The organism is Enorma phocaeensis (genome assembly GCF_900186505.1).
Lineage (GTDB): Bacteria > Actinomycetota > Coriobacteriia > Coriobacteriales > Coriobacteriaceae > Enorma > Enorma phocaeensis.
In genome coordinates, this window is the sequence record NZ_LT891968.1 from 1 (window position 1) to 115,343 (window position 115,343).

General features: G+C 62.6%; 98 protein-coding genes, 1 tRNA gene and 2 pseudogenes (1 of these 101 running past the window's edge). 24 read left to right on the plus strand and 77 right to left on the minus strand.

Features of this window, described 5'->3' with window-relative positions:
* Positions 1–212: 212 nt before the first annotated feature.
* Positions 213–2,045 carry an adenine deaminase gene (locus C1717_RS00440; protein ID WP_102371289.1) on the minus strand — a complete coding sequence of 611 codons (1,833 nt, stop codon included), beginning with the start codon at positions 2,043–2,045 and terminating at the stop codon, positions 213–215.
* A 384-nt stretch (positions 2,046–2,429) separates the two neighbouring features.
* Between C1717_RS00440 and C1717_RS00445 the strand changes: the two genes are divergently transcribed.
* The 4 genes from C1717_RS00445 (at position 2,430) to C1717_RS00460 (ending at position 6,759) form a co-directional block, all read left to right on the plus strand.
* Positions 2,430–2,834 carry a hypothetical protein gene (locus tag C1717_RS00445; protein WP_102371291.1) on the plus strand — a complete coding sequence of 135 codons (405 nt, stop codon included), beginning with the start codon at positions 2,430–2,432 and terminating at the stop codon, positions 2,832–2,834.
* A gap of 299 nt (positions 2,835–3,133) precedes the next feature.
* On the plus strand, positions 3,134–4,048 hold the full coding sequence (locus tag C1717_RS00450; RefSeq protein WP_180965779.1) for a LysR family transcriptional regulator: 915 nt from the start codon (positions 3,134–3,136) through the stop codon (positions 4,046–4,048).
* 225 nt (positions 4,049–4,273) lie between these two features.
* The gene (locus C1717_RS00455; RefSeq protein ID WP_245859322.1) at positions 4,274–5,476 is read left to right on the plus strand and encodes a putative ABC transporter permease; all 1,203 of its coding nucleotides are present in this window, start codon (positions 4,274–4,276) and stop codon (positions 5,474–5,476) included.
* Between the two features lie 143 nt (positions 5,477–5,619).
* On the plus strand, positions 5,620–6,759 hold the full coding sequence (locus C1717_RS00460) for a hypothetical protein (RefSeq protein ID WP_102371295.1): 1,140 nt from the start codon (positions 5,620–5,622) through the stop codon (positions 6,757–6,759).
* A 5-nt stretch (positions 6,760–6,764) separates the two neighbouring features.
* On the opposite strand, the gene C1717_RS00465 is transcribed toward C1717_RS00460, so the two are convergent.
* Complete coding sequence (locus C1717_RS00465) at positions 6,765–7,559, minus strand: tryptophan-rich sensory protein (protein ID WP_180965780.1); 795 nt, start codon at positions 7,557–7,559, stop codon at positions 6,765–6,767.
* A gap of 224 nt (positions 7,560–7,783) precedes the next feature.
* Between C1717_RS00465 and C1717_RS00470 the strand changes: the two genes are divergently transcribed.
* A complete protein-coding gene (locus C1717_RS00470; protein ID WP_180965781.1) occupies positions 7,784–8,521 on the plus strand; it encodes a YdcF family protein in 738 nt (245 codons plus the stop codon).
* A 16-nt stretch (positions 8,522–8,537) separates the two neighbouring features.
* Here C1717_RS00470 and C1717_RS00475 read toward each other — a convergent pair whose 3' ends face one another.
* From C1717_RS00475 to C1717_RS00505, 7 genes are all read right to left on the minus strand, one after another.
* Positions 8,538–8,846 (minus strand): cysteine-rich small domain-containing protein, encoded by a 309-nt coding sequence (locus C1717_RS00475; RefSeq protein ID WP_102371299.1) that lies wholly within the window; start codon positions 8,844–8,846, stop codon positions 8,538–8,540.
* Positions 8,847–8,910: 64 nt separating this feature from the next.
* Positions 8,911–9,174, minus strand: coding sequence for a hypothetical protein (locus C1717_RS00480; RefSeq protein WP_102371301.1), 264 nt, complete (start codon positions 9,172–9,174; stop codon positions 8,911–8,913).
* A gap of 150 nt (positions 9,175–9,324) precedes the next feature.
* The gene (locus C1717_RS00485; RefSeq protein WP_102371302.1) at positions 9,325–10,782 is read right to left on the minus strand and encodes an aminoacyl-histidine dipeptidase; all 1,458 of its coding nucleotides are present in this window, start codon (positions 10,780–10,782) and stop codon (positions 9,325–9,327) included.
* A gap of 302 nt (positions 10,783–11,084) precedes the next feature.
* On the minus strand, positions 11,085–12,119 hold the full coding sequence (locus tag C1717_RS00490) for an aldo/keto reductase (RefSeq protein ID WP_102371304.1): 1,035 nt from the start codon (positions 12,117–12,119) through the stop codon (positions 11,085–11,087).
* Between the two features lie 109 nt (positions 12,120–12,228).
* Positions 12,229–12,648 carry a cupin domain-containing protein gene (locus tag C1717_RS00495; RefSeq protein ID WP_102371306.1) on the minus strand — a complete coding sequence of 140 codons (420 nt, stop codon included), beginning with the start codon at positions 12,646–12,648 and terminating at the stop codon, positions 12,229–12,231.
* A 57-nt stretch (positions 12,649–12,705) separates the two neighbouring features.
* Entirely contained in the window at positions 12,706–13,449 is a 744-nt protein-coding gene (locus C1717_RS00500) for a carboxymuconolactone decarboxylase family protein (RefSeq protein WP_102371307.1), read from the minus strand.
* Positions 13,446–13,838 (minus strand): cyclophilin-like fold protein, encoded by a 393-nt coding sequence (locus tag C1717_RS00505; protein WP_146003637.1) that lies wholly within the window; start codon positions 13,836–13,838, stop codon positions 13,446–13,448. Before C1717_RS00505 ends, C1717_RS00500 begins: the two co-directional genes overlap by 4 nt.
* Positions 13,839–13,971: 133 nt before the next feature.
* Here C1717_RS00505 and C1717_RS00510 point away from each other — a divergent pair, with 133 nt between their 5' ends.
* Positions 13,972–14,916: a LysR family transcriptional regulator gene (locus C1717_RS00510; RefSeq protein WP_102371310.1), complete on the plus strand. Its 945-nt coding sequence runs from the start codon at positions 13,972–13,974 to the stop codon at positions 14,914–14,916.
* 75 nt (positions 14,917–14,991) lie between these two features.
* Positions 14,992–15,627, plus strand: a complete 636-nt coding sequence (locus C1717_RS00515) for a flavodoxin family protein (protein WP_102371312.1) — start codon at positions 14,992–14,994, stop codon at positions 15,625–15,627.
* A 216-nt stretch (positions 15,628–15,843) separates the two neighbouring features.
* Here C1717_RS00515 and C1717_RS00520 read toward each other — a convergent pair whose 3' ends face one another.
* Together C1717_RS00520 and C1717_RS00525 are read right to left on the minus strand one after the other, a co-directional pair.
* Positions 15,844–16,734: a DUF362 domain-containing protein gene (locus tag C1717_RS00520; protein ID WP_102371314.1), complete on the minus strand. Its 891-nt coding sequence runs from the start codon at positions 16,732–16,734 to the stop codon at positions 15,844–15,846.
* 48 nt (positions 16,735–16,782) lie between these two features.
* Positions 16,783–17,250: a flavodoxin gene (locus tag C1717_RS00525; protein WP_102371315.1), complete on the minus strand. Its 468-nt coding sequence runs from the start codon at positions 17,248–17,250 to the stop codon at positions 16,783–16,785.
* 217 nt (positions 17,251–17,467) lie between these two features.
* Here C1717_RS00525 and C1717_RS00530 point away from each other — a divergent pair, with 217 nt between their 5' ends.
* On the plus strand, positions 17,468–18,106 hold the full coding sequence (locus C1717_RS00530) for a TetR/AcrR family transcriptional regulator (protein WP_102371317.1): 639 nt from the start codon (positions 17,468–17,470) through the stop codon (positions 18,104–18,106).
* A gap of 70 nt (positions 18,107–18,176) precedes the next feature.
* On the opposite strand, the gene C1717_RS00535 is transcribed toward C1717_RS00530, so the two are convergent.
* From C1717_RS00535 to C1717_RS00560, 6 genes are all read right to left on the minus strand, one after another.
* Positions 18,177–18,905, minus strand: coding sequence for a GNAT family N-acetyltransferase (locus C1717_RS00535; RefSeq protein WP_245859324.1), 729 nt, complete (start codon positions 18,903–18,905; stop codon positions 18,177–18,179).
* Positions 18,906–19,202: 297 nt separating this feature from the next.
* Positions 19,203–19,904: an ABC transporter ATP-binding protein gene (locus C1717_RS00540; protein ID WP_102371320.1), complete on the minus strand. Its 702-nt coding sequence runs from the start codon at positions 19,902–19,904 to the stop codon at positions 19,203–19,205.
* A gap of 2 nt (positions 19,905–19,906) precedes the next feature.
* Entirely contained in the window at positions 19,907–20,782 is an 876-nt protein-coding gene (locus tag C1717_RS00545; RefSeq protein ID WP_102371322.1) for an ABC transporter ATP-binding protein, read from the minus strand.
* Positions 20,775–21,863, minus strand: a complete 1,089-nt coding sequence (locus C1717_RS00550) for a branched-chain amino acid ABC transporter permease (protein WP_102371323.1) — start codon at positions 21,861–21,863, stop codon at positions 20,775–20,777. The genes C1717_RS00545 and C1717_RS00550 overlap by 8 nt, the downstream gene beginning before the upstream one ends.
* 9 nt (positions 21,864–21,872) lie before the next feature.
* Positions 21,873–22,754, minus strand: a complete 882-nt coding sequence (locus C1717_RS00555; protein WP_102371325.1) for a branched-chain amino acid ABC transporter permease — start codon at positions 22,752–22,754, stop codon at positions 21,873–21,875.
* A gap of 84 nt (positions 22,755–22,838) precedes the next feature.
* The gene (locus C1717_RS00560; RefSeq protein ID WP_102371326.1) at positions 22,839–24,107 is read right to left on the minus strand and encodes an ABC transporter substrate-binding protein; all 1,269 of its coding nucleotides are present in this window, start codon (positions 24,105–24,107) and stop codon (positions 22,839–22,841) included.
* A gap of 363 nt (positions 24,108–24,470) precedes the next feature.
* Between C1717_RS00560 and C1717_RS00565 the strand changes: the two genes are divergently transcribed.
* Positions 24,471–25,790, plus strand: coding sequence for a homoserine dehydrogenase (locus C1717_RS00565; protein WP_102371327.1), 1,320 nt, complete (start codon positions 24,471–24,473; stop codon positions 25,788–25,790).
* A gap of 175 nt (positions 25,791–25,965) precedes the next feature.
* Here the strand turns inward: C1717_RS00565 and C1717_RS00570 are convergent, their stop codons facing one another.
* A complete protein-coding gene (locus tag C1717_RS00570; RefSeq protein WP_102371328.1) occupies positions 25,966–28,056 on the minus strand; it encodes a glutamine synthetase III family protein in 2,091 nt (696 codons plus the stop codon).
* A 411-nt stretch (positions 28,057–28,467) separates the two neighbouring features.
* Here C1717_RS00570 and gltB point away from each other — a divergent pair.
* The 5 genes and pseudogenes from gltB to C1717_RS00595 all read left to right on the plus strand — a co-directional run bounded on the left by gltB (position 28,468) and on the right by C1717_RS00595 (position 38,896).
* A pseudogene (gene gltB / locus C1717_RS00575) lies at positions 28,468–32,993 on the plus strand (glutamate synthase large subunit).
* Between the two features lies 1 nt (position 32,994).
* Entirely contained in the window at positions 32,995–34,536 is a 1,542-nt protein-coding gene (locus tag C1717_RS00580) for a glutamate synthase subunit beta (protein WP_102371329.1), read from the plus strand.
* Between the two features lie 30 nt (positions 34,537–34,566).
* On the plus strand, positions 34,567–35,442 hold the full coding sequence (locus tag C1717_RS00585; protein ID WP_102371330.1) for a methylenetetrahydrofolate reductase: 876 nt from the start codon (positions 34,567–34,569) through the stop codon (positions 35,440–35,442).
* Position 35,443: 1 nt separating this feature from the next.
* Positions 35,444–36,220 carry a hypothetical protein gene (locus tag C1717_RS00590; protein ID WP_102371331.1) on the plus strand — a complete coding sequence of 259 codons (777 nt, stop codon included), beginning with the start codon at positions 35,444–35,446 and terminating at the stop codon, positions 36,218–36,220.
* Between the two features lie 99 nt (positions 36,221–36,319).
* Positions 36,320–38,896: a homocysteine S-methyltransferase family protein gene (locus C1717_RS00595; RefSeq protein ID WP_245859325.1), complete on the plus strand. Its 2,577-nt coding sequence runs from the start codon at positions 36,320–36,322 to the stop codon at positions 38,894–38,896.
* 387 nt (positions 38,897–39,283) lie between these two features.
* Here C1717_RS00595 and C1717_RS00600 read toward each other — a convergent pair whose 3' ends face one another.
* A complete protein-coding gene (locus tag C1717_RS00600; protein WP_102371332.1) occupies positions 39,284–40,648 on the minus strand; it encodes a PFL family protein in 1,365 nt (454 codons plus the stop codon).
* A 186-nt stretch (positions 40,649–40,834) separates the two neighbouring features.
* On the opposite strand from C1717_RS00600, the gene C1717_RS00605 reads away from it, so the two are divergent.
* Positions 40,835–41,296 (plus strand): hypothetical protein, encoded by a 462-nt coding sequence (locus C1717_RS00605; RefSeq protein WP_102371333.1) that lies wholly within the window; start codon positions 40,835–40,837, stop codon positions 41,294–41,296.
* A gap of 432 nt (positions 41,297–41,728) precedes the next feature.
* On the opposite strand, the gene C1717_RS00610 is transcribed toward C1717_RS00605, so the two are convergent.
* The gene (locus C1717_RS00610) at positions 41,729–44,860 is read right to left on the minus strand and encodes a vitamin B12-dependent ribonucleotide reductase (RefSeq protein WP_102371334.1); all 3,132 of its coding nucleotides are present in this window, start codon (positions 44,858–44,860) and stop codon (positions 41,729–41,731) included.
* 318 nt (positions 44,861–45,178) lie between these two features.
* A complete protein-coding gene (locus C1717_RS10435) occupies positions 45,179–46,156 on the minus strand; it encodes an Rv0361 family membrane protein (RefSeq protein WP_146003638.1) in 978 nt (325 codons plus the stop codon).
* A 207-nt stretch (positions 46,157–46,363) separates the two neighbouring features.
* On the opposite strand from C1717_RS10435, the gene yhbY reads away from it, so the two are divergent.
* On the plus strand, positions 46,364–46,663 hold the full coding sequence (gene yhbY, locus C1717_RS00625; protein WP_102371337.1) for a ribosome assembly RNA-binding protein YhbY: 300 nt from the start codon (positions 46,364–46,366) through the stop codon (positions 46,661–46,663).
* Here yhbY and C1717_RS00630 read toward each other — a convergent pair.
* The 16 genes from C1717_RS00630 to C1717_RS00705 form a co-directional block, all read right to left on the minus strand.
* Positions 46,660–49,674 carry an AfsR/SARP family transcriptional regulator gene (locus C1717_RS00630; protein WP_102371338.1) on the minus strand — a complete coding sequence of 1,005 codons (3,015 nt, stop codon included), beginning with the start codon at positions 49,672–49,674 and terminating at the stop codon, positions 46,660–46,662. The genes yhbY and C1717_RS00630 overlap by 4 nt on opposite strands.
* A 535-nt stretch (positions 49,675–50,209) precedes the next feature.
* The gene (locus tag C1717_RS00635) at positions 50,210–51,376 is read right to left on the minus strand and encodes a peptidyl-prolyl isomerase family protein (RefSeq protein WP_102371339.1); all 1,167 of its coding nucleotides are present in this window, start codon (positions 51,374–51,376) and stop codon (positions 50,210–50,212) included.
* Between the two features lie 80 nt (positions 51,377–51,456).
* Positions 51,457–52,161 (minus strand): hypothetical protein, encoded by a 705-nt coding sequence (locus C1717_RS00640; RefSeq protein ID WP_102371340.1) that lies wholly within the window; start codon positions 52,159–52,161, stop codon positions 51,457–51,459.
* A gap of 10 nt (positions 52,162–52,171) precedes the next feature.
* The gene (locus C1717_RS00645) at positions 52,172–53,245 is read right to left on the minus strand and encodes an NAD(P)-dependent oxidoreductase (RefSeq protein WP_281255266.1); all 1,074 of its coding nucleotides are present in this window, start codon (positions 53,243–53,245) and stop codon (positions 52,172–52,174) included.
* Between the two features lie 15 nt (positions 53,246–53,260).
* Positions 53,261–54,211, minus strand: coding sequence for a DegV family protein (locus C1717_RS00650; RefSeq protein ID WP_102371342.1), 951 nt, complete (start codon positions 54,209–54,211; stop codon positions 53,261–53,263).
* A gap of 80 nt (positions 54,212–54,291) precedes the next feature.
* A complete protein-coding gene (gene hpf, locus C1717_RS00655) occupies positions 54,292–54,876 on the minus strand; it encodes a ribosome hibernation-promoting factor, HPF/YfiA family (RefSeq protein WP_102371343.1) in 585 nt (194 codons plus the stop codon).
* Positions 54,877–55,039: 163 nt separating this feature from the next.
* Positions 55,040–55,957, minus strand: coding sequence for a substrate-binding periplasmic protein (locus C1717_RS00660; RefSeq protein ID WP_102371344.1), 918 nt, complete (start codon positions 55,955–55,957; stop codon positions 55,040–55,042).
* A 462-nt stretch (positions 55,958–56,419) separates the two neighbouring features.
* Positions 56,420–57,226: a ComF family protein gene (locus tag C1717_RS00665; RefSeq protein ID WP_245859326.1), complete on the minus strand. Its 807-nt coding sequence runs from the start codon at positions 57,224–57,226 to the stop codon at positions 56,420–56,422.
* 8 nt (positions 57,227–57,234) lie between these two features.
* Positions 57,235–58,827, minus strand: a complete 1,593-nt coding sequence (locus tag C1717_RS00670; RefSeq protein WP_102371345.1) for a regulatory iron-sulfur-containing complex subunit RicT — start codon at positions 58,825–58,827, stop codon at positions 57,235–57,237.
* Entirely contained in the window at positions 58,815–59,966 is a 1,152-nt protein-coding gene (locus tag C1717_RS00675; protein ID WP_102371346.1) for a DNA polymerase III subunit, read from the minus strand. Before C1717_RS00675 ends, C1717_RS00670 begins: the two co-directional genes overlap by 13 nt.
* Positions 59,967–60,147: 181 nt before the next feature.
* Complete coding sequence (locus C1717_RS00680) at positions 60,148–61,008, minus strand: aldo/keto reductase (protein WP_102371347.1); 861 nt, start codon at positions 61,006–61,008, stop codon at positions 60,148–60,150.
* Positions 61,009–61,259: 251 nt separating this feature from the next.
* Positions 61,260–62,144: a 2-hydroxy-3-oxopropionate reductase gene (gene garR, locus C1717_RS00685; RefSeq protein ID WP_102371348.1), complete on the minus strand. Its 885-nt coding sequence runs from the start codon at positions 62,142–62,144 to the stop codon at positions 61,260–61,262.
* Between the two features lie 123 nt (positions 62,145–62,267).
* Complete coding sequence (locus tag C1717_RS00690; protein WP_102371349.1) at positions 62,268–63,413, minus strand: glycerate kinase; 1,146 nt, start codon at positions 63,411–63,413, stop codon at positions 62,268–62,270.
* Positions 63,414–63,485: 72 nt separating this feature from the next.
* Entirely contained in the window at positions 63,486–64,397 is a 912-nt protein-coding gene (locus tag C1717_RS00695) for a dihydrodipicolinate synthase family protein (RefSeq protein WP_102371350.1), read from the minus strand.
* Positions 64,398–64,657: 260 nt separating this feature from the next.
* Positions 64,658–65,938, minus strand: coding sequence for an SLC13 family permease (locus C1717_RS00700; RefSeq protein WP_102371351.1), 1,281 nt, complete (start codon positions 65,936–65,938; stop codon positions 64,658–64,660).
* Positions 65,939–65,941: 3 nt separating this feature from the next.
* Complete coding sequence (locus C1717_RS00705; RefSeq protein ID WP_180965782.1) at positions 65,942–66,940, minus strand: mannonate dehydratase; 999 nt, start codon at positions 66,938–66,940, stop codon at positions 65,942–65,944.
* 376 nt (positions 66,941–67,316) lie between these two features.
* On the opposite strand from C1717_RS00705, the gene C1717_RS00710 reads away from it, so the two are divergent.
* Entirely contained in the window at positions 67,317–68,465 is a 1,149-nt protein-coding gene (locus C1717_RS00710) for a CdaR family transcriptional regulator (RefSeq protein WP_102371353.1), read from the plus strand.
* Positions 68,443–69,720 carry an NAD(P)-dependent oxidoreductase gene (locus C1717_RS00715; protein WP_102371354.1) on the plus strand — a complete coding sequence of 426 codons (1,278 nt, stop codon included), beginning with the start codon at positions 68,443–68,445 and terminating at the stop codon, positions 69,718–69,720. Before C1717_RS00710 ends, C1717_RS00715 begins: the two co-directional genes overlap by 23 nt.
* Before the next feature lie 44 nt (positions 69,721–69,764).
* Here C1717_RS00715 and tmk read toward each other — a convergent pair whose 3' ends face one another.
* The 9 genes from tmk to C1717_RS00760 all read right to left on the minus strand — a co-directional run bounded on the left by tmk (position 69,765) and on the right by C1717_RS00760 (position 80,571).
* Positions 69,765–70,406, minus strand: a complete 642-nt coding sequence (gene tmk, locus C1717_RS00720) for a dTMP kinase (RefSeq protein ID WP_102371355.1) — start codon at positions 70,404–70,406, stop codon at positions 69,765–69,767.
* A 96-nt stretch (positions 70,407–70,502) separates the two neighbouring features.
* Positions 70,503–72,803 carry a zinc-ribbon domain-containing protein gene (locus C1717_RS00725; protein WP_102371356.1) on the minus strand — a complete coding sequence of 767 codons (2,301 nt, stop codon included), beginning with the start codon at positions 72,801–72,803 and terminating at the stop codon, positions 70,503–70,505.
* A gap of 268 nt (positions 72,804–73,071) precedes the next feature.
* Positions 73,072–75,645, minus strand: a complete 2,574-nt coding sequence (locus C1717_RS00730) for a DNA topoisomerase I (RefSeq protein ID WP_102371357.1) — start codon at positions 75,643–75,645, stop codon at positions 73,072–73,074.
* Positions 75,646–76,050: 405 nt separating this feature from the next.
* Positions 76,051–76,743 (minus strand): hydrogenase nickel incorporation protein HypB, encoded by a 693-nt coding sequence (gene hypB, locus C1717_RS00735; protein WP_102371358.1) that lies wholly within the window; start codon positions 76,741–76,743, stop codon positions 76,051–76,053.
* A gap of 119 nt (positions 76,744–76,862) precedes the next feature.
* Positions 76,863–77,213 (minus strand): hydrogenase maturation nickel metallochaperone HypA/HybF, encoded by a 351-nt coding sequence (locus C1717_RS00740; RefSeq protein WP_102371359.1) that lies wholly within the window; start codon positions 77,211–77,213, stop codon positions 76,863–76,865.
* A gap of 12 nt (positions 77,214–77,225) precedes the next feature.
* Positions 77,226–78,008: a twin-arginine translocase subunit TatC gene (gene tatC / locus C1717_RS00745; RefSeq protein WP_245859327.1), complete on the minus strand. Its 783-nt coding sequence runs from the start codon at positions 78,006–78,008 to the stop codon at positions 77,226–77,228.
* The gene (locus C1717_RS00750) at positions 78,008–78,685 is read right to left on the minus strand and encodes a Sec-independent protein translocase subunit TatA/TatB (protein WP_102371360.1); all 678 of its coding nucleotides are present in this window, start codon (positions 78,683–78,685) and stop codon (positions 78,008–78,010) included. Before C1717_RS00750 ends, tatC begins: the two co-directional genes overlap by 1 nt.
* Positions 78,686–78,799: 114 nt before the next feature.
* On the minus strand, positions 78,800–79,114 hold the full coding sequence (locus C1717_RS00755) for an STAS domain-containing protein (RefSeq protein ID WP_102371361.1): 315 nt from the start codon (positions 79,112–79,114) through the stop codon (positions 78,800–78,802).
* Between the two features lie 173 nt (positions 79,115–79,287).
* Positions 79,288–80,571 carry an aspartate aminotransferase type Ic gene (locus tag C1717_RS00760; protein WP_102371362.1) on the minus strand — a complete coding sequence of 428 codons (1,284 nt, stop codon included), beginning with the start codon at positions 80,569–80,571 and terminating at the stop codon, positions 79,288–79,290.
* Between the two features lie 161 nt (positions 80,572–80,732).
* Here C1717_RS00760 and C1717_RS00765 point away from each other — a divergent pair, with 161 nt between their 5' ends.
* On the plus strand, positions 80,733–80,987 hold the full coding sequence (locus tag C1717_RS00765; RefSeq protein WP_102371747.1) for a hypothetical protein: 255 nt from the start codon (positions 80,733–80,735) through the stop codon (positions 80,985–80,987).
* Between the two features lie 66 nt (positions 80,988–81,053).
* Positions 81,054–81,470 (plus strand): hypothetical protein, encoded by a 417-nt coding sequence (locus tag C1717_RS00770; protein ID WP_102371363.1) that lies wholly within the window; start codon positions 81,054–81,056, stop codon positions 81,468–81,470.
* A 146-nt stretch (positions 81,471–81,616) separates the two neighbouring features.
* On the opposite strand, the gene nhaA is transcribed toward C1717_RS00770, so the two are convergent.
* The 4 genes from nhaA to C1717_RS00790 all read right to left on the minus strand — a co-directional run bounded on the left by nhaA (position 81,617) and on the right by C1717_RS00790 (position 86,605).
* Positions 81,617–82,993 carry a Na+/H+ antiporter NhaA gene (gene nhaA, locus C1717_RS00775; protein ID WP_102371364.1) on the minus strand — a complete coding sequence of 459 codons (1,377 nt, stop codon included), beginning with the start codon at positions 82,991–82,993 and terminating at the stop codon, positions 81,617–81,619.
* Positions 82,994–83,032: 39 nt separating this feature from the next.
* Entirely contained in the window at positions 83,033–84,079 is a 1,047-nt protein-coding gene (locus C1717_RS00780; RefSeq protein ID WP_245859328.1) for a calcium/sodium antiporter, read from the minus strand.
* Between the two features lie 481 nt (positions 84,080–84,560).
* The gene (locus C1717_RS00785) at positions 84,561–85,502 is read right to left on the minus strand and encodes a DHH family phosphoesterase (protein ID WP_102371365.1); all 942 of its coding nucleotides are present in this window, start codon (positions 85,500–85,502) and stop codon (positions 84,561–84,563) included.
* Between the two features lie 143 nt (positions 85,503–85,645).
* Positions 85,646–86,605: an ROK family protein gene (locus C1717_RS00790; protein ID WP_102371366.1), complete on the minus strand. Its 960-nt coding sequence runs from the start codon at positions 86,603–86,605 to the stop codon at positions 85,646–85,648.
* A gap of 242 nt (positions 86,606–86,847) precedes the next feature.
* Here C1717_RS00790 and C1717_RS00795 point away from each other — a divergent pair, with 242 nt between their 5' ends.
* On the plus strand, positions 86,848–87,897 hold the full coding sequence (locus tag C1717_RS00795) for an asparaginase (RefSeq protein WP_102371367.1): 1,050 nt from the start codon (positions 86,848–86,850) through the stop codon (positions 87,895–87,897).
* A 21-nt stretch (positions 87,898–87,918) separates the two neighbouring features.
* Here the strand turns inward: C1717_RS00795 and C1717_RS00800 are convergent, their stop codons facing one another.
* Entirely contained in the window at positions 87,919–88,128 is a 210-nt protein-coding gene (locus C1717_RS00800) for a helix-turn-helix domain-containing protein (protein WP_102371368.1), read from the minus strand.
* A 104-nt stretch (positions 88,129–88,232) separates the two neighbouring features.
* Between C1717_RS00800 and C1717_RS00805 the strand changes: the two genes are divergently transcribed.
* The gene (locus tag C1717_RS00805; RefSeq protein ID WP_102371369.1) at positions 88,233–88,817 is read left to right on the plus strand and encodes a hypothetical protein; all 585 of its coding nucleotides are present in this window, start codon (positions 88,233–88,235) and stop codon (positions 88,815–88,817) included.
* On the opposite strand, the gene C1717_RS00810 is transcribed toward C1717_RS00805, so the two are convergent.
* The 18 genes and pseudogenes from C1717_RS00810 to C1717_RS00890 all read right to left on the minus strand — a co-directional run bounded on the left by C1717_RS00810 (position 88,814) and on the right by C1717_RS00890 (position 105,843).
* A complete protein-coding gene (locus tag C1717_RS00810) occupies positions 88,814–89,197 on the minus strand; it encodes a DUF1648 domain-containing protein (RefSeq protein WP_102371370.1) in 384 nt (127 codons plus the stop codon). The genes C1717_RS00805 and C1717_RS00810 overlap by 4 nt on opposite strands.
* 44 nt (positions 89,198–89,241) lie before the next feature.
* Positions 89,242–90,318, minus strand: a complete 1,077-nt coding sequence (ychF, locus tag C1717_RS00815) for a redox-regulated ATPase YchF (RefSeq protein ID WP_102371371.1) — start codon at positions 90,316–90,318, stop codon at positions 89,242–89,244.
* Between the two features lie 149 nt (positions 90,319–90,467).
* On the minus strand, positions 90,468–91,061 hold the full coding sequence (locus C1717_RS00820) for a DUF4234 domain-containing protein (protein WP_102371372.1): 594 nt from the start codon (positions 91,059–91,061) through the stop codon (positions 90,468–90,470).
* 183 nt (positions 91,062–91,244) lie between these two features.
* Positions 91,245–91,685, minus strand: coding sequence for a DUF2752 domain-containing protein (locus C1717_RS00825; protein ID WP_102371373.1), 441 nt, complete (start codon positions 91,683–91,685; stop codon positions 91,245–91,247).
* Positions 91,686–91,689: 4 nt separating this feature from the next.
* Entirely contained in the window at positions 91,690–92,955 is a 1,266-nt protein-coding gene (locus C1717_RS00830) for a 4Fe-4S binding protein (RefSeq protein ID WP_102371374.1), read from the minus strand.
* Positions 92,956–93,188: 233 nt separating this feature from the next.
* Positions 93,189–94,490, minus strand: a complete 1,302-nt coding sequence (locus C1717_RS00835) for a hypothetical protein (protein ID WP_245859329.1) — start codon at positions 94,488–94,490, stop codon at positions 93,189–93,191.
* A gap of 3 nt (positions 94,491–94,493) precedes the next feature.
* Positions 94,494–94,559 (minus strand): annotated as a pseudogene (locus C1717_RS10960) (zinc-ribbon domain-containing protein); the annotation flags it as partial.
* Between the two features lie 623 nt (positions 94,560–95,182).
* A complete protein-coding gene (locus C1717_RS00840) occupies positions 95,183–95,653 on the minus strand; it encodes a PTS sugar transporter subunit IIA (protein WP_102371376.1) in 471 nt (156 codons plus the stop codon).
* A gap of 21 nt (positions 95,654–95,674) precedes the next feature.
* Complete coding sequence (locus tag C1717_RS00845) at positions 95,675–96,520, minus strand: class II fructose-bisphosphate aldolase (RefSeq protein WP_102371377.1); 846 nt, start codon at positions 96,518–96,520, stop codon at positions 95,675–95,677.
* 132 nt (positions 96,521–96,652) lie between these two features.
* Positions 96,653–97,915 carry a PTS transporter subunit IIC gene (locus tag C1717_RS00850; RefSeq protein ID WP_102371378.1) on the minus strand — a complete coding sequence of 421 codons (1,263 nt, stop codon included), beginning with the start codon at positions 97,913–97,915 and terminating at the stop codon, positions 96,653–96,655.
* Positions 97,916–97,956: 41 nt separating this feature from the next.
* Positions 97,957–98,265 carry a PTS sugar transporter subunit IIB gene (locus C1717_RS00855; RefSeq protein WP_102371379.1) on the minus strand — a complete coding sequence of 103 codons (309 nt, stop codon included), beginning with the start codon at positions 98,263–98,265 and terminating at the stop codon, positions 97,957–97,959.
* Positions 98,266–98,317: 52 nt separating this feature from the next.
* Positions 98,318–98,959, minus strand: coding sequence for a class II aldolase/adducin family protein (locus tag C1717_RS00860; RefSeq protein WP_102371380.1), 642 nt, complete (start codon positions 98,957–98,959; stop codon positions 98,318–98,320).
* Positions 98,960–99,218: 259 nt separating this feature from the next.
* Complete coding sequence (locus tag C1717_RS00865) at positions 99,219–99,977, minus strand: DeoR/GlpR family DNA-binding transcription regulator (RefSeq protein WP_102371381.1); 759 nt, start codon at positions 99,975–99,977, stop codon at positions 99,219–99,221.
* A 116-nt stretch (positions 99,978–100,093) separates the two neighbouring features.
* Positions 100,094–101,503: an MFS transporter gene (locus C1717_RS00870; RefSeq protein ID WP_245859330.1), complete on the minus strand. Its 1,410-nt coding sequence runs from the start codon at positions 101,501–101,503 to the stop codon at positions 100,094–100,096.
* A gap of 119 nt (positions 101,504–101,622) precedes the next feature.
* Positions 101,623–102,603: an NADH-dependent methylglyoxal reductase gene (ydjG, locus tag C1717_RS00875; RefSeq protein WP_102371750.1), complete on the minus strand. Its 981-nt coding sequence runs from the start codon at positions 102,601–102,603 to the stop codon at positions 101,623–101,625.
* Positions 102,604–102,878: 275 nt separating this feature from the next.
* On the minus strand, positions 102,879–104,897 hold the full coding sequence (gene lysS / locus C1717_RS00880; protein WP_102371382.1) for a lysine--tRNA ligase: 2,019 nt from the start codon (positions 104,895–104,897) through the stop codon (positions 102,879–102,881).
* A gap of 102 nt (positions 104,898–104,999) precedes the next feature.
* Positions 105,000–105,473 carry a GreA/GreB family elongation factor gene (locus C1717_RS00885; RefSeq protein WP_102371383.1) on the minus strand — a complete coding sequence of 158 codons (474 nt, stop codon included), beginning with the start codon at positions 105,471–105,473 and terminating at the stop codon, positions 105,000–105,002.
* A 103-nt stretch (positions 105,474–105,576) separates the two neighbouring features.
* On the minus strand, positions 105,577–105,843 hold the full coding sequence (locus C1717_RS00890; protein WP_180965784.1) for a twin-arginine translocase TatA/TatE family subunit: 267 nt from the start codon (positions 105,841–105,843) through the stop codon (positions 105,577–105,579).
* A 281-nt stretch (positions 105,844–106,124) separates the two neighbouring features.
* Here C1717_RS00890 and C1717_RS00895 point away from each other — a divergent pair, with 281 nt between their 5' ends.
* Positions 106,125–106,682, plus strand: coding sequence for a TetR family transcriptional regulator (locus C1717_RS00895; RefSeq protein WP_180965785.1), 558 nt, complete (start codon positions 106,125–106,127; stop codon positions 106,680–106,682).
* Here C1717_RS00895 and C1717_RS00900 read toward each other — a convergent pair.
* The 3 genes from C1717_RS00900 to C1717_RS00910 all read right to left on the minus strand — a co-directional run bounded on the left by C1717_RS00900 (position 106,677) and on the right by C1717_RS00910 (position 110,595).
* Positions 106,677–107,603, minus strand: coding sequence for an AEC family transporter (locus C1717_RS00900; protein WP_102371385.1), 927 nt, complete (start codon positions 107,601–107,603; stop codon positions 106,677–106,679). The two genes, C1717_RS00895 and C1717_RS00900, sit on opposite strands and share 6 nt — an antisense overlap.
* Before the next feature lie 127 nt (positions 107,604–107,730).
* The gene (locus C1717_RS00905) at positions 107,731–109,212 is read right to left on the minus strand and encodes a YfcC family protein (protein ID WP_102371386.1); all 1,482 of its coding nucleotides are present in this window, start codon (positions 109,210–109,212) and stop codon (positions 107,731–107,733) included.
* A 186-nt stretch (positions 109,213–109,398) separates the two neighbouring features.
* Positions 109,399–110,595, minus strand: a complete 1,197-nt coding sequence (locus tag C1717_RS00910) for a M20 metallopeptidase family protein (protein ID WP_102371387.1) — start codon at positions 110,593–110,595, stop codon at positions 109,399–109,401.
* Between the two features lie 189 nt (positions 110,596–110,784).
* Here C1717_RS00910 and C1717_RS00915 point away from each other — a divergent pair, with 189 nt between their 5' ends.
* On the plus strand, positions 110,785–112,218 hold the full coding sequence (locus tag C1717_RS00915) for a helix-turn-helix transcriptional regulator (protein ID WP_102371388.1): 1,434 nt from the start codon (positions 110,785–110,787) through the stop codon (positions 112,216–112,218).
* An 80-nt stretch (positions 112,219–112,298) separates the two neighbouring features.
* On the opposite strand, the gene C1717_RS00920 is transcribed toward C1717_RS00915, so the two are convergent.
* The 5 genes from C1717_RS00920 to dtd all read right to left on the minus strand — a co-directional run.
* Positions 112,299–113,420: an IS1249 family transposase gene (locus C1717_RS00920; RefSeq protein WP_102371389.1), complete on the minus strand. Its 1,122-nt coding sequence runs from the start codon at positions 113,418–113,420 to the stop codon at positions 112,299–112,301.
* Positions 113,421–113,694: 274 nt separating this feature from the next.
* A tRNA-Pro gene (locus C1717_RS00925) sits at positions 113,695–113,771 on the minus strand.
* 37 nt (positions 113,772–113,808) lie between these two features.
* The gene (gene ispE / locus C1717_RS00930; protein WP_102371390.1) at positions 113,809–114,699 is read right to left on the minus strand and encodes a 4-(cytidine 5'-diphospho)-2-C-methyl-D-erythritol kinase; all 891 of its coding nucleotides are present in this window, start codon (positions 114,697–114,699) and stop codon (positions 113,809–113,811) included.
* Positions 114,689–114,985: a Veg family protein gene (locus tag C1717_RS00935; protein ID WP_102371391.1), complete on the minus strand. Its 297-nt coding sequence runs from the start codon at positions 114,983–114,985 to the stop codon at positions 114,689–114,691. Before C1717_RS00935 ends, ispE begins: the two co-directional genes overlap by 11 nt.
* 200 nt (positions 114,986–115,185) lie before the next feature.
* Positions 115,186–115,343: the 3' portion of a D-aminoacyl-tRNA deacylase gene (gene dtd, locus C1717_RS00940; RefSeq protein WP_102371392.1), read on the minus strand. Its footprint extends 289 nt past the window's final position; only the last 158 of its 447 coding nucleotides appear in the window; its start codon lies beyond the right edge, outside the window; it ends in the stop codon at positions 115,186–115,188.

The following is a 115,343-nucleotide window of genomic DNA, read 5'->3' on the forward strand; positions in this document are numbered from 1 at the left end:
GAGGATGAAGGTGATCTACGCGATCATGAGGGACAAGGTCCCGTACTCGGCCTAGCTAGCCAGAGCCATAGAAAAACGCCAGCCCGACAAGGGCTGGCGTCAGCATGCTCGAAAGCAGTGATCTTTGCCAACAAAATCAGTTGACAAAACTATAGGAACACCCCCTATCGAGCGTAACCCATTCTTGTAAACCCCGCGTAAGGGTATCGCCGTCATGCCACGAAGGAGAACGTCGTGACATCGAAGGTTCCCTCGGGCCTGATGCGCGCCTCGGGAATGACGGGAAGCGGAAGGAATATCATGCCCATGATGGGATCAAGCGGAGGCTCTATGCCGAGCTCGCGGGCAGCGCGCACGAACGCGTCGTGCTCGCGCGCCACGTCCTCCGCTGCCTCGTCGCTCATGAGGCCGCCCAGCGGCAGGTCGAGCTTCGCGCGGACCGCACCGTCCCACACGAGCACGAAGCCTCCCTGGCCAACATGCTCGACAGCGATTCGCATGTCGCAAGGATTGTCGCCCACGACGCAGACATTATGCGAATCGTGCCCGATCGTCGAGGCGATGGCTCCGCCCGTAATGGGGAAGCCACGCACCCAGCCGCGACCGATATGGCTCCCCACCAGGCCGCATCCTGCAGAACCCGCTCCATCTGCCCCCGCTTCTTGCGCCGCGGCCCCACGTCCATGGCGTTCGATGAGCATGATGCGGCGCAGGCCATCGGCGGAATCAGGGTGCACCATGCGCGTGATGGCATTGCCCGGGACCACCTCGATCGCGGCGCTACCCGGCTCAAAGGGATAGTCGAACACCTCCGGTGCGATCCGAGGCAGGCGCACCGAGCCGCGCAAGCGCTCCTCGAGGTCGCCGAGGGATGAGCTTGCGGGCGCGATGGACCCCGTGAATCTGCCTTCCTCCGCCACCAGCTCTCCTGCGGCGTAGACCCGATGCGGCGGCTTGTCGAAGGCAAGGTCATCGAGCAGAAGCAGGTCGGCGCGCTTACCTGGCGCCACCGCACCGCGGCGCTCGCGCGGATCCGCCGCGCCGTGATCGAGACCGAAGCACTCCGCCGTGGACAGCGTCCCCATCGAGACGGCGAGCACCGGATCGATGCCCTGGCGCGCAGCCATACGGCAGGCATTGTCGATGGTTCCAAGGGCGATGGCGTCCGATGGTGCGCGGTCATCGGTCGCGAAGCAGCAGCGGCGGGCGCGACGAGGGTCGTCGAGCACGAGCGGGGCGAGCGCCTCGAGATCGTGGCTGCAGGTGCCCTCGCGAAGCATGATGTACATGCCGCGCGAGAGCTTGTCGAGCGCCTCCGAAGGATTCGTGCACTCATGGTCGGCGATGATGCCGCATGCCGCGTAGGCGTTGAGATCAGCCCCCGCAACGAGCGGAGCATGACCGTCGACCTGACCGGACGCCGTAAGCTGCGCAGCGTCGATGCGCGCGAGGGTCTCGGCGTCAGCAGCCACGACGCCGGGATAGTTCATCATCTCGCCAAGACCGAAGACCTCTCCAGGGTGCGCATCGATGAACGACCGCATCTCCTCGGCAGATATCGCTGCGCCAGCCTGCTCGTCGGGGAGCGCCGGTACGCAGGAAGGCATCATGAACTTGAAGTCGAGCGGCGCTCGGCGCGCATCCTCGATCATGAAGGATAGGCCGTCGAGGCCGCAAACGTTCGCGATCTCATGAGCATCGGCGATGGCCGTGGTCGTACCATGGGCAAGCGCCATGCGGGCGTATTCGGACGGCCTGACATTCGAGGACTCGATGTGCATATGCCCATCGATGAAACCGGGGGCTAGATAGCGGCCTTCGCAATCGATAACCTCTGCTGCCGGCGGATCGGGCACCGCTGCATCGCGGTCGTCGAAGAGCACGCCCGCGATAACGCCGTCTTTAACGACAACGCGGCCAGCCGCCACGCGCAGGCCATACACATCGACGATCCGAGCGTTCACAAACAGCGCATCCACCGGGATGCGTCCCTCCGCTGCGTCGACCAGAGTCTTCAGCGTTCCCACCGGCGTTACCGTCGCCATAGCGCACTCCCTTCATAGCCATCCTGCACCCATCGTACCCAAGAGCCCAAATGAGACACGCTCCACGTTGGAAAACCACCCTTCGCCCAACGCGTGCAAGCGGTCGGGCGCGAACTGGAAGCGCACGGGGCTGGAGCGGATGTGGAAAAGCCTTCAGGAGCCCACGCGACGGATGCGCTTCGCGGAGACGATCCGCGCGAGAAGCCTCCGTCGCCGCACCAGCGAGCAGGAGCTCAACCATATGGTTGAGATGCAATAGCATATTGACGGCACGGGAGCAGGCTCTCTACACTTGTTCGGTTTTTGGGGGGAGCCCACCGTCGGCTGACCCCGTCAATGCAATCCGCCGGCGATCACCGCCGCGCGCGCACAGAAAGGATAGCCATGTCCGGCAATTCCAGAATCGTGAAGGGTATCGGCCTCTTCTTCCTCGTCCTCGGCGTTCTTGCCATCGCGACCGCGGCGATCATGTTCTTCGGCGCGCCCGCTGCCGACCTCGACATCGAGGACGGCGTCCAGATCGCCCAGCTCTACGCCGTCATCCTCGCCGTCTCCGGCGTGTTCCAGTTCGTGACCGGCTTCATCGGCATGCGCGCCGCGAAGCACGCCAAGCTGCTCAAGCCGTTCGTCTTCCTGTGCGCCATCATCGTGGTGCTCAACCTCTCGCAGATCGGCATCACCATCAGAACCGGCGAGGGCGAAATCTGGCAGAACCTGATCTATGCCGCGACCGCGTTCTCGGGTGTCGTCTTCGCCTCCCGCGCCATGAAGGACCAAAACCTCGCGTAGGCGTTCCTCGCGCACGCCTCCACATCGCTCTCTTTACGACACGCAGCCCGCCAGCATCGCGCTGACGGGCTGTTGCTTTGTCGACTCGCCCGCTCTGTAGAGCAGCAGGGCCCTCGCCCGGCGTTGCGGAGACGGCCGCGCACTCGGGGCGTAAAGACACGGAGCATCAACCATTCATTGAGGACGAGAGGGCACGGCTTACAATGGCGATGGATTGCATGCTATCGGACTTCCGCTCCGGTGCGCCCGGTATGGAAGGGCGGCTCCGACGCGGACGCACTAATGACGAGGACCGTGCTGTGAACGTCAGACAACTGCGCTACTTCCATCTCTCAGCTGCCTACGGCAGCTTCTCAGCCGCTGCTCGCGCTGAGGGGGTATCCGTGCAAGCGGTCTCCAAAGCGCTCATCGAGCTCGAAGAGGAACTCGGAGGCTCCCTATTCGATCGTTCTGGGAAGCGCATGCGCCTAACCCCTTTGGGCGAGGCGACCATCGAGAAGGCGCAGGAAGCCGTCGAGAGCTTCGATGCCGTGACGTTCGCCGCCCATGCGTTCCTCGAGGAAAGCGCTGCGGGGCGCGAGGAGTATCATCTCGCGCTCATCACGCCTCCATTTGCCAAGCACCAGCTCATCACCGCGTCGCTCTCGCGGCTCTTCTCCCGCATGCTCAGAGCGGACGTCACGATCCGCGTCGCGCTCGGCGACGAAGCCATGGTGGACTTGGAATCCGGTGCGCTCGACGCGCTCTTCACCGTTGGCGCGTTCGTTGATCCGCGCTGCACCTGCCTTCCCATCGGCAACGTCGCAGTCGGAGCATTCGTGGGGCGCCGTCATCCCCTGCGCCGCAAGGAGATGATTTCGTTCGAGGAGCTTGCCCCCTATCCCGTACTGCACAACCAGCGCATCGACGGTTTCAACGAGACGGTCCTGACCACATGCCTCAAAGAGGGCCTTGCGTCGCCCCTTGTCGAGATCTCCACCGATGAGGAGGTCGCGGACTTCCTCGAACACGACCAAGGGTACATTCTTGGAATCTACCTGAAAGCGCTCGACATCAAACCGCTCGCATTCATGCATCGCATCGATCCCGCCGACGCTCCAACGGTGCCCGTGTGCATGGTCACGCTCAAAGACAGCAGGGGCGCCCATTTCGAGCGGCTCGACCACTTTGTGCGCCACGAGTTCAAGCGCCTCAAGGGAGTACTCAACGAGTAGGCGGGCGGAGAGCCCCGATTTGCCCGCAGCCGTCAACGCCGGCGCCGCAACAACCCGGTCAATGCGACCTATGACGCGCCGCGCGCGATGCACATACGCTACCATCTTCTATCGAGGCACAAAGCCCGCGCGTTACCCATCCCCACGTCTGCATTGGATCGAATCATGACGAGCGCATCGACACCGCGGCACGCCGCGAACCCCGAACCGGTCAAGAAGGTACCGATGATCATCAAGGTCTACGGCTTGCTCTGCCTGCTGGACGGTGCGGTTTCCATCCCCGTTGCCGCCATCTTTGGAGCCATGGTCGTCTGGGCCCTTCAGACCGATCCCTCGCTCATCATCATCGGCACCGACCCAACGCTGCCGGTCATCCTGACCGCGCTCTCGGTCATCGTAAGCGTCGCGAACGCAATCGCGCTCATCGTGTTCGGACGCTCGCTCATGAAAAACCGCCGGCGCAACGCCGCGCGGTGGTCCTATGCGCTCATCGCCGCCTCCATCGTTCAGCTCCTCATATCGATCATGCTCCAGGGCATCGGGACGCACCTCATCGCCCCGCTGATCCAACTCGGCATCCTGGTCGCGCTCTCCGTCACCGTCGACCCGTCCCTGCGCGACGAGCGCGCGCTCCAGCGCAAGCTCCGTGATCTGCAGGATCGCGAAGCTGCCGAGGAAGGCATGCTCGGACGCGACCTCGAAGGCAAGGGCTATATCGAGCTCAACTTCTTCAACCTGTTCTGGGTTTTCGTAGTCTGCTGCATCCTAGGTCTCATCATCGAGGTCATCTACCACATGGTCGTGGTCGACCCCGGCGTCTATCAGGATCGCGCGGGCATGCTCTTCGGGCCCTTCTCGCCCATCTACGGCTTCGGTGCCGTGCTCATGACCGTGGCGCTCAATCGCTTCTACCGCGCCAATCCCATCATCATCTTCGTGGTCTCGGCGATCATCGGCGGACTCTTCGAGGCAGCGGTCTCCCTCTTCATGCAAGTGGGCTTTGGTGCCGTTGCCTGGGACTACACCGGCATGACGCTCTTTGGCATTCCCGACCCGGTAGCCATCATCTTCCAAGGGCGCACCGCAACGCCCTTCATGATCATGTGGGGCGGCCTCGGCTTTGTATGGATCAAGCTCTGCCTGCCTTGGCTCCTCAGGCTCATCAACCTCATCCCCTGGAGTCTGCGCTACTCGCTCACGACGGTATGCGCCGTGCTCATGCTCGTAAACGGCATCATGACGCTCGAGGCGCTCGACTGCTGGTTCGAGCGCGTCTCAGGCGTTGAGCCGAGCTCGCCGGTAGAGGAGTTCTACGCCGAGAACTTCGACAATGCATACATGGCGCATCGCTTCGAAAGCATGACCATCACGCCTGAGGACTCCGGCCGCGTCGATACCTCGGCGCAGGCAGCCTCGAGCGAGGCATAGCACGCACAGAAGCGCATTTCGCGCATAAGAGCCTTACCGATACGGGCACCGCACCGTGTAAAGGCCTCGCAAGGGTTTCACGCCCCCCTCGCATTTCGGCGTAAGCTCAAAGCGTCACGCCGAGGACGCAACGGGGGATCCCCATGCTCGATGCCTTCATCACCAATATGCTACCGTCCACACCGAGGGGATTCGCTACCTGGCTCGTTCCCATAGGCTTCATCGCGCTCTGCTTCATCGCCCGTGCGCGCCGGCGCGCAATCGAACCAACCGTGCCCGATATCCCGGCACCCGATCCGCGCCCGCCCTTGGTCCACCCCCTGCTCATCGGCGCCCTGAACTCCCGCAAGAGCGTGGCGCGCGGATCATCGAGCGGGGCCTTCGATGCTGCCCTGGGGAGCGTTGTGGCGCTCGTCGGCTTCGGCGCGCTCCGCTTCCGGCACACTCCCGATGCGAGCAACGCTGCGCCCCGCCATGGCATGCGACCCGGCATGGATTCCCCCGTAGTCACCAAAAGGAACCGCATTCCGCATAGGCAACGTCAAGAGATGGTGGACGCTGCCTTTGGCGAGACGATGCTGTTCACGCGTGACCACCGGATCGCCTTGAGCCCCCTCGACAAGGAAGCGCTTGCGCTCTTCATGGGCCAGGGCTCGGACCGCATGACCGTAGCCGATGGCTGCCGCAGGCTACGTCATGGAACCAAAGCGTATGCCCAACAGAAGAGATTCCTGAAATCATCTGTCGCCCTGCTTAAGCAGGCGGGCCTTGTGACCGAGGTCCCCCTGTTCGAGAAGCTGCTGGGAACGCCCGTCGTCCAGATCGTGCAGCTATGGAGCCTCTTCGTGGTCGGCTCAATGGGTGGCATCGGCACGGGCGCCCTGTTTACCGTCGGCGTCATGATCTTCTACGTCGCGCTGCTCGAGCGCACCCCGCCGCTCACGCCCATCGGCGCTCAAACGCTCGCTTCAGCACGATCGAACGGCACCTGGGCGGAGGCGGTGACCGAAGAAGGTGTGCGCTTGACGCAGATCCCCGCAGGCTCGGACCTCGTACGCCTTCTGGCGACGCTTGTAGCCATGGGCGACGTTCAACTTGCAACCAACTTGGTCGAACGGATGGCGCGCGAGGGCGTCTTCCCCGCCGACGAGACGGGAGTGCAGCTCAGAGAGCTCTTCACCCGGCATCCATTCGACATCGACGGAGCCCGCGAGGCATCGCCCGTGGAGTACCTCCATATGGCCGTCGAGAAGGGGCGGCAGGCGATCGAGGATAGCGCCTGATCACGTTACCTATGCCTGCCATGCTCTTTGAACGGCGAGCGACGGCGCACGTTCACGCGCTCCCACGGCACGAGCGCAAGTCCTACTCCCAGCACGGAAATCACTATGAGCGCGACTCCGGCAAGGCTGGAGGCCTCCATCGCATGGACGCCCACACCGATGCCCGTCCATACGACCACAAGCCCGAGAACCACATCATCGAACAGGCGCCGGGCCAAAAACGAGGCGAGCACGAGGACGATGAGCACGGCGAACGTCGAGATCGCGGGAACTAGCCCCATATCCGCCGTAACGGAGCGCGTGAGAGCATGCGCTACGTTGACCAGCGCGACCATAGCGAGCCACGAGGCGTACAGCGATAACGGCATCCAGTCCCACCGCGCATTCGAGCGCTTGCGCGTGATGACGTAGAGCATGACCGCGATGACGGTACACACGATGATGACGAGCGCCGAGACCGCAAACACGCGCAGGTGCCAAAGGACGAGCCACACGATGCCGAGCAAGCATGATACGGCGAAGAGCGCCGCCTCGATGCCCACCGGCATCGCCCCGAGATGCCTAGCATGGTGCCCGTCACGGACCAGACGAACCGCCCATACCGCAAGAGCCAGGTAGACGATGACCCAGACCCCAAAGACGTAGCCAGCGGGCGCAAGCCAGACGAACACCTCGCCCACGACCTCGACCGCCGTCACGCCGTTGAAGCGGAGCAGTTCGAGCATAACGCTGATCACAACCAGCGCCGCATAGCTCGCCCCCACCACGATCGTCTCTACATCGAGGGATTTCTTATCCATGGGACCCCCTTCGCCAGGGCCGCTCTCGGCCATGGTTCCAGTATTCCCTATCGCCGCTTTTTCGACAGCGCGTCGACAGATACCACCCTGAGCGGGCCATATCCTGCCGCGTACGGCCGGCCCGGCGGCTGCTTGCCTTATCGGACCGGACTGCGAGCGCTCGCAAAGACGGCCTTGACGGAGCGAACCGGACTGCCATAGTGGAGGGGATGGGAGGTGGCACCGTGGAGATCTTGACCCTCGCGCTCGGGTTCGCGTGCCTGGCATACGGAATTGCCATTTTTAGGCCGCGGGAGGAATCCTCTTGCCACGTGCCATGGATTGCCGCAGGCGCGGTGCTCGGTGGCACCTCCGGCGCCTGCATGATATGGCCCCGTGTAGCGGTGACGCAGCTGCTCACCGGCGTCCTCGGCGGCGCAGCCGTCATAGGAGCGTGCGTCATCGCCGCCACAAGCGTTCTCATCTTGGCTGCGGCGAAAGACGCACCTCCCGCCAACCTCTGCTACCTCGTCGTGCTCGGCGCCCATGTGCACCAGAACGGCACTCCCTCACGGGCTCTGCGCCAGCGACTGGAAACCGCGCGGGCATACCTTGCAGAAAACCCCAGCACCGTCGCGGTGGTTTCAGGCGGGCAAGGTGCGGACGAAACCTGCACCGAGGCGAGTGCCATGGCAAGCTGGCTCATCGCTCACGGCATCGAGGCCGAGCGCATTCTAGGCGAGGATAAATCGACCACAACAGCCGAGAACATCCGGTACGCTCTCGACCTCATGGATGCAAACGAGCCCGTAGGCATCGTCACCAACGACTTCCATATCTGGCGAGCGCTGCGCATCGCGCGCCGGCAGGGGCTGCGGAGCGCCTGCGGGGTGCCAGCGCCTTCCACACGGCTCTATCTGCCCAACAATCTTGCGCGGGAGTGCTTCGCCACCGTGAAGAACATGCTCGCAGGCACCATGTAGCAACGCCCGCACCCGCTCAACGTTTTGCCGCAAGCTCTTTGATACGCTCGAATTGGCTCATCACGTAGTCATAGTTCGCCCGACGATGCGGCAGCGTGCAGTTGCTGCAATCCTTGATGTCGTGGTTCTCGCCCACATAGGTTGGATTGCCTCCGCAATCAGGCCCCAGCGCATACAGCGGGCAGAAGCAGAACAGGCAGTTGAGCTCTCCTGCCGGCATATCATGGCACGGGTAGAACTCGCACGTGCTGTGGTTGAAGAACTTGTAGCGCTCGGTCACGGGACTCGTTTGCTCGGTGGTCGAAGGACCTGTTTGCTCGGACATGAGAAGACCTCCCGATAACGGGCGCTCAGCCCGATAACCTGACGAGGATAGATCGGCGACGAGGTCAGCGGTCGACCCGCCACGACCCATCGGCGAGACCCGCACGGACAAGATGGATCGCCATCACGGAGAAGACGATGGTCCCCACGATGCCAATGGGAATGCCGCCTCGTTGGATAACCATGACATAGCAGGTAGAGATCGCGAACCACGCGAGCAGGGCAGCGCCAACAAAGCAAACGACCCTCTTGAGCCAGACGGGCATATGAGGCGCCGGGCGCTTCTCGCGCTCTTGCACCTGCTGCTGTTTCGTCTTCCTCTTCGCCATCTATGCCTCCTTGCGGCTTCGCTCTTGCCGCATTATAGAGCACGCGAATCGGGGGTCTTTTCCCGAACGCGCGCAGGGGAACGAAGCGAGCCCCGCCTGCCGAGAAGCAAGCGAGGCTCGAATCAACGCTAGAAGCCTAACGAGGCCCGCTTACGCGGCCAGGCGGCGCAGGCAGTCGACGAGCAGCTGGTAGAAGCGCTCGGAGGACGCGAGCTCCATGCGCTCGTCGGGCGTGTGCACGTTCGCGAGCGTGGGGCCGACGGCGATCGCATCGAGGCCGGGCAGCGCCTCGGCGAACAGGCCGCACTCCAGGCCGGCGTGGATCGACTCGATACGCAGCTCGGTACCGAAGAGCTCGCGGTAGCTCTCCTGGAAGATCTCGCGCACGGGCGAGTGCTCGACGTAGCTCCAGCCAGGGTACTCGTTCTCGAAGGCCGCGTCGAAGCCGAAGGCGTCGGCGAGGGTCTGCATGCGCTCCTTGACGTCCTCCTGCAGCGACGTGATCGAGGAGCGCGGCGACATCAGGAACATGACCTGGTCATCGGAGGTCTGCACGACGCCGATGTTCGAGGAGACCTCGACGAAGCCGTCGGCGGCGACGTTGCGGCGCATCACGCCGTTGGGGGCGAGACGCAGCGCGCTGATGAGCGCATGCGCGGAGGCGTCGTCGATCGCATCGGCCTCAACGTCGTCGGCGACCTCGATGGTGCAGGTGAAGCCGGGGTCGAAGACCTCGAGCTCTGCGGTGATCTCGTCGGCGGCGGCGCGGGCGGTCTCAGCAGCGGCCTGGGCGGCAGCGGCGTCGGCGTAGATGAGGACGGCCGTGCACTCACGGTTGATCGCGTTGTCCTTCGTGCCGCCGTTCATGCTCACCAGGCGCGGCTCGCCAGTGCGCATGAGCTTCTCGATGATGCGGGCCATGAGCAGGTCGCCGTTGCCGCGCTCGAGGTCGATGTCCTGGCCGGAGTGGCCGCCCATGAGGCCCGAGATCTCCATCGTGAGGGTCGAGCCCTTGACGTGCTCGCGGGTGACCGGGCGCGTGAGCGTGACCACGACGCCGCCGGCGCAGCTCACCGTGGCGACGCCCTCCTCCTCGGAGTCGAGGTTCACCATGATGCGCGCGTCGATCTGCGACTTGTCGAGCGTCTCGGCGCCGATGAGGCCGGTCTCCTCGTCCGTGGTGAACACGCACTCGAGCGCCGGATGGACGAGCGAGTCGTCGTCGAGCACCGTCATCATGAGGGCGACGGCGATGCCGTTGTCGGCGCCGAGCGTGGTGCCGTTGGCCGTGAGGACGCCATCGGTCACCACGAGGTCGATACCGTCGCGCTCGAAGTCGTGCTCCACGCCGGCGCGTTTGTCGCACACCATGTCGATATGGCCCTGCAGCATGACCGCCGGGGCGCCCTCGGCGCCAGCGCTCGCGAGCTTCTTGATGATGACGTTGTTGACCTCGTCCTGGTAGACCCAAAGACCGCGCTCCTTGGCGAACGCGACGAGGAAGTCGCTGATGCCCTTCTCGTTGCCCGATCCGCGCGGGATGGCGCTGATGTCCTCGAAGAAGTGGTAGAGCTTCTCGGGCTCGTAGCCGGTGATCTTGTAGTCCATGCGATCCTCCTTGACATTGAGACAATCTCTTCCTGCGACCAAGCTCTATGTTCCCAGAAAAGCGCGGCACATATCCCGCGATTACGCAAGCAGTCGACAACCGGCTGGGAGTGGTAGGATTCCATGCATCTTTTCGCAGAATCTATACATTTCGAGCGCTCCGCGGCGAACCCTGCGTATCGAATGCATGGGTGGGTTGTCAGGGCTGATGGCCTTTGCGGAGTGCCTGCCTGCATCTTTTGGTAGCCGCCTGGCACGCCGCCATGATCCGCATCCCCCAAGCCCTCCGAGCTACATGGGGTTCATGCTTGCTGCTTCGCGTTGGGATTCGTAGTGCCCGCAAGCGGCTTCTCTCCAGGTCGTGCGACCGGCCCAACCAGCTCATGCGCCGTATACGGCTCCTCGATGTAGTCAACCTCGTCCGCCGTGAGCTCAACGTCGAGGGCCGCCACGGCCTCGTCCACGCGTTCCGGCTTGGAGCAGCCCACAAGCGGTGCCTCAACGCCACGCGCCCAATGCCAGGCAAGCGCCACCTGTGCCATCGATACACCGCGGCGCTCGGCGACTTCTGCCACGCGCGACACGATGGGCATATCGCGCTCGCAATCTGCGTCGTATTTCTGGCGCATCGTCGCATCCGTCGTGGAACGCTTGGATTTGCTATCCCACGTGGGCCGGCATAGGTGACCCGAGGCAAGCGGGCTATACGGGGTGAGCGCCATCCCGAACTGCCGGCACACGGGGACCATCTCGCGCTCATCCTCGCGATAGAGCAGATTGTAGTGGCACTGCATGCTCGCAAACTTGGTCCAACCGTTTTCCTCGGCTACGAACTGCATGTTGTGAAGCTGGTAGGCGTACATCTCGCTCGCGCCGAGGGCGCGCACCTTGCCCGCGCGCACTAGTCCATCGAGCGCCTCCATGGTCTCTTCTATGGGCGTTGTGTAATCGAAGCGGTGGATGATGTAGAGGTCGAGATAGTCGGTCTGCAGACGTTGCAGGGTCCCGTCGATTTCGCGGTTGATTGCCTCGCGCGACAGACAGCCGTCGTTGAAGAACACCTTGCTCGCCAGCACAACGTCCTCACGACGAACACCAAGGTCTTGCAGGGCGCGGCCGATGTATTCCTCGCTCGTGCCATGAGCATAGCAGTTTGCCGTGTCGATGAAGTTCACACCCAAGTCGAGCGCCCGCCTGATGACCGAGCGCGTCTCCTCCGGGCCGATGGTCCATTGATGGAAATCCGCCGAGGGCGCACCGAAGCTCATGCCCCCGATGCACACACGGGGAATCTGGATGCCGGATTCGCCGAGCACCGCGTGATCGCTATACGCCATGATCATCCACCTTCATATCTTGAAACGAGCAGGGCGTCGCCTACCGATCTGATCTTCGACGCCCGCGCATACATCAACCTGAAATACCCTCGATTGCTCGATAGCCAGCCTATGCCGGATACTGCTCGTCGGTAACGGGCTCGAGCCACTCGTTGCTGCAGTTCTCGCCAGGCGCCTCGAAGGCGATGTGGCTGAACCAGCTATCGCGAGCGGCGCCGTGCCAGTGCTTCACGCCAGCGGGAATCACCACCACGGTGCCCGGGGTGAGCTCCTGGGGGTCCTTCCCCCACTCCTGGTACCAGCCGCGACCGTCCGTGCAGATGAGAATCTGCCCGCCGCCCTTCTCGGCATGATGCACATGCCAGTTGTTGCGGCAGCCGGGCTCGAACGTGACGTTGGCAAGGCCGATACCGCACTCCGCGGCGTTCGTCAGAGGATTGAGGAACGAGTTGCCGATGAAATACTGGGCGAATGCCTCGTTGGGATTGCCCATGCCGAACATAGGAGCGAAATCGTTGTTCTCTGCCATCGTTGTTCTCCTTTCGAAGATTGGCTGATAGGGGGCGTTCCGCCTCGCCACCGCTCGCTAGGCACGCGCCGCAGCGGCGTTGTCCACGCATGTCAGAGCGTTCAAGCTGCGTGGATAACCGATATAGGGCAGGATCTGCATCACAACGCGATACATGAAATCCTTCGTGCGCCCGAGGTTCATGTTCCCAGCGGCATGCGCCGTAGCCTGCGGCTCGCAGCCGCCCTGGGCCACGATATAGCAGAACGTCACCATCTCGCGGTCGAGGTCGGAAAGGCCTCCGCGGGTGTAATAATCGCCGAAGCAATTCTCCGCAAGCCAACGGTTGACCGTAGCGCGCTCCGCAGGACACGTCTTCCAGCTTTCGCGCATGCCCTCGCCAAAGTAGTCGATCTGCTTCTGGTTGCCGGCAGCGCCACGCGTTTCGATTGTCGTCGTTGCCTGGCCCTCCAGCGGCAGTTCCACGCCTCGCGCAGCGAGCACATCGTTCACCGCATCGAAGAACGGACGCGTGCGCCCGATGCCTAGATACGCTGTCGCCTGGTACACGACCTCCTTGGCCTCAACGGGCGCAAGCGCAACATCGAGCGCCTCAGGCAGCATGGCGCGAAACTCATCTAAGCCCTGGCACCCCAGAAGCGCCGCAAGGACCGCAAGGTAGCGTTCGCGCGCGGGAAGGTTGGCAGCCTCTTCAGCAGGTACCTCCTCACCTGCGAAGTACGCGAAACGCTCGGCAAACTCAGGATCCGTTTGGACAAGCGCGGCTACGCCGCATGGCAAATTCGAGCTATTCTCCGTCATGATTCCTCCTGTTCATCCACCTTATGCAAACTATCCACCAACACGTCGAAGCTCCCGGAAAGCTGTCGGAGCCCATCGAGCGTGCCCTCAACATGCCCGATGGTAAGCTGGTCGCCATAACGTTGGGAGTTTCGCTCGTCATCGAAGAGGACTGCGAACCAGCTACCGCTCGGACAGTAATTGATATCACCGTCGACCCACCCACAGTGGACATCCGCCCTGTCGTAGGGCAACGAGAACGGCAGACTCCCGCAATAGTCGATACCGGCCCCCTGCATGCGCAGCGTGAATGGAAGGCACTTGGCAAGAGCGCGGGCGGCAAGGTTCTCCTCGAGCACGCCGATGACTTCCAACTCGCCAAAATGGAGGACGATCCGCTCACCAGTCATAGAGACGCGCCCCCTTTCCAAGCACCGCATCCTAGCTACTCCTTATTGTGTGCTTCATAGTTGAAAAAACAAATGCTTATAATCAATAGGGCGTTATGAGAATTATTTATATATCTAAAGGACGGTCGATGTCATGGAGCTCAGGACGCTACGGTACTTTCTCGCCGTCTGCAACGATGGATGCATGTCGAAAGCGGCAAAGAGGCTCCACGTGACCCAGCCTGCGCTCTCGCGTCAGATCGCCGCACTGGAACAGGAACTCTCATGCACGCTCCTCGAGCGCCGCAGTCGCAGCGTCCTGCCAACCGAGCAGGGCCTCTACCTGCAACGACGCGCCCAGGAAATCGTCTCCCTCGCTGATCGCACCGAAGCAGACTTCTCTCACGAGGAGGAGATCGTTGCCGGTGACATCCATATTGGCGCGGGGGAAAGCGACGGCATACGCGTGCTGGCGCAGCATATGCGAGCGTTTCGCGCCCGCTATCCCGGCGTCCGCTTCCACCTGCACAGCGACACCGCCGACGAGCTCGTCGGAAGGCTCGAGCGCGGGCTCGACGACCTCTCGGTGCTCATGTCATATCCAAATGTTGACCGCTACCATCATGTGCGCCTCTCGCCCACCGATGCTTGGGGCGTCATCATGCGCGCAGACGACCCGCTTGCCGCACACGAGCTCGTAGGCCCGAACGATCTCATCGATCGGCCGCTCATCATGCCCGAACGCTCCTATGTGAACGACGAGGTCGCCGGTCCCCTCGCTGCCTGGTTCGATCGCGCTGCAAGCGATATCGAGGTAGCTGCGACCTACAACCTCACGTTCAACGCGCTCTCCCTTGCGCGCGAGGGCATAGGAAGGCTCATCTCGTTCGAGAGCCAAATGGGGTCCGAAGGGGCAAGCGACCTCGTGTTCCGCCTCCTATACCCACCTGCGATCTCGGTTATCGATGTCGTCTGGAAGCGCGGTCTAGCGCGCTCCAACGCGGTGCGCAGGTTCTTGGAAAGCTTGAACGACACCTGCGCTGCCGAAAGCACACCTACAGCAGAAAATAAAGAAGACAGCCGCAAGCAGGCCCTGTGACCCAACGGGAGGAACTCCGATAACCACTCATCGGGTATAACCATTAGGTACGCAACTCCTAGGAGGAAAATCGCCATGAAAGTCATGCTCGTCAACGGCAGCCCGCACAAGATGGGAAGCACGAACCGCGCGCTCGAGGAGATCGCGCAGACGCTGGAGGCAGAAGGGGTCGAGGCCGAGATATTCTGGATCGGCGCTAAACCGGTGGGTGGATGCGTCGCATGCAAAGCATGCGCCCGCGCGGGACGCTGCGCATTCGATGATGTGGTGAACGAGTTTCGCGCCAAAGCAGCCGACGCCGACGGCTTCGTGTTCGGGGCGCCCGTTCACTACGCGCACGCAGGAGCCTCGCTCTTGGGCTTCATGGACCGACTCTTCTACAGCAACGGACGCGCCGGCGAACCCGACGTGTTCCGCTTCAAGCCCGCAGCGGCCGTGACGAGCGCCCGCCGTTCCGGAGCCACGGAGGCGTTCTCCGACATCTCGAAGTTCTTCACCATCTCGCAGATGCCCGTGATAAGCTCGCGGTACTGGAACAACGTCCACGGCAACGCCGCCACGGAGACCGAACAGGACGCCGAGGGCTTGTGGACCATGCGCCAGCTCGGCCGCAACATGGCCTGGATGCTCAAATGCATCGAAGCTGGTCGCGCCGCAGGCATCGAGCTTCCCGCACAGGAGGACGGCACGTCGACGAACTTCATCCGATAAGGGAAGCGCCGGGCCATCGAGCAGGGTGATTCCCTGCATCGGCATCGCGATTGCCCAGATGCCGACCTAGAGATGTAAAAGCATCGCATGACCGTCATTTTTCGCTCAATTGAAGCGAACTTTGACGTTCATGCGATGCTTATTCGTGTAACCACAGGGCGGAAGCTCGAGCTCTCCAGCATGCTTAGGGTCAACACCGCCCTTGCATCACGCCGTCTAGCACTCTATGAGCTTGTAGTCACGGGTACCGAAGCCCAACTCCGCGGCCGCGGCGATGGTGCGGATGCCGTTGCGGCTCACCACGCGCTCCAGGAAATGGCCCACGCCGGGGTCCTCGGAGCCCATGATGAGGTCCATGCACGCCTGGTCGATGGCCACCGGGTCCGTCGAGGCCAGGATGCCGATATCCGCCATGCAGGGGTCCTCGGCGACCACGCAGCAGTCGCAGTCGACCGAGAGGTTCTTCATCACGTTCACGTACGCGATCTTGCCTGCGAAGTGCTCGTGCACGGTCATCGCGGCGTCGGCCATGGCCTCGGGGAACGCGCTCTTGCTGGAATGCTTCTCCCAGCACGCGTAGCGGTCGTCCGTCACGCCGGCGGAATGGATGAGCGCCTTGCCCGCGCGGCTCGCGCACCCGATGGAGAGCTGCTTGAGTGCGCCGCCGTAGCCGCCCATGGGATGCCCCTTGAAGTGAGCGAGCACGAGCATCGAGTCGTAGTCGAGGATGTGCCTGCCCACGTGGTTCTCCTTGAGCTGAAGCCCGCCCGCGATGGGCCACACCACGTCCGGGCCCTCCGCGTCCATGATGTCGACGTCGAAGTGCTCGGTCCAGCCGTGCTCCTCCATGAGCTTCCAGTGCGCCTCGGTGTGGTCGCGCACACCGCCCGCGGCGTCGCCGTAGGCGGTGTTGCACTCGACGATGGTGCCGTGGACCTCGTCGACCATGGGCTTCCAGAACTCCGGCGTGAGGTAGTTCTGGTTGCCCTGCTCGCCGGAATGCACCTTCACGGCGACCTTCCCGGGGAGCTCGACCCCGAGCATGCGGTAGAGCCTGACCACGTTCTCCGGCGTGATGTCGCGTGTGAAATAGACCTTTGCCGTCATCTCAACCCCTTTGCTGTCGATATCGTTTCTGCAAGCACGGCGGCGCGGCTATGCGCGCGCCTCGCGCGCCCATGCAGCCGCCCCGCTACCGTTGAGCAGCCTGCCGGGCATCCACGTCGCGTCGGGAACGAGGGACTCCAGGCGCCGCTCCGCCCGCGCGATGCCGCTCCCGCCCGAGGTCGCGAACGGGATGACCGTCTTGCCCGCAAGGTCCGCGCCCTCGACGAAGGTGTCGACCGCGCGCGGCTCCACGTACCACCAGATGGGAAAGCCCACAAAGACCGTGTCGTAGACCTCCATACCGGGTAGCTCGCCAGCAAGTGCGGGGCGGCACGTATCATCCGCCATCTCCTGGGAGCTGCGGCTCCTCTTGTCCGTCCAATCGAGGTCCGCCGCGGTATAGCGCTCCGCGGGAGCGATCTCGTACAGGTCCGCGGCGAGCGCCTCGGCGATCTCGCGCGCCACGCGCGCCGTCGATCCGCTCGCGGAGAAATACGCCACCAACGTCTTGCCCATCGCTCATCCTTTCATCAGGCCGATCTCCCCGGCTCGGCGCGACGTCCCACCCTCGCGGACAGGCTGCGCCCGACGCCGCCCGGTTCTTGGCTCCTACTATAAGCAACGTTACGTTATTTGTAAACCATTATGTCATCGTCTCGTTGTTAATTTTTCGATTATCCGTCTAACCGTCGCCTATGGTATAGTGCTGACAGGAACATGCGTTGGAGACGACATGACCGGATTCATCCGAGCGCGGAGCGACGAGCAGAAGGCGCAGCGCATAGCCGAGGTCAAGGCGGCTGCGGTGCACCAGTTCGAGACGCGCCCCTATCACGAGATCACCCTCACCACCATCGCCGACGAGCTCGGCTGGTCGCGGGCGAACCTGTACAAATACGTCGCCACCAAGGAGGAGATCTTCCTGCTCGTCGATGCAGACGAGTACGGGGCATACTTCGAGGCGCTGCTCGCCGCGCTCCCCGAGGGCTGCGGCCTCACGGCGGACGTCGTGGCGGAGGTCTGGGCGGGCATCGCCAACGCGCACCAGCGCTATTTCCGCTTGGGCGAGATCCTCTCCGCGATCATCGAGACCAACGTCACGCTCGAACGGCTCATCGAGTTCAAGCGCGGGTACCTCGCCTACGTCGACACCATGGCCGAGCGGCTCCCGCTTCTGCTCCCCATCGACCGCGCACAGGTCCATCCGCTCATCGAGAGCGTGTACTTCCATGCCGTCGGGGCGGCCGGCATATGCCGCAGCAACCTCCTCGTCGTGCAGGCACTCCGCGAGCTCGGCGCCGAGACCGAGCACGATTTCCGTGCGGAGATGCGCGATTTCATCGGGATGTGCCTCAGGCACCACGCCGGTTGACGCCCCTGCCGGTATCCCCGCCGACGGGCCGGCGCCCCGCCTTCCGCGCGACGCCGCCGAAGAGCCCGCGCTATGTCGGGCGCTTGATCCAGCAGTAGCGAGGACGAGCTATCGTGAGGCCCAACCGCTCCTGGAGCGCCCGCGAGGCCACGTTGCCGGGAGCCACGTGTCCGTAGGGTACGCGCCCCTCGGAGATGATCTTGTTGGCGAGCGCCGCCTCGAGCGCACGGGCGTACCCGCGGCGCCGATGCTCCGGGAAGACCTCGAGCATCCCCATGGAGGCCTCGGTGTGCTCGCCGATGAAGCCCACGAGCTCGCCGGCATCGTTGAAGCCCCCGTGCACCCAGCCGCGCTCCAGATGGTCGATGATGACCTCGCGGTCGAGCATGTGGTAGCGCCGCTCGATCGCGTCGAGGTCCGCCGCGTCGAGCGTGCGGATGGAGATCCCCGCCGCCCCTCCGTCGACGGGCCCCGTTCCCTCATAGACCCACAGGTCGTAGCAGGACGGCTCGATGTCGGGCTCGAGGAGCGGCGCGTAGCCGGCGCCGGCGATCGACACCAGGGCGCCGGCGGGGATCCGCGCGAAGAGCTCGCGCGCGCCCTCCTCGCTAAACGGAACGGCGAAGTAGCAGCCGCCGATCTTGAGCTGCGTGAGCACGCCGTAGACGGGATCGGCATAGCGCAACTCCGAGCGGCCGAGACGCAGCGGCTCCGAGACCGGCAGCAGGCCGCGCCGCTCTGGCCGCGCGTCCATGAGCGCAAGCGCCGATGCGACCGCCCCTTGGTATCCCGTGTCCATAGAACCCCCTCCGTCGACGCGTCCGTCCCCTATCTTAGGACTTCGGAGGGCACCTGCGAGGCGTCGAAGCGGTAATGCGCGATCGGCGGCATGCTGAACGGGTATGCCAGGTAATCCTCCTCCTAGCCGGCGGCGAGCCATCGCCACCTGCCCGTCGCTGCCTCCATCCCTATCCAGAGAGTCTAGCATCGCGCCGGCGGCGCGGCGCCCGCCGCGCATACGGGCTCGGCCCCCACCGATGCTGACAATCGCATCGCCGGGGGCCGAGCCGGTGTGAGGTCGCGTCGTGCGGGGTCGCTACCCGCCCAGGTACGCCTTGCGGACGTCGTCGTTATGGAGCAGCTCCTGGCCGGTGCCGGTGAGCGTGATGCGGCCCGTCTCCATGACATAGCCGCGGTTTGCGATCGAGAGCGCCGCCTGGGCGTTCTGCTCGACCAGCAGGATGGTCGTGCCGGCCTCGTGCAGCGCTTGGATGATCTCGAAGATCTGCTCTACGAGGATAGGAGCGAGGCCCATCGAAGGCTCGTCGAGCATGAGCAGCTTGGGGTTGGCCATGAGCCCGCGACCCATGGCAAGCATCTGCTGCTCACCGCCGGATAGCGTGCCCGCCACTTGGCGACGGCGCTCCTTCAGGCGTGGAAAATGGGCATACACGCGCTCGAGGTTGCCGGCGATCGTGTCGCGCGGCTGAGTGTAGGCGCCCATGTCGAGATTCTCCTCAACCGTCATCTGCTGGAAGATGCGCCTGCCCTCGGGAACATGCACGAGCCCGTGCTCTACGATCTTCTCGGCGGGCATATGGGTTATGTCCTCGCCCATGAACTCGATGGAGCCGGTGCGCGTGCGCAGCAGACCCGAGAGGGTCTTCAGGCTGGTGGACTTGCCGGCGCCGTTCGCGCCGATGAGGGCCACGACCTCGCCGTCGTTCACCTCGAAGGAGATGTCCTTGATGGCATGGATCGCCCCGTACCACACGTTGATGTTGCTAACGGACAGCATCGTTACGCCTCGACCTCCTTCTGCTTGCCCAGATACGCCTCGATCACGGCGTCGTTCCGCTGGATCTCCTCCGGCGTGCCCTTGGCGATGATCTTGCCGAAGTTGAGCACGCAGATGCCCTCGCAGATGTTCATGACGAGGTTCATGTCGTGCTCGATGAGCATGATCGCGATCTGGAACCGGTCGCGGATCTTGACGATGTTCTCCATGAGCTCGGCGGTCTCGGACGGGTTCATGCCCGCGGCGGGCTCGTCGAGCAGCAAGAGCTTCGGGTTCGTGGCGAGGGCGCGCACGATCTCGAGCCGGCGCTGGGCGCCGTAGGGCAAAGAGCCCGCCTCGTGGTCCGCGAGCCCGGCCATGTCGAAGATGTCCAAAAGCTCGAGGGCGCGCTCGTGGTAGAGCTTCTCGCTCTTCCAGTGGTGGGGCAGGCGCAGGATGCTCGTGGCCATGCCGCAGTGGTGCTGGTTGTGCAGGCCCACCGCGACGTTCTCCTCGACGGTGAGGGTGTTGAACAGGCGGATGTTCTGGAACGTGCGCGCCACGCCCAGGCGGTTCACGCGCGCCGGGTCGAGCCCCGCCGTGTCCTGGCCGTCGACCATGATCGTGCCGCGCGTGGGCGCATACACCTTGGTGAGCAGGTTGAACACCGTGGTCTTGCCCGCGCCGTTGGGGCCGATGAGACCGCAGATCTCGGTGCGGCCGACGGTGATGTTGAAGTCGTCCACGGCCTTGAGGCCGCCAAAGTCGATGCCCAGGTGCAGGCACTCGAGCGCGGGCGCCTTGCCCAGGTCGCGCTCGGGCATGATCGAGACGCTCGGGACCGGCACCATCTTGGTGCTCTCGCGGCGGCGCTGGGCGAAATCGGTGAACTTACTCATCCGCCTCACCTCCCTCGGCGGCGACGGCCGGCTCCGGCGAGTCCTTGCGGAAGCGCCGGCGCAGCGACTCGGCCGCGCGCTGGTACACCTTGAGGTGCGGGACAACCATCACGAGGATGAGCACGATCGCGTAGAGCAGCATGCGGTACTGGTTGATGGGGCGCAGTACCTCGGGCAGCACCGTGAGGAAGGCCGCCGAGACGATCGAGCCCGAGATGTTGCCCATGCCGCCGAGCACCACGTACACGAGGATGAGGATCGACTGGTTGAAGTCGAACTGCGACGGCACGACCGTCGAGTAGTTCATGGCGTAGAGCACGCCCGCGGCGCCGGCGAGGGCGGAGGCGACGGTGAACGCCATGAGGCGGTACTTGGTGACGTTGATGCCGATGCTCTCGGCGGCGATGCGGTTGTCGCGCACGGCCATGATGGCGCGGCCGTCGCGGCTGTGCATGAGGTTCAAGACCACGGCGACGGTGATGAGCACGAGCACGATGCCGAGCGCGAAGGTCGAGATCTTGTCGATGCCCACCGCGCCCTTGGGGCCGTTGATGAGGATCGTGCCCTGGCTCATGCCGAGCGAGCCGGAGTCGCGCATCGAGAAATGCAGGCCCGCGTCGTCCACGCCGACGTAGAGGATGTTCAGCAGGTTCTTGATGATCTCGCCGAAGGCGAGGGTCACGATGGCGAGGTAGTCGCCGCGCAGGCGCATGACCGGGATGCCCACCAGAAAGCCGATGATGCCGGCAGCGGCCGCGCCCACCACGGCGGAGAGCACGAAGAGCACGAGCTCCGACTCGATACCGAAGCGGGTGAGGCACCCGGCGACCACGACGCCCGTGAACGCGCCCACGCTCATGAAGCCCGCGTGCCCGAGCGAGAGCTCGCCCGAGACGCCGACCACAAGGTTGAGCGACACGGCCAGGCTCACGTACGCGCAGATGGGCACGAGCTGGCCCGAGAGCGAGTGCGAGATGAGGCCCATGGCGTCGAGCAGGGTCACGGCGACGAACGCGACGATGACGATCGCGTAGGTGATGATGGTGGACCGCGTCTGCGGCTTAAGCATGTTGATACCCATGACGCTCACCTACACCTTCTCGTGGACGGGCTTGCCGAGCAGGCCCGCGGGACGGATGAGCAGGATCACGATGAGCACGCCGAACACGACGGCGTCGGCGAGCTGCGTCGAGATGTAGGCGCGCGCGAAGATCTCGATGACGCCCAAAAGGATGCCGCCGAGCGCCGCGCCCGGGATGGAGCCGATGCCGCCGAGCACCGCCGCGGTGAACGCCTTGATGCCGGGCATGGAGCCCGTGGTGGGCATGATCGTGGGATACGCGAGGCACATGAGCACGCCCGCGATCGCGGCGAGGCCCGAGCCGATCGCGAACACCATCGAGATGGTGGAGTTCACGTTGATACCCATGAGCTGCGCGGCGTCGCGGTCCTCGGAGCAGGCGCGCATGGCCTTGCCCATCTTGGTCTTGCCCGTGAACATGGTGAGCGCCACCATGATGGCCACGCAGGCGAGGATCGTGAGGACGGCGGTGGCGCTGATGGTGAGCGCGCCGTCGAAGAGCCGAAGCGCGGGCAGGCTGATGACCGACGAGAACGACTTGGGGTCGGAGCCCATGATGAGCAGGGCGGCGTTCTGCAGGAAGTAGCTCACACCGATGGCGGTGATGAGCACGTTCAGCGAAGGCGCGTTGCGCAGGGGCTTGTAGGCGAGCCGCTCGACGACGATGCCGAGCACCGTGCACCCCACGACGGAGAGCGCCACGCCGGCGATCGCGGGGAGCCCCAGGTAGCTCACGGCGCAGAAACAGATGTAGGCGCCCACCATGATGACGTCGCCGTGCGCGAAGTTGAGCATCTTGGCGATGCCGTACACCATGGTGTAGCCGAGCGCGATGATGGCGTACACGCTGCCCAGGCTCATGCCGTTGATGAGGTTGGCGAGAAACTCCATGTCCCCCTCCTTTCATGTGAAAAGCGGAGACCACCGGGTACGGGTGGCCTCCGCACAGGACCGTAGTGCTAACGGACGCGTCGCTTACGCATCGAGCGGCATGTAGACGCCGTCCTGGATGACCATGCCCATGGGCTGCTTGGAGATCTCGCCCGTCTCGGACCAGGTAGCGGCCTCGCCGGCCGTGGTGAGGCCGGTGAAGGAGAAGTCCGGGGAGGTGAAGGTCTCGACGAGGCCGTCGCAGATCTCGGAGAAGTCCGCGTCAGGCGTGAGACCGGCGGTCTCGATGGCCTGCTTGATGGCGTAGATGCAGTCGTAGGCGTCGGCGGCGAACTGGTTGGGGGTCTCGCCGTCGCCGTAGTCGGCGCCCTTGTAGGTCTCGACGAAGGCCTGCGTGGCCTCGTCGGTCGCGGTGGCGACGAACGGGGTCAGGAGCATGCAGCCCTCGGCGAGCGAGGTGTCGAAGCCCTCGACCGTGAGGAGGCCGTCCATGCCGTCCACGCCGAACCACTTGGGGGCGTAGCCCATCTGGTTGGCCTGGGTGAGGATGAGCGAGATCGGGGTGTAGTAGATCGGCAGGAACACGAGGTCGGCCCCGTTGTTCTTGGCGTCGTTCAGCTGCACCGTGAAGTCGGTCTGGTTGTCCTCGGTGAACGAGGTCTCGCTCACGATCTCGAGGCCGAGCTCGGCCGCCTCGGCGAGGAAGCTGTCGTAGATGCCCGTGGAGTAGGTGTCGGACATGTTGTAGATGATGGCGATCTTCGTGCCCAGACCCTGCTCGGCGATGTACTGCGCGGACGCGGCGCCCTGGTTGGGGTCGGTGAAGCACATCTGGAAGACGTTCTCCTTGCGGGGGATGGAGATGTTGCCGTCGGCATCCTCGAAGCCGCCGATGACGTCGGTCGACGAGCCGGACGGGGTGAGCTGGAACATGTTGTCGGCGTTGGTCTCGGCGGACACGGCGACGCAGGGCGTCGTGGTGACGGTGCCCACGAGGATCTGCATGCCCCAGTCCTTGAGGTTGTTGTAGGCGTTGACGGACTTCTCGGCGTCGCCCTCGTCATCCTGGAAGTTGAGCGCGAACTGGATGTCGCCGCCCTCGGCGTTGATCTCGTCGACGGCGATCTGGGCGCCGTTCTTGACCGCCTGGCCGTAGATGGCCGCGGCGCCGGTGGTGGGCCCGATGCCGCCGATCATGAAAGCGGTGCCAGCGGCAGGAGCGCTGCCGGAACCGGCGGCGGCGCTATCGTCGTTGCCGGAGCATCCAGCAAGGATGCCTGCTGCCCCCAAACCTGCGGCGCCCGCAATAAGGCCACGGCGGCTCACAGACGGATTGAGATTCAAGCTCGACATACGGCTCTCCTTTCATCAAGATGCCAGGCGATACCCGGCGGGACTGCATCCACCTAAGGCGTAAAGCCGCAAGGTACATCCCCCCGAGCGACAATGCGGAACTGGTGGTTTTAGTCACGATAGCGTTTTTTTGGGTAAAAGGTAAGGTGCTCTGGCCATGCCATGCGCCCGGGGATGCATACCATACAATCTGATTAGCAATCTACCTGCGCTTATGCCGCACATTGATACGTTTTGGGACATGTTACATCTGTGTTTCGCATTCGCGCCTCACAGACCGGAAGAATGGCAGGCAGATATGGTCGTTACACCAACGCGCCCGGGCGAAGCACCAGGCGCCCCGCGATAGGCGAAGGAGTCACCATGGCCAACCCCAACCGCACCGTAAAGATCGGACTCATCGGCCTCGGCACCGTGGGCGGCGGCACCGCGCGCGTCATCTTGGAGCACCGCGACGAGTACCGCTCCGCGTACGGCATCGACCTTGTCATCGCGAAGGCTTGCGCACTCGAGCCTGAGCGCGCGGCCGAGCTGGGGCTTCCCGAGGGCACGTTCACGCCCGATTGGCACGACATCGTCAACGACCCCGACATCGATATCGTGGTCGAGCTCATCGGCGGGGAGCATCCCGCGACCGACATGATCGAGGCTGCGCTCGAACATGGCAAGCACGTGGTAACGGCTAACAAGGCGCTGCTCGGCCGTAATATGGAGCGCCTCTGCGCCATCGCTCGCGAACATGGCGTCCAGTTGCGCTGCGAAGCATCTGCAGGCGGCGGAATCCCCATCGTAAACGCGCTCGAGCACGCTCTGGTCGCGAACGACGCGCTCACCATCGCGGGCATCCTGAACGGCACCACCAACTATATCCTCACGCGTATGACGACCGAGGGCTCCGAGTTCTCAGAGGTCCTCGCAGACGCCCAGCGCCTGGGTTACGCAGAAGCCGATCCCACCGCGGACGTCGACGGCTTCGATGCGGCCTCGAAGGTCGCCATCCTCGCCTCGATCGCCTTCCATAGCCGTGTCACCACCGATGATGTCTTCATGCAGGGCATACGCTCCATCTCCCCCGTCGACATCGACGAGGCGCGCAAGCTCGGCTGCGTCATCAAGCTGCTCGGCATCGCCCGTCGCACAGCTGAAGGCGTCGACGCTCGCGTGCACCCCGCCATGGTCCCCGCGTCGCATATGCTCGCCGGGGTGAACGGCGCCATGAACGCGGTCTTCGCCGTGGGCGATGCCGTGGGCGAGACCATGTTCTACGGCGCCGGCGCAGGCGCCTTCCCCACCGCGAGCGCCGTGGTGGGCGACATTCTCGAGGTCGCGGGTCCCCTCTCCCGTGGAACCGCGCCCGAACCCGAGCCCGAGCCATACGGCCGCGTGCTCGCCATCCGCCCAATCGACGGCCTCGAGACGCGCTACTACCTGCGATTTGCAACGACATCCGACGGCGCCATCGAGCGCATCGCCTCCGCGCTCGCAGGCGCCGGCATTCCCGTGGAGTCCATCGCTCCGCATCCCAAGGACCAGCTGACCATCACCGTGCTCACCGGCACCGCCCGCGAGGGCAGCGTGCAAAGCGCGCTCGCCGCGATCGCCGAGGCAGGAATCGCCCAGCTCGGCAGCCTCATTCGCATCGAGGACACGGGCTTTTGGTCGACGGGGGCGAAGGACAACTAGGACCGGGCACTCCTGCCCTGCCTGCACGCGCCCTCGCCACCGCATCCGGCTTGTCGCCTTCATCCTTAACGAAGCGGCCCCTTCCCCCAAGCGTTTCCGCAACCGCACGGCGGCGAGGAACAGCGAAGGTGAAGGGGCCGTTCTGTAAGGTGGTGTCCTGTAAGGTGATACCTGGTTACACGTAGAACAGGATGTCGTCGTAGGTGGGTACGGGCCAGTAGTCCGCCGCCACGATCTCTTCCATGGCGTCCACCGCGCCGCGCAGCGTCTCCATAGCGGGAGCGACCTCATGCGCGTAGCAGTTCGCCTGCTCTTGGCCGTCCACGATCGCCTCGGCCTTCTGGTGCGCGGCGTCGAGCGCCTTGATGGCCTCGTTGATTGCCGTGATGCCGTCGCAAAGCTTGTTGAGCGTGTTCGACTCGCAGGTCATCGCCGCTTCGGCACCTGCGCCGCGGATGATCTCCAAGCCCTTGGCGACCTTCGTGGCATAGGCGGTGATCTGCGGGCGATAGGTGCGCCTTGCCTCGCGGACCATCGTCGTTGCCTCGATATTCATGAGCTTGTTGTACTTCTCGAGTTTGACCTCGTAGCGGCTGAACGCCTCGGTCTCGGTGAGCACGCCCATGCCTTTCCACAGCGCAAGGCTTTCGGGCGTGACCATCTGCGGCAACGCATCTGCGGTGGTGCGCAGGTTTAGCAGGCCGCGCTTCTCCGCCTCGATGGGCCAGGCATCGGAGTAGCCGTCCCCAGAGAACAGAATGCGGCGGTGCTCGTTGAGCGTCTGCTTGCAGTACTCGAGCGCAGCGGATGCGAATTCATCGGACGGCACCCCCTCGAGCGCGTCGGCGAACTCCTTGAGCGACTCGGCAACCGCGGTGTTGAGCACGAGGTTCGCGTCGCTCGGATTCTGCTCGGAGCCCACGCCGCGGAACTCGAACTTGTTGCCCGTGAATGCGAAGGGAGAGGTGCGGTTGCGATCGGTGTTGTCTTGCTCCAGGTTAGGAAGGACGTCTGCACCCAGGTCGAGCACGCCGTGCGTGGCATGTACGCTCGCCTTGCCATCCATGATCTTCTGCACGACCTCGGTGAGCTGGTCGCCCAAGAAGATGGAGATGATCGCCGGCGGAGCCTCGTTGGCACCCAGACGGTGATCGTTGCCGCAGCTCGCAACCGACATGCGCAGGAGGCCCTGGTATTTGTCGACCGCCTCGATCACGGTGGTGAGGAACACCACGAACTGCAGGTTCTCCAGCGGCGTATCGCCGGGATCAAGCAGGTTCTCGCCGCCCGCGGAGAGCGACCAGTTGTTATGCTTGCCGCTGCCGTTGATTCCCTCGAACGGCTTCTCGTGCAGCAGGCACGTGAGGTCGAAATCGGTGGCGACGAGTTTCATCTTCTCCATGACGAGCATGTTGTTGTCGATGCCCTCGTTGAGCTCCGTGTAGACGGGAGCGAGCTCGTGCTGGCAGGGAGCGACCTCGTTGTGCTTGGTCTTGGCGGGAATGCCGAGCGCCCAAAGCTCGTCATCGAGCTTCTTCATGTACTTGGACACGCTCGGGCGGATGGCGCCGAAGTAGTGCTCCTCGAGCTCCTGGCCCTTGCAGGGCGGCGCGCCGAAGAGCGTGCGGCCGGTGATGACCAGGTCGCGACGCTTGCGGTAGGCATCCTTCTTGATGAGGAAGTACTCTTGCTCGAGCCCGACGCTCGGGACGACGCGCTTGGGATGCTTGCCGAAGAGCGCGAGCACGCGCTTCGCCTGAGCATCGAGCGCGTTCATGGAGCGGAGCAGCGGGGTTTTCTTATCGAGCGCCTCGCCGTTGTACGAGCAGAACGCGGTAGGGATGCAGAGCACCTCGTCCTTGATGAACGCCGGGCTCGTAGCATCCCAAACGGTGTACCCGCGCGCCTCGAAGGTGGCACGTAGGCCGCCGTTGGGGAAGCTCGAGGCGTCGGGCTCGCCCTGGATGAGCGCCTTGCCGGTGAACTTGGTGATGGCGTTGCCGTCACCCACAGGCTCGAGGAAGCTATCGTGCTTCTCGCTCGTGATGCCCGACAGCGGCTGGAACCAGTGCGCGTAATGGGTTGCGCCATGCTCGATGGCCCATTCCTTCATGGCATGCGCCACCGCGTTAGCGACGTCCAGGTCGAGCGGCTTGCCCTCATCGATGGTGGCAGCGAGCCGTTTGTAAACGTCTTTGGGGAGGTGCTGCTTCATGATGCTCTCGGAAAAGACCATCGTCCCAAAGCGTTCAGTCAGATCGGCCATACGGTTGCTCCCTTCATACTGCGAACCGGGTGCACCGGTCCGCCCGGTCTGCGAACACCTAGCAGGTTAGCCTTGCCTTGTTGCGGCGACATTTCGAGCATATTGCCGCCTCGAAACATATTCGAGGGTACCTCAGCTACCGCGCCCGTATCTCCAAAGACCTGCTCCACTATGCGAACTACATGCATACGGAAACGCATCAGAGCAGATAATCCAACCAATATAGCAATCTGCGGGCGCGGACGCCCCCGCCGCGCGCAAACGCCGCATCCGGAGCGTTACCCAATTGAAACACGCTTGCAAATGCATGGAAAAATACCGCTCCTACCATAGCGACGTCTATCGGCATCCGGCACGCGACACCAGCTGGGCGCCATTCGAACACGTCCCGGCATCCTAGGGAGGCAAACGATGCAACACGACCAGCGGCGACCGGGCGCACACACGGCCGGCACGCTCTACCGCTCCGAGTTCGAGCATGATGCCTGCGGTATCGGCGCGCTTGCAAATATCAACGGCGCCCGCAGCCACCAGATTCTCGACGATGCGCTCTCGGTGCTTGTGAACCTAGAGCACCGCGGAGGCACGGGCCTCGAGCGCAACACCGGCGACGGAGCCGGCATCCTCTTCCAGATCCCCCACCATTTCTTCCGCAAAGAGGCTCAGCGGTGCGGGCGCATCCTCCCCGACGAGGGAGATTACGCGGTCGCAATGCTCTTCTTCCCGCAGGATGCCACCGGCGTGCACGACGGCCGTCGCATCTTCGAGGACGGCTGTGCCGAGCTGGGCATCCCCGTGCTCTTCTGGCGCGAGGTCCCCGTCGACCCGCACGACCTGGGCTCGACCGCGCGCTCCTGCATGCCGACGATCTTGCAGTGCTTCCTTCGCCGCCCAGACGGCGTCGAGCGCGGTGACGATTTCGAGCGAAGGCTGTACCTCTGCCGCAGGACCATCGAGAAGCGCGCCCAAGCCGAGCACGCGCTCGCGGACAAGATATTCTATGTATGCAGCATGAGCGCGCGCATCCCAACCGTCTCATCATCCATAATGGCGAAATCAACACCCTGAAGGGAAACGTCAATTGAATCCGCGCGCGCGAGCCGAACCTCTATTCCCCCGTGCTCCAAGGCGACCTCGAGCGCGCGCTGCCCGTCATCGACCGCATGGGCTCCGACTCGGCGATCCTGGACAACGTCCTCGAGTTCCTCGTGATGAACGGCCGCCCGCTCACGCGCGCCGTGTCCATGCTCATCCCCGAGCCCTGGGACAGAAACGACAACCTCGCACCCGACCGGCGCGCCTATGACGCCTACCAATCCATGCTCATGGAGCCCTGGGACGGACCGGCTGCCATCGCATTCACCGATGGGCGCACCCTCGGGGCGGCGCTTGACCGCAACGGCCTGCGCCCCGCGCGCTACTACGTGACGCGCGACGATCGCTTCTTGCTTTCAAGCGAGGTAGGAACCATCGACATCGAACCGGAGAACGTGCTTGCCTGCGGATGCCTGGGACCGGGCGAGATGATCGAGGTCGATCTCGCTGCCGGGCGCATCCGCTCGAATGGGGAGCTGCGCCGCAGCTTCGCGAAGCTCAAGCCCTTCCGAGAGTGGATTGAGCAGGAAACCATCGAGCTGGCAGACCTTGTCGAGGAGGGCATCGCGCGCGTCGGCTCGAGTAGGCGGGAAGACTCGCTCGAGCCCGCGGAGAGCGTTGGTCGCGAGGCATTCGCCCGCACCGCCGGAAAGCTCGGTTACCACTGGGATGACATCCAAGAGGTCATCGAACCCATGGCTTCCACAGGCGCCACCCCGCTCGCCTCGATGGGCATCGATGCGCCGCTCGCCTGCCTCTCGCGTCGCACGCGCTCGTTCTTCGATTACTTCTTCCAGCTCTTTGCCCAGGTCACGAACCCTCCTATCGACGCCCTTCGCGAACGCATGGTCACCTCTACGGTCCTTTACCTGGGCAACCACGGGAACCTGCTCGAAGACTCGCGCAGCGCATGCCGCCTCATCCGGCTCGAGGCGCCCGTTCTCACCACCGCAGAGCTCTCGGCGATCGAGCGCATCGACCGCACCGGATTCACGACCGCACGGTTCAGGGCGGTCTACCGGCGCGACGCTGCCCCGGGCGCGCTCCGGCGCGCGCTCGAGGAGCTTGGCCGCTCCGTTGAAGAGGCGGTGCGCGCGGGGACGAACATCATCGTGCTCTCCGACCGCGCGGAGAAAGACGAGGTGCCGATCCCGTCGCTTCTCGCCACGGGTGCGGTGCATCACCACCTCATCGCATGCGGGCTCAGGACCTTCGCCGACCTCGTCGTCGAGAGCGGAGACGCCATCTCGGCGCACGATATAGCGGCGCTCGTGGGATACTCGGCAAGCGGCGTGGTCCCCTACATGGCGCACGCCGTCATCGAGAACCTCGCGCGCGATGGGGCGTTGCGCGACGCAAAGGGGCAACCGATACCGGATAGCCAGGGAATCGCGAACTACAACCGCGCGCTTGTTGCCGGTATGGTCTCCATCATGTCCAAGATGGGCATCTCCACCGCGCAGGGGTACCACTCCGCGCAGATCTTCGAAGCCGTCGGCCTGTCCAGCGACGTCGTCGACCGCTACTTCACCGGAACGGTTTCACGCGTGGGCGGGCTTTCGGTGGAGGATATCGAACATGAGCTGAACGCCCGATACGACGAAGCGGAACTCCGAGCGCATGGAGCCAGTCCCGACGAGCTCCCCACGCTCGGCCTCACGAAGTGGCGCCCCGCCGGCGGCGAGGACCATCTCATCGACCCAGAGGCCATCTATCTGCTGCAGCAAGCGGTGCGCAACGACGATTACGCGACCTTCCTCTCGTTCAGCGAGCATCTGCACCAGCCGGGGCGCGCCGTGCGCCTGCGCGACCTCATCGGCTTCGACGCATCTGGGCGCGCCCCCATCCCCATCGAGGACGTTGAACCCGCGCAGAGCATCGTGACGCACTTCAACACCGGAGCGATGAGCTTCGGATCCATCAGCGCCGAGGCACATGAGTGCATGGCCATCGCCATGAACCGGCTTCATGGTCGCTCCAACTCGGGCGAAGGTGGCGAGGACCCATGCAGGGCCACGCCGCGCGCGAACGGGGACTCGGCTAATTCCGCCATCAAGCAGGTCGCGAGCGGGCGTTTTGGCGTGACGAGCCGCTACCTCGCCTCCGCCTCGGAAATCCAGATCAAGATGGCCCAAGGTGCCAAACCCGGCGAAGGCGGGCATCTGCCCGGCAAAAAGGTGTACCCGTGGGTGGCAGAGGTGCGCCACTCGACACCGGGCATCGGCCTCATCTCGCCCCCTCCCCACCACGACATCTACTCCATCGAGGACCTCGCCGAGCTCATCTACGATCTCAAATGCGCGAACCCGGGCGCCCGCGTGAGCGTGAAGCTCGTTTCGGAGACGGGCGTGGGAACCATCGCCACGGGCGTTGCCAAGGGCGGCGCCGACAAGATCCTCATCTCCGGGCACAACGGCGGATCGGGCGCCGCGCCGCGCGATTCCATCTGGCACGCGGGACTCCCGCTCGAGCTTGGCCTTGCGGAGACGCAGCAGACGTTGCTCCAAAACGGCCTGCGCTCGCGCGTGGTGCTCGAGGCGGACGGCAAGCTCATGGACGGCACCGACGCCGCCGTGGCATGCCTTCTGGGCGCCGAGGAATTCGGCTTCGCAACCATGCCCCTCATCGCGATGGGCTGCCTCATGCAGCGTGACTGCCACCAGGATACCTGTCCTGCGGGCATCGCAACCCAGAACTGCCGGCTCAGGTCCCGCTTCGCCGGGAAGCCCGAGCACGTCGAGCGCTATATGCTGTTCGTGGCCGAGCAGCTGCGCGGCATCATGGCGCAACTCGGCTTCCACACGATCGAAGAGATGGCCGGCCATCCCGAATGCCTGCGCCAGATGCCCGTCGAAGGCAACTGGAAAGCGAACCGACTCGACCTTACCGCCCTGCTCGATACCGGCGCATGCGAGTTCGGCGCGCACATACCAGGCGCCGACGGTCGGCATTTCCTACCCGAAATGGCTCCTGACCTCGGCCTCGACAACGTCCTCGACGCTACGCTGCTCATCCCCTACACCGCCGAGGCGCGCCGCGCCCTGACGCCGGTCCAGCTGCATGTCGACATCGACAACGTCGACCGTTGCGTGGGTACGATGCTCGGCCACGCTGTGACCGAAACGCACCCGGACGGTCTGCCGGAGGGATCGATCCGCATCGATTGCACGGGATCGGCGGGGCAGAGCTTCGGCGCGTTCCTCCCCGCAGGCATCTCGCTGTCTGTGGCGGGCGACGCGAACGACTACTTCGGCAAGGGCCTCTCGGGCGGTACGCTCTCGGTGAGGCCGATGCCCGAGGCGACCTTTAAGTTCGACGAGAACATCATCGTGGGCAACGTGGCGTTCTTTGGGGCAACAAGCGGGCGCGGCTATGTGAACGGGCTGGCGGGCCAGCGCTTCTGCGTACGCAACTCGGGTGCGACCGTCGTGGTCGAGGGCGTGGGAAGCTGCGGTTGCGAGTACATGACGGGCGGAACGGTGCTCGTCCTCGGCGCGGTGGGCGCGAACTTCGCGGCAGGCATGACCGGAGGCGTCGCCTATGTCTACGACGAGCTGGGCACGCTCGAGCGGTGCGTCAACCACGACACCGTCGAACTCAAGCAGCCCGACGCAAAGGAGCTGCAGGAGATCCGCACGCTCATCGAAGAGCACGTGCGAGCGACGCAAAGCCCCCGCGGGATCCGCATGCTCTATCAATTCGACTCGCTCGCGCACTCCTTCGTGAAGGTCGTTCCAGAAGCCTACGAGCGCGTGGCAGCTGCCATCGCCCGGGGAATCTCCGCTGGCATGACCCGCGACGAGGCAGCGCAGGCAGCTTACAAGATCGCCCAGGAGGTATAGCATGGGACAGGTTGGGGCATTTCTCGAACACGGCCGCGTCGTTCACAGGCTCCGCCCCGTCGAGGAGCGGACGCGCGATTTCAACCAGCTCTACATCGAGGTCACCGAGGAGGAGCACCGCGTCCAAGCGAGCCGCTGCATGATGTGCGGCGTCGCCTTCTGCCAAGCGGGCATCTCGTTCGGGGGCGCACGGCCGAGCGGCTGCCCGCTCCACAACCTCATCCCCGAGTGGAACGACTTGGTCTGGAAGGGACGATGGGGCGAAGCGGCCGCGCGCCTCGCGCTCACGAATCCCTTCCCGGAGTTCACGGGGCGCGTCTGCCCCGCGCTCTGCGAGGCGGCATGCAACCTGGGAACCGTCGAGGGCGAGCCCACGGCGATTCATGATACCGAGCTAGCTATCTCGGATTTCGAATGGACTCATGGCGGTCCCGCCCGCTTTGCAGCGGCGAGCGCCTCAGCCGGGCGCGTTGCCGTGGTGGGCTCAGGGCCGGCAGGACTCGCCTGCGCCTGGGAGCTCGCGCGGCGCGGCTTCAACGTGGATGTATGGGAGCGCGATGATCGGGCGGGTGGCCTGCTCATGTATGGCATACCGCAGATGAAGCTCGAGAAGCGCATCGTCGAGCGGCGCATCCGGCTCATGGAGGAACTGGGCATCACGTTCCACCTCGGCGCAGACGCCTGCGACCCGGACATCGCCGAGTGCATCGCCCGCGGCTCAGACGCCGTCGTCATCGCGACGGGCGCACGCGAAGCCCGGACCCTCAACGTGCCAGGCATCGATGCTTCCGGCGTCTACCAGGCACTCGAATACCTTTCCGCGACGACGCGCGCGCATCTTGACGGAACCCCCGAGCCGATTTCGGCAAAAGGCAAGGATGTCGTGGTCATCGGCGGCGGCGACACTGGAAATGACTGCCTCGGCACCGCCGTGCGCCAAGGCGCGCGCAGCGTGCGCCAGCTCGAGGTGCTCCCCGAACCGCCCGGGGCGCGCGCCGCAGACAACCCCTGGCCCGAATGGCCCGGGATCAAGCGGACCGACTACGGACAAGAAGAAGCGATCGAGCTCATGGAAGGCGAGATGAGGCGCTGGTCGTGCGACACCGTGCGCATCGAGGTGGATGCCGAGGGCGCGGCACGAGGCGTCACCGTGGCAGACCTCCGTTGGGAAGGCGGTGCGCCCGAGCGCGTGGCGGGAAGCGAGGAAACCCTCCACGCACAGCTTGTTCTCATCGCCTGCGGATTCACCGGACCCGAGCGCGGCGTCTTCAAGACGCTTGGCTGCACGTTCAGTCATCCCGAGGCAAGAAGCCCGCGGCCGCTCGTCATCGGCACATCGCATCGCTGCGCGAGAGAGGATTCCGGCGACAGCCGGGATACCCATGCGGGCGAAAGCCGAGCATCCACAGCGAAGCCCGTATTTACCTGCGGCGATGCCCGTTCCGGCGCCTCGCTTGTGGTTTCCGCCATCGCCGATGCGCTCGCCTGCGCGGACGAGGTCGCCCGCGCGCTCTCCCACCGGGCTTCTGCTACCATCGAATGACAATCGCGACCATCATCGAGAGGAGCACCCATGCGCATCGACTCCATCTTCGAATCTGCGCGAGAGACCGGCAAACCCCCCGTCTCTTTCGAGATGTTTCCACCCAAAGGCGAGCTCACCCTCGACCGCGCGCGCGAAGCGGCGGGGGAGCTCTGCACGCTTGGACCCGACTTCATCAGCGTGACGTGCTCGGCAGGCGGTGGCGGCAACTTCGGCCAGACGGCTGCCATCGCGTCGATGATCCAAGAGGATTTTGAGGTGAGCTCCGTAGCTCACCTCACCTGCATGTCGCTCACGCAAGAGCAGCTCAGCGCGCGCATCGCCGACTATCGTGCCGCCGGCGTGGAAAACGTGCTCGCGCTGCGCGGCGACAAGCCCGTACCCGGTAGCCCCGCGTATGGCGCGCCAAGCGACTACGCCTATGCCGCGGAAATCATCCCACTGCTGCGTGAGGAGGGCTTCTGCGTGGGTGCCGCCGCGTATCCCGAAGGGCATATCGAGTGCGATGACCTCGCCCTGAGCGTCGAGCACCTCAAGCTCAAGCAGGATGCCGGAGCAAGCTTCTTCGTAACGCAGCTCTTCTTTGATAACGAGCACTTCTACCGCTTCGCAGACCTTGCAGATAAGGCGGGCATCACCGTGCCCATCACCTGCGGCATCATGCCATTCATGAGCCGCAAGCAGATTTCGCGCATGGTCTTCATGTGCGGTGCCTCGCTGCCCTCTCCGGTCATCAAGCTGCTCGCAAAGTACGAATCCGACCCGCAGAGCTTGAGGCAGGCAGGTATCGACTATGCATGCCGGCAGCTCATAGATCTTGCCAACCATGGTGTGGATGGGTGCCACGTCTACACGATGAATCGCGTGGACGTCGCGCGCGCTGCCATGGAAGCGCTCGGGCGATAGCATGATCGACGCGGGCCCATCGCATTGCGCACCGGAGATCGGTATCGCGCGCCCGTGGCATCCCGAGCCCGGCACCATCTCGATCAACCGCGCAGAAGCCCTGCATTACCTTGGCTATCGCGGCCAAGAGCTCAACGTTGAGCTCGCCGAGCGCATCGAGGCGATCATCGACGACCTGGAGCATCGCTGCACGCCACGTGGAACCTGGGCGCTCTTTCCCATCGGCATGCCGCTGCGCACGGACGACGGGATGCCACAGGTACCCCTCGAGGGCGCCGCGGTGACGCTCTCCGGCTTCGATATCCTCAGGCATCTGCGAGGGGCGCGGTACGCAGCGGTTCTCGCCTGCACGCTCGGCATCGAAAACGAGCGCCGCCTGCGCACGGCAGCCGTTCAGCAGCCCCTCGAGGGCGCCGTGCTCGATGCGGCGTGCTCGGCCTACGTCGAGGCGGCGGTATCGGCGCTTGACGGCCATGTCGCCGAGCTGGCCGCTCGATGCGGCTTCTCAACCAACCGGCGCTACAGCCCCGGCTACGGCGACCTGCCGCTTTCCTCTCAACCCTGCCTGCTTGCCGCCACGAACGCCACGCGGCTCGCCGGCATCACCGCAACCGCGGGAAACCTGCTCCTCCCCTCCAAAAGCGTGACCGCGCTCATCGGGTGGTTCGATGGCGAGGTGGCGGACGCGAACGACGGGCCGAGGTGTTCCTGCTGCCCCGCCCGGGGAGGCTGTCCCTTCCTCGCTCACGGGGAGACCTGCCTGGCGCGCACACCCTAGATCAAGCTGCACCCACCGTAGATTCCCCGACGATTCGCCCGCGGTACAATGAGCAGACCCGTCGTTGTATCTGAACCGAACCGATCCCTGGAGGTCCTCATGGCCGCCGATACCAATCCCGAGCGCATGCGCGCACTCGCCCCGCTCAGCTCGCGCATCGCCGCAGGCGAACGCTATGCATGCCGCACCCACGATAGGCTGCGCATCGCTGACGACAACCTGCGCGAGGTCCTGGAGGGCAGGCGCCACCTCTTGTTCGACGGTGGGATGGGCACGATGCTCCAAGCCGCCGGCCTTGCCGCAGGAGCCTCTCCCGAGCTCCTGAACCTGAGCGATCCCGAAGCTATCGAGCGCATCCATCGCGCGTATGTCGAGGCGGGCTGCGACGTGGTTACCACCAACACGTTCGGAGCGAGCTCGCTCAAACTCGGAGGAACCGCATCCGTGGACGAGGTCTTCTTTGCGGCTGCTCGCGCTGCTCGGGCCTCGGGAGCGCGCTACGTCGCCGGCGACATCGGACCGCTCGGCGCCCTCCTGCATCCCTTGGGCACCCTCTCATTCGACGAAGCCTACGCCTACTTCGCAGAAGAGGTTCGCGCAGCCGCGGCGGCCGAAGTCGACATCATCGTCATCGAGACCATGACCGACCTCGGCGAAATGAAGGCAGCCATACTCGCCGCCAAGGAGAACTGCGATCTACCCATCTTCGCAACCATGACCTTCGAGAGCGACGGCCGGACGTTCCTGGGCACCTCGCCCGAGGTTGCCGCGGCTACCCTGGACGCGCTCGGGGCGGATGTCCTTGGTATCAACTGCTCGCTCGGCCCCATAGAGATCCGTCCGTTCGCCCAGCGCATGCTCGCCGTAACGGCCAAACCGATCATGGTCCAGGCGAATGCAGGCCTTCCGCGCGTCGAGGACGGCTGCACCGTGTACGACATCACGCCGGACGACTATGGACAAGCCGTCGCGAAGATGGTTGCGGACGGCGTGGCCGTCATCGGCGGCTGCTGCGGAACCACTCCCGCCTACATCGAACGGCTCGCTCGCTTCCTCGATGGGCGCGCACCCAAACCAAGGCCTCGACCGGATCGCTTCGTCGCCGCAAGCGCTCAGAAGCTCGTCGCGCTCGACGAACGCGCCATCGCCGTCATCGGCGAGCGCATCAACCCCACGGGCAAGAAGCGCCTGCAGGAGGCGCTGCGAGCAGGCGATATCGCGTACGTTGTCGGCCAGGGCATCACGCAGCAGGAGCAGGGCGCCGACATCCTCGATGTCAACGTAGGGCTTCCAGGTATCGACGAAGCGGCGATGATGCTCAAGGTCGTCGAGGAACTCGAGGCGGCGACCGTCCTCCCCCTGCAGATCGACTCGACCAACCCCGTTGCCATCGAGGCCGCCGTGCGCCGGTACCCCGGGATCCCCCTCATCAATTCCGTGAACGGCGAGCGATCGAGCATGGATGCCATCCTCCCCATCGCCGCTCACTACGGCTGCGGCATCGTCGCGCTCACCCTAGACGAGCAGGGCATCCCTGAGGCTGCCGATGAGCGGGTTGGCATCGCGCGGCGCATCATAGATGAGGCATGCGCCCTCGGTATCGATCGCAACCGCATCCTGGTGGATACGCTCGTCATGACCGCATCCACCAACCAGCACCAGGTTCTCGAAATCCTCGATGCTGTCAGGCGCTGCCGGAGCGAGCTCCATGTCCGCTGCTCGCTCGGCGTCTCCAACGTGAGCTTTGGCCTGCCCGCACGAGGGCTCCTGAACGCAACGTTTTTAGCGGCCGCATTCGGCGCGGGCCTCAGCGCGGCGATCATAAACCCTGCATCCGCCCGCTACATGGATACCGTACGAAGCTTCAAGGTGCTCAACGCGGAGGACGAGGGATCCGCCGCCTTCATCGAGCGCTATGCGACAGCTCCCGACCCCTACCGGATCGCCGCCGGCGGTGCAGCCATATCCACGCAGACAGAGCTGGAGGGCGCACCGAGCTGCCCGGAGCCTCAAGCACAGCGGCGCAGCGCGAGCACAGGCCCCAACGCCGACGCCAACTTGGAAGCAATCCGCCATCTCATCGTAAGCGGACGCAAGGGGGACATGCCCCAGGCGACCGCCTCCGCCCTTGCCTCCCACGATCCGCTCTCGCTCATCAACGAATGCTTGGTTCCCGCACTCGATGATGCAGGCGAGCGCTTCGATCGGGGCGAGTTCTTCTTACCTCAGCTCATGGCATCTGCCGAGGCAGCACGGGCGGGGTTCGACACCATTCGCGCCGCCCTCCCTGCAGGCGATATCGAGAGCAAGGGAGGCGTGTGCCTCGCCACCGTGAAGGGCGATATCCACGACATCGGCAAGAACATCGTGAAGATGCTCTTGGAGAACTACGGCTACACGGTGTTCGACCTCGGGCGCGATGTCGATCCTCACGATATTCTTGCCGCAGTGCGCGAGCGCGGGATCCGTCTCGTGGGTCTCTCCGCGCTCATGACCACCACGGTACCGAGCATGGAAGAGACCATAGCCCTTATCCATCGCGAGGCGCCGGATGTCAAGGTTGTCGTAGGAGGCGCGGTCCTCACCCCCGATTACGCTCGCACAATCGGCGCCGATTACTACGCCAAAGATGCCGCCGAAGCCGTGCGAATCGTCGAGGAGGTATTGTTGGACTAGCTATCGTAGAATTCGTTCATTTCTGAACTATCTATCGTAAGTATTATTTATAATACTATATACTTTTAAATTAATTCTACGAATTGATTGTTAATAATGCATTATTTTAACGATGTGTACACATATAGTGCATTATTACTACGATTGACATTTCTATAATGCAGATTTAGTACGATAGCAGTAGTTTAGAATACATTATTCTTACGATGTCATTATTAGGGATGCATTTTTCTTACGACAACCGGCTCCCAAACGATCCCACTCGCACCGCAGTCGCCTCGCCCGCCTGATACCAAAGGCTTCGCAAGGAGTTGCTGTTGCGCGGGATAGTGCTCGGGCTCCATCCCACGCAACAGCGGCTGCACTCATCTATTAGCTTCTGACCTGCTAGTTCTTAAGGGAATTGAGTGGCGCGGGGAAGCGGCCGCCGCGATGTGCGAACACGGTACCCGCATGCTTGTTCACCGGCATCACGGGGGCGCGCCCGAACAGACCGCCGTACTCGACCACATCGCCCACGCCCTTGCCGATGGCGGGGATGATGCGGACCGCAGTCGTCTTGTTGTTGATCACGCCAATAGCCATCTCATCGGCAATGATGCCCGCAATCGCCTCGACCGAGGTGTCTCCGGGAATGGCGATCATGTCGAGACCGACGGAGCACACGCAGGTCATGGCCTCGAGCTTTTCAAGCGAAAGCGCGCCGCGCTCGACCGCCTCGATCATGCCGGCATCCTCCGAAACAGGAATGAAAGCTCCGGAAAGGCCGCCCACGCTCGAGGTGGCCATGACACCGCCCTTCTTGACGGCATCGTTCAACAAGGCGAGTGCGCACGTGGTGCCCGGACCACCGCAGGTCCCCACACCGATGATCTCCAGAATTCGCGCGACGGAATCGCCGATGGCGGGCGTAGGCGCAAGCGAAAGGTCCACGATGCCCTTTTCAACACCAAGTCGTCGGGCCGCTTCGCGGCTCATAAGCTCGCCTGCGCGCGTGATCTTGAATGCGGTTTGCTTGATTTTCTCGGCTACCTCCATCATGCTTGCGCTCTCAGGCAGCTGCTCCAACGCCGCAGCCATGACACCGGGGCCCGAAACGCCAACGTTGATCACGGCATCCGCCTCACCCGAACCATGAACGGCACCCGCCATGAAGGGCGAGTCCTCGACCATGTTGGCAAACACGACGAACTTGGATGCACCCACCGCGTCGCGGTCTGCCGTGAGCTCAGCCGAGCGGCGAACGACCTTCGCGACCTCGAGGACTGCATCCATATTGATGCCCGCCCTCAGGCTCGCCACGTTTACACTCGAGCACACGCGACTTGTCTGCGCAAGCGCCTCGGGAATACATGCGATAAGCCGACGGTCGGCATCGCCCATTCCCTTCTGCACCAAGGCGGAATAGCCACCCAGATAATCGATTCCCAAAGTCTCCGCCGCACGATCGAGCGCATGGGCTAGCGGCGTTAGGTCCTCATCAGAGCATGCCGCGGCGATTTGGGCGATTGGCGTCACAGACACGCGCTTGTTCACGATCGGTATACCGTACTCGCGTTCCAAGTCCCGTGCGGTCTCGACAAGGTGCTCCGCCGTCTTGGTCACACGGTCGTATACCTTGGTGCACATACGGTCGAGGTTCTCATCCGAGCATCCCAGAAGCGAGATACCCATAGTGATGGTCCTGATATCAAGGTGCTGCTCTGCGACCATGTCGCGGGTCTCGAAGATCTCGGCTACAGTGATGGCCATAGGCGCTCCTTACTTCCCCGCACGCAGCGGCATCCGGTCCGTGCGGCTATTGTACCGCGTCGTGGCATGGAGCCGCATTTCGCCGCCAGATGGGCCAGCAAAAGCGCCCGGCAACCGCCCGCCCCATCAGTCCTGCACAACAACCGGGTAGGATATTCCCACCAGCATTTGATCGAAAGGCTTCCCATGAGGACGTTCACCCGCGCCATCGCCGGCACGCTTGCCGCCGCCGTCATAGCACTCGGTATCATCTCGGCTATTTGGACCTTCACACTTGACGGGTCGGCAGCACAGGATTCACTCGGCGCGACCGCGGCGAACGCCGTTATCGACGCCACCGGTATCAAAAACCGAATCGATGAGATGCTCCATGGTGCGGCATCTGACATCGCCGCCGCCACCGGCTTACCGGAGGGGCAGGTCACCGGCGCGATCGACAGCCTCGACATTCCCTCTTGGACCGTCGTCGCCCTTCCCGAGGACGCCATCCCTACCGGTAGTTTCGATACCACATATCAAGGGGCGGCCGCAACGGTAACCACCTACAGCGACCCCTCATATGTGACAGTCTCCGCACTCGGCCAAGAGCTCACCTTCGCCGTTCCGGAAAGTGCGCAGGACTCCATAGGCATCCTCGCATATCTATAGAGCGGCGGCCGAAAGGCTTCCGCATCTTCCCGCGCTGCGTTCTATTTCTCATCACCCATCGTAGTATTCATTCATTCTTGCTATAGTTTTCGTAGGATTTCGCCATTATCTTATTAGATATTTTATTTAAATTACGATATTCAATGTATTAATGCATTATTTTTTCGATATCCATAAGCTAGATGGATTATCGTTATGCTTAGCCACTTATACATGCACTTTCCTTACGATAGCCCACTCAGGATCTCGGCGATCTCGTTAAGCGGGCGATGGATACGCCTATAGGACCTTGTCGCGACTCCTCAGACAGCAGAACCCATTAGCACGGTAGCCCGCTCGCTGTGCGCCGAGCACAGCGACGGCAGACCGAAAAGGGGTGCGAACCTCGCCGTCGCGGCTCGCACCCCAAATCATCATCTAGAACGGTGTCCGTCAGCTGCATCCGGTGGTGGTGCCGCAATCCATGCAGACCTTGCAGGTACCGTTTTGGACCATACGGGAGCTCCCGCAGTTGGGACAGACGCTGCCGTCATACAGTCGCTCGCCATGGATCGCCGTATCATGGACCGCCTCGTTCACGAAGGCTGCTGTGAAGAAGTCCCCGGTATCGATCGAACCGGTCTCCTCTTCGAGTTCCTGCGCTTTGACGGCTGCAATGCGGTTGAGCTCCTCGACGGAGGCTACGGGTTCCTCATCGAAGGCGGGCTCCACCGGAGCAGGTGTCCCAACAGGAGCGGGCGTGGCGCCGGCGATCTGGCTCCAGCCCTGAGGCTTAACCTGGACGCGCGTGTAATCTCCAAGCTCGATATCAATCACCTTGGAGATAAGGTCGGAGATCGAGGTGACGTACTTGATGTTGGGATGGCTCTGCACGAAGCCATAAGGCTCATACATCTGGCCCCGCAGCATCTTCGAGATTCGCTCAGCAGGGATTCCATACTGCAGCATCACCGAGATGGTCTTGGATAGCGAGTTGAGCAAACCCATGATCGTGGTGCCCTCGCGATCGGTCGTCACGAAGAGCTCCGAGATCTTGCCCTCCTCGTTGCGATTGACCGTGGTGTAGATCTTCACGCCATCGATCTGGGCGAGATGCGTATGCCCGCTTCTAATGCCCACGATGCGGCGACGCTTCGCAGGTGCCGACGCGCCGGCAAGCTGCTTCTGCGCACCGCGCGCGTACTCGAGCAGGGCTGCGTAGGAAAGGTCGCCCAAGTCCCTCTCGACCGCCTCGTCGGTAAGCGTGTTGTTGAGCGGCTGCGCGTTCTTCGAACCGTCGCGATAGAGGGTGATGCCCTTGCAGCCCGTCTGCCAAGCGAGCAGGATGACATCCTTGAATTCCTGAACGGTAGCCTCGCGCGGGAGGTTGACCGTCTTGGAAATGGCGCCGGAGACGAGCGGCGTGAGCGCGGCGACCATGAGCACATGTCCGCGCGGATCGATATAGCGCTCGCCCGAGCCGCACACGTTCGCGGTGTCGAAGACCGCAAGGTCGTCCGGATCAAGATGCGGAGCACCCTCGATCTTGCCGTCCTTGATCATGCCGTTCTCGTCGGTCGCCTGCACGTAAGCGAGGATGTCGTCGATATCGCCCTCGGCATATCCGAGCCGACGCAGCGCGTCACCGATGACCGGGTTCGCGATGGTCATGAAGCCGCCGCCTGAGAGCTTCTTGTAGATCATATGGCTGAAAAACGGTTCGATGGAGGTGGCGGCGCAGTCCATGGCGAACGAGATGGTGCCCGTAGGCGCCATGACGCTCACCTGAGCGTTGCGGTAGCCATAGCGCTCGCCAAGCTCCTCGGCGAACGTCCAGCTCTCGATAAGCGCGCTGGCAAGGGAGGACTCGCCCGCCTCGCTCAGAAGGTCGAAGTCGACGATGGGCGGCTCGACGGTGAGGTCCTCGAAGGCATCGTTGCGAGCGCCCGCCACGCGCGCATGGTTGCGGATGACGCGCGCCATGTGCCGCCTGTTGATGTCGTAGCAATCAAACGGGCCGATCTTGCGTGCCATGATGGCGGATACCGCATAGCTCCGACCGGTAAGCGTGCCCACGATGGCAGATGCGAGGGCGCGCGCCTGGGGCGAGTCGTACGGCATGCCCTTGGCCATGAGCAGACTTGCAAGGTTCGAGATTCCCAAGCCAGTCGCACGGAAACGATACGTCTTGCGCGCGATGTCCTTCGTGGGGAACTGTCCCCAGGCGATTGACGCCTCGAGCGCAAACTGCACCATGTCGACCGTATGCTCGAAGCCCTCGACATCAAACGAGTCTGCCACGGGATCATAGTAGCGATAGACGTTGATGGAAGCTAAGTTACAGCTCGAATCATCAAGGAAGGCGTATTCACCGCAAGGATTGGTGGAGTTCAGGCGATTGTACTTGGCCCCCACAACACCGTCCTCGCCGCCCGGGCAGGTATGCCATTCGTTGAAGGTGTCGCTGAACTGCGGTGCGGGATCGGCGCAGCGCCAAGCGCACTCGTTAAACGTATCCCAGATGCGCTTCACGGAGACCTCGTGGTTGAACGAAGGGTCGACACGCCCTTTGAGCTCATAGACCGCATCGGGATGATCGTCGAGATCCATGACCTTAGCCATGAACTCGTTGTCGATGCGCAAGCTGTTGTTAGAGTTCTGGCCCGAGACGGTTGAATAGGCTTCGCCATTGATGTCGCCGTCGTAGCCCATCTTCATGAGGGCGAGCGCCTTGTCCTCTTCCTTGGCCTTCCATGTGATGAACTTCTCGATATCGGGATGGTCGATATCGAGGCAGACCATCTTGGCCGCACGGCGCGTAGTGCCCCCGCTCTTTATGGCGTCCGCGTTGCGGTCGAGGCCCCTGAGGAAGCTCATAACGCCGCTTGACACACCACCGCCCGATAGCTTTTCGCCCTCGGCGCGCAGGGCGCTGAAGTTGGAGCCCGTACCGGAGCCGCCCTTGAAGAGCTTGGTCTCGGTCACAAACTCGTCGGAGATGGAATGGTCGCCCAGCAGCTTGTCCTCGACCGACACGATGAAGCAGGCGCTTGCCTGGGTGCGCGTGTACTGGTCGATCGACTCCACGACCTCACCGGTGGCAGGATCGACGTAGAACATGCCTTGAGGTTCGCCGGAGATACCATAGGCGCGCTTGAGGCCGGTGTTGAACCATTGGGGAGAGTTGGGGGCGAAGCGCTGGTCCAAGATGAGGTATACGAGCTCATCGTAGAGAATCTGAGACTGATCGCCCTCCTCGATAAGCCCCTCGTCAACAAGGGCCGCGACCCAGAAGTCCACCATACGGTGCGCCACCTGGGCTAGCGAGACCTCATGCTCGGTCTCGGGTACACCGGCGCGCCTGAAATACTTAGAGGCGATGATGTCAACGGCATTTTGCGAGTAGCCTACCGGGAACTGAAGATCATGCATCTCGCACAGGATCTTGCCGGTCTTGTAGTCCGTAAGCATCACATCGCGGCTTGACCACTCGAACAGGTCGTATACCGTCTTGTCTGCATTCTCGGGCTCGTCGAGCACGGATGTGAAACGGCGCTGGAGCAGCTCTTCGATCGTAGTTGCCATGAATGGGCCTCGCTTTCGACTCGGCATCCCTGGGGCCTTGAAGGAACTATACGATGCCATGCGGACATGCTACCTAGCCTCCGCACATGAGCGCGCAGCGAGGGCAGCGCATTTGATTCTAGCAACTTGGTTTACAAGACGCACACTACATATAGTTCCTTTCCGTAAACGGTCATACTACATATTGAATTACCGAAGCCGCAGCTCACGCGCATTCAACGCTGGATTGAGCGGCACGAAAAAGGGGCAGGGCGAGGGATTTCCCCTGCCCTGCCCCTACGGGTTGTATCGAACCGGACGCCGGTTACCGATTAGCCCTTAGCGCGAACCAACGATGTTGAAGAGCCAGTCGATCTCGACGTCCCAGCTGTCCTCATCAAGCTCCCACTCGCCGTCTTCTTCGGTGAACTGGAGCGTGAAGGTGTTGTCGCTGCTCAGATCGGCATTGTTAGCGGCCTCGATGAGCATGGTGCCATAGCGCTCGAAATCCTGCTCGTACGTGGTATAGGCGTACTCGTCGGAGCTCTGATAGGCCTCGAGCATGTAGTCGAAGTTGTCGATGACCTCGAACACGTCACGCGAGGTGACGGTTACCGAGACCTCGGCCGTGCCGCTGGACTCGCTCACGTCGACGCCATCGATCGTGTAATCGAACCCGTCGAGCATGACGCGGGCGTACTCGGTGGAATCGGTGCCGCAATCTTCGAGAGTAGAGCCACTTGTGAGCTGGACCCAGCCATCATTGATGATGTCGGAGACCTCCTCGATGGCGTCGTCATCACCGTTCTTGAACGCGTCGAGGCGCTCGGTGACCACGGCTTCCACGGCCTGCTCGGGCGAGCCGCCGCCTACGCCGGGAAGAACAAAGGTCACGACCAGGAAGATCGCCACAACGGCAAGGGCAGCGAGGGCGACTCCCACGATGAGCCCGGTCTTGGACTTCTTGGGCTGCTGGGGCATGACAGGAGAGGCGGCATTGGGATCGTAGCCGTACTGCTGGGGTTGCGGAGCATAACCCTGCGGTGCACCTGGTTGGGCCGCCTGCCAAGAACCGGTACTGTAGGGCTGCTGCGCCACGGGCTGACCCGTCTGCGGGTCGAAGTTCTGCTGGGGCTGCTGCGCCACCGGCTGACCCGTCTGCGGGTCGAAGTTCTGCTGGGGCTGCTGCGCCACCGGCTGACCCGTCTGGGGGTCGAAGTTCTGCTGGGGCGCGGGCGGCTCCGGAGGCATGCCTTGCGGCATCTGCGGAGTGGAGTCCTGAGCGGACTGGTCCATGCCGTTCATCTGATCGTCCATCTGGCCTTCCTTCCAACGTATATCGGACAGCACCCGATACATCTTCCAGATTGTGACTATTATATATGAGCGCTCTCCACATATTTCCCAAAGACAGCGCCTCGTCGGCGAACGTAACCGTTTGGCATCTTTGCGCTTGCTACCTGCCGACTCCTTACGGTATCGTTAAACAGTTTTTACCAGAGACCACCGATAAGGACGCGCGCCATGGCACTCACGGGAAAGCAAGTCAGACAGCTCAGGAGCCTCGCCCACCACCTCAGCCCAGTCATCATCATCGGCAAAGCCGACGTAACGGATGGCACCGTCGAGCAGGCTAACGAAGCGCTCGAGGCTCATGAGCTCATCAAATGCTCGGTCCTGGACACCGCAAGCATGGACGTCCGCGAGGCCGCAGACGAGCTTGCGAGCCGTTGCCACGCCGAAGTCGTCCAGATCATCGGCAGGAAGTTCTCGCTCTACCGCGAGACGAGCCGCGACGATGTGAAGAAGATCGAGCTCGTCTAGAGACGCAAGATTCCCCGACTCCGATACCTGCCGATGATGTTCTCGTACAGCCGGCGCGTCTCGGGTTCGGGAAAGCCTTTCGCCTCGTCCTCTAGCCTGCTGGTGTGTGATCCGTAGAGCTCCACGACCTCGCGTCGACGACCGGTGCGATCATACACGCGCATCGACGCACGAACCACATCTTCCCGCAAGGGGTCCTCTCGCAGTGCGGCTTCGACCATCCACAACGCCGCATCGAGATCCCCCTCATCGAGGGCGGCTTCGATGCCGCGCACCATGCAATCGCTAAACTTACCCCTAATCACAGACCTCATGCGCCTGAAATACGCCGGAGAGCCCTGGTCGGGCACATACAGAGGACCCGCATAGAGCTCTTCGAGCTTGAGGCAGCGCTCGATGAGCTCGGGGGTGCTCAGACCCGAATGCGCGAGCAAGATCTCGCGTGCGAGCGCCTCAATGCGAGCCACGTCCGAAGTGACGTACTCCGGGTTGATGGCGAGACCATCCCCCTGCTTGAGCAGGTACTGGGGTCCTGAACTGCTCTGTCCCATGGCCTGCCGCAAGGCCGACAGCGTGGTGTACAGGCAGCGCCGAGCGCGGGCGTAGTCGTAGGCAGGCCAAAGCTCCTCGGTAATGGTCCTGCGCTCGACGAAGGTGCCACGCGCTATCACCAGGCGCGCCGCCACGATACCCGCTTTCTTGCGGCGCCACATTGAGTCGGTCAGCACGTGACCGTTGCGCTCCACGCTGAACCCACCCATAAGCTTGAACGTCAGCTGGCCCACCTCGGAATCCCGCATGCTCACGAACGAACCGAACAACTCGGGCGTGCTCGGCGCGGCATCCTGTTCATCGGACAGGCGATAGCGCCGTGCGATATAGGAGGGGATGAGCCGCCTCAGGCTATCCGAACGCGCGCCCAGAACGCTCAAGGCGAGACGCACCGGCAACCTGAAGCTCGGCTCGAAGAGGCTGTCTTTGTGCAGGGAATACCATGCAGACAGCTCGGCATCATCGCGCGCGGCCGATAGGGTGAGCGCGAAATCCCATGCCTCCGCGCACGTCAACTCCGTGCGCCCTAAATCCAGCAGCTCAGCCTCCTCGCGTATGGCGAGCTGGGAGGCGCTGCACAGATGCGCGACCCGCTCGAGCAGCAAAGCCCAAGCAACCAACGAAGGGCGTTCCTCACCTGCCAGCCTGAGCGTTTGCTGCGCTCGGAACCGTGCGTTGGTGCTCTGTCCCACCGCAAGGTTCTGCCAGCCTTCGAGCACCATGCACCAGAGCTGCATGGCCAAATCCGATGCCCTCACCGCCGCGGCACCCGCATCCACGAATGCCCGCTCGTCCATCATGGGCTGACCGGCCATGAGTCGGCGAAGCGCGAGCACGGTTCGCACGTAGGCGAGCGCCGGAGCTAGACGACGCTCCTGGAGAACGGGCACCAACGCGGCAAGATCCGCGTCGCGTTCGTCAGGCTTGTCGAACGACCCGTCGAGCACCTCGAGCACAAGGCCGTCGCACAGGACGAACAGCGCCGGTAAATCCACGCGCGCCGAATGCGCGACGTCGCCCAAGAGCTCCCGGTCCCGCACCGTGACGCCTTCTGCCCCGCGATCGATCAAGGCACCCTGCACGCGCGCGTGGAGGCGCAACCGAGCAACCGCAGCATCGGTAGCATCATCCTCATGGTCATCCGGAAGGTCCGGCAGCATGATTCCCGGGCACCCATCCTGCGTGGCGGCAAGCGCTTGGGCACGATGCCAATCGCTGGAATGCACCTCTTTGGCAACGGCAGCAAGCCGCCTCCCCAAGTCGGTTGCAAGCGAGCGCGCGAGCTTGAAGTCGCCGATGGTCAACGCCGAAGCATGCACCGCAAACAGGGCAGCGGCATCGGTTACCGGCGCATCGCGCTCAACCTCGGCTATCGCATCGCTTGCAAACGCTGCATATCCCGCTAGCGCAAACCGCATGGGGTCTTGCCGAACCAACTCGAGGCGCTCGCATGCTGCTAGGTGGCGACGCGAAAAGACCACCGCGTTATCGACGCGTCCCGCCTTGAGATGCGCACGCGCGGCGCGGCAGGCGAGTGCTGGATCGGCGCGCACGACATCCTCGCAGAGCCGCTCGTAAGCAGGGCCTTCGCATCTCATGCAAGCGAAGTGCTGCGTCGCAGGGTCGAACCCGAACATGGGGTACTCATGGAACAGACGATGCCGCTGCCGCGCATCGACGTGCATCCCCACCGCCTCGACATCGGCCAGCGAGCCTTTCGCCAAAAGGACGAGCAAACACGCGATGCGTCCCAACGACTCGTCCGCTCGTTTGAGCTCAAGCAAAGCCGTCCGGTAGAGATCCGAGGCTGCGATATCAAGCGGGGTTATACCTTCTGTCGCGCGCTCGGTAACCTGCTGCAAAGACGAGACGAGCACGGGGATTCCCTGTGTCAAAGCATACAGGTCGAGCGCTGGGGCGATAGAGAAGACCCGCGCCCACGCAGCGTACTCACGAGGCTGCACCCTCATCTGCTGGGCACTGATCTTAGCCGAATCACCGAGTTGGCGCTGGAGGTGAAACGCTGCGGGCGTGCATGCAAGCACCACCTCGAAACCCCGCTCGCGCAATTCACGAAGTCGCGTGGTCAGCCTCTGGGCATCGGCGCCTTCATAAGGCGGTAGATCATCGATTGCCATGAGCGGGCGCGATGCCTCAGCCAAGCGCTCCTCAGCCCCGGCGATCTGCAGCATCAGCTCCTCAAGAAGCGCCTCTTCCGCATCGATCAACTCGGCTCGACCGCGAGCGGGATCCTCGCGCACCTCTTGAACGTACTGAAGCAGCAGCGCGGTCTTGCCAAATCCCGCCGGAGCACAGACGATCACGATACCAGCGCTTCTCCCCTGTTGCACCAGCGCTTGGAGCAACTTGGTACGCCGAACCATGAACGCGGGACTCAACGGGAGCGTCGTGGCGCCCCGATGAGCCGACGCTGTCTTCGGCGATGTCGATTTCGCCATAATGCCTCACCTTCCCCATGCAACTAACCATAGGGAAGACAGGCCCCTGTCTTGACGAGGCGACCGGTCAGCGGCGCAGCATCCGCCGGCAGGTCGAGAGCCCTTGTTGGATGTCAGATTCCAGCACCGGATTCATCGTGCGCGATGCCATCTCCCCTATCCCGCAGCTACGAGGCACATCCATTGTTTCATAGGACCCCCGGTGGAGCTACAGAATAACTTCCCGCCGCTATCTGCAGTTTTATCATCACCGTTCGCAGAATACCTAGCAACTTTTAGAAGGTAGGTATGGTAGTGCATCATCCCGACCGGCGTGCAGCGCCTTCGTTGGATTTGGGGAAGGTTTCTGTTGGAGATGACCTCAGAAGCCCTGCACGCAAACGGGGCACGCGGTAAGCCCGCATGCCCCGAATCCCATGGCATCAAACGATCCAAGACGCAACCCGCCATGTGCGCACCCCGACAGAAGACGAGATCTCAGGCGATGTTGCTCAGCCTATCCGCTCTCCATAGCACGATGGCGGCGCGGCATACCTTACGCGTAGACGCCGTAGAGCGTGATATCCGCCTCTGCGTACAGATTGTTGGTGAACTCTGCCCACGCATCCGATAGCTCGGTAGCATCCGCCACAAAGTTCTGATACGCAACGTAATAGGCCGTAACCGCCTGCTCGTAGGTCGCCGAACCCGACGCAAGATCGATATCGCCCAGAGCGACTGAATAGGAGTTGTCGCTCTCCGCCCAAGTCCCCGCTTCCGCGTCCCAAGCATCGCCGACGAGGTCGAGGATGTATTGAGCGTACTCGGCAGAAGCAGACTCCGTGTTGCCATCAGCAGGTGCGGTGGGCTCGCTCGGACCCGAAAGCGTGGTATAGCCCGGAGCGATCTGCTCCTGAAGGCGCTGTATCGTTGCGCTCTCGCGCATTATCTGGCGCGCCTGGTCCTCCGTCACGCCGTACTGGTCGGCAATCGTTGTGTAGTCGGTCGTTCCGAGCATGGATTCGGCAAACGCATCGAGATCCTCATCGGATATCTCGATGCCGCGCGATGCCGCCTCATCGAGCAAGATGGTATTGCGCACGTAGGAGATGATGGTCTCTGCAGAGGGCGCCGGATAGGTTCCATCCTCGTTCTGGATAGTCGAAAGGCTGTATTCGCTCTCGATTGCCTCTTGAGCGGAGACGTCGTGGCGCGCACCCCTGAAGGAATAGCTTGCCACGGTGTCACCTAGCTGACCTTCGGAAAGAACGGCCGAAGAAACGGTGCTCGGAGAGAACCCGCCGCTCCCGACGAGGTAACCCACGATGCCGGCGATCACCACAGCAGCGATAACGCCGGCGATGAAGAGCACCCGGTGCGAGCCTTCGGTTCGATCGAGGAGGGTCTGGGCTTCTTCAAAGGGGTCTTCCCCGGCCGATTCGCTATCGCCGTCATCCCCACCATCGGAGTCGTCTCCGTCAGCGTCGTCGAGAACGTCCTCGTCCCCTTGGGCGCCGGCATCCTCGTCCACGCCTTCAGCGGGTTGCCGGTCATCAGGGCGCTCGTCCTCAGAAGCATCCGCCGCGATATCCTCGGCTGAACGCCCGCCGATGAGCTCGACCTCTACCTCCGGCAGGTCATCGGGCGTATCGCTGCGCTCGATGACCTCGATTCCGTCGATGTAGTCGCGCTCACTGTCATCTTTCTTCACGATCAACCCCATGGATCGACCTCCTTATTCCCTGCTGCGCAGGCTCAACGCAGGCTGGCGCAACGGTTCGGCGCAGCTGGATGATCTTCCGCTTACTCCTCTTCATCCTCCTCGTCGGCTTCATCCGACTTGGTAACGCGGGCGCGCTTCTTGGGAGCATCCAGCTTGAAACGCTTCACCAGCATGTTGTAGATCTCGCTCGACCGCGCCTTGAGATAGGTTCCCTTACCACCCTCGGCATCGAACTGCAAACGCCCGGCCAGCTCCTCGGCGACATCGCCGGCAATCTTGCCCTGGGCGAACGCATGCAGACATCCGAGCATCTCGCGGTACTCAAGGTCGCCGTGGTAGCACTGGATCGCCTCATCGATGATGGGCCAAACCTTCTTGGAACGGCCGCGCTCGGTAGCTCCCCAAGCGCAAAGCATGCGGAACGCCGAGAGACGCAGCGTGGCGGAGAGCTCGTCGAACAGAGCCGCCTCCGCCCCCTCGTATGCCGCGCCAACCACTTTGGCATGATCGTCCACAAGGAAGGTGAGCGCGTCGAGAATCTCCCAGCGGGTCTGCGCTTCAGGACGATAGAGCGCGTCGACGAGGTCGGGGATGCGCGGCGCGAGCAGCTCGGGATCGCGCTCCGCCAGAAGCGCGATCACGCGCGCGGAAAACTGACGGCGCCGACGGCTCGAGCAAGACAGGTCCTCCACGAGCGCATCGAGAGCCGCCTTATCGCGCTCGATCTCGCCGAGCTTCTCGAACTCAGCCGTCGTTGCTTCTGGTTCGTTGGTGGAAATCGCCATACCGTCCTCACTACTCTCCATGGTGGCCGCAGCAATGGTCGCCGTCGTGGTGATGGCCCTCGCCATGGCAGCACTCATGGTCGCCGTGGTCGTGGTCGTGACCGCAACCGCAACCCTCCTCGTGCTCATGCTGGGCGGTGTACAGCGACCAATCCAAGCCGGCCGCGACCGCCTCGGCCTCTTCCTGATACAGCAGGGTGATGGCCTGCGTACCGAGCGAGCCGCCGCCGATGGCGTCGAGCATGTCGTAGAGGGTGAAGGCGGTGTCGGCGCCGGGCAGGGCGATCTCGCGCTCCTCGGCCTCCTGCAACGCCAGGCCGATGTCCTTGATGAAGTGCTTGACCATGAAACCGGGCTTCCAATCGCCCGAAAGCGCCTTGGGGGCAAGCGTGTCCATGGCGCCGCTCGCGCCGGTACCCCCCATGATCATCTCGCGCGTCTGCTCGAGATCGAGCCCGCTCTGCTCCGCAAAGGAGAGCGCATCGGCCATGCCCACCATGGACGAGGCAAGCGCTACCTGGTTGGCAAGCTTAGCGGACTGGCCCTTGCCAGCACCACCGAAGCAGCAGATGCGGCTGCAGAAGGTCTCGAGCAACGGCCGCACGGACTCGATGTCGCGCTCGGTCGCGCCCACGATGGCGGTGAGCGTACCGGCGATGGCGCCCGCCTCGCCACCCGTCACCGGGCAGTCGAAGGCAAAGCGGCCGTCGACCTGAGCGGCTTCGGCGATGTCGCGCGCAAGCGAAGGCGAGCTGGTGGTGAGGTCGATGAGCACGCAGCCGGGCTTGGTGGACGTCAGCAGGCCGTCACCCGCGAGGTAGAGCTCCTCGACATCCTCGGGATAGCCGACCATGGTGAAGACCACGTCGGCTTCAGCAGCCGCCTCAGCGGGCGAAGATGCGAGCACCGCGCCGCGGTCTACGAGCGGCTGGGCCTTTTGCGGGGTGCGGTTGTAGACCGTAAGCGAGTAGCCGGCGTCCATGAGATGCCCCGCGATGGGGGCACCCATGATACCGGTGCCGATGAATGCAACCTTGTGCATATGCGTCTCCTTATATGATGGAAGCTGGTAGGTGCGGTCGATACCCAAAGGACCGTGCTAGCTGCGAACGCGCTTGGCGATGCGATCGGTGAGCGAGATCTTCTCGGCTCGGTTGATGCCCCAGAAGATGATGGCGACCATGCCCGGGCCCACGTGGGCGCCGATGGTCGGGCCCACCGAACCGCGAATGATGGTCAGGTCGGCGCAGCCATCTTCCTTGCGAATGGCGTTCTCCAGCCAGTCACCGTCTTTCTCGGAATCAGCGGTCACGATGGTGAGGGGCATCGTCGGATCGAGGACATAGTTGTCCTTAAAGGCCTTGACGAGCGACTTAAGCGCTTTCTTGCGGCCACGGTTCACGCCGGTAAGCGTGAGGGACCCGGCAAGGTCGAACGAGAGGTTGGGCTTGATGTCGAGCTTGCTGGTGATCTGCGCCGCAGCGGGCGGGATACGGCCGCCGGCCGCCAGCGAATCCAGGCTGTCGAGCGTGAAGTAACCGTGCACGTACGTCTTCGCCTCGTCTGCCCATGCTGCGAGCTGGGCTGCCGTGAGACCCGCTGCGCGCTGACGCACCGCCTCCAGAGCCAGAAGCTCGCCGCACGAGCAGGGAAGCGCGTTATCGACCACATAGAGCTCGAACTCAGGATACTTTCCGCGCACCTCTTCCGCGGCGATGCACGCATGCTCATAGCTCGATGAGAGCGCAGAGGTGAAGGCGAGGTACACCGTGGGCGTTCCCTCCTCGGCGCACTCCGTGAAGTACTCGAGGTAGCGGCCAACCGAGATCGCCGCAGTGGAGGCCTTCACGCCGTTGTGAATCTGGTCGTAGAACCACTTCGGCGTCATCGACGTCCAAATGTCGTCCGAGCGCTCCTCGCCGTCGAGGATGTAGGGGAAGCCGAGGATATCGACGTCCAGGGTCGCTGCGATCTCGGGCGTGAAGTCGCAGCAGGTATCGACCGCGATGCGGCAGTGATGCGCAGGGCCGGACGTGGCGGTGGTGGTCATCTGGCAAGACCCTTTCTCATCAAAACGGGCGGCCACCCGCGAGGATGGCCGCCCACCTGTACGCATGTGTATACGTTATTTTACTCGTCCAGGGTCTCGATCTTTGGCTTAATGATGCCATATCCACCATTCTTACGGTGATACACCACATTGATGAGGCCCGTGGTGGCGTTTTCGAAGACGTAGAAGTCGTGGCCGATCAGATCGGTCTGCACGAGCGCCTGCTCCTCGGTCATCGGGGTGATCTCGATGATCTTCTCGCGGACGAGCTGGTCGTCCTCTTCCTCGGGGATGAGCAGGTCGGCAAGGTCCTCGACGCGCTCCACGGGAGCGACCTCGGCCGCCGAGGCGCCTTGCTGGCGGTTGTCGACAACCTTCGTCTTGAACTTGCGGAGCTGACGGGTCACCTTATCTGCCGCCAGGTCGATTGCCGCGTACATATCTGCGCCGTGCTCGGCGACGCGGATCACCGAGCCGCGCGCTCTCACCGTGACCTCGACGATCGCCGGTTCGGCGATCGAGGGGTTCTTCTCGTAGCGCAAAACGACGTCAGCGGTCATGGGCTCGATCTCGAACACTTTGAGAGCCTCGCCGACCTTTTCTTCCACACGCGCGCGCAAAGCATCGGTTACCGTGGTCTTACGTCCGGAAACCTTGATATCCATGAGCGCTCCAATCTATCCGGGGACCGTACTCGTACGTAGTTTGTACCCAATACCGCACCCGGCATCACCGTGAACGCCGCTCACCCGTTCGCGAACGGGAACGGACCGGACGCCGAAGTCTGCGCCCGGTCCGCTAAATTCTGCGCTATGCGCGCCATCAGCATCAGTCGATACTGTTCATGTCGCCCTCTACCTGCTCGACATCGCCCTCTGCAGGCGCCTCAGCTGCCGTGACGCCACTCACCAGCGAATCAGAGACGCTCAGCGGCACGGTGCCGTACCATAGCGCATGGATCGCGTCGAGCGTACCGTCGGTGCTCATCTCGTCAAAGGCGGTCGCCACTTCATCGGCAAGATCGGTCGCATCCGCTGCGTAACCGATACCGTAGGAAACCGGCGTGCTCAGAATGCCCGCAAAGAAGACATCGTCGTACGAGCGCGAAAGGTAGGCGCCCGCCGTAACGTCGCAGACGACGTAGTCGACCTCGCCCGCCGCAAGCGCTTCGAAGCACTCGTTGACGTTCAGATAGGTGTTGCTCGCCACGATGCCGACCTGAGCAAGAGCCTCCTGGGAGGATGAGCCGTCCTGGGCTCCAACGGTACCGGCAGCAAGATCATCTGCTGTAATAGTCGTATCGGCATCGCCGTGCGCGAACACCGCGGTGGCATTCTGGAGGTACTCGCCATGGACCACGACCGCGCCGCTCTCGTCATCTGTCGTCGCGCCCAGATAGATATCAGCCGAGCCGGATGAAAGCGCCTCCTCGGCGGAAGTGGATCCCACGAAGGCCACGTCGAGCCCCAAGCGGTCTGCCAGAGCGCGGGCAACATCGATCGCATAGCCATCGAGCGTACCATCCGAGATGGTCATTGCCTGCGGAGCATCGGCCGTATCGAGCGCGACCGTGAGGGTGCCCGCCTGGACGAGCATCCCGTCGTCGACGACCTGCTCGACAGCGGTATCCTCCGCCTCGTCGAGCCCGGGTGTCGTGAAGGAGCACGCCCCAAGACCAAGCGCGCAGACGACCGCAAGAACCCCCGCCAGAGCGGTGGCGGCCCGTCCCTTCAAGCTAGCAATCATGTCGTTCCCATCCGTGCCATGGAACAGGCACGCTGCCTGCCCCCGTTCGCTATACCCACCGCCCGCCGGGCGGAGCTTTGTCGTTGTCTCCCCGCTGACCTGGTCTTTTCCCCCACACCTGCGCACTGGGACGTTTGCTCGGCCACCGCAGCGACCTTACGACTAGCCCGCTCGCCCGCGAGGCCGATTGCCTCTGAGGAAACGGACGGTGCGACTTACCTCTAGGACGCGCCATGATCGCGCGCACGCGCACGCGCACGCTTACGTGGGTCCTTTTGACCGCGTCTGTCATGGACTAGGGCGCAAGCGCCCGCAACCACAGCCTGAGGAGACGAATGGATTATACAACAGCGATGTTACCTGCGAGCTGCTCATATTCTCGCTGGGCCCGACCACGTGCCTGCGACCGTCGAGAAGAGCCCTGCCTGCCCGAGCACCGCTTCGCCCAGCGCGGTTCACCCGCTACCAGACGCGCGCGAGGGCAAGCGCATCCACACGCACGGCGCCTGCCGCGACAAGCGCACCCGCTGCGCCCCGTAGCGTCGCGCCGGTGGTTATCACATCGTCGAGAAGGACGAGTCGCAAACCTGCCACCGGCTCCACCGGTTCATAGGCGCCCCGCGCATGCAGAGCGCGCCCCGCCCTGTCGAGCGCGCGCTGATCGGAGGAACCGTGCTTGACGAGAACGTCCGCAAGCGGCAAGCCCACCAAAGCGGAAAACGCCTGGGCGATCTCCTCCATATGGTCAAAGCCGCGTCGGGAGAATGCCGCAGCAGTCGCCGGCACGAACGTCACCGCATCGGCAGCGCCCACAAACCCGCCGTAACGCTCGGGCGCGGCCTCCTCGGCGTGGATGGCCGCATCTACCATAAGCTCAGCTAGAAGCGGCGCTAGACGACGCTCTCCCCCATCCTTGTACGCGCGGATGATACGGGGCAGCGGCCCTTCGAACACGGCTGCGGCAAGGCAGCGACCGGGAATGCGCGCACCAGCCGCGGCGGCGTCCCCGTCCGGCGCGAACCCGCCCTCCTCGTCACCGCCTCCGCATTCCGTGCACAGCAAATCGCCAAAAGGCGCTCCGCAACGCAAGCATGCATGAGCCGGGTCGATAGGGGTCAGTTCAGCCAAGCAGCGATCGCAGATGAGCGAACCGGGGCGCTCGCAGCCCGCGCATCGCGTGGGCGCCACTGCCTCAAGCGCGAGCGCTCCCGCGCGACGTGCGCGGTCCGCCCAAAGGGCCCGACGCGCATGCCACTGCGGGGCGTCCACGAGTTGCCTTAAGCCCGTGCCGGAGGCTGGGGCGCGCGATCCGAACCAGAGGACTGCCCCTGTGCGGATTGACCGCCCTCGCCGCCCTGCTTGGGCTTGCGCGAACGACGGCGTCGACGCTTCTTCTGGGGTTGATCGGCAGATGCCTCGTCGCGCAGCGCAGCCTGCTGCGAGCGCTTGGCACCGCCGCCGTCACCAGGCCTACGGCGCGACACCTTCACGTCGCCTTCGGCAACCTGACTTGCAACCGAGGGCACCTCGGGCTTTTGCGAAGCCCCCTGAGGCGCCTGAACGTGCCTGCGGCGACGGCGAGAACGCCCCTCCGTGCCTTCGGCGGCATCATCGTTGCGCGCGGCCTTCTCGCGCGCCTCTTCACGCAAAGCGGCATTGCGGAACGCTTCCTCGCGCTCCTCGCCCGACAGATGACGGCGGCGCCTGCGGCTCTTACCCTGCGGCGTTGCCTGAGGGGTCTCTTCCTGAGCAGGCGCAGCGCCGCCCGATGCGCGCTTACGGCGGCGCCGGCCGGTCCCCGCCTGCGAGCCCTCGGCTTCGCTCTTCTGGGAGCGCTGGCTACGGCTGGCCTTGTCAGCTGCTCCTTGGCGCTTGCGGCTGCGCGGGGTGGGCCCGCTCACCACGAGGCGGTCATCGTTGCTCAGGCCGTCCCCCACGTCGATGCCGTTCCCGCGATCGAGCTCCATGAGCGCGAGCGCGATATCGGGCGACTCGATCTTCTCGAGCACATCGCGCGTCACGCAGTCGGGACGGCACGCGCACTTCTGCTCCTCGGCCTTCTTCTTGCACGCATCGGAGCAGGTCATGTCGGAGAGGTTCACACGGAACACCTTGCCGCTCTCCAGACGCAGCACAAGCTGCTCGCGCGGCGTATCGTACTCCTGGATCTTGGCCTTGCCGAGCGGCGTGTCGATGAGCGCCTTCTTCTTGGGCGCACGGCTCTTGAAGTCCTTGTACGCCTCGAACTCGTAGCGCAGGCAGCACATGAGGCGGCCGCACACGCCAGAGATCTTCGCAGAGTTGAGCGGCAGGTCCTGCTCTTTCGCCATGCGGATGCTCACCGGCTCGAACTGCCCGCCGAAGCGCGTGCAGCAGAGCTCCTGGCCGCAATGGGCGTAACCGCCCACAAGGCGCGTCTCATCGCGTACCCCGATCTGGCGCATGTCGACGCGGGTATGCAGGGTCGAGGACAAGTCTTTCACGAGCTGGCGAAAATCGACGCGTTCCTCCGCCGCGAAGTAGAACACCGCCTTCTCGCCGCCGAAGAGGTATTCCACACCCACCGGCTTCATGTCGAGCTCGTTGCTCTTGACCAGCGCGCGGAACTCGACCATCGCGCTCTCGCCGCGGCGGGCGAGCTCATCGGCGCGGTCGAGATCCTCCTCGGTCGCAACGCGCAGCACCGGCTTGAGGGGCGAGCGGAGCTCTTCTTCCGGGACCTCGAAGGGGTCTGCGGTCACCAAGCCGATCTCGGTTCCGCGCTCGGTGGAGCAGATGGCATGATCCGCCTCAAGTATGTCGAGATCTTGCGGGTCGAACCACAGATCGCGCGAGGCGAAAGCGAATTTGACGGGAACTACGACGGGCATGAGAGAGCCTTCCTGATATCTAAGAGCATGACCTCGAAGGCCAGCTGCGGGGTTACATTGTGGCGGACTGCCTGCTCGGCCGCTGCGACAGCGTCGAGCGCGGCGAGAAGGCCTGCTGTCCCCGTTGCCGCGACAAGGCGGCCAACGGTCTCCTGGGCGTCGGTATTCACGACGCCGCCAGGTGCGTGCTCGAGCGTGATGAGCGCATCGCGCAAGAGCGAGCGGGCGCTTGCCAGCACTTCCATGATACCCGAACGCTCACGGGCGGTAATCTCGCGCTTATTGCGCTCCTCGAGCTGCTTGAGAGCACCGCGCGATAGGTAGTCGGCATCGCGCTCGAGCACCGCCTTCTGCGTGCGCTCGACATCTGCAAGCGGCGCCTTCACGGCCTTGATGAGCCCCTTTGCCGCAGAGAGGACATCTGCCTCATCGGCATGGGCGAGCGAATCGATCGCGCGGATCATGGCGCGGCGTGCTTCTTGGCGCTCGGCGCTCTTAAGGAACTCGATCGCGCGCGTTGGACTGCCGGCAACGGCGACCGCCATGCGGCAGCGCTCTTGCGGCAATCCCGTCGAGCGGCAGACGGCGGCAGCCGCCTCGACGGGTGACACCATGCGGAACGGCACGCACTGGCAGCGCGAGACGATCGTGGGCAGAATCGTATCGGAGGAGGTGCCCAACAGGATGAAGGTAACGTCTTCAGGCGGTTCTTCGAGCGTCTTGAGCAACGAGTTCGCGGAATTCGCGCGCAGCTGATCAGCGCGATCGAGGATATATACCTTATGCGCGGCGCGAATGGGAGCGAGGGCGACCTCGTCGATGAGGTCGCGCGTCTGCCCGATGAGGTAGCCGGTTGCGCTCTCCGGCGCAAGATAGTGCACGTCGGGATGCGTATGGCGCGCGACCCGTACACATGCCTCGCAGGCACCGCAACCGCCATGCGGGCAGATGAGCGCTTGCGCGAGCGCCCATGCGGCGTCGAGCTTGCCCGCCCCCGGGGCGCCGACGAACAGGTAGGCGTGAGAAGCGCGACCGCTCTCGACGGCGCGCTGAAGAAATGCCCGCACGCGCGGCTGCGTGTCGAGCTGAGCGAGCAACAATCGAGGCCCCGTTTGCGGCGCCACCTCATGCCCTGCCATCTTCTCACCCCTTACCATCTGCAACAGCTTGCCGGCCAGCTTGAGTCGTGGGGTCTATGATACCGCGCGGCGGGAACCCCGTCGCTTGGAGACAGCTCGTCATGAAGACGGCATGGCGGCGGCGCGGCGCATGCGAGCGCATGGAAGCCGCGCCGCAGCGAGAATCCAGTACAGGGCGCCCTTATACGATGTCGAGCGGAACGGGGTGGGCGGGCGCCGGGAACGAACTCGAGAGCAGGGAGAGATCGTCGGCGGAGAGCTCGATGTCGCAAGCGGCGATGTTCTCGAGCACGTGCGCGGCGTCCCCGCTGCGCGGAATCGCCACGACCATCGGATCGCGCAGCACGAAGGCGAGCAGGATCTGAAGCGGGCTCGCCCCATGCCGACGCGCCACCTCGACAACCGCAGGATCGCTCACCAAGCCGCGCCTGAGGTCCCCGGCCTGCGCGAGCGGGCAATAGGCCATGAGCGGCATGCCCACCGAACGCATCCAGGGCAGTATCTCGTATTCAACGCCCCGCGAGCCTAGATGGTAGAGGTCCTGGTTCACGGCGCAATGATCGCCGCAGAAGACACCGTAGAGCTCCTCGAGGTCGTCGGCGTCGAAGTTCGACACGCCCCAGTGGCGGATGACGCCGTCCTCCACGAGCTCCTCCATGCATTCGACCGTCTCCGAAAGAGGGACCGCACCGCGCCAATGCAGAAGGTACATGTCCAGGTAATCGGTACCCAGGCGCTCAAGCGAGGCCTCCACGCTCTCGAAGATCTCGGGCCTACCGGCATTGTGGGGGTAGACCTTCGAGACCAAGAACAGCTCCTCTCGGTTGTAGCCGCGAATCGCCTCGCCTACAAGGCGCTCGGCCGCACCCGAACCGTACATCTCGGCTGTGTCGATAAGTTTTACGCCCGCATCGAGCCCCGCGCGCAAGGCGGCAAGCTCGCGATCGTGCGCGCGCACGCTCTCCCCCAGATACCAGGTCCCCATGCCAAAACGCGGCATAGGGGTGCCATCAGCTAGGGGCACGGTTGCAATGAAGGCCATGGTTCCTCCTTGTGCTTGGCTGTATGCGGGCGGCATCAGAACGAGCGCCCCCGAAGGGCCGATCGGCACCCGCGCGCCGCGCGGCGCGGCCCAAGTACCGCCTGGTAGCCTTGTACCCGCATACAGACGAGCGGCCGCGCCGGGAGACAAACGACGCAGCCGCTCTTGTGTAGGGTAGGTAAGGGTAGGTGCGCCGCTGATAGGGCGACGGCGCACCGAAGCCGGCAGGTCCGGCTTGGAGGGAGCTGGTACTAGCCCTGCAGCTTCATATCGTTGATGAGCTCGTAGTACTCGGCGATGGCGGAGTGGTCTTCCTTCTCATGGCCGTGGGCCTTGAGCGACTGCATGATCTCCATGGCAAGCGACGAGAACGGGGCGCTCACGTTGATCTGATGCGAGGTGTCCATCACGTTCTGGAGGTCCTTGATGTGCAGCTCGATACGGAAGCCCGGCTCGAAGTTGCCATCGAAGATCTTCTGCGACTTCTGGTCCATGACCGTGGAGCCGGCAAGGCCGGAGCGGATGGCCTCGTACACGCGGGACGGATCAACGCCAGCCTTCTTAGCGAGCGAGTAGGCCTCGGAGATGGCGGCGATGTTGATGGCGACGATCATCTGGTTGGCAAGCTTGGTGATGTTGCCTGCGCCGACCTCGCCCACGAGGGTCACGGTCGAAGCCATGGTCTTGAGCAGGTCCTCGTACTTGGCGAAGACCTCCTCCTTGCCACCCACCATGACGGCGATGGTGCCGTCGATGGCCTTGGGCTCGCCGCCCGACACGGGCGCATCGAGGAAGTCGACGCCCATCTCGGCCAGACGCTCGGCGAAGTCGCGGCTCGCGAGCGGCGCGATGGAGCTCATGTCGATGACGCACTTGCCGGCGGAAAGACCCTCGGCGATGCCGTTCTCGTTGAAGAGCGCGGCCTCGACGTGCGGGGAGTTGGGGAGCATGGTGATCACGACGTCAGACTTCTCGGCAACCTCCTTGCCGCTGGCGCACGCAACGCCGCCCAGGGCGACGAGGTCGTCTGCGCGATCGATGTTGAAGTCGAACGCATAGACCTGATAGCCGGCCTTCTGCACGTTGATGGACATGGGCTTGCCCATGATACCGAGTCCCACGAATCCTACGTTCATAGTGAAATCCCTTCTTCACGTACTATCTACCTGCTATTCCTACGCCTTGCGGCGGAGAAACCTTGATGCACCGGCCTCATAACCCGGCGCTCCCCTGCCATCCGGATACCCGGACGCAGGGTGCTAGGCGATGCGGCCCAGCAGAAATGCCCGTATGGCAGACTCACCCGCGATGGGCACGAGCTCCTCGGTGCGCGCGATGCACTCCCCAAGCGACATGGGCTCGAGCGCGAGTGGAATCACGAGCCCCAACCCCTCGTCGTAGACGCCGTCGAGGTCCTCGGCACGGCTGCCCACGATTGCCACGGCGGGCTTACCCTGCGCCTTGGCGCGGCGGGCAACGCCGATGGGAGCCTTGCCGTTGGCAGACTGCGCATCCATGCGCCCCTCGCCCGTGATGACGAGGTCCGCGCCTGCGATCGCTTCGTTCAAACCGATCGCATCGAGCACGAACTCGATGCCGCGCTCCACCCGCGCGTCGCAAAACGCCACGAGCGCCGCACCCAAGCCGCCCGCCGCACCGGCGCCGGGAAGGCTGGAGACGGGACGCCCCACGTGCTGCTCGAGCAGTTCGGCATACGCCTCCATCCACGGCTCGAGCTCGGCGACCTTCGATGCGTCGATGCCTTTCTGGGGTCCATAGATGCACAGGGCGCCGTTGGAGCCGCATAGCGGATTGGTCACATCGGTGATGAGCACGAACTCGGTATCGGCGATGCGCGGATCGAGCCCTGAGCAATCGATGAGCGCGAGATCGCGAAGGCCGATGAGCCCGCATGGGATGGGCTCGCCCTCCTTGTCTAGAAAGCGCACGCCGAGCGCCTTGGCCATGCCGACGCCGCCATCGCTCGTGGCGCTGCCGCCGAGCCCCACCAGGATCCTGCGGGCCCCGTGGTTCATGGCGTCACGGATCAGATCGCCTACACCCCATGTAGATGCCGAGAGCGCGTTTTCGGGCGTCTGGTCTATGAGCGTGATACCGCTCGCAGCCGCCATCTCGATAATGGCGGTGCCATCGTCGGTGAGGCCATAGGGGGCCTCGATCTTCGCACCCAGGGGATCTTGGACGGTCGCGCGAATGATCCGGCCGTTGAGCGCCGTGACGATCGCCTCGACCGTCCCCTCGCCGCCGTCGGCGATGGGATATCGATCGACGAGCGCATCGGGGAGCACGCGGCGGATGCCCGCTTCGATTAGCTCCTCGACACGCGCGCTCGACGCCGATCCCTTGAACGAATCGACTGCAAGCACCACCCGTGGTGATTCCATCTGCGTCACGCCTCCTCCCGTAATAGAAAACCAACACTGCCTGCGTCGCGCGGAGCTCCTCGCGCAACGGCACTAGTCCAGATAACCGCCCTCGCGCATCGCACGTTTCATGCCCTCGAGGGCGGAGCCATCCGTGGGCTCGGTGGGAAGAATCGAAGGACCGACCTCCATGCCCATGAGGTTCGCCATGTCCTTCGTTGCCGCCGGGAAACTCGCCGCATCCTGCGAAAGGCGGATGGGATTGAGCTTGAACTGGTTCTCGCGCGCACCCTCATAGTCTCCGGCGACGAACTTGTCATAGATGCCGCACACGAGCTCGGGGAAGATGTTCGCCGTCGAGCAGACGGCACCGTCGGCACCGCAGCACAGGCCCGGGAACACAACCGTGTCCTTGCCCACAAACGCCACGAAATCGATGTCCGAGCAGCGGCGAATGAGCTCCTGCAGCGCGGTGATATCGCCCGTCGAGTCCTTGATGCCGAGGATGTTGGGCACATCGTGCGCAAGCTCGACGATCACGTCGTTGGGCAGGGCGTACCCGCAGCGACCGGGATTGTGGTAGATGAAGACGAACGTGTCTGACACCGCGTTCGCGATCGCCGTGTAGTGGTGGATGAGCGCCGCATTCGTGGGCTTGATGAACATGGGGTGCAAGACCGCGATACCATCGATGGGCAGCTCCGCGGCGCGCTGAGCGAGCGCGATGCAGGCGCGGGTGGAGATGTGGCCCACGCCGAAGATGACCGGCACGCGACCGGCGGCCTGATCGAGAATGATCTGCGCACCGGCGATCATCTCGTCATCGGAGAACATGTAGAACTCGGAGTTGCTCCCAAATGCCAGGATGCCGTCTACACCGTGCTCGATCACGAAGTCGACCTGTCGGCGAAGCTTGCCCTCATCGATGCGCTCCTCGGCATCGACCGGCGTCAGAATCGGCGTGAACAGGCCGCGCATCTTCGAGCTATCGATTGGATTGGACATTGACTCCTCCATTCGGATGGGGCGGGAGCGCCCGTGCAACTAGCACTCTACCGCCGCCCCCTGCGACACGATATATTCCAAAGGCTCTAAACGAGGGTGTTTGCCGTCTGCCTTTTGTTCTGCATACCATGTTGAGCAGGATTCATGGGTACTTTTCTGCAATGTACAGGCATGCAGCATGGTACATAGTTGAAGCACAGCGCCCCGAGCCTTCATCCAGGCCCGGGGCGCCGCTAAGTCATCTTCTCTTGGCGACGGGCCTAGAGGATGAAGTAGGTCAGGTAGGTCATGGCGACCGTGGAGAAGCCGTAGATGAGCATCAGCGTGATACCGGGCAGCAGCAGGTCGGTGAACTTGAAGCCGCCGGAGCCGAAGCAGATGGCCATGCCGGGCGAGCCCATGGGCAGCAGCGAGTCGGCGTTGGCGCCGTAGGCGACTGCCATGGCCACGGGGACCGGGTCGATGCCCATGGTCATGCAGGTCGTGGTCATGAGCGGGATGAGCAGCGCCATGGTGCCGGTGTTGGAGAACGCCTGGGACACGATGTTCGCCACGAAGTAGAAGATGGCGAGCACGATGAACGGGTGCGTGTCGGCGCCGATGATGCTCACGATGAAGTCGGCGATGAGCTGGGCGGCGCCGGAGTTCTCGAGCGCGGTCGAGAGGCCGAGCAGGCCGACGAGCATGAAGAGGATGTCGACGTTGAGCGAGCTCGCGATCTCCTTCTTGGACATGCAGCCGGTGAGCGCGATGACAAGGCAGCCGACCACGGGGATGACGGCGATCTCGTACATGCCCATCGGGAGCACGAACATGCAGATCATGGTGAGGACGAAGACGACGTAGATGATCTTGTCCTGCAGCGTGGTCGCGCGGACCTCCTTGGTCTCCTTGACCTCGACGTCGGTGGAAAGCTCCTGGGAGGGCGCATCGGGCAGCAGCTTGTAGGAGATGAAGAGCAGTACGAGCGAGCCGATGATCGCAGGCAGAAGACCGATGATGAGACGGTCCGTCAGGGTCGCGGTGCCGACGCCGCCACCAGCCTCGACGAAGCTGTTCACCTGAGCGGTGAGGCCGACACCCATGGCGAGCGGGGCGACGCCCTGCCACATGAAGGCTGCGGTGGTCACAGCATAGAGGCTCTTGGTACGCGGGCAGGTGCCGTTGGCGTCCATGATGAGGCAGAAGGGCAGAAGCATCGTGATGCACGCGGTGGGCACGATGAACTGCATCAGGATTGCGGTCGCGAGCAGGAAGAAGAACACCACGCGACGGCCGGATCCACCAGCATGCTTCACGATGGCGAGGTTGATCTTCTCGACGATGGGCGTCTTGGCAATCGCCGCAGAAAGGATGAACATCGCGCCGACGAGGATCACGTTGTCGTTCGCGAAGTTACCGTACGCCTCCTCGAACGTGAGCACGCCCGTGAGGTAGAGGATGGTCACGCACGTGAGCGCAACCGCTCCCAGCGGAAACTTCTGGGAGATGAAGCCTATCACCAGCAAGGCGAAGACTCCAAGGGTCAGATACAGTGCCATGGTCTAGCAACCTCCTTCTTGCGTCTTATACGCAGCGTCGATAAGACCCTTCATGTAGCCAGTGGCGTAACCGGCAGACCACACGCTTCCACCTGCGAGCGACGGGGCGTCCTTGCCCGCCCATTCGGGATTGCGATATACGTGATCGACGTCGATGGTTCCGTCGAAGCCGTACTTCACGAGCTGCTTCGCGATGGCGAACATGTCCGCATAGCCGTCCTCGGCGAGGACCTCCTCGAAATACGGCATGGTGCCGCTCACGTTGCGGAAGTGGACGACGTGGATCTTGCCCTGCGGGGCGAACTCGGCGATGTCGTCCATGAGGTTCCCGAACGTCTCGCCACCCTCGAGCCAGCACCCGGTGCAGAGCTTCATGCCCAGATACGGGCTGTCGCTTGCCATCTTGAAGGCGCGACGGTAGTCATCGGAGCGCCAGATCAGGCTATAGGCCCCGCCAAGCGAGGGCGCAGGCGGATCGTTGGGGTGCAGCGAGATCTTGACGTCGGCCTCCTCGCAGACGGGAAGCGCGCGCTCGAGGAACCACTCGAAGTTGTCCCAGATCTCCTGCTCGCCGTACACGCGATCGTTCAGGATCGGACGGGCGTCGATCTCATCCATGTCCGCGATCATGGTGATGCCGCCGCGCGTGTGCTCGCCTACATCTACCTTGGTGCGCAGGATGCCGTTCGGCTGCCAGGCGATGTAGCCGCCCTTGATGCCATGGGCACCCAGGATGCGCGTGAACTCGTTGTAGCGCTCCATCGCCGCGTCGCGATCGTCGCGTCCGAGGATGATCGACGTGTTCTTGTACACGCCGATAGCGCCGCCGTTCGAAATCTCCAGGTCATAGCGGGCAGCGCGCTCCTGCAACTTGGTCACGCCCTCGTCGGTCGCGTCCTCCGGCAGGAAGTTCACCGCCAGCCAATGCACGCCCATCTCGCGAACCATCTGCATCTCCTCATCGGTGATGTTGCTCCCGATGGGCATCTCGACCTGCATCATCGTTTCCAGCCCCCTTTCTTCCTCTTCCTCTTGCTCCTCCATATGGGCCTGGAGGTGTTCCATGGCGTGATAATGGAGCACACGAAAAATGCATTCCATGGTATAGGGGATATGTTTAGATTGAGCACGTCGGAGGTTCACCGAACACTGGCAGACCCAAAGCTTCTGTATTCCAAAGGTTTTTCCCGTGCTTTTGTTTCGGAAGGTGCCCCGGATCGCCAAAAATGACCTTTTATCGGTGAATTGCTACCGCTCACGAACTATGTCCTGTGTAACTCCGTCGCATGAAATAGTTCTCCTCATTTTCTAGCATGTGGAACAGTCCATCCGAGCGCGTGTTTCCGTATGGTGTTTTCATCGCAACGAAGGAGGGCGGATGAACCTCGATCCCCAGATTGCAGAGACGATCGTCGACAACCTCAAAGGCGTCATCAACCACGAGATCAATCTGTTCGACACCACCGGTACCATCATCGCGAGCACCGACCGTGCACGCATCGGCACGACGCACGAAGGCGCTCGGCTGGCGGCCGAAACGCAGCAGCCCGTCCCCATCGACAGCGAACACCAATTCAAAGGGGCGCGCCACGGCATCAACGTACCGGTTATGTTCCAAGACGCCGCCGTAGCGGTAATAGGCATCACCGGTGAGCGTGCCGAGGTCGAACCCTTCGGCAACGTCATCAAGAAGATGACCGAGATCCTCATCCGTGAAAACTGGGATCATGTCGAGCAGTACGACCGCCGTGTGCGCATCGCGAACCTCGCGAGCATCTTGAAGCTGCGCCATCATGACGAAAGCCTTGCCGCCTACTACGCCTCGCTCTTGCAGATCGACCTCGATATACCGCGCATCGTGCTCGTTGGCTGCGCACGGGCAGAAGGCGACGATGCTCCCGATTACAACGACCTGTACGCGATGCTCCATGCGCGCTTCCAGTCGTTCAGGACGAGCTTCTTCGCATTCCTCGAACGCGATATCTGCATGTTCATCGATGCCCGGGATGAGCATCGGCTGCCCTCGCTCGTAGAGGGAATAAGCGATGACGCCGAGCGCGTGCTGGGACATCCGCTCATCTTCGGCGCAGGACGTCCCGCACCGTACGGAAGCGTCTACTGGCGAAGCTACGATGAGGCATGCCGTGCGCTTGAGTGGCTCGCGTTCAAGGATGACGATAAGCTCATGCGCTTCGAAGACATGGCCCTCGGACTCATCATCTCCTCCGTCTCGCAAGATAGCGCGCTTCAGCTCGTGAACCATGTGTTCGCCGGCCTGAGCGAGCGCGAGATCGAGGAGTATCAGGAGATCTTCGAAGCGTACGTGCGCCACAACGGCAGCATCGTTCATTGCGCCGAAGAACTCTACCTGCACAAGAACACCCTGCAGAACCGTTTGAACAAGATCGCGGCAAAGACGGGATACAACCCCCGCGACCTTGCAGACCATACGGTTTTGACCATCGCTTTCATGCTGCATAGCTACTACGGGAAGGGAACGAATCATGGCGATCCACGTACTCGATGAGGCTGAGCGCTGCCTTCAGTGCAAAAACCCGCAGTGCCGCAAGGGCTGCCCCATCTCCACACCCATTCCCACCGCCATCAAGCTGCTGCGCGAGGGGCGCGTGGACGAAGCCGGCGAGCTGCTCTTCGAGAACAACCCGCTTACCACCGTCTGCAGCCGCATCTGCAACCACGAATCGCAGTGCGAGGGCCACTGCGTCCTTGGTCGCAAGGGCGCGCCGGTGCACTTCAGCGCCATCGAGGAGTACATCTCCGACCTGTACGTCTCGCGCATGTCCGAAGAGCGCGTCGCTTCCAACGGCATGCGCGTCGCGATCATCGGCGCGGGACCCGCCGGCCTGGCCATCTCCGTCATCTTGGCGCAACGCGGCTACGACGTGACCATCTTCGAGAACCACGACAAGATCGGCGGCGTGCTGCGCTACGGCATCCCCGAGTTCCGCCTCCCCAAGCGGGTGCTCGACGATTTCCAAACGCGGCACCTCGAGGCGAACGGCGTGAAGATCCGCTTCAACACGACGATCGGCCAGGCAATCTCGATCGACGACATGTTCGAAGACGGCTACCGCGCCGTGTTCGCCGGCACCGGCGTGTGGCGCCCGCATGCGCTGCGCATCCCCGGCGAGACGCTCGGCAACGTGCACTACGGCATCAACTATCTCGCCAACCCCGATAGCTTCAAGCTAGGCAGGCGCGTGATCGTGATCGGTGTGGGCAACGCTGCCATGGACGTTGCTCGCACCGCGCTGCGCCATGGGGCGGAGCGCGTGACGTGCTTCGCGCAGTCGTCGCACGTGGCGGCGAGCAACCACGAGCGCAGCTATGCCGAACTTGAAGGCGTGGACTTCGTCCTTAACCGCGCGCCTGTGCGCATCACGCCGGAGGGCGTGGTGTTCATCCAAACCGAGGGCTCCGAGATCAGCGAGAACGGGGAGCCGCCCACACTGCGCGCGCTTCCTGGGACCGAGCAGCTCTTCGAGGCCGATAGCGTGATCATCTCCGCAGGCCAGCGCCCGCTCGACCGCCTGGTGAACACCACCGAGGGGCTCGAGACCAACGCACGCGGCCTGCTGCGCACCGACGACATAGGTCACACCACGCGACCCGGCGTGTTTGCCTGCGGCGATGTATCCACCGGCGCGCGCACCGTGGTCGAGGCCGTCGCAGACGCCAAGCGCGTCGCCGATGCGATGGATCGATACATGCAGGGCCTCGAGGGCTCGACGCAGCAAAGCGCGGAGGCAGCTGAGGACTGATCGGTGGGATTCAGGGATAGAAGCGCCGGGCTCGCATGCACCAGCTAAAGCGCCAGCCCCGCCTGCTCGACGGCAGCGAGCACGTCTTCGGCAATGGCGTCGATTGGGCGCGATGCGTCGATAAGCTTGACCCGCTCAGGCTCGGTGACGGCGATTGCGCGGAACCCCTCGGCAACGCGGGCCTGGTACGCTTGCCCCTTCGCCTCGATGCGATCGGCTGTGCGGGCACGGGTGCGCTCGGCGGCTAGCGCGGGATCGATGTCGAACACCAAGGTGAGCTGCGGATGGCATGCGCCCACAGCGAGGGCGTTTGCCGCGCGAACCATATCGAGTGATGCTCCGCCCGCGTAACCCTGATAGGCAGTCGTGGAGTCGTAGAACCGGTCGCATACCACCACGCGGTCCGCCGCGAGCGCGGGCTCGATGACCTCATGTACCAGCTGGGCACGGGCAGCCTCGTAGAGCAGCAGCTCGCACGCAGTGTCCATCTCGCTATTGGCGGGGTCTAGCAGCATCGCCCGGATCTTCTCCGATATGCTCACCCCGCCCGGCTCGCGCAGGAGGAGCACGTCATAGCCGGCGCGCTCAAGCGATTCAGCAAGCAGGCTCGCCTGGGTGGACTTGCCGCAGCCGTCAATACCTTCGACGGTGATGAACGCACCTGGTAGCTTTGATGTCGCCGACATGGGTCCCCTTACTCTTTGGTTTCACGCCGAACCATGGCATCCCGCTGGTTCATGGTTCGCACCGAACCATGATACCCGTTTGCCGCGCAGGAGACCCTACAGCGGCGCCGCGGTACCCACGAGCGACTCGTCCTCAAAGGCATGAACGTAGATGAGCTGCATGCCATAGGAGTAAGGCGCGATCTGGTAAGGATCGACGCATACCACGATGCCATCTGCCGTCGCATAGTAGCGCTCTGGGTCGCCCGCGATCTCCGAAAGCGTCGTCGCGTTGCAGCTGAAGTTTGGATCCTGCTCGCAGTACGTCTCGATCGCGGCGTGGGCCTCCTGCACAAGCGTGTCCCACGACACCCCGCAGGCATCCTCCACGGCAATCCGCTCGCCCGTTGATAGGTCGTAGAACGTGGCGCGCATGGATTCGTTGCCGTGCGCCCCGCCGGCGAAGATCCAGCGTTCGCTGCGCACGCAGGCGATGTTGCCCTCAAGGTAGGTCACCGTGTCGCGATGGACCGTCACCTGGGTGGTCCCGCCGTCGAACTCCCATGCCTGCGTTGCCTCGCGATCCCCCTCAAAGCTTGCCTGGAGCTCCTCGTTGAGCGCATCGAGGGCCGCGTCGGTGCCGCCATCCTCGCGCGTGAAGCGCGGATAACTCCAGCGCTGGGTTTCATCCCACTCCATGTCGACGCCTTGCGAAGAGGTGAAGGTAACGTCCTCCTCGATGAGCTCGTAGGCGTAAGCTGCTGCGGAAGCCTGGCCATCCCCCGCTTCGTCCGTCGATGCGCCCTCGCCTTCAAGCGCTGGACCGGCACCGGATACAAGCTCATCAAGCGTCTCATCGGTCGCCGTCATGCAACCGTAGACGTCGACCTCCTCCATGGTCGAGCCCTCGTCCTCAGTTCCGAAGTCACTGTTGAACTGCAGGAGGCTATAGCAATGCGTCGCCGGAGTTTCTGCCACGAAGGCATCCCATTGCTCTGATGTGGCCTCCGTGCCGCCGATCGCAAAGCTCTCCGTGGAGTCGCCGGTGTCATAGTTGAAGAAGGAGTTGCGTTGAGCCGCCGTCTCGAACGCCTTGTCTTCGAGCATGAAGTACCCGCTATGGTATTCCTCGACCATGGGCTCCGCAGCCTCGCCATACCACGAGGTTCCCATCACGGGTGTGCCCTCGCGCTCGTACAGATATTGGAAGTACGCACCGCCATTGGAGAACTCGCTCGCGCGGTCATAGACCTGCAAGAGCTCGCCGTCCTGATAATCCCAAACCGCAACGAGATAACCATCATGCTTGAGCTCGGCAATGGCACCATCCTGCACCTCGAGGTTGCACACGATGGTAAGCAGCTCGTCCGAACCGTCACCATCGAAATCGATGAGCTCGGCCAACGCGAGCCCCGTGAGCATGGTCTCCTGACCATCGTAGAGGTCGATGCTCGCCGGCTCGCCATATTGCTCGATGAGCTCTTGGCACTTGCCGTAGTAGGCAGCATAGGCAAGCTGATCCTCGGTGGGTCGCTCAGGAGCAGGCTCCTCGTTGGGCGCGGGCGCGGAGTCGCCCTCGCGCTCCGGTTCCGGCTGGATGATATAGGTCTCGTTGGTCGTCGTCTGATCGTGGTCGTAGTCGATGTCGTTGTAGTATTCCTCGCCTGTCTCCCCGTCGATGATGACCATGGTGTATTCGCCATCGGGAATCTCACCGAAGTCCTCGAATGTGAAGCCGCCCGTACCGGTCACGCGAATCTCTGATATGACCTCCCCAAGCGTTGGCGCCCCGTCGTCTTCCATGTTATCGGCCGTGCGCTCTGCCAACCGCACAACATAGGATGTCAGGTCGTTGCCCAGAGCGTCCCGTGGCTGGATGCGCGTCACCACGGAGCATGCGAGGGCGTCGCGCTGACCGAAGAAGACCACGTTGCCACCCGTAAGGTGCGGAAGCACGAACACGCAGACACCAATTAAGATGACGGCTACGATGCCAACGATGGCGGCAATCAGCGCGATGGGCTTCTTCGTATGCGGCGATGCCTGCTGCGGCGCGCTCGGGGCGGGCTGCTGGGGCATCATGCGCGTGGAGTCAGCGGGCTGCTGCGGCGCACCCGTCACCCACGGAGCCGCGTCGGCTTGTTGCGGCATCACGTGCGTCGGCTCGGCAGACGACGCATCCTCGACGCCGGTCGGCCAAAGAGCCTCCTCGGCTGCCCTGGCGTCTGCTGCAGCCTCCTCTGCCGCCGCGGCGCTCTCGTTCGAGCTCGCTACAGCCTCTTCCTCGCTTGCCGGAGCCATGGCAGCCCCAGCTCCTGCTTGCTCCTCGCGAGGAACGACCCGTACCACCGGCTTGCCGCACTGGGTGCAAAACTTCGTGCCCTCCGCAAGCTCCTTGCCGCAACTCGTGCAAAACATCGCATACCCCCGACCGCCAGAGGCCCACGACCCTCATCGCGGGCGCGTTTTCTCGTTAATTAATGGTACGACGAACGGCTGGATAATCTGCGGGCAAAAAATAGCAAGAGAGGCCCCTCTGCAGAAGCCTCTCTTGCTATTTTGCGCCCACCGTTTTACATCGATGACAAGGCCCGCCGAAGCATCGGCCATCCAACAGCGATGCCAAGACGATGCCGCAGCGATTCGAGCTTGCCGCTGGTTGCTCCGGTGGCACTCCGAGGCCGCATCACGCCTTAGGACTCTTGCTCGTCGCTTTCTTTGAGGTCTTGCGCGTGGCGCTCGTCTTTGCGCTCTTCTTCGCGCCCGATTTGGTACCTGGCTTCGCCGGCGCCTTACCGCGCCTCCCCCGCGCAGGCTTCTGCTCCTTACCGGGACAGTCCATGTTCACGCAGATGCGCCACGGCCCTCGCGCGGTCTCGACCACAACGATCGGCGCGCCGCAGTGCTCGCACACCTCGCCGGTTGCTTCGAGCTTGCCACGAGCGGGCAGCGGATAGGAGACGCCGCACTCATCGTAGTTGGAGCAGCGGATGAAGCGCTTTCCGCTTCGCTCGCTCTTGTGGGCGATCAGGTCGCCGTGACGTCCGGCTTCAGCGCAGGCCTTGCACTCGCCCACCACCAAGTCAGGCTCGAAGTTGGTAGGGCACTTGGGGTTCACGCACTGCTCGTACGCTTTCTGGCGGAACGGCTGGCATTTGATGCGCGGCGCGCCGCACTCCGGGCACACGGCGGCATCGCCCTCGAGCGGGCTCACCTTTACGCCGGTCGGCACGGGATAGGTCACATCGCAGTCCGGCCACCCCATGCAACCGATGAAGCTGCCGCGCGTCTTTGCCGAAGTCTTCATGACCAGGTCCTTGCCGCACTTAGGACATGCGCCCACGCGCGCGTCGGCGGTCACGGCGTCGGCGATCGCCTCGCCGAGATCGTCCTTGTGCTCGATGAGGGCGTCGAGCATGCCTGCGAGAAGCGCCCGCGAATGCTCGACCACGTGGTCTTGGGTATCGGTTCCCTCGGCGACGTGGGTCATGTCCTCGTCAAGCTCTGCTGTCATCTCGGGGGTGGTGATGCGCGGCGCGAAATCGTGCAGCGCGTCCACGATGGCCATGCCGAGCTGGCTCGGCTCGATGGGATCGTTCTTCAGGTAGCGTACCTGGTAGAGGCGCTCGATGATCGAGGCGCGCGTCGATTTGGTACCCAGGCCGCGCTTCTCCATCTCCTGCACGAGGCGGCCCTGGCTGTAGCGCGCGGGCGGCTCGGTCTGCTTTGCCTCAAGCTTGATATCGAAGACGTCGATCACATCGCCCTGTTCGAGCACCGGCAGCTGCTCATCGCGTTTGAGGCCGTACGGATAGGCCTCGCGGAAGCCAGCGTCTACGAGCACGTCGCCGCTCGCAGTGAAGGGTTCGCCCGCAACGTCGATGGAGAGCTTGGTGTTCTCGATGGTCGCCGGCCCCATGAGCGTGGCAAGGAATCGGCGCGCGATGAGCATGTAGAGCTTCTTCTGGCCACCGTCGAGCGTCTCGGGATCGCCCTGGCCCGTGGGATGGATGGGCGGGTGGTCGGTGGTCTCGGTCTTGCCGCGGGTAGGCTTCATGGGACCGGCAAGCACCTTGGCGGTCACGGGACGCAGGGCGGGCACGTTCGAGGAGAGCCCGTTCACGATGCCCGCGAGATCGAGCGTGCGCGGGTAGACCGTATTATCCACACGCGGGTACGAGATGAAGCCTGCCATATAGAGGCTCTCGGCAAGCCGCATGGTGCGCGCGGGGCTGATTCCTTCAGCAGCGGCGGCAGCTTGGAGCGATGTGGTGTTGAACGGCGCAGGGGGCTGTTGCTTGCGGCTGCGTTTGGCGACCTCGGAAATGGTGCCGGTCTTGGCATCCTCGACATGCGAGAACGCAGCCTCAGCAGCCGCCTTATCGGAGAAGCGCTGTGTCGCATGTCCGATCTTGAAGGCGGCGTCAGCATCTTCCCGGGGAGCGCCCATACCGCGAATCTGCCAGTAATCCTCAGGCACGAACGCCCTTCGCTCGCGCTCGCGCTCGACCACCAGGGCGAGCGTTGGCGTCTGAACGCGGCCGGCAGAGCGAACGTTGCCGAAGCCGCCAAAACGCGCAAGCGTGAGATAGCGCGTGAGTACCGCGCCCCAGATGAGATCGATGTACTGGCGCGACTCACCGGCGTCAGCTAGGTCTTGATCCAGCTCGACCAGATTGTCAAAGGCAGCGGTGACCTCTCCCTTGATCAGGGCGGAGTAGCGCGCACGGCTCACGGGGACGTTGGGAGCCACCTCGCGGACGCAGGAGAGCGCATCCGAGCCGATGAGCTCACCCTCTCGGTCGAAGTCCGTAGCGATGATCACATGATCGGCTTTTTTAGCGAGGTTCTTGAGGACGCGGATGATCTCCTTCTCCGCGGGCTTCTTCACGATGGGCGCCCATGTGAGATACGGAAGGCTCTCGACCTTCCAGCCCTTGATATTGATGCCGTTAGCGAGAAACGGCTTGCGCTTGGTATCGTACGGAGGACGCGCCAGGCCATCCGGCACATCCGCGGGGAGCACCTCGCCATCTTCTGAGATGCTGTACCAGCCCTGCTTCTTATCGAAGAGAATCTCGTCAGGGAAGTCTGGTGCAAGGATGTGGCCCGCGAGGCCCATGGAAACCCAATCCTCGCCCTTCACCGTGAACCGATAGACCTGGGTGTTGTAGACCTTATCGGTCTTTGGCTTGCCGTCGGCCAGAAGCTGGGCGATCTTCTGGGCCGCGATGTTCTTCTCTGCGATGACAAGTTTCAAAATGGAACCTCTTGGTTGCGTCCTTGCCGCATGCTGCCGCGCGCGGGCTTCTATGCTCGCGGGACAGTATACGCGAGTTACCTGCCGTTTACCAAAATCCCACCGGGAATGGTTGACAAATTGGACCCAAATGGCACCACTTGGCGCCCTTGGCGGTGTAACCGAGCGACTTCGCAACATCCCTCGCTGGACCTCGAGATGCCGATAATCAGACGCTTGAAACGTTTCAATCTAATGCAAATGGCTATCTGGAGGTACCTCGATGAAAGCCGAACGATTGCTGATGAATTGGTAGCCGCGGCATGCCGGCGCATTAGGCATCAAGGGTAATTTGGATATATGAACCGCACAATCCCCGGAACGCAGACTCGGCCCCGCGGCATCTGACCAACGGTGCAAGGGACGCTACGCCATAGATGCCCGCGCACCCCGCACTTGCTCGGCGAGCCACGAGACCCATGCATCCATGCCGTCGCCCTTGGTGGCGCTCACCTCGAACCGCGGCGCTGCGGGATTCAGATCATCCAAGACGCGGTTGTATCCTTCGCGGTTGAAGTCGAATGCCGGCGCGACGTCAACCTTGTTGAGCAGAAGCGCCCCCGCATGCTGGAAGATGCCCGGGTACTTGAGTGGTTTGTCATCCCCTTCGGGTACGGAGAGTATCATCACGCAGAGGTTCTCGCCCAAATCGAAGTCGACGGGGCATACGAGGTTGCCCACGTTTTCGATGAAGATAACGTCGATCTTGCTCAAGCCGACCGCCCCGTCGAGCGCTTCGACCGCCTGACCGATCATATTGCCTTCGAGATGGCAGAGGCCGCCGGTGTTGATCTGGATGGCGGGCATGCCTGCTGCCTTCATGCGCTGAGCATCCACGTCGCTGGCGATGTCACCCTCGATGACCGCCGAACGCAGGCCATAGGCATCGCGCAGGCGCGCGCTCGTAGCGAGGATCATCGAGCTCTTGCCCGAACCGGGGCTCGAGAGCACGTTCACCACGAAGGTGCCCGTATCCCGGAAGCGCTCGCGCAGCTGTGCCGCAAGGCGGTCGTTCCGTGAGAGAATCGGCTTCTCGAGATCGATGACCCGTTCTGACATGATGCACCTCCTGCACGCGGCGGACTGCAACCGCGCGCCTCCATCGATAGCCGCTTCCAACACGGCCCGCATGCGACCCACGCGTCGACCCCGCTAAGCGTTGCATGCGCACCCGCACGCTAAGGCAGGTCGACCTCCATCGAGACGATCTCGAGCTCGCGTCCTGCAAGGAGCGAGGTTGCGGAGCTCCCGCATTGCGGGCACCTGACGTGGAACCGGTCGTGGTCGAACTCCGCCCCGCAACCAAGGCAGCGGCTGCGAGGATGCACGTCCTCGACCACAAGCTTGCTTCCCGCCGTAAGCGGATCCTCTTCGCTCAAGACCTCCCATGCGAAATCGAGCGATTCGGGAACGGCCTCGCAAAGATCACCGATACGCAGCTTGACGGAGATCACGCGCAAGGCGCCCGCCTCACGCGCAGCCGTCGTCACGGTCTCGAGCACTCCTGACACCAAGCCGAGCTCGTGCATTGCAGGCGCCCGCTAGTCCTCGTCATCCATGAAGAGGGCGATCCTGCTCCCCGTGAGGCCCTTCTTGCCCTCTCGCGCGATGATCACGAAGCGCGTCACGAAAAGCGAGATCTCGTAGAGCGAGAGCATGGCGGCGTACATGAACAGTAACGTCACCGGACTCGCGTCGGGTGTAACCGAAGCGGAGACCACGAGCATAACGACATAGATGTAGCGCCAGGCGGAACGGAATGTGGCATAAGGAACGATGTGGAACACGGAAAGGTAGAAGACGATGAGCGGCAATTCGAATGCCACACCGAAGCCGATCATGAGCAGGATCTCGGTGTTGATGTAATCGACCAGATCCGGAAGGGCGGTCGCGATGGCGCTCGTCTCGCCGATGAGCCACTCGAATCCGGCGGGCACGATGATGAGGTAGCAGAACACCGCACCGACGAAGAAGAGCACCGTGGCGATGAGGATCGTGGGGACCACCCATCTACGCTCGTTAGGCTTGAGCGCCGGAAGGAAGAACCCGAGGATCTGCAGAAGGATCATGGGTACGCAGACCACCGCCGCGGTCTTCCACGCGATAGAGAAGCGCACGGAGAAACCGCCAAGGGACGTGGTGATGTAGAAGCGGCCGTCCTCGACGAGCGGGCGGATGGGGTCGGTCAGGATATCGATGATCGTGGGAGTCGCAAAATAGAAGACGACCGTCGCCACGAGCACGCTCACCACGATGATGGTGAGACGGCGGCGCAGCTCTCCCAGATGATCCATAAGCGGCATGCGCGCTGGTCCGATGGGCACTACCGCTCACCCCCCTTCGTTGCCGGTTCACCCTCATCTTGCAGGGCCTCCGGAGCGCTCGCGGAAGCATCGGATTCGACAGCCTGCGCAGGCTCGTCGGATGCTGCATCCGCGCTCGCGTCCGAGGCAGCCTCACCGTGAGCGTCATCGGCACGGTGGCGGCGCGGACGGCGAGCATAGAGGTCGGCAGTCGTGCGCGCAGGCTCGGGCTCGGAGTCCTCGGCTACCGCACCGGCAGCCGCCTGCTCCGCTTCTGCCGCAATGTCTTCGGAGGGAACCTCGCCAGCGGGCGAGCCGGTATCCTCCGAAGGGGACTCGGCTGCCTCGCGGGCAGCTTTCTCGGCAGCAAGGCGAGCGCGACGCTCGGCAAAGGTCTCCTTGCGAGCCTCCGACGCCTTCTGGGTGGCGATATCGGCACCCTCCGACGCGACGTCGGGAGCGGCTTCATCCGCCGCGCCCGCCGCAGGCTTGGCCTTGGCAGCCTCGGCGGTAGCCGCCGCTGCCATGGGGTCGACGATCTCGGTCTGCACAACCGAGGTCACCTTCTGCTGCGTCTCGCGGAACTGGCGCAGCGCGCGACCGATGGTGCGCCCCATCTGCGGCAGTTTATCCGGCCCGAACAGCAGAAAGGCAAAGACCAGAATTACGAGAAGCTCGGTATGCCCGATTCCGAACACGAGAACCTCCTGTGAATTTCCTCCCAGAAACACGCGCCTCGCTCAAGGCGAGTGCGCGCAAACGGTATGAGTATACCGCCCCGAACCGTAGCTGGCGTGGAGCTGACAAGGCCTTTACAGAGCGGTGACTTCGAGCTCGGCATCGACACCAAGCAGCTGCATCACGCGCATGACGGCAGGCTGGACGTGCGCGACCGAGAAGCGCTTGCCTCGCTCCTCAGCGTGGTGCGCGGCACCCACCAGCACGCCGATGCCCGTTGAATCGATATAGGCAACCTGCGCAAAATCGAGCTGCACGGTATCCGTCGGCTGCTCGAGAGCCAAATCGATCGCATCGCGCAGTTTAGAAGCGTTCGAGATGTCGACCTCACCCTCGACAACGATGGTGTAGAGCTCGGGCGTAGGCTGGGTGGTAATGACCAGTTCCATAGGTACTCCCCACATGCTGGCATAAAGCCGGCTAATCAGCGTTCTGGCAGCAACCCCTTCGAGGGCGCTGTATCCGGTCTATTGTACCGGTGATGCGCCCCCGCGGGGCACACGGAGACGCATCAGCAAATCTTTAGCATGTACGGACGAATCGCAAACTAATCGAAGGGCCGCTAGCTGCGCGCCTCACGAACCAGCCGGGCAGAGACGAGCTTCACGGCGAGAACGAGCACGTCGAGGGCGGCCTCAAGCTCCTCCACTGTGGGGTAGGTGGGTGCGATGCGGATGTTCGTGTCGTGCGGATCCTTGCCGTACGGCCAGGTAGCGCCCGCCGGGGTGAGCTTCACGCCCATCTCTGCGCAGAGGGCGGCAACGCGCTTCGCAGAGCCCTCGGGTCCATCGAACGAGACGAAGTATCCGCCATGGGGATGCGTCCAGGTGGCACAGCCCGTGCCGCCCAATCCCTCCTCGAGCTTGCGCTCGACCGCTGCGAAGCGCGGGCGGAGGAACTCGGCATGCTTGCGCATGTGGGCGCGAACGGCGGCAAGGTCGGGCAAAAAGCGCGTGTGCATGAGCTGGTTGAGCTTGTTCGCGCTGATGAGGCCGACCTTCAACGTCGAGGCGACCTCGGCGACGTTGGCGGGCGACGAGCCGAAGAACGCGACGCCCGCGCCCGGGAAGGTGATCTTGGAGGTCGAGGCAACGCCGAGGATGCGGTCCTCGTTACCCGCTTCGCGCGCATAGTCGAAGATGTTCGCAAGCTCATCGGGCGTATCGGTGAAATCATGCACGGCATAGGCGTTGTCCCACACGATGCGGAAGTCCGGGGCAGCCTGCATGGTGGCGAGCCGGCGCACCGTTTCGTCCGAATAGGTGATGCCGGTAGGGTTCGAGTACTTGGGGACGCAGAACATGCCCTTGATGGAATCGTCTGAAGCGCAGAGGCGTTCCACCTCGTCCATATCCGGACCGTCCTCGGTCATGCGCACCGGGATGTTCTCGATGCCTAGATCGGCGGTGATGCCAAAGTGCCGGTCGTAGCCGGGCGACGGGCACAGGAACTTAACGTGGTCGACCTTGCTCCACGGGGCGTAGCCGGGTACACCCTTCTCCCAATAATGGATGAGGATGGACTGCATGATGTTCAAGCTGGAGGACCCGAGCACGATGGTCTGCTCGGGCGGTACGCCGATGAACTCGCCGGCGAGCCTGCGCGCAGAGGGAATGCCCTCGAAGCAGCCGTAGTTGCTGCAATCGACGCCTTCGTCGGTGAGGTCGGCGCCGCTCGAAATAAGGTCGAGCATGGGGCGCGAGATGTCTACCTGAGCCGGGCTCGGCTTGCCACGCGCCATATCGAGCGCGAGACCGCGCGCCTTTGTCTTCTCCACCTCTGCCTCGAGCTCGGCGATCGCAGCATCGAGCTCCTCGGCCCTCATCTCTTCGTATATCGTCGCCATGTACATCCCCTTCAACGACGAGCGCCCACACCCCTGGGGCGGTGCGCGTAAGCACAATCTTCATAAGTATACCTATGCGGGCGCTCGCAAGGGGCCGAAGTCGCGCTATGCTGTTGGAACGCGACACCGACCCGGCACATGCCGGTTTCCCGGGAGGGATCATGGATTTCGAGCAGTTCCAGGCCGCATCGTACGGCGACCTCCAGCGTCTCGTCGATTCCCTGTTTCTGGGACGGGAGGTAGTCGAGAGGCTCGATGCCATCGTTCAGGCAGAGCTCATGGACCTCGACGCAGACCTCCAGGAGATCGTGGAGCTCGTACCGCCTGGCGCCTATGACCGACAGCGGCTCTGCGACCAGATCAACTCCGCCCTTGCCGCCCATGGCTGGGGCGGTGCCTACGGCACCGTGGAGTAGGAACGAATCCGATCGACGCGGCCCCACTTCACCTGTAGATTCAACGCCTCACAGAAAGGTGCCAGCATGTCCGACATCCAGCGGGAGTATAACGAAGCCATCGATGCCGCCGACGTAGCGCTCGGGCACCTGTACCGCGCCCAGGATCTCCTGGGATCCGCAGGCAACTGGGGGCTGTTCGACATCTTCGCAGGCGGTGCCATCACTTCCTATATCAAGCGCAGCAAAATGCACGAAGCCCAAGGGGAAATCGATGCCGCGCGCGACGCACTGCGCGTCTTCGTGCGCGAGCTGCGCGATGTCGAAGGAGCACCTGGCTTTCAGATCGACACGAGCGGGTTCTTGTCGTTCGCGGACATGTTCTTCGACAACGCGTTTCTGGACATGTATGTCCAGATGCAGATCAACGAGGCGCGCCAGCAGGTCGCTGCGGCCATCCAGCAGGTCGAAGCCGTGCGCGATGCGCTCATCCACAGACGCTAGGCAAATCGAAAGAACGCGATGGGCCGTCACGCGTTCGTCAGCATCCTATAACCACTCGGAATCTGACGTTTAGGATGAAAAGCCCCCGATGGGCACTAGGCGCCACGCACCAAAAGGCCCTAGCGGAAATGCCGCCCCGGTAACAGCTAGCGTTTCTCACGGCAGGCGATGCTCATGTAGGCAAGGCCGACGAGCGCCGCAGATACCGAGCCAGCGAGGATCGCGGTCTTGGCCGCCAGCAGCTCGGCTGGGATCTCCGTGAACGCAAGACCCGCGATGAGGATCGACATCGTGAACCCGATGCCGCCCAGGATGCCGATGCCCATGATGTGCTTCCAGCCCACTCCCTCGGGCAGTTCGGCAAGCCCCAGATGAACCACCAAGAACGTCACCCCGAAGATACCGATCGGCTTGCCCAACAGCATGCCCAGATAGGTGCCCACGGCCACCGGGTCCACCACGAGCGCACCAAGATTGACGCCCACGAGGCGCACCTGCGCGTTCACAAACGCGAACAGCGGCAGGATGAAGAAGTTCACCGGCGTGGAAATATAGTGCTCCAGGCGCTGCATGGGCGGCGTCACGCGGTGCATGACGCGCTCGGCGCCACGCACCGCATGGGTGAAGTCATGCTGGCCCAGGATATGGGCTTCGTCGTCAAAGCGGTCATCGAGTTCCGGAAGGATGGATTCGAGCCAACCCATCAGGCTCCCCGCATCGATATCAGAGAGCGCCGGGATGGTAAACGCTAGGATCACGCCTGCAAGCGTGGCGTGGATGCCGCTCTGATACAGGCAGAACCACAGCACCAAGCCCAAGGCAATATACGGTGCCAGCCGATAATGCCGGCGGCGGTTGAGCATCACGAGCCCGAGCGTGACCACCGCGGCGGCCGCAAGCCACGACAAGCTGGGCGCATGGCCGTAGAAGAGTGCAATCGCCACGATGGCCAGCAGGTCGTCCGCGATGGCAAGCGTGGAGAAGAACACCTTGATGCCCGGCGGCACACGCTTGCCCAACAGAGACAGCACGCCCAGCGCAAAGGCGATATCCGTCGCCATCGGGATGGCCCAGCCATGCAGGGCGCCCCCGCGATTGATGGTGGCGTAGATCACAGCCGGCATGACCACGCCGCCCACGGCTGCGAGCATGGGGAGCATAGCTTGACGGGGTTGGCGAAGCGCGCCCACCGTCATCTCGTACTTGAGCTCAAGGCCTACCAGCAGGAAAAAGATCGCCATGAGGAAGTCATTGACGAACAGCTCGAAGGTCAGGGTGAATTCCCAACCGGCAATGCCGATGGTCACCGGTTGCAGGAACCACTCGTGTAAGGGCTCGTACGCCGCCGTGTTGGCGCACACCACCGCCGCGATGGCGGCAACGATCATCACCGCCGCAGAGACGGTGCCGTTACCGGTGATGCGCTCCAACGCGCTGCGACGCTCCAAGCGGTGCCGTTGCTGCTCGCTGATGAACGGCGCCGGTTGCACCGCATGGCCTTGCACGTTTTCCCGTTCGCTCATCGAACGTCACCCTTTCCCACCAGATAGTCGCCCGCCGCGCTATCGCAGCAGCGAAGCGACGATATATGCCACGTACAGAAACGTGAACGCGATGCCATCCATGCGGCCGACGCGGTTGCGCGGCTTGCGCAGCGCGCAGAGCAGCAACGCCGCGGTGAACGCGATCTGCAGCACGAAATCAACATTGTACGTCGTGTCGTAGGGCACAGCGGAAAACAGCGCGGGCGCGCCGATCACGAGCAGCACGTTCGCCACGTTCGAGCCGATCACGTTGCCCACGGCGATCTCGATATTGCCCTTGAGCGCCGCGACCACCCCCGTCACGAGCTCGGGCAGGCAGGTTCCGAGAGCCACCACCGTGATGCCGATGACCCGCTCGCTCACGCCTAGGCCGCTCGCAACCGCGACGGAATTGTTCACCACGAAGTCCGCGCCGACCTTGAGCAGCGCGATGCTCACCGAGATGATGAGCAGGTCGACCAAGATATTCCGCTGCTTGACCTTCACGTCTGCGAGGTCGAGATCCGGGTGCCCCGCGCCTCCCGCTGCAGGCTCGCTCGAAGCAGCGAGGACCCGCGCATCGGCAGCGGATAGCGGTTCGACATCGCTCATATCCTGGGCGCGCTTGGCGCGCGTCCCCACCACAGCAGAACGCACCATGAACGCTGCAAACAGCGCCAGCATCGCCACGCCCTCGATCAGGCTGATCCTGCCTCCCGTGTTCGCAAACACGAGCAGCAGCGCAACGGACGCGATGCTTGCAGGAATCTCGAAGCGACGCGTGCTGCGCGACAGCGGAATGGGCGAGATAAGCGCAGAGATGCCCAGGATGAGCAGGATGTTTGCCAGGCAGCTCCCCACCACGTTGCCGAACACCATGTCGGCATGGCCGCCCACGCCGGACGTCACGCTCACCACCAGCTCGGGCAATGACGTCCCGACGGCGACTATGGTCAAGCCGATCACGCGGTCCGGCATGCCGAAGCGCGCGGCAATGCTGCTCGCGGAATCCACGAGCTTGTCGGCACCGACCACCAACAGGACGAAGCCGACCAGGATCAGGGCAAATTCAAGCATATAGGGCATGGGAACCTCCAGGCCGCCGCGCTATAGGCGGCGAGAAGAGCGGATAGCAAAGGCACAGGTTGCGGACGCGAGATGGGTCCGGCACATGCGCCGGACGGCCAGTCGTCCCTATGCAACAATCGCCTTGCGCTCACCCGCCTCTGCAGGCATGCGCAGGCACCCGATATGACGCACCGCCATAACTTCAGCCTGCTTCCCGTAATCTGCCAGCCACGGCAAAGCACCGCGTCCGTGGTGGCTTGTGATTTACCTTGGTTCCAAAAAGGGCGAGGCGCCGCCGGGGCACCTCGCCACGCTACTTATCTATATCTTTGCCCAGAACCAAGGCTGCTTGGGGCCTTCGCCGTGCGAATCCACAGCTCCTCCGCGAGTTTCACAGGTGCGAGACGCACCGGGCGACGACGCCGCGACCGTGCACGTTGCCGCGAAACGGCCTGCCGCCCGCTCCCGAGGCCCCTGTTCCCAGCTTGGATGCTCTCGCTTAGTTAGCCGCGAGAATGGGAGCAGCGACCTGCTTCTTGCGGGAGAGCACGCCGGGCATCCACACGCCCTCGGCCACGTCCTCGATGCCGAGGCCCTTCTGCGCGGCGGCCGTGTCGCCCTCCAGCAGCACCTGCGAGCCCTCCTCCATGATGTCGGTCACGCACAGCACGATGCCGTCGGCACCCTTCTCTGCCTGATAGGCGCGCATGGCCTCGCGAATCTCGGGGATCATGCCGAGCGCGCGGCTCTTGTCCACGGTCTCGTACTGGCCGATGAGGAGCTTGGTGCCGGCCACCTCGAAGAGCTTGATGTCGTTGCCCACCATCTGCTCGGGGGTGAAGGAGCCGGAGGGACGGGAGAGGAAGACCTCCATGCCGAACTTGACCGGGTCGACGCCCAGCTGCTCGCCGAGCTTGGCGGCGGTGGCACGGTCGACGTCGGTGGTGGTGGGGCTCTTGAGCATGAGGGTGTCGGTCATCATGGCCGAAAGCAGAAGCTTTGCCTGGGTGTCCGTCGGCTTCTGGCCGAGCACCTCGAAGAGCTTCGCAACGATCGAGCAGCTCGATCCCCAAGGAAGCGCAACGATGTGAAGCGGGGCGGCGGTGGTGAAGTCGCCAAAGCGATGATGATCGACGACGCCGATCACCTGGGCGTTTCCAAGACCGGCAACGGACTGGCCGGGCTCGTTGTGGTCGGTGAGGACCACCTGCTGCGGATCGGCCCCCTCCTCGGCGGGCTCAATGGCATCGAGCAGACGCGGAGCGGGAAGACCCGCCTCGGCGAGCAGCTTCGCGGACTCGGCGGGAAGCGGGCCGAGCGCGCACGCCTCGTACTCGTTGCCAAGGTACTCGACCTGGTTCAACAGCTGGGCGAGCACCACCGCGGACATGATGGCGTCGTTGTCGGGATTCTGGTGTCCGAAGACGAGAACGTGGGACATGGTTTCCTCCATAAATCGATCAGCTGCCGGAAGCACCGGCAAATTGGGGACGACCGGTCCCCTTGGAACACGGTCGCCCCTATCCTAGCACGTCAATGCGCCCGCTCGTGGACGACGTGGAATCCGTCCGAGCAGGAGTTCACTTAGCGCTCCTCGGCGCTCTGCAGCGCCACATAGGCGGCACCGTAGATGCCAGCCTCGTTGCCGAGCGAGGCGATCTCGATGGGCGTATCCTGCGTCACCGGAATCGCATAGCGCCGGTACCCCGCCTCGAGGCGATCGAGGAAAAGATCAGAGGAGTTCGAGGTGCCGCCGCCCAAGATGAAGGCCTCGGGATCGACGACATCGGCGATGAGGGCGAGCGCGCGTCCAAGGTAGTCGCACATCATGTCGATGGCGGCCCAGGCGGCCTCGTCCCCGTCCTTGGCGGCAGCGAATACCGAGCGCGAATCGCTCGGGCCATCGAGCGCGACCGGCTCCCGGCCGCGCTCCTCGCAGGCGGCGCGATAGCTCGTGACGATGCCCGTCGCCGACGCGTACTGCTCCAGATGCCCCTTGCCGCCGCAGCCGCAGGAGCGTTCCTCCTCAGGATTCATGCACAGATGGCCGATTTCTCCGCCGGCGCCCATGACGCCCCCGACTACGTGCCCGTCGATCACGATGCCGCCGCCCACGCCCGTACCGATGGTCACAAAGACGAAGCTGCGGTGGCCGCGAGCGGTGCCGACCCAGAGCTCGCCCATTGCGGCGGCGTTGGCATCGTTCTCGAAGCGTACGGTGGCATTGGGGCAATGGCGCTTGAGTGCGGCCTCGAGCCCGGGTGCGTTGATCTGGATATTGGCCTGCATGCGAATCACGCCGTCCGCAGGCACCGGGCACGGGATGGCGAGGCCTATGCCGCGGACCAGATCGGTCTGCTCGCTCGCCACGTCGAGCAGCTTGCTGATGCCCTCGGTAACCGCAGTGTAGCCCTCAGCGTTGATGAGCGGCGGCGTGGGCACGCTCCCCTGGCCCAAAAGCTCGCCCTCGGCATCGAACAGGCCCATCTTCACCGAGGTTCCACCCACATCGAGTCCAATGTAGAGCTCCTTCTCCGCTGCCATGATGCGCTCCCTCCTCAATGGCGCCCGCGGCGCCATGCCCACACGTATGGATGCATTGTCCCACACGTCCCCGTTTGCGGAAGGCGCGCACCGGCGAGCTGTCCCATGCGCCGGGCAGGCGGCTGATCCATGGGGATATAGGCGTTTTCCTCCAGCGAAGCGGGCGGGCGCGAGCACGTATGCCACAATGAAGCTTCATGCGGTCGGGCACGCCCCCGCCCGCCCGAACGGAAGGCCCCTCTATGAAGAAGATCCTGCTCATCGCGACCGGCGGCACCATCGCCTCGGCAGAAGACGGCAACGGGCTGTCGCCCGCGCTCTCTGGCGCCGAGCTTGCCAGCTACGTTCCCGAGATCGAGGACATCTGCGAACTCGACGTGCTCCAGCTCATGAACATCGATAGCACCAACATGCGGCCGGCGGGATGGCTGCGCATCCGCGATGCCATCGTCCAGCACTACGCCGAATACGATGGCTTTCTGATCTTGCACGGCACCGACACCATGGCCTACACCGCGGCGGCCCTCTCCTACCTCATCCCCGGCAATCCCAAGCCCATCGTGCTCACCGGCTCGCAGCGCCCCATGACGAGCTCCTTCACCGATGCCAAGCTCAACCTCTATCAAGCGCTGCTGTACGCCGCTGACGACCTCTCGCGTGACGTATGCATCGTGTTTGGAGGCGTCGCCATAGCGGGCACGCGCGCCCGCAAGCAGCGTACCGTGAGCACCAATGCCTTCAAAAGCGTGAACTATCCCCCGCTCGCCTACATCCGGGGCGGCAAGATCGTGCGAAGCGACGCCTTCGACCTGATTCCCGGTCTAAAGGCGAGTCTCACCCTCCAGCGCGGAGCCACACCTACCAAGCTTAGGAGCTACGCTACGATCAACGATCGCGTGGCGGTGCTCAAGCTCACCCCGGGCCTGAACCCGCAGCTCTTCTACGCCCTCAAAGATGCTTACGATGCGCTTATCCTCGAGATCTACGGACTTGGAGGCATCCCCGACTACGGAGACGAAGAGCCGTCGTTCAAGCAGGCGATTTTCGATTGGGTGGATTCGGGACGCGCCGTGGTGCTCACCACGCAGGTGCCCGAGGAAGGACTCGACCTTGGCGTCTACGAGGTTGGCCGCACCTATGCCGAGCAACCGGGCATCCTGCACGGTGCCGACATGACCACCGAGGCCATCGTGGCAAAGATGATGTGGGCGCTCGGCCAGACACACGACATGGAGGAGCTCGAGCGGCTGTTCTATCAGCCTGTCAACCACGATCGCGAAGCAAGCCGCTAGGATTCCCGGGCGTTTGGGACCTCAGGATATGAGATCCACCGGCTCGACACCAAGACCGGATGCCAAACGCTCGAGCTGGCGCACGGTGATGTTCGCCTCTCCCGCCTCCACCTTGTCGAGGTAGGGTCGGCTGATTCCTGCCATCAGGCAGAATGCGGTCTTGGAGTGACCCTGCTCCTGGCGCAGGCGCTGCACATTCGCACCGATGATCTGTTCAATCCGCTCGTTCATGGAACAAGCATGCGAAAGTGCGCGTTCGCTTGCGTAAACTATACTTTACGTCAATGCAATGCGCACAGCGTGAAAGGGCGTCCATGATAGACGGGTCGTGTCGCATGCCAGCACCTTCAAACCCGCTTGGAAGCGATCCGGGGCATGCAAAGGCGCCGGAGGCAAGGCTGCGGGAAGCGCATCCGCGCTGGATGATCATCATAGACTTCGACAGCATCGATGGATGCGGTCCTGCTATCAGCTCGACAGAGCTATCGCTTCTGCGCAAGGCCGCAGACGCTCTCGACGCCATCATCGCAATCGCAACCGAGCACACCGGCAAAGATGTTGCCCGCGCATTCGCGCAAGCTCGCAGGGCCGCGCATGACGAAGCGGAAAACGAGCTCGCCGAGCTGGCGTTCGATCTCATGACGCTATCCCAAGACGAGCCTACCGCCCAGCGAACGGCTCCGGCGCTCCTTGCAGAGCTCTGCCGCGCGCATCGCGCTACGTTCTCCTCGACCGTCGCCGTCGCCACACGGCCCCAGGATCTGCCGATCGTCCTGGAAGCAGGAATTGCCTTCGCGCTCGAAGACGCGGGGCCCGCCTGCATGAATGCTGCTGACCTGCGATTCCCCGCTCGCGCCGCAGGAGGTCTCGCAGAGGCGCTTCGAGCGATCCCTGCAGCCTGCGCGGGCACCGCCTCCTAAAACGCCAACGTGAAGCCTGTACCCAGGTACGCGGTGACCAGTATGTAGATCGTGCAGGCGAACAGCAGCAGCTCCGTGAGCACCGCGCTGCGGACATGCCGGAAGTACACGATCTGGGCAACCGCCCCCGAAGCAGGCTCCTGCTCGGCTTGCCGACGGGCGAGGACAACGCTCACGATTCCGAGCAGCGCGGCAACACCCGGCACCAGCAGCAGCTGATAGCGACTGGCAAAGCGCGTCGGGGCGCCATCGGCGCCAAAGGCCATGGGCACCTCGTCGGGCATCTGAGGAATGACGAACAGCGCAATCAGAATCGGCACGATAGCAAGTGCTATCAGCGCAATCGTGAGATACCCGTTCCTCTTACCGTAACGGAACATCGATCGACCACCTTGAATCTGAGGACCCGTCTAGAGATCCTTCCCTATACGTTGAACCGAAAATGGACCACGTCGCCATCGGCCATGACGTAGTCCTTGCCTTCCATGCGCAGCTTACCGGCTTCACGCGCACCGCGCTCGCCACCGAGCTCGATATAGTCTTCGTAGGAGATGACCTCGGCTTTGATGAAGCCGCGCTCGAAATCGGTGTGGATGACGCCCGCGGCCTGGGGAGCCGTCGCGCCCTGGCGAACGGTCCATGCCTTGACCTCCATCTCGCCCGCAGTGAAGAACGACTGCAGGCCGAGCAGCTTGTAGGCGGCCTGAGCAAGGAGCTCGAGGCCCGGGCGCTCGAGGCCGAGCGTCTCCAGGTATTCCGCCGCCTCCTCAGGATCGAGCTCGGAGAGCTCCGCCTCAACCTTGGCGCAGATGGGAATCGGCGCCACGCCATCGATAGGCTCGAGATCCTGACCGAGCATATCCTCGTCCACATTGGCCACGTAGAGGATGGGCTTCATGGTGAGCAGGAAGAGGCCCTTGGCCGCCGAGCGCTCCTCGTCGGTCATCTCCATGGCCGCAGCACGGTTCCCTTCGTTCAACCAGGCGACGAGACGCTGCGCGACCTCGAGCTTGGGCAAGAGCTCCTTATCGCGGCGGGCATCCTTCTCCAGCTTGGGAATCTGCTTCTCGAGCGTCTGGATATCAGCCAGGATGAGCTCGGTCATGATGGTCTCGGCATCGCCTGCGGGGTCCACGAACGCGCCCTCGCGCCCCACCTCGCGCATGACGTTGGGATCCTCGAAGTAGCGCACCACCTCGCAGATGGCGTCGGTCTCGCGGATGTTCGCGAGGAACTGGTTGCCCAGGCCCTCCCCCGCGTTCGCACCCTTGACGAGCCCGGCGATGTCCACGAACTCGACCGTCGCGGGCACGATGCGCCCCGGATGCACGATATCGGCAAGCTTTTGCAAGCGCTCATCAGGCACGTTCACGATGCCCACGTTGGGATCGATGGTCGCAAAGGGATAGTTGGCAGCAAGGCCGCCCTTCTTGGTGAGGGCAGTGAACAGCGTCGACTTGCCCACGTTGGGCAGGCCTACGATACCAATGGAAAGAGCCACGAGCTACTTCCTCTCTAAGACGTACAGTGCGCCACCTATTGTAGGCGAAACGACCTCGGCCGTGGAACCCGAAGGAACCACGGCCGCGTAGAGCGAGATGCGCAGCTGAGCGGACGGTGCACCGGCGCGTAGAGCCCCGAGATCTTCCGCTAGCGAGCGATGCAGTTGTTGTAGGCGGCTGCCATCGCGTTGGTGTTCTTGATGATGATGTACATGCCGATCCACGGGCCCAGACCGCAGAGGATGATGCCGATGATGTACCACATGAGCACCGTGGTGCCGTTCTCCTGGAACTGCAAGCCATAGCGCGGTCCGTTGAAGGCGAGGCGGTTACCGATCTTGTAGACCCACCACAGGTTGTAGATGCCGCAGGTCACGATCGACAGGGCGATGTAGGCGCCAAGCCCCGGGGTGCTGTCACCGTCGCCCGAGCACATGATGTTCATGTCGCGCGCGATGGTGTAGATGAAGTAGAACCCATAGATGCCGCAGGTGATGAACGACAGGATGATATAGACCAGCAAGCTGCGATCCGTCTGAATGTACCCGCCACCGTTGGGTGCGCCCGGCTGGGTGCCAGGCGAATAGATGGCACCGCCCGTTAAGGGCGACCCGTACGTCTGCTGGGCCTGCTGGGCATATGTCGGAGCGGCGCCGCCGACGGGCGCCTGGAGCTTGGCCCCGCACGATGGGCAGAATGCGCTTCCGTCGGGAATCTGCTTCCCACAAGAGCTGCAAAACATGATATCCCCCTTTGGACGAAATCCCGTTCCTTGAGGATATATGGAGGATTTTTGACCGTCAAGAAGACATGAGGTCAGCAACGCGTAAAATTACCGCGCCGCAACGCACGGGCGCGCCACCACAAGCGACACCCGCGCAATGCCCGTGCAAACGCAGCGGCCCGCACGCTTTCGCGGTGCAGCTCATCCGAACAGGCTCATCCATCCCGGAACGCCAATATTCACCACGTCATCGAAGACGCCCGCATCGACCAGGATCGCAGCATCGTGCGGCACAGCCATGCGCCACGCCCACAACGCGATGAACGCGACGATGAGCGCCGCAAGCACCACCTGCGCGGCTCGGTTCGTCTCGAGTGAGGGCACGCACCCCAGCACCAAGACGACGGGGACCGACCAGAACAACGGATGATAGGCCAGCGCGACATCCAAATTGCCCTGAAGGGCCTCGAGCCAAGCGCGCGTCATCCCGCAGCCGGGACACGAAACCCCGGTTACGAACTTGATGGGACACCCCACTCCTACGAGATGGAAGAAGCCGGCCCCCAGTATGACGAGGGCTGCCACGACAAGGATCTCGGGGGTCTGCCCCCTGCGCCCATCGGCCGCACCGCGCTCGCCCATACGGCTAGTCCGCGAGCTTCTCGACCTGGTCCAAGACCGTGCTCAAGCCCTTTTTCGCCTCGGCGGCAAGCTTGCCGGCATCCATGCTCGTCACTGCCTCGATCGTGCCCTGTTTGACCTCCGGATCGGGCAGAACGAGATCGCGCGCGTCGCGCTCCACCATCGTGAGGGCACGGGTCTCGCAGACATCGGCGCACAACCCGCAGCCGACGCAATATGTGGCCTCGAGTGCGAACCTGCCAGAATCGACGAGGTCGCAGGCATGCAGCGGACACGCGTCCACGCAATCGCCGCACATGGTGCACTTTGAGAAATCGCACTCAGGCACCTGCACGTGGATGTTTTCCGCGAGCTCCGGATGGCTTTGGAGCACCGAGAGCAGCAGCTGGCGGTTTTGCGTGAGCATGCGACGACGCTTCTGCGTGGTGCTTCCTGTTGCAGCGTTCAAGGTGCGCTCGATGGCGGAGAGCTTCTTGGTGTGCTCGCGCAAGCGCTGGGCAACCGTGGTCACCGCCGCGGTCGCGGGATTGAGCTTGGATACGGTAAGGCCCGTCGTGCGCATGATCTTATCCATGTACTCTTTACGCTCGAACTCGCGGCGCTTCACGCACGTGAGCGCAGAAGCCTCGACCTCGAGGCCCATGCCGGCACCCAGCCATTCCTCCGCCGTCGCGATCGCATCGCCCAAAAGCTCCTCGCCCTGGGCGTTGCGGCAACCTTCGCAGATATCAAGCGGCAGGTACACGCTCACATTGGGATAGTCCGCCATGACGGCCAGCCAGGTCTCCGGCGTCACCTCGCCGATGCACGCGAGCACCACCTCGTTCTCGCGCGGGACGCGGCGCAACGCGCGGGCGCACGTCACATAGGCCGTCTCATGGGCTGCCGCTGCCGAAGCAACCTGGTCGTAGATACGCCGGGGCTTATGTCCGGTCGTGGTGATGGCCTCCGTGGGGCACACCGGCGCGCACAGGCCGCACTTGCGACAGGTGTCTAGGATATCGATTCCGCCGTCCTCGATGGCGATCGAAGACGCCGGACATATATCGATGCATGCCTTGCAAGAACCCTTCGATGACTTGCACGCCACGCAGCGCAAGGTATTGGCGCGCGGGCGCTCTTTGTAATCAGCAGGGTTCCACTCGACCGCCTCGGGGTCGGTGTTGCCCAAAAAGGCGTCTTTCAAGTCGTTGAATGGTTCGGTAAGGCCGCTCAGGCCTTTGGTGATATCGATGATGTCATCGAACATGTCGCGTTTTTGCTCCGCCATATACGCCCCTCCTGCGCGATGGCCACATATGCGCGCGACAGCGCGCAACTTCGATATTGTACGGCACCGAACGCGCCTCATGCCCGCCCGCACGCCACCATATGGTTCACAGCCAGAAAAACGACGAATCAGAACCGCCTAGAACGCTTTATTCGTCTGGTGCCGCTCCGCAGATGAACGCACCCGATCCTCCGGCGGTCCTCTATGGCGCCAGCATCATGCCGGGCCCTTCGTCAGCGACCGTGCACGTTGAAATCGTCGATATCGATCTGTTGAACGCCCGCGAGGAGCATATCCTGATCAGGGCTGGTACCACCGTTGTCGCGCATGTTATTGAGGTAATCCGTGTAGTTCACGGTTCCGCCCGACTGCAGGTCGACGAGCTCCTCAGCCTCCTCAAGCGTGTAATAGTCCGCCGGATCGGTCGATCCCGAGAGATTGGCGTAGGCGATTCGGTAGGCATAGTTCGGCGCATAGAGGTAGACCATCATCCCGTTGCCCAAATCTCCGGTGGAATCGATTGCTCCGCCGATGTCGGTTCCCACGCCCGCGTCGACAGACACGTATGCCAACGTCGCGAGCTCACGCTCTGGATAGGTAGACGAGTAAATCGTTGCGCTATCGCCGTCGACCTGCACGGTCACGCGGCCCTCCCAATACGATGGGATGTCGAAGGAGAAGGAATCGGCTTGATAAGCGCCCTGTTGTTCACGCGCAGCCTCCTCCTCGCGACGGCGCGCCTCCTCTTCCTCTTGCCGGCGCTGTGCCTCCTGCTCTGCCTCGACCGCCTCATCACGGCGAGCAGTCGCGGCATCGCGAAGCTCTTCGGCTCGCTGCTCGTCATCCACGCCGCCGGCAAGCGCCGCCTCGTACGCATCTTCGATCTGACGATCGGTTACCTCCGCAGCAGGGATGGGGTCAAGGGAGATAGAGCCTTCCATGCTTCCGCTGTCTCCCTCGATCTCGATGGTCGCAGACCCGGCATCGGCGACGTTGTAGATCGTGCCGTCCGCAGCGATGGGCGACGCCGCGACGGTAAGCTCGTAGACGCCGTCGACAAGCTCCATGCCCGAGCCGTCCGTCTCGAGGTAGTAATCTGCAGAGACCTCCTTACCACGGACGTCCTCACCCTCGATATGCACGGGAATCCTCGTTCCCGTGGAGCTATCAAGACCCGCGGCGTCGATCATGAACACGACCGCCGTGGGCGCAGGCGTCCTGATGAAGAAGAACCAGCCCGCCGCTGCAGCGGCGACGAGCACGACGAGTGCCACAAAGACGCCGATCACAACGTTGCGCGTCTTACGCGATGCCTTACGGTGAGGCGCTTCGCCAAACGAGGCGGCCTGCTGTTGCTGGGGCGGGGCATACGTCTGGACAGGACTCCCAGCAGGCGCGGGGTCTGCATAGGATGCCGGACGCGGCATTTGGACGGTCCCGCCGGGAACCGACTGGGGCGAGCCCATGGAGATGGTGGGATCAGCTCCCCCGGCTGCGGGGGCGCCAGCGTCGGAGCGGGATGCAGCTGCGCTCACCGGTGCACCGCATGCAGTGCAAAACCGCGTTCCATCAGAGATTTGGGCGCCGCATTTGGTACAAAACATCGAAGTCCCCCGCTCTCAACGATCGCATGCCATCTCTATTATGCGACATCCCAGCATGAACAGCGCGATGCAACCAGACGGAAACGCAAGCGACTTTCAAGTGACCTTCGGTGCTGAGGCCTTTGGCAACTAAGCCGACAGAATATCCTCCGACATCCCGCCGCCAACTCTTGGCGCTCTCGTGCTACGAAGCGCCCTCTCGCTCGTTTACTTCTTGAAATCCAAAATTATAGCCATTTTCGGATTTATAATCGTAATATAATTCCATTTTTATTTAATATTTTGTATCATTCTTACGATTCGATATTATTTATTACATTTTTTATACGATACCAGTGGTTCTTCTGCATTATTATTACGAACTTGTTTGTCATCACAAGAACAATGCTAGTGAAGAGATCAGATTTCGTACGATACCACTGGTATATGTGCATTATCCGTACGATACCACTGGTTCATTTAAATTGACGCCCTTCATCACAGGTGCCCCGGCGCACACAAAAGCGCACCGGGGCATCATTGTCGATAGGGAGCTACTGAATCCTCGACCCGCCGATTCGACTAATTGCATCGAACAGAATGCGGTGCCGTAACGCCGCCGACACCGCTCAACCTATACGCGCCTATGCGAGATGAGCCTTAATCGTTGCAACGAGATCGTTGGGGGTCTTCTGCGCCATGATGTCAGCGACGGCAGCGTCATCCATGAAGATGCGCATCAGGGCCTGCAGCATCTCGACCTGTCCTCCTTCACGCATAATGCCGAGGTTGATCACGAGTTCAGCGCTCACCTCATCTCCGATACCCCCCATAGGCTGAAACGTGACGGGTTTCACCGGCTTAATGACCGCTATGTAAGCTTTGTTTACGCAGTTGTCCGCATGGGGAATCGCCACGCCAATCGTCGGCGTCTGCAGGCCAGTGGCGTAATTGCGCTCGCGCTCGAGCATAGCATCGAGCCAGTTATCCTTGATGTAGCCCATCGAATCAAGGCGGGCTTGCATTTGACGGAACAGATCCTCGGTATCCACAGCATCGATGTCGACAAACACGAGCTCGGGCTTGAGCAACTCGAGGTCTTCGGTTCCTATCATTTTTCATCTCCTTCTTCCGGTCTATGCCTTGTTACGTGACCCGCACATATCGATCACGTCAAAAATCTTCTCCTTGGCGCGGGCCTGTGCGAACGCGATGATGTCCTGAGTATGACGCTCGATGCCCATCTCGGCGATGGCATCGCGAAGTCCTGCCACATACGTGCAGCGCACGTCGGTGCCCACGTTCACTTTGCGGATGCCGCTGGCAATCGCATGGCGAACATCGGCAGCAGGGATGCCGGAACCGCCGTGCAAGACTAGCGGAGTATTCGGAAGCGCCTCATGCACTTGAACAGCGAGATCAAAGTTGAGCTTTGGAAGCTCCTTGTAGAAGCCATGCTCGCTACCCATTGCAATCGCAAGGGCGTCGACACCCGTCGCTGAGACGAGCTTCACTGCCTCATCGACGCTCGCGTCCCATGACGAGCCCTCGCCGTGGGCGACATGACCCACCTCGGCCTCGACGAACACGCCACGAGCATGCGCGTAGTCGACGACATCCTTGACTATCGCGATGTTTTCGTCGAGCGGCTTATCGGAGGCATCGATCATCACCGAATTGTATCCTGCATCGATCGCCTGCTTACAGAGCTCGGGATCGGGGCAATGGTCACAATGGATGATGAATGGCGTATCCCCCTCTTCCGCCAGGAGATGCGCAATGACAGAAATCTTTTTGAAACCCATCGCGCTTGTGGTCATAGGCGTGCCTGCCGCCATAATCGGCGTTGCCGCCTCGCGACCAGCCTCAGCGATAGCGATCAAATCACCGTAGTCGGAATGATTGATATGCGGGATGGCATAGCCTCCATCGATTGCTTTAGCAAAGATCTCAACGATCTGCTCTCGCGTCGGCATATTCATGGTTACCTCCATTATTGCTAGCAGTTCGAACGCAGCTACCTGATCCCGGCGAACGCCCGATGTGGGTAGCCGCTGGTAAAAAACGGGGTGGAAACGCTACATCGCTTCCACCCCGTCATGACCGCTCGTAAACTAGAAGAAGAAGTCGAGGATCATGAGCAACACGGTTCCGATGTGTTCGCCCGTGTTGAAGAGCGAATACAGACCGCCCTCCTCGAGCAGGCCGACGTTAATTCCGACCTGCGTGATGAGCGGGGCAAGCCACGTCGCGGCGTAGAACACGATGATGATGCAGACGATGCCGGCGATGAAAGCACGGAACATGTTGCGCTTTGTTCCGACGACCGGCGCCATCATCATGTAGCTCAGGTTGGTCAAGCCGATGACGGGAAGAACAGCGTTACCGGGAAGCACAACCGCAAGCAGCAGAGAAATCGGGGTCATGACAAGACCGAGAGAGATCATGTCAGGATCACCAACAAGTAGAGCAAAGTCCATGCCGATGCGAAGCTCGCGGCCAGGCATGCGCTTGGTTACGAACTTGCGCACTGCGGCGACGATGGAGGAGAGACCCTCGACCAGGATGGAAATCATGCGAGGCAGAAGAACCATCGCCGCAGCGAGACTCATGCCAGCGGTAAGCGCCTGATCCCAAGAGTACTGAGCGAGCAAAGCTAGAATGATGCCGATAAGCAGGCCGAGAATGGAAGGCTCGCTCATAAACGACAGGCCCTTGGGAAGGTTCCGCAGGTTGAGGTCAATGTTGCGCACACCGGGAATATGGTCTATGACCCAGTCGATTCCCTGGACGATTGGGACGAGAACCGGGAACGCCATCGTGCAGAAGGAAAGGCCACGATACTGCTCACCACACACCTCACAAATAATGTCCTGGTTGCGGTCGGCAAGCAGTAGGTTGCAGACAGAGTACACGACGCCGATTGCGATACCAATTGCCATATTGCCGGTTATAACAGTCGCCATCGAGCCGATGAACAGATAGTGCCAGAAGTTCCAAAGGTCCACATTCAGGGTCTTGGTAACCTTGAGCAGGATAAGGATGACGTTCACGATCAACAGCGCGGCAATCATTGCGAGCACGAACACACCATCGGAGAACGCGATAGCGCTCACCACGGGAACGCCCACATCAACGGCCTCGAGACCCAAACCCCAAAGCTCTTGGAGCTTCTCCACGAGCGGAGTCATAGTCTCGGTAATCAGGCCCGTGGTGAGCGAGATACCCTTGAAGCCCACGCCGACGATGATGCCGGCACGAGCAGCGTCCTTGACCTTCATTCCGAAGCAAAGACCCATGATGAAGAGAATCACCGGCATCATGACGAAGGCGCCCAGGCCAACAATCGTCTCAACAAAGTTAAGTACGATGTCCATATACTAACCCCCTTTTCAAGTTTGCTAAATCCGGCACTCGTTTAGGCAGATTTGCTCTTGAGATAATCGACGATCTCGTCGAGAAGCTCGTCGGAGCCGATTCCCGTCAGCAGCGGCACGCCCGAGAATACCTTTGAGTCGCTGGGGTTCTCGAACGAAGTTGTCGCCACCGTTGCGAGAATCACATCTGGCTGATAGCCCTCGATGGTTCCCGTGGCCTCCTGCACGCTGCAGGTACGGATTTGTGCAGGCATGCTGCGCTCCTGCATTCCCACCTGCAGAGTGCGCGCCACCGTCGTGGAGGTTGAGAGACCGGCTCCACAAACACCTAGAATTCGAAATTCCTTCATGAGTGCACGTCCTTTCCGATATGTGTGCCTACTCAACAGCCAACAACGAAGTCTACACTGCCTGGCCCTTCAGGGCACGACGGCGAAGCTCAAGACGGGCATCCTCAGGCAAGCCAATCATGGAATCGGCTTGGTAGGTGAGATAAGCGATTTCGGCGCACTCTTCGACAGTCTCAGCGCCCTTGTATGCCATGGCAAGCGTCGGAGCGCAGGTAATCTGTCCATGATTCTGCATGGTGCAAGCGAGATGCTCCTCGCCAAGGGTCGCAACGACGGTCTCGGCAAGCTCCTTGGAACCAGGAAGCTGGAACGGAGCGCACGGGACGGGAGCAAATGCGCTCGAAGGAGGAACCATAGCAGGAATCTCCTTCTGCATAATCGACATCACCGTCGCGTACATGGAGTGCGTGTGCACGACACCGTTCACGTTCTCGCGAGCGCGAAAGATGGCGGTATGCATCGGAGTCTCTGAAGATGGCTTGAGGTTGCCGTCGATTACCTCGCCCCACAGGGAGACGACCGGCAAATCCTCAGGATCAAGCGTGTCGTAGGGGATGCCACTCGGGGTGATGACAACAGCCTCCTCGCCAGGGACGCGCATAGAAACGTTGCCTGCCGTGCCATGGATGAGGCCGTGCTCGAGGCACTTCACAGCATACTTAAGAACTTCTTCCCGGGTTTCCTGATACAGCATGCGAATTCCTAACCTCTCTCTAGGGTAACAGTGACGTCAAGCACTCGATGGTGGTCCTTTGTTCCGAGCACTTAACTTGTTGCAAGTATAGATTTATTTCTGTGTTTCAAACTAGAAATGTTGGTAATCGCAGATTTTCTTCCGCAAACGGGCAGTATTTCCCGTTAAACGGTTGATACTATCTTTGTTTCACAGATAGGAATGACAAAGGGCCTGATTCATCACCAGGCCCTCATTTTCGGTTTTGTTATGGCTTTCCTCAGTAAATGACCGTAATACCGTGCTCGGCGCAGATATCTTTCCAGCGCTGATCGGGCTCCTTGTCGGTAATCAGATAGTCGATACGGTCGAGCGTGGTCACCTTGACGAATGCAACTTGGCTGAACTTAGTGTGATCAGCAAGGAGAATGACCTTTGCCGCCTGTTCGATAAGCGCGCGCTTGATTTCGGACTCCTCAGGACGGCTATCGAAGACGGCGTTCTCATCGATTCCCATACAGCTGAACAGGAGAGCGTCCACGCGATACCGCTTGATCGCAGATTTCGCCGCTTCCCCTCTCAGAGAAAGCGTTCCGCGGTGAAACTCGCCGCCAGTAGACACAACGGATATCTTCGAGTCCTCAAGCTCCTGAAACGCAACAGTTGAATTGGTCAGAAGCGTGAGATCCGAACGGTCCTTGACCATTTTCACGGCTTCCGCCGTCGTGGTGCTCGAGTCTGCAGCGATGGTACGCATGCCCTCGAGCAGAGGCAATGCGTTTCGAGCAATCGTGCGCTTCTCCGAAACCCGCTGAACGGCACGCTTGTAAAACTGAACGTCTGGAGTTTGCCGCTTCACGGGATTCGGTATGGCGCCGCCATACGTGCGCTTGAGAACGCCGTCGGCCTCCAGCCGCTCGAGATCCCGTCGAATCGTTTCCTCGGTAACACCGAGCTTGGAACTCAGCTCCGAAACGACAACCTTTCCCATCTGAGCAAGCTCATCTTGAATGTACCGACGCCTGTCTTGGGCGGCCATATTCCATACACCTCTTCTGCCTATACTACTGGGATGCGATAGGTGCGAAGGTTAGCCCCATCACACAATCCCTTCTGCCATTATATCCATAAGCTGCGTCTTTTCTTCCAGCGCACTCAAACTGTCGCGTTTTCGATCTCCTCGGCGGTCATCCCCCGAGTATCGATACCAAGAAATGCGATGATGCCCGTCGTGACGATGGCAACGATCGACATCATCGCGAACACCGGCGGCGCCCCCGCGCAAGCGAGCAGATAGGAAACCGCAAACGGCGTAAGTATCCCGCTGACACGTCCGATCGAGTTGGCAAGCCCTGATCCACGCATTCGTACCTCAGTCGGCCAAATCTCCGGAACGTACACGCCCGACGAGAACACCACGTACATCTCAACGACGACCTGAAGTAAAAAGCCAAGAATGCAGATAGTCGTGTAATTCTCCTGAAATGCGAACACCGGCCCCACGATAGCCATGATCAAAAGCAATCCGATACCCATAACCTTACGCGAGCATCTATCCATCAGCTCCATAGCTAAAAACGCACCGGCAGGAGCACCCACCGCCATCACCGTGTACAGCACGAATGACTGGTTGATATCAATGCCCTTGAGAAGCAGGATAGTTGGCAGCCAGGTCATAAGCGTGTAAGCGGTCACGTTCATCGCAATCAGAACGAATGCACCCAAGATTACCCGGCGGAGCAGTATGCCATGGAACAGCTCTCTATAAGGAACTTCCACATGCTGAACATGATGTCGAGATCCCCCATGCCCCTCCTTGACCGGGGGAAGTGCGCTCCCATATTCCTGTTCCACTTCGCTTTCTATACGTCGCATAACGTCTTCGGCCTCACGGCATCTACCTTTCGACTCCAACCAACGTGGGGACTCCGGATAACGAAACCATGCCCAAATCCATACTGCAGTCGATAGGACCGCCGGAATGACGAACATGAGACGCCAGTTCATATCGGCGGTGACGAGCGGCGTCAAAATAGTAGCCAGAAGCGAGGAAATGGGATTACTGCAGTTCCCTAGGAACGAGTTTCTCCCCATCCACGTTCCCCGAGTCGCCGCAGGTACATATTCGGAAAAACCCGCGAACAACGTCACGAGAAGTGCCCCGAGCCCAAATCCCATAATCGCTCTCACCAAGGTTAATATCACGATATTGGGAGAGACCGCCGCGAGATACATCGTGAGTGTGTGCAAGCCGACGAAGAGCAGGTAGCTCTTCCTGCGTCCGATTGCGTCCCCGATCATCCCACCCACGAGCGACCCGAAAAACATCCCAGCCATATACGCGGAGGTGAATACGGCGCTGCTGCCGGTATCGACCCAGCCAATCTCACTGAGCTGCGCGAGCACGAGTCCACTGATGTAGTTGCTCCACGCAAACAAGATTCCCAAGCCGGACATCAAAAAGATCTTCCAGCGCCACCTCGTTGCCGGCAAGCGGTCGAGCCTCGCATCGCACTCCGGTTCGTACGCTTCCCCTGCCTCCATTTTTCGATCGTTATCCTGCACGCGAACCCTTCCTTCCGAACCGACCGGCACCGTAAACCGTCCTGTCGCGCTTAACACGTAGGGCCGCCATGCACGTTTCCCCCGCGCATGACGGCCCGCATCCAAGACTCTCTGCCTTACTAGACGTCGAGCTTCTCGGCCTGAGCGCGCATCCAGTCCGCATCTTCCTTTGTAAGCCCGATTTCGGCGGCACGGATGTTCTCAACCACCTGCTCGGGCGTAGTAGAACCGCTGAGGATCGATATAAAGTCGCCCTGAGCGAGCACCCATGCAAGCGCAAGCGTCGGAATACCGCACTCGTACTTCTCGCATAGCGGCTTCCATGACTCGAGCATGTCAATAACACGTTCGAGATTGCCGGGCTGCCACCACTTCTTGTTCGCGCGGGCGCCGGTGGGTACATATCCCCTCTCGATAGTCCCGGTCAGAAGTCCCTGCTCAAGCGGCGAATAGGCCTGTAGAACGATGTTGTTCTCCCGACAGAGCTCAAACAGTTCGTCCTCAACAGCACGGTCCATCAAGCTGTACTTCGCTTGGACGATATCAAGCTCGCCACAACGCAGGTACTCTTTGATGTGATCCGTCGTAACATTCGCAGCACCAATTGCGCGGATCTTGCCCCGACGCTTGAGATCGAGCAATACCTCCATCGTCTCCTCGATCGGCGTAAAGAACGGCTCTACAGCTTGCCAATGCGTCATATAAATATCGACATAATCCGTCCCCAAGCGTTCGAGGCTCGCTTCAATCTCCTCCCGCACCGATTCCGGGGAAAGATTTTTGTAAAGTTGACGGTCGCCGACCTTGTTGAACAGACTTCCCTTGCGGTCCCACACGATGCCGCACTTCGTCTCGAGGACGACATCCTCGCGATTAAGGCCCTTGAGCGCCTTGCCAACGATTACCTCGCTGTTGCCGAAATTATATCCGGGCGCCGTATCAATCAGATTGATACCGACCTCTTGGGCTTTATGGATCGTATCGATGCAGACCTGCGTATCCAGATCCCCATTCCACGCGGGACCACCACCGATAGCCCACGTACCGAGCCCGATTTTAGAAATCTCGATGCCAGTATCTCCGAGCTTGACCATATTCATGTGAGGAACCTTCCCTCCGGTCGTTCTCCTCTTCTGGACCACCATCCCCATCATACGCGATAATTCTTTGTTTGCAACAATATTTCTGTGTTTCACAGATTATATTTCTTCATCGCAGCTTGTCCCTCGATGAAATCGCGGGCAGCTGGACAGTCCTTTGTTCTGGACGCGGAATCTTCTGCGCAGAAGCCGATCTGAAACGAAAAAGGTCCCGGCACCCAAGGATGCCGGGACCTTTTCCAATTTGACGCGTTACACGCCGTATGGGGAAATCGCTAGTACAGCTTCGCACCTGCGGGGATACGGTCATCGACCATGAGGAGGTTCAGGCGCTCCTCGGCATCATCGCCCTCGCCCTCCGCATGAACGGCGCTGATGAGCATGCCACAGGAGTCGACGCCCATCATCTTGCGGGGCGGGAGGTTCGTGATGGCGATGCACGTCTTGCCAATGAGGTCCTCGGGCTCGTAGTACATGCTGATACCAGAGAGGATGGTGCGGTCGGTACCCGAGCCGTCGTCGAGCGTGAACTGCAGCAGCTTCTTGCTCTTGGGCACCGCGAAGCAATCCTTAATCTTGACAGCACGGAAGTCGGAACGGCTGAAGGTATCGAAGTCGACGTCGTCTGCAAAGAGCGGCTCGACCTTTACCTTGGAGAAATCGATCGTCGGGATCTTATTGTGAGCGACCTTGATGATGTCGGCGTCATCAACCGGCGAAGCGTCGACCTCGGAGACAGTCTCCCCGGCACCCCCCTGCTTGGCGCGACCGGCACTCTTCTCCGGACGCATGTGCGGGAAAAGCAGCACGTCGCGGATGGAAGCGGAATCGGTGAGCAGCATGACCACACGGTCGATCCCGATGCCGATGCCGCCCGCCGGCGGCATGCCGTACTCCAGCGCGCGCACATAGTCTTCGTCGTACTCCATAGCCTCGTCGTCGCCGGCGAACTTCTCCTCGACCTGCTTACGGAAGCGCTCCGCCTGATCAACCGGGTCGTTGAGCTCCGAGAAGGCGTTGGCGTACTCGTACCCTGCGATAACCAGCTCGAAGCGGTGGGTGAGACGCGGGTCGTCCTCGAAGCGCTTGGCGAGCGGGCTCACCTCGACCGGATAATCGCAGACGAACGTGGGGTTCACGATGGAATCCTCGCCGCGCTCGTCGTAGATCTCGGCGATGAGCTTGCCCGGACCCCACTCGGGTTTGACCTCGATGCCGCACTCGGCAGCGGCGGCGCGGAGCTCCTCGATCGGGGTATCGAGCGAAAGCTCACGGCCCATAACTTCGGAGACGATCTCGGTCATGGGTCGCGACGGCCAGGTGCCGGAAAGATCGATGGTCTGCCCCTGATACTCGATCTGCTCACCGTTGCCGATCGCGGCATTAGCGGCCTTGATCACGCCCTCGGCGAGCTCCTTCATACCCTCCAAGTCGCTGTAAGCGCGGTAGGCCTCCATGGTGGTGAACTCGGGGTTGTGGGTCTGGTCCATGCCCTCGTTGCGGAAGATGCGCCCGATCTCGTACACGCGCTCGTAGCCGCCCACGAGCAGACGCTTCAAATGCAGCTCGGTGGCGATGCGCAGGTAGTTCTCCTGGTTGAGCGCGTTGAAGTGCGTGATGAAGGGCTTCGCGGTGGCACCGCCCTGAATGGTCTGCAGAATCGGCGTCTCGACCTCCATGTAGGCGTTGTCCTCCATGTAGCGGCGGAACGCCGAGATGATCGCAGAGCGCTTGGCGAAGGTCGCGCGCACGTCGTCGTTCATGATGAGGTCCACGTAACGCTGGCGGTAGCGGGTCTCCTTGTCGGAAAGACCGTGGAACTTCTCGGGCAGGGGGCGCACGCTCTTGGTGAGAAGCGTGAGGCGCTTAGGCGCGATGGAGAGCTGGCCGCGCTTGGTGCGCACGACGAGGCCCTCGGCCTGAACGATATCGCCGAGATCGAGCTCCTGAAGCAGTGCCCAATCCTCATCGCGCATCTCGTTGATGCGGCAGAACAGCTGGATCTCGCCGCTCGGATCGCGAACCACCACGAAAGCGATCTTGCCCTGGCCGCGCTTGGCCATGATGCGGCCACCGACGCACACCATGTCCTCGGTATCCTCGCCGGCGGCGAGCTCGGCATAGCGCGCCTCGATATCGGCAATATGATCGCGCACGTCGGAATGCTCGGGGTACGGGTCATTGCCCGCAGCGATCATAGCCTCGCGCTTCGCCAAGCGATGCGCGCGCTCGTCGTTCAGCGTTTCGGGTACCGGCTGGGTGCCCTCACGGGTCTCGGTCTCTTGCTGAGGCATCAAAGCTCCTTCTCTGGGAGGCGAATACGTAACGAAAAAAGCTCCCTCGGGCCCGGAGGACCCCAGGGAGCGAACATAACGCCGATGCGCTCGACCTGGGGCCTAGCGCGTGATCTTGGTGATGGTGTAGACGCGGGACTTACCGGAAGGCGTCACGACCTCGACGGTCTCGCCCTCGCTATGGCCGATGATGGCCTTGCCCACCGGCGACTCGTTGGAGATCTTGTGCGCCAGCGAATCGGTCTCGGTCGTACCGACGAGCGTCACCTCGGTGGCGACGCCGTCGCCGTCGACGAGCGTCACGATGCAGCCGATGGAGACCGTGCGCACGTGATCGACGGACTCGGCGTCCTTGGCGTTCGCAAGGATCGACTGGATCTCGGTGATGCGGGCGGCGTTTTTAGCCTGCTCTTCCTTGGCGTCGTCGTACTCGGAGTTCTCCGAGAGGTCGCCGAAGTCGCGCGCGGTCTTGATGCGCTCGACGATCTGCTTCGAGAGCTCGCCCTCGCGCCACTCAAGCTCCTCGATGAGGTCTTGGCGACCCTTGGCTGTCAGTACGATATCGCTCGTATCCATTCAGAAGACTCCTTGCCTTGCGTCTGTTCCAACTAATGTAACCAAAACGACCGGCACCCGCAGGGGAAACCGGCCGTTGCTTGCACTCGCGCGGGACCGGGCCCTACTCGGAGATGGGACCCTCGCTCTCGGAGTCCTCTTCCTTCTTCTTCTTGGCCTCGGCAAGCTTCTCCTCGAGCTCGCGGATCTCGCGATCCTCCTCGCTCTCCTCCACGACCTCCTCAGAAGCGGTCTCGTCGCCCTGCATGCCCTCGCGCAGGTTCTTCACCGTGGAACCAAGCGCCTTGCCCAGCTTGGGGAGCTGCTTGGGCCCGAAGATGACGAGCACGGCGATCAGGATAACTACCCATTCAAAACCTTTGGGGATCATACGGTTCCTCCCAGATATATGCCAAAACGAGCTCGAACGAGTATACCGCGCCTGCAAGGCGCGAACAACCTCGGTATATTTTACACACGGCCCAACACATACGCGATATGCGCATGTGAACCGGCATAAACTACAGAAGGTGGCGATGCGATTCGTCATCGGCTCGTAATCACTCGGTAAAGTTACCATGGGGTCCGTCGGCGCTCGGCCGCCAGACGAACTGAGCCACGAGCGCAAGCGGCGGTATAGGCGGACCCAAGAACAGGAAACGGAGCATGGCGATGGCACGGGATAGAAAGCGCCTCATAGCAGACGCGTTCATCGATCTCTGCGAGACGATGGGAGTCGAGAAGGCCACCGTCACGGCTCTTATAGAGCGCTGCGGCATCTCGCGCCAGACGTTCTACTATCATTTCCAGAACATCGGCGATGTGGTCACGTGGACGCTTGGGCAGCTCTTTGGCGAGGTGCTCATGAAAGGCCTCGCAATGGACCGCGTCCATGATGCGCTGCGCTACTTCATAGCGGTGGTGACCGAGAACCTCCCCTTTATCGAGCTGCTCCTCTCTTCGCGCTGGCATAACGAGGTCGAAGCGATCATGGTGCGCGGTGTCCACACCTACCTGGTCGAGCTGGTGCGCGTCCGCTATCCCTCCCTGGGCCTTTCTGTCCCGGACCTCGATGCCGCGCTCACCCTCTACTCCCACGGCATCGTGGGGCTTCTGCTCGATCGCTGCGCCGATCCCGCCCTCGACCGAGAGCTTCTTGTCGACCAGATCATCCGCATCATCAGCGACACGCTGCTCAACGTCGAGGTGACGGGCACAACCTCCCTATAGCGCCGCGACCAGGAGCGGGATCGTGGCGATGGACCCTACCACCGAGAGGAACGTCGTCTGGATCATGGGCTTCATGTCCACACCGTACTGCAGGCAATACAGGGTTCCGTTTGTCGCCACCGGCATGCCCACCCCAATGACCACCACCGCGACCACGGTCGGATCGATCCCGAGCGCGTGCAGCAGCACGGCCGCGGCGAGGGGAATCGCCAAGAGCCTGCACGCCGCCGCGAGGTAGGCGCGCGGGTTGCCGAACATGGCGGAAAGGTCGTAACGGGCGAGCGACGAACCGATGATGAGCAAGGCGGCAGGCGTGGTCAGCTGGCCCACGATATCCAGAGCGCCGCCCACGATGCCGAGGTCGTTCACCCCGGCAAGCACCAGTACGAGGGTGAACATGCTCGCGATAAGGGTGGGCGACTTGAGGCTTCCCGCACATGAGCGCAGATAGCGCCGCCAGCCGCCACGGGCGCTGAACAGCGAGACTCCCACGGAGAACATCAACAGATTAGCAGGGATGCTCACGATGGCGAGCAGCAGTACCGCCTGGCCGCCGAGCACGGCAGATACCACCGGGAAGCCCATAAAGCTGCAGTTGCCAAAGGCGATCATGTAACGATAGGCCCCCGCCACATCGGCCGGGGCGCGCATGGCCGCCGTCGCTGCAAAGCCCACGACGAGCGCAAGCAGGTTGGCGAACGCCGATGCTGCCAGCACGACAGCGATGGTCCGCGCATCGGGCAGCTCGTCCACGGAGCCCACGGAGGCGATGATGAGGCAGGGCAGCGCGACCTCGAGCACGATCCTCGAGAGGTTGTGATCGACCTCGTCGTTCATGATGCCCGCTTTGTGGACCGCATAGCCGAGCGCAATCGGCAGCGAGAGCATCGCCATCTGCGAAGCGATGTAGAGCACGTCCATCGGACGGTGCGCCCTCCTTATCATGCGCCCGTGCAGGCAAGCGACAGGTGATGCCGCCATGGACCCGCGCAGACGCTGCAAAGCGATGGGGCGGCGCCGTGTTCCGGCACCGCCCCGTGGGAAGCCGTTACATCACGAGCATGAGCACCGTGAGGACGACCGCGGTAACCAACGTGAGCGCCACGAAGAACTTAAGCGTGAGCTTGAGGAACGAGGTGTAGCTGGTATGCGCGAGTTCCAGGCCGGACACGATGACGCCGTTGGTCGGCGTGATCATGGCCACCACGCCGTGGGCGGCGACGTAGATCATGATCATGATGTCAGGCGAGAAGCCGAGGTTGTCGGCGAGCGGACCCATGATGGGCATGGAGACGGTCGCCATGCCGGAGCTGGACGGGATGAGGAAGGACAGCACGAAGTAGAGCGCGTAGCTCGCCGGCGCGAAGACCACGGCAGACACACCGCGCAGCGCGTCGGCTGCGGCGTTCAGCACGAAGACATCCAGGCCGGTCTCGGACATGAGCACCGAGATGGCGCGCGCGACGGCGATGACGAGCGCGGTCGAGATCATGGTGGAGCAGCCGTCGATGAAAGTGTTCACGATCTCCTTCTCGGAGAGGCCGCCCACGATACCGATCACGATGGAGATGACAAAGAACCAGATGCCGCACTCGGTGAAGTACCACTGGCCGAGCGGCAAACCGGTGAGGATCGCGCTCCACGCGGTGGAGGGATCATCGGCGGTACCGCCGATAGCGAAGAACGTGATGCCGAAGCTCTCCCACGGAATGAACGACACGATCATGACCAGGAAGGAGAGGGCGAAGAGAGCCAGCACGAACTTCTGCTTACCGGTAAGGACGGCGTTCTTGAGGCTCGATGCCTGCTCGTCCTCGAGCATCTTGGTCTCGTCGGCATAAGCGGCGTCCATGTTCGCGAGCTCCTCGCTCGTCATGGCCGAGGCAGCGCGATCGGCCTTCACGCGCTTGGCGTAGCGCATCACAAAGGCGATGCCCATCGCCTCGGAGATGACGAAGAGCAAAAAGCCCACGCCGATGAGCGTTCCCTGGTTGACGGCGATGCCCATGTCGGTGAGCGCCGAGGACGCGATGGCGATCGAGAACGGGTTCACCGTGGAGCCAAGGGTACCGAGACCGGCGCCGAGCAGCACGATGAGGGCACCGACCATGGAGTCGAAGCCCATGGCGAAGGTCACCGAGGCAAGCAAGATGTAGAAGGGGATGGTCTCCTCCATCATGCCGTAGGTTGACCCGCAGATGCCGAAGGCGATCATGAGCACGGGGATGAGCAGCGTATCGCGGTCACCGAGCGCGCGAACGAGCGTGGCGATACCGGTATCGAGAGCACCGGTCTTGTTGACCATCGCCAGGAAACCGCCGAGCACGATCACGAACAGGCAGACGTCGATCGCGTTCTTGAAGCCGCTAAACGGGGCCTGCATGACCTGCGCCAACGTGGCACCGGTGACGTCGGGCGTGAACGCCGCGACGATCCAGGTGCAGATCGCGACGAAGATCAGGCATCCCAGAAGGATGGTGAACGAGGTCGGCATGCCCCGTTTCTTCTTTTGCTTGGTAGCCTCTGCCATAGGTTCCTCCTCATGTTTGACAGATGTAAACCACACACGGCGCGCGGACGCGCCGCCTTGCCCGATTGATGGGGCCGCCGGAACGGTCCCAGAAGCCAGCTGGGGGCGGGCGGAGGCCGTCGGCCACCACGCGCGGCGCCTCCGCCCCACGCACCCCTGGAATATCCGCCGCGGGGGGATCCGGTGCTAGCCGGCGCGGCGCTCGAGGAACTCGATGGCGCTGTTCGCGAGGAGCGCGGTGCCCTTCCAGAACACGGACTCGTCAAAGTCCACGTTAGGATGGTGCATTCCGCAGCCCTCATGGCCGGGCAGCGTGCCCGTGCCTAGAATGAAGTAGGTCGTAGGCGCCACCTGCGAAAGGATGGCAAGGTCGTCGGTACCGGAGAACGGAGCCTCGAGCTCGCGGACCGGCTCGTCGAACAGCTCGTCGGCATAGCCCACGAGCTCACTGGTGAGCTCGGGATCGTTGTAGGTGTTGGGAACACCGCGCAAGAACGCTACCTCGGCCTCGCCGCCGAAAGCCTCCGCGATACCGTGCACCATGCGCGCCGCATGCTCCTTGAAGCCCTGACGCACATCGGCATCCTGCGTGCGCAGGGTGCCGAGCATGTGCGCGTCCTCGGGAATGACGTTCGCGGCACGGCCGCTCTCGATCTTGCCGAACGTGGCGACGACGGTCTGAGTGGGGTCGACCTCGCGCGAGATCAGATTTTGGAAGCCCTGGTAGATATGGCAAGCGATATTGATGGGGTCGATACCCTGATGGGGCGTGGAGCCGTGGGCACCGCATCCCTTGATCTTGACCTCGATGTCGTCGATGGACGAGAAGATGGTCCCCGGACGGGTGTAGATCTCGCCGGCACCGAACTCGAGCGCCTGCACATGCAAGGCGGTCACTGCGTCGACGTGCGGATTCTCGAGCACGCCCGCCGCGAGCACGGCGTCGCCGCCGCAGATGTCAACCGGGGCGCAACCCTCCTCGTCGGGCTGGAACAAGAGCTTCACGCATCCCTTCAGCTCAGCCTCATGGGCCTTGAGGACCGCGGCGGCTCCCAACAGCATGGCGGTATGCGTGTCGTGGCCGCACGCGTGCATGTTCCCGTTCGTAGACGCGAACGGCAACCCGGTGATCTCGTCTACCGGCAGGGCATCCATATCGGCACGCAGCATCACGCACGGGCCAGCCGCCGGGTCGCCGATCTGCGTGAGCAGGCCGCCCTCGCAGGGCACCGTCACCTCATAGCCCATCTCCTCGAGGCGGCCGCGCACGTAGGCGCACGTCTCGGTAAGGTCGAATCCAAGTTCCGGGTGCTGGTGCAGCCACCTGCGGTCGGCCACGATCTGCTCCTGCAGCGCACGTGCCTCTTCGACAACCTGCTTCATGCCTACTCCTATCATCGATCCGCCTGCTTGACGTGGCGGGCTTTACCATGGAACGATAGTATGCGTCGCACCGCCGGCAGCGCGGCGGCACCGGAAAAGTCGCCCGATTTCACCCGGCGCACGCGATGGCAAACGGTTCGATCCGGCCCGTAAACGGTACTCACCCCTTTGGGGTGATGGGAGGATGAGATGACGAACGAGCAGGTACAACGCGTAGTACCCTTGTCTTCTGCGGTGGCTCAGGTCGCACTCGTCTCGCTCATCATGCTCATGCACAACAGCGTGATGCTGCCCGCCGTACCCACCTTCGACGTCAACGTGAGCGTCTTCGTCTCGGGTTTGCTCTACGTTCCCATCGCCGTCATCGCCCACCATCGGCCGCGCCTGCTCTCGCTCGCCTTCTGCTCCAGCACCGCCCTCTTCTGCAGCTTTCTGGGGGCCCTGCTATGGGACGTCGTGCTGACCCGCCCCTATGACGCGACCCTCTTCCTCATCGCCGACACCCTCCTCAACGCTGGTCGCGCCTGGGGGACGCTGCTCGCCGCGCTCGCGCTCTCGCGCATCCCCTCCGGCGAGCGCTCCATGATCGGTGCCCTCGCGGGCATAGCCTGCTCCTACGCGCTCTGGCCGCTGCTCGAGGCCTCCGCAGCCGCGGCGCCCGTCATCTTCGCATCCCTCTTCCTCGGCCTGCTCATCGTCATCGGAAGCCTGCAGCAGCGCGATCTGTTCGCTCTCATCAACACCACGGAAAGCCCCCGTGAGCTCGCCTCGACCAACCCGTATTCGTTCGTTCCCCTCTCCAGCAAGCTGTTCGTTTGCATCGCTTTGTTCGAGACCACCTTCGGCTACGCCACGTCGGTGCGCTTCGGCTCCATCGCAAGCTGGCAGTACGCGCTCATCGCCATCATCTTCGGCACATTGATCGCGCTCTGGAGCCGGGCGCGGCGCCACGTGTTCGACGAGGACGCCGCCTTCCGCCTGAGCACGCTCGTCGTAGTCACGGGGTTCCTGCTCACGCCCGCGACATCCATCTCGCAGGACATCACCTCGACCGTCATAGAATGCGGCTCGCAGTGCTTCTACGCCCTCATGTTCTCGATTCTGGCGAGCGTCGCGCGACGCAACCCCGCAGGCGCACTCGCAACCATACCCTTGGGTTTCGCGGTATCCTCGTGCTGCTCGGTCGTGGGGTTCAGCATCGCGCAGGCGGGCATCGACATGCAAGCAGCAGGCGTACCCGATGCCCTGCTCATCCTTAGCGCGGCGATGGCGCTCGCGCTGTTCTGCTTCGTGTGGATCGGGCTCGGCGATTTCAGGTTCGTGAAGTTCTTCGGCGAGATCGTCCCGGCAGAAGCACCTGAGCGCCCATCCGAGCAGGCCAAGCCTGATACCCCTGATTTCGACGCCACTATAGACACCCTCGCCGACACCCACGGCCTCACCGCCCGCGAACGCGAGATCGCCGGTCTGCTCGCACGCGGGCACAGCGGGAGGTCCATCGAGGAGCGACTCATCATCTCCAATAACACCGTCAAAACGCACACGCGCCATATCTACAAGAAGCTCAACGTGCACAGCCAGCAGGAGCTTATCGACCTCGTAGAGCACCTCGTGAAGGGCTGATTGCCCCCGGGCATATCGCAGTCTAAAAGTAGAAGAGGTCCTCGAACTTTTCGGGTTATAGGACAAAAAGTGTGTAAGCACTAATCCCAGTCCATCCGGTAGGGTTCGGAGTTATGGAGCTCGGACCAGACGATGGCATCGCCCCATCGCGGAATAGTCCCCTCCAGTTTTTGTCGCTCGTCGAGCCGCTCGTAGATGGCGGCGATCGAGCGGTCCGTCGGCATGACGCGCAGGATCTCGGCGGCGGGCAGGGGATCCGGCGAGTGCATATAGCACCACCAGAAGATCGCCTTGATCCTCCTCTCCACGGAGAGACCTCTGTGGTCCCTCAGCATGGCTCTGAGCTGCGCGTTGACCCCTCCTTCGATGCGGTTGTTGGTTGATGGGAGCGGCTCTGCGGAGGCAAGCGCTGGGTCGAGGTAGGTGAAGAGCGTCCCGGCGTTGACGAGCCTGACGAGCGAGCGCCTGGCCTTCACGAGCCGCTCGTGGGTCAGCGCCACCCTGCCGTCCTCCGAGCGCGTGGTCTCCGCCAGAAACCCGGCCCAGCGATCCGACCACGCGAGCAGCGCCTGCACCCAGCCGTCCGCCTCCTTGATGGTGGTGATCGCCAGCAGCGCCCTCGCGAGCCCGTAGAGCTCGACCCCTGCCTGGGTCCTCGGCCTCGTCGTGGTATATCGTCTCACCTGGGAAAAGGCGTGGAAGACGCACCTCTGGTGCCTCGTCTTCGGCCAAGTTTTTCTCAGGGCCTTGGCAAAGCCGTCCCCGCCGTCGGAAACGACGACCTCTGGCGCCGCGATGCGCGACATCAGCGCCGCCCAGGCGCGGCTGTTCTCCGACCTGCATAAATGCCAGCCGAGCGCCTTCTCGTCGTCTGAGGCTATCAGCACGACGGCCTTCCTGCCCAGATGGATCCCGTCCACGTAGACGACCCTGCGAGGCCTCTCCACCTTGGGCGGCATCGGCCAGATCTCCCAGAACCTCCCGCACCTCCTGCGGAACGTCCTGCCGCCTCCCGGCATGTCCGCCTGCCTGGCGCGGGTCAAAAGCCAGCCGAGAAAGCCGTCGAGGAGCTTGGCCGCATTGTCAATCCTCTGGGTCGCGCTCGCGCCGCACGAGGTGCACCTCCACCGCGTCCTGCCCGCGGTCGTCTTGCCATTTTTCGCCATCTTCCTGCCGCATACAGGACAGTGCGGTGCGCCCATAGGGGGCCTCGCTGTCTTTGAGCAACTTGCTAGTCAAAAACAGCATGCTCTGCCTGCAGAAACCCCTGTACTCTTACACACATTCTGTCCAGGTGGGAAGTTGGCACAACGCAACTCGAAAGGCCAAGAACCGGTACGCTACCTGCACTGATAATGCAGGTTCTTACACACTTTTTGTCCTATAAGCAAACTTTTCTTGTCAACAGAGCTGGAGATTGACCCGCATACGCAAACAGGCCAGAGCGGATACCCACTCTGGCCTGCGTCTTTGCAATGGTCGGGTTGACTGGATTTGAACCAGCGACCCCCGCGTCCCGAACGCGGTGCTCTACCAAACTGAGCCACAACCCGAAGCGAAGGATATAGTAGCAGAACACGAGCGCAGATGCTAGCACTCCTTGATGGTTGGACCAGACTTCTCCATCGTTGCTGCGCAAGACCACCAACCGCGCGAACGGGCCGCCGCGGCGATGGCTCGGGCGTCGTCCTGCGTGTCGCACAGCGCGAACGAGCACGACCCCGACCCGGTCACCTGCGCGGCAAGAACCCCAGGCTGCTCGGAGAGCCATGCGACGACCATTTCGATCGCCGGCTCGGCGGCGCATGCCGCAGGCGCGAGGTTGTTGGCGATAAGCGAGGGCACGGCGCCCGCCCCGCCGCGACGGAGCGCCTCGAGCAGTGGCTCGAGCGGCGGCAATGCAACAGGATCCGCGTCGAAGCGCGCATACGCCTCAGCAGCCGTCACGCCGTCTCCCGGAGGCTGCACGAGCACGACGTGCTGTCCCGCGAGCGGCTCGAACAGCTCAGAGAGCACGTCGCCCGCCCCAGCGCAGTATGCAAGCGGACCATGTAGGAAGAACGGCACATCAGCCCCAAGCGAGCGGGCGATCTCCGTGACGCGGCCGTCGGTTTGCGCGATCCCCCAATGCTGGCACAAGCCCACAAGGGCGGCGGCGGCATCGGCGGAAGGTCCGCCCAGGCCGGCGCGCAAGGGGATGCGCTTCTCGACCGTGATACGGAAGTTCGCCGAACGCCCATACGCCTCTTCGAGCATGCGGACGGCACGGTAAACGGAATTCTTCTCTTGGGGTATGTCGATAGCGGGGACCAGCTTGACGGAAAGCTCGTCATCCGCCTCGAAGGTGAGGGTATCTGCCAAGTCAAGCGTCGCCATCACGGAATCGACGCGATGGTAGCCCCGCTCGTCCTTCAGACTATGGACGCCTAGATAGAGGTTGATTTTGGCAGGCGCCGAGACCCGGAAGCTATTAGTGCTCATCGAGCTGATTGCCGAGCGGTGTGAAGATATGCTCGCCGGTTTCGGGATCGAACAGCTCAACGGTACCGGTCAGCACGTCAACGTACTGGTAGCTCTGACGGGACGTGCGCCCACGACGCTCGGAGACCTCAACGATGAAAACGGCGGGATGCACGGTCTTGATGGTGCCCATGCGCTCAACCACGCGGGTGCGGCCCATGTTGGCCTTGACCTTGACCCGGTCGCCGACCATATGGATCAGCTTCTCGTGGATTTCCTCAACGTGATTGACTGCGACCTCTTCCATGTATTCGGCCTCCCGCAGGCGTATGCACCAAAGGGGTAGAGTACCCCTACACTAGACAAACGGATAGAGTTTATCAGAATTGCTCGGCATATGCTAACCCCATCCTCTCTGCGGCGCAGATCGTCCGGCGAACGACCAGCAGCACCGAGGCTGGGGCGCATCGACACGGGCATGGGCTGCATCCTCCTGACGCCATGCCCCTACAGGTCGCAGGTATCGAGCACGATGGTGAAGGGCCCGTCGTTCACAAGTTCGACCTTCATGTCTGCCGCGAACGTCCCCGTCGATACGCGCGGGACGTCCTGGCGTGCGAGGCTCACGAAATACTCGTAGAGCTCGTTGGCGTTCTGGGGGTCTC

Excerpts from the sequence above, each read along its gene's own strand:
- C1717_RS00695 (WP_102371350.1), bottom strand. The coding sequence starts at position 64,397 with ATGTCCAATCCAATCGATAGCTCGAAGATGCGCGGCCTGTTCACGCCG.
- C1717_RS00810 (WP_102371370.1), bottom strand. The coding sequence starts at position 89,197 with ATGTTCCGTTACGGTAAGAGGAACGGGTATCTCACGATTGCGCTGATA.
- C1717_RS00490 (WP_102371304.1), bottom strand. The coding sequence starts at position 12,119 with ATGGCGTATAGCGATCACGCGGTGCTCGGCGAATCCGGCATCCAGATT.
- C1717_RS00770 (WP_102371363.1), top strand. The coding sequence starts at position 81,054 with ATGTCCGACATCCAGCGGGAGTATAACGAAGCCATCGATGCCGCCGAC.
- C1717_RS00860 (WP_102371380.1), bottom strand. The coding sequence starts at position 98,959 with ATGCTGTATCAGGAAACCCGGGAAGAAGTTCTTAAGTATGCTGTGAAG.
- C1717_RS00710 (WP_102371353.1), top strand. The coding sequence starts at position 67,317 with ATGAACCTCGATCCCCAGATTGCAGAGACGATCGTCGACAACCTCAAA.
- C1717_RS00550 (WP_102371323.1), bottom strand. The coding sequence starts at position 21,863 with ATGGGTATCAACATGCTTAAGCCGCAGACGCGGTCCACCATCATCACC.
- C1717_RS00445 (WP_102371291.1), top strand. The coding sequence starts at position 2,430 with ATGTCCGGCAATTCCAGAATCGTGAAGGGTATCGGCCTCTTCTTCCTC.
- C1717_RS00640 (WP_102371340.1), bottom strand. The coding sequence starts at position 52,161 with ATGGCGATTTCCACCAACGAACCAGAAGCAACGACGGCTGAGTTCGAG.
- C1717_RS00740 (WP_102371359.1), bottom strand. The coding sequence starts at position 77,213 with ATGCACGAGCTCGGCTTGGTGTCAGGAGTGCTCGAGACCGTGACGACG.
- C1717_RS00920 (WP_102371389.1), bottom strand. The coding sequence starts at position 113,420 with ATGGGCGCACCGCACTGTCCTGTATGCGGCAGGAAGATGGCGAAAAAT.
- C1717_RS00675 (WP_102371346.1), bottom strand. The coding sequence starts at position 59,966 with ATGGCAGGGCATGAGGTGGCGCCGCAAACGGGGCCTCGATTGTTGCTC.
- C1717_RS00485 (WP_102371302.1), bottom strand. The coding sequence starts at position 10,782 with ATGGACTACAAGATCACCGGCTACGAGCCCGAGAAGCTCTACCACTTC.
- C1717_RS00595 (WP_245859325.1), top strand. The coding sequence starts at position 36,320 with ATGGCCGCCGATACCAATCCCGAGCGCATGCGCGCACTCGCCCCGCTC.
- C1717_RS00840 (WP_102371376.1), bottom strand. The coding sequence starts at position 95,653 with ATGATAGGAACCGAAGACCTCGAGTTGCTCAAGCCCGAGCTCGTGTTT.
- C1717_RS00495 (WP_102371306.1), bottom strand. The coding sequence starts at position 12,648 with ATGGCAGAGAACAACGATTTCGCTCCTATGTTCGGCATGGGCAATCCC.
- C1717_RS00825 (WP_102371373.1), bottom strand. The coding sequence starts at position 91,685 with ATGGGCGAGCGCGGTGCGGCCGATGGGCGCAGGGGGCAGACCCCCGAG.
- C1717_RS00565 (WP_102371327.1), top strand. The coding sequence starts at position 24,471 with ATGGCCAACCCCAACCGCACCGTAAAGATCGGACTCATCGGCCTCGGC.
- garR (WP_102371348.1), bottom strand. The coding sequence starts at position 62,144 with ATGAACGTAGGATTCGTGGGACTCGGTATCATGGGCAAGCCCATGTCC.
- C1717_RS00850 (WP_102371378.1), bottom strand. The coding sequence starts at position 97,915 with ATGGACATCGTACTTAACTTTGTTGAGACGATTGTTGGCCTGGGCGCC.
- C1717_RS00510 (WP_102371310.1), top strand. The coding sequence starts at position 13,972 with ATGGAGCTCAGGACGCTACGGTACTTTCTCGCCGTCTGCAACGATGGA.
- C1717_RS00440 (WP_102371289.1), bottom strand. The coding sequence starts at position 2,045 with ATGGCGACGGTAACGCCGGTGGGAACGCTGAAGACTCTGGTCGACGCA.
- C1717_RS00800 (WP_102371368.1), bottom strand. The coding sequence starts at position 88,128 with ATGAACGAGCGGATTGAACAGATCATCGGTGCGAATGTGCAGCGCCTG.
- nhaA (WP_102371364.1), bottom strand. The coding sequence starts at position 82,993 with ATGAGCGAACGGGAAAACGTGCAAGGCCATGCGGTGCAACCGGCGCCG.
- C1717_RS00680 (WP_102371347.1), bottom strand. The coding sequence starts at position 61,008 with ATGGCCTTCATTGCAACCGTGCCCCTAGCTGATGGCACCCCTATGCCG.
- C1717_RS00660 (WP_102371344.1), bottom strand. The coding sequence starts at position 55,957 with ATGATTGCTAGCTTGAAGGGACGGGCCGCCACCGCTCTGGCGGGGGTT.
- C1717_RS00465 (WP_180965780.1), bottom strand. The coding sequence starts at position 7,559 with ATGGATAAGAAATCCCTCGATGTAGAGACGATCGTGGTGGGGGCGAGC.
- C1717_RS00915 (WP_102371388.1), top strand. The coding sequence starts at position 110,785 with ATGACGAACGAGCAGGTACAACGCGTAGTACCCTTGTCTTCTGCGGTG.
- C1717_RS00500 (WP_102371307.1), bottom strand. The coding sequence starts at position 13,449 with ATGACGGAGAATAGCTCGAATTTGCCATGCGGCGTAGCCGCGCTTGTC.
- C1717_RS00525 (WP_102371315.1), bottom strand. The coding sequence starts at position 17,250 with ATGGGCAAGACGTTGGTGGCGTATTTCTCCGCGAGCGGATCGACGGCG.
- C1717_RS00460 (WP_102371295.1), top strand. The coding sequence starts at position 5,620 with ATGCTCGATGCCTTCATCACCAATATGCTACCGTCCACACCGAGGGGA.
- C1717_RS00795 (WP_102371367.1), top strand. The coding sequence starts at position 86,848 with ATGAAGAAGATCCTGCTCATCGCGACCGGCGGCACCATCGCCTCGGCA.
- C1717_RS00715 (WP_102371354.1), top strand. The coding sequence starts at position 68,443 with ATGGCGATCCACGTACTCGATGAGGCTGAGCGCTGCCTTCAGTGCAAA.
- C1717_RS00855 (WP_102371379.1), bottom strand. The coding sequence starts at position 98,265 with ATGAAGGAATTTCGAATTCTAGGTGTTTGTGGAGCCGGTCTCTCAACC.
- C1717_RS00545 (WP_102371322.1), bottom strand. The coding sequence starts at position 20,782 with ATGAGTAAGTTCACCGATTTCGCCCAGCGCCGCCGCGAGAGCACCAAG.
- C1717_RS00690 (WP_102371349.1), bottom strand. The coding sequence starts at position 63,413 with ATGGAATCACCACGGGTGGTGCTTGCAGTCGATTCGTTCAAGGGATCG.
- tmk (WP_102371355.1), bottom strand. The coding sequence starts at position 70,406 with ATGTCGGCGACATCAAAGCTACCAGGTGCGTTCATCACCGTCGAAGGT.
- C1717_RS00900 (WP_102371385.1), bottom strand. The coding sequence starts at position 107,603 with ATGGACGTGCTCTACATCGCTTCGCAGATGGCGATGCTCTCGCTGCCG.
- C1717_RS00555 (WP_102371325.1), bottom strand. The coding sequence starts at position 22,754 with ATGGAGTTTCTCGCCAACCTCATCAACGGCATGAGCCTGGGCAGCGTG.
- C1717_RS00475 (WP_102371299.1), bottom strand. The coding sequence starts at position 8,846 with ATGTCCGAGCAAACAGGTCCTTCGACCACCGAGCAAACGAGTCCCGTG.
- C1717_RS00885 (WP_102371383.1), bottom strand. The coding sequence starts at position 105,473 with ATGGATACGAGCGATATCGTACTGACAGCCAAGGGTCGCCAAGACCTC.
- C1717_RS00455 (WP_245859322.1), top strand. The coding sequence starts at position 4,274 with ATGATCATCAAGGTCTACGGCTTGCTCTGCCTGCTGGACGGTGCGGTT.
- C1717_RS00585 (WP_102371330.1), top strand. The coding sequence starts at position 34,567 with ATGCGCATCGACTCCATCTTCGAATCTGCGCGAGAGACCGGCAAACCC.
- C1717_RS00765 (WP_102371747.1), top strand. The coding sequence starts at position 80,733 with ATGGATTTCGAGCAGTTCCAGGCCGCATCGTACGGCGACCTCCAGCGT.
- C1717_RS00785 (WP_102371365.1), bottom strand. The coding sequence starts at position 85,502 with ATGTCCCACGTTCTCGTCTTCGGACACCAGAATCCCGACAACGACGCC.
- C1717_RS00600 (WP_102371332.1), bottom strand. The coding sequence starts at position 40,648 with ATGGCCATCACTGTAGCCGAGATCTTCGAGACCCGCGACATGGTCGCA.
- C1717_RS00790 (WP_102371366.1), bottom strand. The coding sequence starts at position 86,605 with ATGGCAGCGGAGAAGGAGCTCTACATTGGACTCGATGTGGGTGGAACC.
- C1717_RS00515 (WP_102371312.1), top strand. The coding sequence starts at position 14,992 with ATGAAAGTCATGCTCGTCAACGGCAGCCCGCACAAGATGGGAAGCACG.
- C1717_RS00670 (WP_102371345.1), bottom strand. The coding sequence starts at position 58,827 with ATGCCCGTCGTAGTTCCCGTCAAATTCGCTTTCGCCTCGCGCGATCTG.
- hypB (WP_102371358.1), bottom strand. The coding sequence starts at position 76,743 with ATGTCAGAACGGGTCATCGATCTCGAGAAGCCGATTCTCTCACGGAAC.
- C1717_RS10435 (WP_146003638.1), bottom strand. The coding sequence starts at position 46,156 with ATGGACGATCAGATGAACGGCATGGACCAGTCCGCTCAGGACTCCACT.
- C1717_RS00650 (WP_102371342.1), bottom strand. The coding sequence starts at position 54,211 with ATGACCACCACCGCCACGTCCGGCCCTGCGCATCACTGCCGCATCGCG.
- hpf (WP_102371343.1), bottom strand. The coding sequence starts at position 54,876 with ATGGATATCAAGGTTTCCGGACGTAAGACCACGGTAACCGATGCTTTG.
- C1717_RS00910 (WP_102371387.1), bottom strand. The coding sequence starts at position 110,595 with ATGAAGCAGGTTGTCGAAGAGGCACGTGCGCTGCAGGAGCAGATCGTG.
- C1717_RS00635 (WP_102371339.1), bottom strand. The coding sequence starts at position 51,376 with ATGGGGTTGATCGTGAAGAAAGATGACAGTGAGCGCGACTACATCGAC.
- lysS (WP_102371382.1), bottom strand. The coding sequence starts at position 104,897 with ATGCCTCAGCAAGAGACCGAGACCCGTGAGGGCACCCAGCCGGTACCC.
- C1717_RS00540 (WP_102371320.1), bottom strand. The coding sequence starts at position 19,904 with ATGCTGTCCGTTAGCAACATCAACGTGTGGTACGGGGCGATCCATGCC.
- C1717_RS00570 (WP_102371328.1), bottom strand. The coding sequence starts at position 28,056 with ATGGCCGATCTGACTGAACGCTTTGGGACGATGGTCTTTTCCGAGAGC.
- C1717_RS00605 (WP_102371333.1), top strand. The coding sequence starts at position 40,835 with ATGAGGACGTTCACCCGCGCCATCGCCGGCACGCTTGCCGCCGCCGTC.
- C1717_RS00480 (WP_102371301.1), bottom strand. The coding sequence starts at position 9,174 with ATGGCGAAGAGGAAGACGAAACAGCAGCAGGTGCAAGAGCGCGAGAAG.
- C1717_RS00830 (WP_102371374.1), bottom strand. The coding sequence starts at position 92,955 with ATGGCGGAGCAAAAACGCGACATGTTCGATGACATCATCGATATCACC.
- C1717_RS00845 (WP_102371377.1), bottom strand. The coding sequence starts at position 96,520 with ATGAATATGCCGACGCGAGAGCAGATCGTTGAGATCTTTGCTAAAGCA.
- C1717_RS00805 (WP_102371369.1), top strand. The coding sequence starts at position 88,233 with ATGCCAGCACCTTCAAACCCGCTTGGAAGCGATCCGGGGCATGCAAAG.
- ydjG (WP_102371750.1), bottom strand. The coding sequence starts at position 102,603 with ATGAATATGGTCAAGCTCGGAGATACTGGCATCGAGATTTCTAAAATC.
- C1717_RS00820 (WP_102371372.1), bottom strand. The coding sequence starts at position 91,061 with ATGTTTTGCAGCTCTTGTGGGAAGCAGATTCCCGACGGAAGCGCATTC.
- C1717_RS00700 (WP_102371351.1), bottom strand. The coding sequence starts at position 65,938 with ATGGCACTGTATCTGACCCTTGGAGTCTTCGCCTTGCTGGTGATAGGC.
- C1717_RS00895 (WP_180965785.1), top strand. The coding sequence starts at position 106,125 with ATGGCACGGGATAGAAAGCGCCTCATAGCAGACGCGTTCATCGATCTC.
- C1717_RS00590 (WP_102371331.1), top strand. The coding sequence starts at position 35,444 with ATGATCGACGCGGGCCCATCGCATTGCGCACCGGAGATCGGTATCGCG.
- ispE (WP_102371390.1), bottom strand. The coding sequence starts at position 114,699 with ATGAGCACTAATAGCTTCCGGGTCTCGGCGCCTGCCAAAATCAACCTC.
- C1717_RS00865 (WP_102371381.1), bottom strand. The coding sequence starts at position 99,977 with ATGGCCGCCCAAGACAGGCGTCGGTACATTCAAGATGAGCTTGCTCAG.
- C1717_RS00520 (WP_102371314.1), bottom strand. The coding sequence starts at position 16,734 with ATGACGGCAAAGGTCTATTTCACACGCGACATCACGCCGGAGAACGTG.
- C1717_RS00780 (WP_245859328.1), bottom strand. The coding sequence starts at position 84,079 with ATGCCCTATATGCTTGAATTTGCCCTGATCCTGGTCGGCTTCGTCCTG.
- C1717_RS00905 (WP_102371386.1), bottom strand. The coding sequence starts at position 109,212 with ATGGCAGAGGCTACCAAGCAAAAGAAGAAACGGGGCATGCCGACCTCG.
- C1717_RS00760 (WP_102371362.1), bottom strand. The coding sequence starts at position 80,571 with ATGGCGACGATATACGAAGAGATGAGGGCCGAGGAGCTCGATGCTGCG.
- C1717_RS00755 (WP_102371361.1), bottom strand. The coding sequence starts at position 79,114 with ATGGAACTGGTCATTACCACCCAGCCTACGCCCGAGCTCTACACCATC.
- C1717_RS00705 (WP_180965782.1), bottom strand. The coding sequence starts at position 66,940 with ATGATGCAGGTCGAGATGCCCATCGGGAGCAACATCACCGATGAGGAG.
- C1717_RS00630 (WP_102371338.1), bottom strand. The coding sequence starts at position 49,674 with ATGGCGAAATCGACATCGCCGAAGACAGCGTCGGCTCATCGGGGCGCC.
- C1717_RS00890 (WP_180965784.1), bottom strand. The coding sequence starts at position 105,843 with ATGATCCCCAAAGGTTTTGAATGGGTAGTTATCCTGATCGCCGTGCTC.
- C1717_RS00725 (WP_102371356.1), bottom strand. The coding sequence starts at position 72,803 with ATGTTTTGCACGAGTTGCGGCAAGGAGCTTGCGGAGGGCACGAAGTTT.
- C1717_RS00535 (WP_245859324.1), bottom strand. The coding sequence starts at position 18,905 with ATGGACACGGGATACCAAGGGGCGGTCGCATCGGCGCTTGCGCTCATG.
- C1717_RS00530 (WP_102371317.1), top strand. The coding sequence starts at position 17,468 with ATGACCGGATTCATCCGAGCGCGGAGCGACGAGCAGAAGGCGCAGCGC.
- C1717_RS00935 (WP_102371391.1), bottom strand. The coding sequence starts at position 114,985 with ATGGAAGAGGTCGCAGTCAATCACGTTGAGGAAATCCACGAGAAGCTG.
- yhbY (WP_102371337.1), top strand. The coding sequence starts at position 46,364 with ATGGCACTCACGGGAAAGCAAGTCAGACAGCTCAGGAGCCTCGCCCAC.
- C1717_RS00580 (WP_102371329.1), top strand. The coding sequence starts at position 32,995 with ATGGGACAGGTTGGGGCATTTCTCGAACACGGCCGCGTCGTTCACAGG.
- C1717_RS00505 (WP_146003637.1), bottom strand. The coding sequence starts at position 13,838 with ATGACTGGTGAGCGGATCGTCCTCCATTTTGGCGAGTTGGAAGTCATC.
- C1717_RS00560 (WP_102371326.1), bottom strand. The coding sequence starts at position 24,107 with ATGTCGAGCTTGAATCTCAATCCGTCTGTGAGCCGCCGTGGCCTTATT.
- C1717_RS00610 (WP_102371334.1), bottom strand. The coding sequence starts at position 44,860 with ATGGCAACTACGATCGAAGAGCTGCTCCAGCGCCGTTTCACATCCGTG.